Origin of the sequence: Lysinibacillus capsici (genome assembly GCF_020217405.1) — a bacterium.
Lineage (GTDB): Bacteria > Bacillota > Bacilli > Bacillales_A > Planococcaceae > Lysinibacillus > Lysinibacillus capsici.
Genome location: NZ_CP084108.1, coordinates 1,499,460 through 1,614,802 on the forward strand (window position 1 = coordinate 1,499,460; position 115,343 = coordinate 1,614,802).

The window sequence follows — 115,343 nt, forward strand, 5'->3', positions numbered from 1 at the left end:
TCTTTTTGTCTCTTTTTTCATAGATGGATGCCCCTTTTTCTTAGAAACAAGGGCATCATAACCACCAACTTCAAACTTCAACTTCCAATTCCGAATCATGCCAGGAGATGAAATATTGAATAGTGCAGCTGTGTCTCTCGAAGATGTACCTGTCTCGTTCATATAATTAAGTACATTCATTTTATAGTCAGCTGAATAGTTTGTATAGGACTTTAAGAAAGTCTCTACGCCATTTTTTTGATAACGGCGAACCCATTCACTGACAATCTGAGCTGTCACACCGATATCTTTCGCAATTTCGATCAAAGTTTCATTTCCATTTAAATATCGTTGAACTGCTTGAATACGTTGTTCAACATTTACTTTTGCCATAAAAAAACCCCCGTAAAAGTTAGATTGATGTCTAACTTTTACGGGGCAGTTCATTGTAGTAAGGCTTTTTTTGCCGTTAAAAAGAAGAATAATTGAATGATTTTGGAAAATATTTATGAACATATTGCATTTATAGATAAAATTACCGTCAAAATTTTCGGAAAAAACTATAAAAAAAGAACAGTTTTAATATTTTGTTTAGTAATTTCTTACAAAAAAACGCATTAAAAAGGGAAAAAATGTTTTGTTATGCAGTGAAATAGCGTTTATGCATTCGTTTATACAAGAAAAAATCTATGTTTTTAATAATTTAAACTGTATAAAAATTTAAAATAATGTCGAGTTGAGTCAATGTTGCAATTTCTTTATACTGTGAAAGTAATTATTGGAGAGGAGAAAACATCATGAATAAAGAAGTGACAATTATTGGGGTGCCCATGGATTTAGGTCAAACAAGAAGAGGCGTAGACATGGGACCAAGTGCTATCAGATATGCAGGGGTAACTGAACGACTTGAGAGCCTTGGTTATTTGATTTATGACGAAGGGGATTTAACTATTGACTTCGTACACGAAGATAAAGACGCAGAAGGAAAGACAAACTTAAAAAATTTAAAAACTGTCACAGAAAGTAACGAGAAGCTAGGCCAAAAAGTAGACCATGAAATTTCTTTAAACCGTTTTCCTTTAGTATTAGGTGGAGATCATAGTATTGCTATTGGAACATTAGCAGGAGTTTCCAAGCATTATGAGAATCTAGGTGTCATTTGGTATGATGCCCATGGCGATTTAAATACTGGTGAAACATCTCCTTCAGGAAATATCCATGGCATGTCTTTAGCTGTAAGCTTGGGCCTTGGACATCCAGCACTTACAAATATCGGAGGCTATGCTCCAAAGGTAAAGCCTGAAAACGTTGTTATCATTGGTGCGCGTGATTTAGATCCTGGAGAAAAAAAGCTTATTAAGGAAATTGGTATTAAAGTATACACGATGCATGAAATTGATCGTTTAGGAATGACGAAAGTAATGTCAGAAACGATTGCCTATTTAAAGGAGCGCACAGACGGTGTTCACCTATCATTAGATTTAGATGGACTGGATCCAAATGATGCACCAGGTGTAGGTACGCCAGTAGCAGGTGGTATTAGCTATCGTGAAAGTCATTTGGCTATGGAAATGCTGTCAGAAGCAAATATTATTACTTCAGCAGAATTTGTTGAGACAAACCCTGTTTTAGATCAATACAATAAAACGGCTATTGCTGCGGTAGCTTTAATCAGCTCACTATTTGGCGATACATTACTTTAAGCCATGAATAGAAGTCATTTTGTATCCCAGAAGGAAGAACTTTTCTTAAAAAATTAGGTCGCGACAACCAACTATAAGAAAGTAGCTCTCCCTATAGTAAGTTTACAATACAATTTAGCTATTCAATAGCCTTTATTTTGTCAGAAAATTGACAGTTTATAAAATATATAAAACAGTTTATCTATTAACATTTAAATTTTAGATTGTTATCTGTTTTGTACGAAAAAAAGAAAGTGCTTACACAGATAATGAATGTAAGGAGTTTTTTATGGCAGCAGAACAATATGAATTAAAAAGAAGTATGAAAGCAAGACACTTATTTATGATTTCACTTGGTGGATGTATTGGAACTGGTTTCTTTCTTGGATCAGGCTACACGATTAACCAAGCAGGACCAACTGGTGCCATCCTAGCTTACTTAGTAGGCGGAGCAGTTATGTATTTAACAATGCTATGTTTGGGTGAATTGTCTGTTGCTATGCCGGTATCAGGCTCATTCCAAACGTACACAACAAAATTTATCGGTCCTGCTACTGGTTTTGCCGTTGGATGGTTATACTGGCTAGGTTGGGCAGTAACTGTTGCTCTTGAGTTTTTAGGGGCTGGGCAACTTATGCAAAGATGGTTTCCTGATTCACCAGTATGGATGTGGTGCTTAATATTTGCTGCACTACTCTTTGTATTGAATGGTTTATCAGCTAAAGCATTTGGTGAAGCAGAATTTGTTTTCTCTAGCATAAAGATATTGGCAATTATTATGTTCCTAGCGGTTGGTGGAGCAGCTATGTTTGGGCTAATTGATATGAAAGATGGAACAAATGCCCCATTCCTTACCCATTTTTATGAGGGTGGATTATTTCCTAATGGTGTAACAGCACTGCTTATTACAATGATTACCGTGAATTTTTCATTCCAAGGTACAGAATTGATTGGTATTGCTGCTGGGGAGAGTGAAAATCCTGAAAAGACTATTCCTAAATCTATTAAGCAAACTGTTTGGCGTACGTTGTTCTTCTTCGTGTTATCCGTATTTGTACTTGCAGCTATGATACCAATGGATAAAGCAGGGGTGGTGGAAAGTCCATTTGTAGTCGTATTAGATAGCATAGGTATTCCATATGCAGCAGATATTATGAATTTTGTTATCCTAACAGCTTTATTATCTGTCGCAAATTCTGGTCTTTATGCTGCAACACGTATGCTGTTCTCACTATCTGTCGAAAAGATGGCAAGTCCTGTTTTAGGGAAAGTTAATAAAAGAGGTATCCCAATGAATGCGTTACTAATCACACTCGCTGTAGCAGGTCTATCATTACTGTCAAGTGTATTTGCTGCTAATACAGTTTTTGTGTGGCTATTATCTCTAGCAGGTTTAGGTGCGCAAATTGGTTGGATTGCGATTACAGCATCTCAAATTGCATTTAGACGCTCCTATATACGTCAAGGAGGAAAAGTAGAGGATTTAAAATTCAAAGCGCCATTGTATCCAGTGATCCCTATTTTAGGTTTATTAGCGAACTGTATTGTTATGGCAAGCTTAGCTTTTGATCCAGCTCAACGTTTAGCACTCTACTGTGGTGGAGCATTCTTCATTGGTTGTTATATCGTTTATTATTTAAAAGTGAAAAAAGTGACGAACTTAGAAATAAACCAACAAGAAGTCCAATTAAAATTAAATCAAAAAGTATATCTTTAATATCAAAGAGTAGCTACCTATATGGCTACTCTTTTCTTAATAGATAAGCAATAGCAAAGACGTATTTAACAAAGAATAGTTCCAATAATAAGAGAAAAATTTTATTGTTTTTCGATAAATAAATATTGAAATAAGATAATTTATCATTTATTCTTCATACAAGAAGCAATTTAATTATGAACAAGTTCATTTGAGGTGGATTCATGTTGAAGAATTTTATTAAAGACTTAGGAGTCTTTACGTATCATCAATCATTATCTTGTATTTTTCCCGTTGTAATATTTGCTACACTTGCACTCTCTAAAGCCATTCAAATACCTGGGGTAGGAAGATATGACTTTATTCTGGCAATCTGTCTATTGACTCAGTACTTGATGTATAAATTTGGTTTAGAAACAAAGGATGAAATAAAAGTCATTTGCTTGTTTCACATTATTGGGCTCGTGCTCGAACTATATAAAGTGAATTTCAATTCATGGTCATATCCTGAAGAGGCGTGGACAAAAATAGGGGGTGTGCCTTTATATAGCGGATTTATGTATGCGAGTGTAGCAAGTTATATTTGCCAAGCTTGGCGTAGGTTTGATTTAAAAATTGTAAGCTGGCCAAAAAGTTATGTAGCTATTCCACTTGGAGCCATTATCTACTTGAATTTTTTCACACACCATTTTATTTATGATTTTAGATGGCTGTTAATGGCACTACTATTTATTGTGTTTTATCGTACTGTTGTAAAATTTACAGTACGGAACAAAGTCTTTAAAATGCCCATCGTTGTATCGTTCTTTTTGATTGGCTTTTTCATTTGGATTGCTGAAAATATTGCAACGTTCTTTGGAGCATGGTCCTATCCGAATCAAGAGGCGTCTTGGTCGATTGTTCATTTTGGTAAAATCAGTTCATGGTTTTTACTTGTAGTCATTAGCATTATGATTGTTGCACAACTTAAATTGTTCTATCGTGATGTAGGTGAAAATTTGGAGAAGAAATCATTCAATATATGACATTCATTTATAGAACCAGAGAACTTCTAAGAAAATAGTATGGGCTTTTGATAAACTAGTATTTTTACCTTGTACCCATGTCCTTTCATTAAACTGTCCCTTTTTTAGCGTGCAATACTGCTGTAGACTCCTTTTTAGAAGAGGATAGGGGGAATGATAATGGTGACAGATATTCGAATGATAAATAGAGCTTGTACAGATGGAAAACAAATAAAACAATTTTTAGAAGGTGCACAAACTGCATTTCTTGGTTTGGTAGATCAACATATGCCATATGTTATTCCGCTAAATTATGTCTACAAAGACGGAAGTTTTTATTTCCATGGAGCCAACGAGGGAAGAAAAATAGACATTCTAACAACTAATCAGAATGCATGTATCACAATAAGTGAAAATTATGGAACAATGGTAGACCCTATTCCTGCTTTGACTGATACGGCTTATATAAGTGTAGTAGCAAATGGTTTAGTGGAATTTGTTACGGATTTAAATGAAGCTACTGCTGCTATGCAGGCAATGCTTGATAAATATGTACCAGATTATTACCAAGTACCTTTATCAAAAAAGCATATCGAAAAATATCAATCCTCTTTAGGGAGTGCAACCCTTGTTCTGAAAGTGAAACCGAGCAGTATAACTGCAAAGGAGAATAAATTAAATAAACAAATGCAATATTACGCAGGTAGAGTGGTAACACAGGATATGAGTCAAAAATCTACTGCTACAGTAAACAATCCAACAAATTAATTATCGGAAAAAATGTAAGGCTTGGGATTTTACCTAAGCCTATTTTTGATATAGTTATAGTTCATTATGAAACTATCTATGAGTTTGCTAACATCAAAAGAAGAGTTAGAAAGATGTTTTTATCTAACTACCTTAATAATAGATATAGTCAAGCGTAAGTGCTATAATGCCTGTGAAAAATCATTGGAAAACAAGTGGGGAGAAGGAGAGGGCAATACAGTTGAATATATTAGTTGTTGACGATGAAAAGGAAATTGCAGATTTAATAGAACTTTACTTAAAAAATGAAAACTATCATGTATTTAAGTTTTATACGGCTCAAGAGGCTTTAGCATGTATTGAGCATGAAAAAGTAGATTTAGCTGTTCTGGATATTATGATACCTGATATAGATGGGTTTACTATTTTACGAAAAATCCGGGAAACACTGAATTTTCCGGTGATAATGCTTACGGCAAAGGAAGAAGAAATCGATAAAATAAATGGATTTTCTCTGGGAGCAGATGATTATATAACAAAGCCATTTCGTCCATTAGAGTTGGTTGCCCGTGTAAAGGCGCAAATACGAAGATTTACTCTGTACAACCTAAGTTCGAAGCAACAGGAAGATATCATTGATTTTGCTGGCTTGGTGATTAATAAAAACACTCGACAAGTCTTTTTAAATGAAAGACCCATATCCCTTACACCTACGGAATTCGCTATTCTTTGGTATTTATGTGCGAATAGAGGGACAGTTATTAGCTCAGAGCAATTATTCCAAGAAATTTGGGGGGAAAAGTACTTTAGCAGCAATAATACGGTAATGGTTCACATTCGACATTTACGGGAAAAAATGAAGGATGCTGCGGAGAACCCAAAGTATATTAAAACGGTTTGGGGAGTGGGGTATACCATTGAAAAATGAGTTTAGCAAACTGAAAAGGAAAATGGTTTTACAAATTATTTCGATACTTGTCATCGCTAGCATCATAGGCTTTTTTATTAATTTTGCATTTATTGATGGGGTCTTACAAGCTCCCTTTGCAGATGCTTTTATTGCTTTTTGTGAAAATGTCCTGCAGCTTGATTTTTATGCTGCAAGCAATGCCTATCATGTGTTGTTTCGACAAAATAAATCGTTTTGGCTTGCGACAGGATTTATTTTATTATTATTGATTATTTTTTATATCGCCTTGTCTCGATTTACCCGATATTTTCATCAAATTAGTTCAAGTATTACCATGCTTGCAGATGAGTCAGGGAAGGAAATTGAGCTCCCAGCTGAACTCGATTTTTTGGAGAAAAAATTAAATAGCGTGAAATATAAATTAGAAAAGCGTGCAAGGGATGCGCAAGAAGCTGAGCAACGAAAGAATGATTTAGTTGTCTATTTAGCGCATGATATTAAAACACCCTTAACATCCATTATTGGCTACTTAAGTCTTTTAGATGAAGCGAGGGATATGCCTGTAGAGCAAAAAGAAAAATATGTGGCGATTACATTAGATAAATCTTATAGACTGGAACAACTAATCAATGAATTTTTTGAAATAACCAGATTTAATTTACAATCCATCATTTTAGAGAAAGATTCTATTCCTTTACATCATATGTTAATGCAAGTGGCCGACGAGTTTTATCCATTGCTCGCACCAAAGGGTCAAAAAGCCATCGTCAAATTAGATGAAGCTATTACTATCTATGCAGACGGAAATAAATTAGCAAGGGTATTTAATAATATTTTAAAAAATGCAATTGCCTACAGTGAACCAAATAGTACAATTGAAATTAGTGCGCAAAGCGAAAATAATCAGACGTTTATTTCGTTTACGAATACAGGGAAGACGATCCCTCCTGAAAAATTAAAAATGATATTTGAAAAGTTTTACCGCTTAGATAGTGCAAGGTCTACACAAACAGGAGGTGCTGGGCTTGGTTTAGCCATTTCTAATGAAATTGTACAGGCCCATGGCGGAACGATTACCGCAACTTCTAGTAATGATACAACCGTATTCACCGTGATGATTCCAACCAATTCTTAAGAAACCTTAAGAATTCACTAATAGTAAATTAAAAATAAGCTCCTTTTTTTATGGTTGAATAAAAGCATAAAGAGAAGGAGTTGTTTTTATGTTCAAGAGAAAAGGTATATTGAGTTTATTGTTCTTATTCATGTTGATATTTATTTATTTACAATTGAAAGAATCGCCAATGACTTTACGTCAGGAAATAGATCATGCATCGAAAGTAGTTCAAACAGCCAGTCAGCATATGCTCGATCTTGATATGTACAGTTCGAATGCAATTTTAGTGAATTTGGATGAAAATCAAATTGTCTTAGATAAAAAAAGTGAGGAAAAGATTTATCCTGCTTCTTTGACAAAAATGATGACGGTTCTAGTCGCAATTGAGCAGATCTCCAATTTACAAGAAGAAATTATTTTACCTAAACATATCTTTCGGGATTTATTAGAGGAAAATGCGTCAGTGGCAGGCTTTCTTCCAAATGAAAAGGTGACAGTAGAAGATTTGTTGTATGGCTCTATGTTGCCATCTGGTGCAGAGGCATCATTAGGCTTAGCTGAATATGTTGCAGGTTCAGAACGTGGATTCGTGAAACTAATGAACGAAAAGGCGCAGCAGCTAGGCATGAAAAATACGCACTTTGTAAATACAACTGGACTGCACCATTCAGATCATTATACAACTGTAAAGGATATGTCTTTACTTTTACAATATGCCTTAACAAACGATGATTTTCGAAATGTTTATACAGCAGAAAGATATTCTATAAAATCAACAAACCTTCATCCTGAAGGCATTACTTTTACCAGCCGCATGTTTCAACATATGACATCAAGTGCATTGCCAGGAGGGGAAATTTTAGGTGGAAAAACTGGCTATACAGAAGATGCAGGCTTATGTTTAGCAAGCTTAGCTCTTATAAATGGACAAGAATATGTGCTAGTGACAGTAGGAGCGGACGGTCGCCCTAGAACGGAGCAATATAATATTACCGATGCCATTTCGGTATATAGTCAATTATAACTTCATTACTAAATTGCTAGCCCCTAATAGTGTGTGATTGGAGAATATTTCATTTTCTAATCACTCATTTTTTTGTAGTTATAATAATTCTCTATAAATCAGCTTGTTGTTGGTATTGTAGAAATAAAGATGCCTCTGACAGTCGTTTAAAGAAGTAGTATCTGATTTATTGTGGAATCATTCGAATCGGAAGGTACATTAATTGATAGATAATTTATTAATTTTAATCTTCAGAAAAATGATATATAGTAAATATGATCAAATACATTCATCTTTAAGGAGGATACTATGGGGAGATTAGTTCATTTTGAAATTCATGTAAGTGATATGGAGCGGGCAAAGGATTTTTATGGGGAAGTTTTTGGATGGTCATTTCAGGACTGGAGTGAATATGCAGGAATGCCTTACTTCGGTGCTGTGACAGGTGAAGATGATGAACTTGGGATTAACGGTGCTTTAATGCAACGTCAAGGTCCTTCACCAGAAACAAACCAAGCGTTGAATGGCTTTGCTTGTACAATGGGTGTTGAAAGTTATGATGTAACGGAAGCAAAAATTCTTGAAAATGGGGGCAAAGTAGCCATGCCAAAGTACGCATTACCAGGAATGGCATGGCAAGGCTATTATATTGATACGGAAGGCAATGTATTTGGTATTCACCAGCCCGATAAAAATGCCAAATAGTAATGAAGGGGTGATATCGCTCTAAGAAGGAGGGAATCCGCTTCTAAAGAGGTGAGAGCTGCTCCAAAATTGTGAAAAACCCACTCATAAGCAGTTGAAAAACTATAAAGCAGAAAGACCTATGTTTCGAGAAAACGAGCATAGGTCTTTTTTGATCATCCGATAGGTAAATGTGGAGATTTGTAAATATGTAATGTTTTATTTTGGTAAATTTGGTATCGTTAAATGAGGTAAGTTATCAAATGATACATAGTATGCAAGGAGAAATAGCAATGAAAAAAAGAAGGCTTATGTTATTTTTATTCGCACCAATATTGATTTTAGCATCTTGTAGTATTGAGGACGAAAGTGTTACTGCTAATGAGAAAAAGTATATTTCATCGATTCAGAAAAAGGAAGTCTATGAGATTCAACAGCCTGCCAAAGTCAATATTGCTAGAGGTTCAATTATCAAAAATATGAATAATGCTTTAAATATTAATGAAATTGAAAGAGGACTCATGAATTTATCGGTGAATCATTTCTCAACAGACAAGTTTTATATGCAGCAAGGCCAATATTTAGAAGAGAAAACGATCAACCAATGGTTAAGTAGAAAGACAGAGGAAGGTATTGGGTTAAATCCAGCCATTGAAACTAGAAGTGACAATGTATTAGAGGATGAAAAAAAGTATCCTTTGATTCTCTCACATGTGTTAGAACAAAACTTTATTAATAAAGAAAATAACAAAGTAGAGGGACTATCGGTTGCCATCTCGTTAAATGAATTTTATGATATACGAGTTTCCGATGCCAATGGTTTAATTTACACAGGCCAAGTGAAAGTAGATCAAAATGATGATGATATCAACGATGTTAAAAATTACGGTAAGGAAGTAGCTAAAAGGATTCTTGAGGATATTAGAAAAAATGAAAAATATCCTAGAGTTCCTATTTATTTAACTTTATATCAAGAATCTAATATAAACGATATTATTCCAGGCATATTTTTAGCTGAAACCTTTATTCCTAAAGATGCAGATACCATAACAAAATGGTTTGATATAGATAAAAAGCATTATGTATTCCCATCAGAAGCTTTATATAGTTTGGACCAAAATATGTATAATAAATTATTAATTTTTAAAGAGGATATTCAAGGTGGATTTAAACATTTAAATCCTAAAATCATGGGAAAACTTCGTTATGAAGATGGTAAATTAACAGATATTGATCTGGAAATACATGTACCACTGGTTAACGATATTGAATTAATTGGCTTGTTACAGCTCACTAGTACAAAAATAAATACAATTTTATTTGACTATATCCCCATTACCATTCGGGTAATCGATCAGAAGCAGGATGTTGGAATTGTTCTCTGGGACCCAACGGAAAAACAAATTTTTGCATCACCTATTTGAATATTTTAAATTTCGTAACTTGTATTTATATCGACTGTAATTGAAGAACCATCATTATTATCAAATTTCATGAACCATTGACCAGCTTGGCTTGCATCCAACTCGTAAGTTGAAGTCAATGATTGTCCAGATTTAATGATCTCTCCGTCTATCCAAACCGTTCCATTAGGTGCAGTTAATATAAACCTAATAGATTGTGAGCTGTTATTTTTCACATAAATTTGAATTGTAGCAGTGCCATTACTAGGTGCTTTAAAATTAAAGCTCATCGAACCCTGACCAGTTGGAAAGGTAGAAGACGTTGTAAGAAGGGAATCATCACTTTTTTCAGCTGTGGGGGTAGAATGAGATTCCTCAGCGGAAGCACCAAGGTTCGGCGGAATAGATGATTTGTGTATAGGATCTTCTATAAAAGATGCTCCACCAATTGGAAATATTAAAAGAGTAACTATAAATAAAGAGGCAAATTTTCTCATGATTCCTCCGCTTAAATTTTATTAAATTATAACAATAATACCTTTATTTAACTTTGAAGTAAATATTATTTTGTATGCGCATTTTTCATTTGTAAAGGACCTTCAAAAACTAAAAAGCATTTCATTGCAATTTCTGCCATGAATGATTATTATGAAAATGATAATCATTTTCAATTAAAGGGGGGAGAATAGCAATGAAAAGACACCTTATTATTGGAATGCATTTAGCTGTTTACGGGAATCATGGCAAACAGGGCGCCTTGATAGACGAACATATTGCATTTGCGCAGCGTGCTGAGGTAGCGAAATTAGATTTTGTATTTAAAGCGGATTATTTAATAGCTCATCCAGAATTAATGGCTAAAATGAAAGGCACAGTTGGCTTAGACCCTAGCTTTTTAATGGCGATGGTGGCAAGAGAAACGAAACAGATTGGCTTAGTAACAACGATTTCCACATCCTTTACGCCACCTTATCTGATTGCGCGTCAATTGCAATCCTTAAATTGGATTAGCGAAGGACGAGTTGGATGGAATATCGTAACCTCTATAGATGGCGCCTATAATTTCAGCAATGAGCCCATGCCTTCTTCCGAGGAGCGTTATGCTAAAGCTGCAGAGTGTACAGGGGTGGTCAAGCAACTATGGCATAGTCATCCCTATGAAATATTAGTAATGGATGGAAATTTAGAGAAAATAAAAGAGCTTGTTAAGCCAATTGAGCATGAGGGCGAATTTTTCCATATAAGAGGTCCCCTCAATCTCCCTATGCATCCAGCAGGAGAGATTCCGCTCTTCCAAGCAGGCGCGTCGGATGTTGGGCGGCAATTTGCGGCTACTGTTTCCAATGCGATTTTTGCGGCTACACCAACTATGGAGGTGGGTATTGAGATGCGTAATGATTTGCGTCAGCAGGCTATAGAAGTAGGTCGTTCAGCTGACGATATTCGCTTATTACCTGGACTCTATTTCTTTATAGGGGATACATATGAAGAAGCACTCGAAATGCACCGACAAGCACATGCACATTTAACACTTGAGCGACGCTACAGAGCTTTAGAATCTCTGATTGATCTGGATGTTCGTCATTTGGCACTTGAAGATCAGGTAACGGTTGATATGCTGCCATCAAAAGATCAACAAGTACGTAGTAAAACACATGCAGATTTGGTACGTCGTTATATTATAAACAATGAACCAACTGTCGCAGTATTGTTAGCACGTCCAGAGGTAATTGGCTCAGCCCACCTTGTAGCAATTGGTACACCACAGGATATTGTCGATCAAATTGTTACTTTTTATGAAGAGGGTGCATTGGATGGCTTTATTGCCATACCAGGTGGACCTGCGAAATCTTTGGATTTGTTCTTTAGCAACGTTATTCCCATGTTAGTGGAGCGGGGGTTATTCAGAGCTGAATATGAAGGTAGCACATTACGTTCCCATTTAGGCTTAGATGTGCGCTCTCCCATTAATAGCTGAGAAAGGGCAAGCCATAAGCTTTGCCCTTTTGTTGCTAGAAACTCATTCGAATATTAATAGGATAAAGATAAGGTGATTCGGGTTGTTCGATTGTTACCCAATCATCAATATGGATAACAGGTAAGCTAGCACCCTCATATGTTGATTGACTAATTGTACCGACCGCTTCAATCCATGTATCTTCTGTGAGTGAAGGAGCGTCCGAAAACTCTGTCAGAAAGCCGACGATACTGGCATCGGCGACACAATGCGTAATAAGAAACCTTGAAATCACTAGTTGCTTTTCTGTAAAACTTTCTTCTTTTAAAACAAAGCCCTTCAACTGTATTTTCTTCCCTAAATAGTTAGCCAAATTTTGATTAATTTCCTCGTAATAGATCGTATAGTCCTCATCGGTCATTTTCAGCATAGATTGTTGGGATAACTGTTGCTTTAATTTGTCATATTGCTTTTTTGTCATTTCCTGTTTTTCTTCCATCAGTCTGGGATCAGCATCATGCTCATCATAGATGTTTTCATCAATCGTTTCATTTGAAGTGAGGTAATCCTCAATTTTAGATGATTGATTTTGCTGGGTGAGAATAAATGCACCACCCTTTTTATCAGCGATGGATGCATCTAAAATTTTTGCTGGCACGAAGAAGCCTGTCATTATTGGTGTCATAATAATGAGGTAGGCTATTATTTTTTTTCGGGTAAAGGTTGTGTGACCATGATCGTGATGGGAGCAGCATGCTTGTCCCGTTTGATCACATGAATGGAGAGCCTTTGAAAAAGATATAACTCTTGTCACTTGAACAAGAAATAGTATAAAAAATATAATGGCGGCTGTTTTACTTAGCCCTTCATATTTAGGGTTGATAAATTTTGTTAGTTCTCCGGTCCAATGCAAGTTGGCAATCATAGCCGAAAAGGCGAGTAACATTAAGGCTCTTAACGCTTGTTGAACGTGAAATTTCATGGTTTTCCCCCTTAGAGATACGCTGAAAGAATCCATATACTAATGTAGACAACTGTAGCCACTAAGGCGATTAACCAAAAAACAAATTTTAAACGAAATACGCTCATCAACATAATGGTATTTTTCAAATCGATCATAGGGCCAAAAATAAGAAAGGCCAGAATAGATGGGGTGGAGAAAATGGCACTAAAGGATGCACCAATAAAGGCATCTGCCTCAGAGCAAAGTGACAGAATGAAGGCTAAGCCCATCATAACTAGAATGGAGGAGGGTTCACCTTCTCCAATGGCTACAAGTGTTTTGGTAGATACATAGGTTTGTACAAAGGCAGCTAAAAATGCCCCGATAATTAAATATTTACCCATATCAAAAAATTCATCGATGGCATGTTTGACCATATTTAATAATTTGGTGAAGAAGGATACCTGTTGATTAGAGGTTGTTAATGAGTAGGGCTGTAAAGAGCTCTTAAATTGGGATCCTTTAAAAAATAAGCTGGTAAGTAATGCTACTACAATAGCGATGACAAAGCCTACGAGCATTCGCAGGCTCGCTATTTTTAAATCATTTCCAAATGCCATATAAGTAGAAAGAATAACAACGGGATTAATAAGTGGACCAGTTAACATAAAGCCTATAGCTGCATGTATAGGTACGCCTTTGACAATCAATCTTTTAACAATCGGAACAATCCCACATTCACAGGCTGGAAATAATGCACCTACAAGACAACTCATAATAACGGCCATCACAGGGTTTCGAGGAATCCACCTTTGGATATATTCCTCTGTTATAAAAATCTGAATAAAGCCAGCAATCATTATTCCAATTAAGACAAATGGTAATGCTTCAATTAAAATACTTAAAAATATCGTATTTAAATTGAATAATGAGGAACTAAGATCGTTTAGTGCTGAGAAGTTGAATAACACTAGTGGTAGCATGCCTATGAATAGAATGAAGAGCAACCAAAAATTCAATACATATTTGGAAAAATGGAGACGTTCCACATAGACCTCCTTAAAGTGTAATGGTTACGTTTTAATTTAAGATATGACATAGATGACATTGTTAGCACTTCAAAAAAGGAAAGAGAAAGTAAAAATTGATACCTACCATCTTTTTACTTTCCCTCTATATCGAATTATTTATGAGAATACTTAGTTCTATATTGTTTAGGGGTAATCCTATAAAAATGTATCTTTTTAGCAAAGATTTTTCCTGTTCTTTTTATGAAATTCATCACTTCTCCAAATTGAATAAGAGCCTATTCTTACTCTGATTATACAAATCATGGCTATTTTGTTTTCTACAGCTAGTGCGAAAGATAAGAAAAGACACTTTTGCAGAATTGTTGATTGGAGTGAGGCGGTTCAACGGACGCCTCCTGGAAAGGACGCTGGCGGAACCTCTCACCTTGCTAAAGGTTTTTTCTGTTAGAGACATGAGCTTTTTTAACAACATGAAGAAGTCCAGTGAAACATTTTCACTGGATTTAGGTAATGAATTAATATGCTATAGGGTGAATTTTTTAAGCTCATTCATCAAAGTATTAGTCATAGCTTCAAGATCGTCTATCTTAGCACTAATTTTTTGGAAGGAAAGTAGTTGTTCTTGCGTTGATGCTGATATTTCTTCTGTGCCAGCAGCCGTTTCTTCTGTTATAGAAGAAATATTTTCAATAGTACTATTTACTTGCTGGCTCATTTCATTCGTTTGCGCCATTTCTTTTGTGAGATTTTGTAAATCGCGATGGATATTTGTTATGTGCATGGTAATAGCTGAGAATGATTGTTCTGTTTCTACCATGGATTGAGATTGCTCATTTGATAGCAGATAACCTCGTTCAGCCGTAGTAAGGATGTGCGTAATGCCACCTTGAATATGCACGACCATTGAGGTGATTAAATTCGTAGCATTCTCCGTTTCAGAAGAGAGCTTTTTAACCTCCTCGGCAACAATGGCAAACCCTTTGCCTGCTTCTCCAGCTCTTGCAGCCTCGATAGCAGCATTTAGTGCTAATAAATTTGTTTGGCTGGCAATCGTATGGACAGCATTGGCTGCGCCTTCAATTTCCGAAGTGAATTGAGAGAATTGAGTTACAGCTTCCTTAATATCAAGTGATGTGGTTGAAATATCCTTTGCAATGGAAGATTGTTTTTCTAATGAATATTGACCATTTTGAACAGCCTCCAGAGCTTGTTTACCAGTGTCAGCCGATTGCTCACTTGTACGCATTACATCCCTAAATTGATCTGCCATAGTATTCATTTGGAGTGCCACTGATTGAATGTCTTCTGACATCGTATAGCTGCCTTTTGCTAATTCGTCGGTTGAGGTAGCGACTTGATTACTACTTTCATGAATATTGTTCATATGGCTCGTCACTTCTTGTGTAAACAAATTAACATCCTTTCCAATAGTATCAATGGATTGTACAGTACTTTTTAAATTATTCATCATGTCTGCAAAGCTTTTTGTTAATTGATCAATCTCATATCGACTGTTTGCTTGATAGGAAAGGGTAGAAGTATCCATTGTTAAGTTTCCTGTTGCTGCGGCCTGTGCGCAATTTACAATCTGATTAATGGGTTTGGTAATTCTTTTCGCAGCTACATAGGAATAAAGTATCGTAGCAATAATTAATAGCACACTACCTATGATGGTAGAGGTTGTAATGAAACCTATTTTTTGCTTCGTTACTTGGATCATTTCTTGATACCATTCGTTTGTTTCTTTTTTGAGCAAATACATATCGTTTAAAATTCCTTTAATTCGGATGGACTGCTTTTTAATTTCTGAGCGATTGTTTTCTTGAAACCCGCTTTCAGTCGCCTTTTCTAGATTTTCAAATTTACTAGCTATTTTTTCGACGATTGTCTGATGTTCAGGTAATCTCGTTAGAGAGGCTAATGCCTCTAAATTACTTTTTGTTTCATGTAAAATAGCGAGCGCTTCATTTTTATTGGCTTCACTATCTAAGTAGGTAAAATTATTTAAAGATTGACTGGCAACAACTAAGCTTTGCTCTAGTTCTTTTACTGCAAGTAAAAGTTTCGTATCATCCTGTGCTGTTGTTTGGATCGTAAATGTTTGTAGGATAATAAAGCCAATCATAGCCATAGCCAGTACGATTGGAATCAAGGTGTTCATAAATAATTTCTTACGTAGTGTCACTGGTCATTCCCCTTTTCCGCAGTAACTTTTATCGTACCTGAAATAATGGCTTCTTTGGCTTTTTCGATGGTTGTCTGTTGCTCAGCTGTCAGTTGGATTACACGAATATCTGCTAGTCCCACACCTTGATCCGCTAAACCTAATGTAAAGGATTTTTCCTTAATTTTCCCATTTTCAACTAATGTCTTTGCAAGTTGATAGACGGCAAGGTCAACATTTTTAAGCATGGATGTGACAACCGTTTTTTCGGCAACAAAAAACTGATCGATATCAACACCCGCTGCATAGATCCCCATTTCCTCGGCCTTTTTTATCGCCCCAAAGCCAGTAAAGCCTGCTGCATGGTAGATAAAATCAACGTTATTTTTGATATACCTTTCTGCTATCGCTGCACCAGCCTGGGTATCGTCAAAGGTACCAGCATAATCTCTCATAATTTCAATCGATGGCTCTACATAACGAGCTCCTTCGATAAAACCATTTTCAAAATGGTGGATAACAGGAGCATCTGCTCCACCAATGAAGCCAACTTTTCCTGTTTTGCTTGTCATAGCGGCAATCATCCCAACTAAAAAACTACCTTCTTGTTCTTTAAAGGTAATTGATATGATGTTGTCAATTTCAGATTGTCCGTCAATCAGTATAAATTGCTGAGAGGGATTTTGTTTTGCAGTCTTTTCTAGTGCTTCTTGTACAGAGAACCCGAGACCAATGATGATATCATATTTTTCTGCTACAAGCTCATTCAGCTTTTCCTCGTATTTACCATCAGGAGCCTCTTTGTAATCAAACAAAATGCCTAGCTCATCGCGCGCCTTTTCTAAGCCTTTAAAAGCAGAATCATTAAATGATTCATCGCCTAGTCCTGCATCTGATAGTAAAATACCTATCCTATATCCTTCAGTTGATGTTTCTGTCAGTGCTGAGGAACAGCCTGCTATCAACAGAGTGATCAAAAGAAAGCTAGTGATTAATTTCTTCAAATTATGTGTACCTCCTGTTGTGTATAAAATATATATCGGCAAAAACTTAATATTTTTAGTCTGATGTCAGACATCCACGAAAATATTTTTTTTAGCATGTCTAAGAATAATGATTCATTTCTATATACATAATAAGTTAATAATATAAAGCAAGATTACTATTAAAAGGTTTCCGTCGCACTTCTTGTATGTACAGCACTATAAAAGCCTAACGCAAATAGCGTTAGGCTTTACTACATGTTCTAAACAGCGCCGAATAATTTTAATAAATTAATAATAATAATGCCAATTACCCCAAAGTCTGAATCACCGAAGGTAGTCCCTTCATAACCAATGTCTCCCATAAAAATAAGGAGTAAGGCTGGAATAAAGCTAATTAATAAACCATTGGCAAAGGCTCCGGACATCGCACCAATTCTACCACCAGTAGCATTTCCAAAGACACCCGCTGCAGCACCTGTGAAGAAATGTGGAACAAGACCTGGCACGATGACTTTTAGTCCGATGAAGGGGAGAATAAACATGGAAACCAGTCCTGCTATAAAACTAAAAATGAAACCAATAATAACGGCATTTGGTGCAAAAGGGAAGATGGTTGGACAATCAAGTGCTGGTTTTGTGTTTGGTACAAGCTTATCTGCAATGCCTTTGAAGGCTGGAATAATTTCAGCAATTAACATCCGTACACCTGCTAAAATAATATAAACACCCGCTGCGAATGTAATCGCTTGCATAATAGCGAAAATAATAAAATTAGAGCCCGCAGATAATTGTGTCTCAATATAGGAAGGGCCAGCAAAAAGAGCAACAATCACAAAGAACACACTCATTGTTAAAGAAATAGCAACGGAGGTATCTCGTAAAAAGCCTAATGATTTCGGAACCTGTATATCCTCTGTGGATTTCATTTTATTACCAAAGAGCTTACCAATCTTTGCAGAAACATAATAGCCAACACTGCCAAAGTGACCAACAGCAAAGTCATCACTCCCTGTTATTTGTCGAACTGTCGGCTGTAAAATGGCAGGGAACACGACCATACAAAGTCCAAGAATGATAGACCCAACAAGAATAAGAGGTGTACCACTCATCCCTCCAACTGATAATGAAGCGGCGATTAAACAAGCCATAAATAATGTATGATGTCCAGTTAAAAAGATATATTTTAATGGCGTAAATCGCGCAAATAGTAGATTCATAATCATACCAAATACCATGATTAGTGCAGTAGCTGTACCAAAATTAGTCTGAGCAGCTGCCACGATGGCCTCATTGTTGGGAATGACTCCCTGTACTTGAAAGGCATGATCGAACATTTTACTAAAATGATCTAAAGAGCTAATCAAGACAGTGGCACCAGCTCCGAGGATGACAAAGCCCATTATCGTTTTTAATGTACCTGACAGAACAGTGGAACTTGATTTTTTTTGAATAAGTAAACCAATAAAAGCGAATAGGCCGACTAATATAGCTGGTGTTCCTAAAATGTCATGCATGATAACATCTAACATACCAACACCTCATCCTATCCAAATTTTTAATGCTTAAAGCAACGGTTCAAGCTTTTCTTTTATTTCTGAAATACTCATCATATTTACGATGCTCACAATGATTCCTTTGTCTTTCGCTAATTCATTCACGATATCTGCTGCCCCTAAATAAATATCTGCTTTCTCCGCCTTGGCAGACGCTAAATCTGTATGCGTTACCTCTGCATCTTTCCCCAAAACTTCTAATGCTTTTTTAACATTCAATTCTAAAATAAAGCTACTTCCTAAACCGCTTCCACACACGACTAAAATTTTCATTCTGTTGACTCCTTTGTCGTATATTGTTTGATTTTCTCCCATATCATGTCCGCATGTTGACAGGCGATTAGGTCATCAATCTGATCGGTTTCTTGTAAGACTAATGCCAAATCAGCCAACACCTGTAGATGTGAAGCATTGTCAATGGCAGCTAGCACAATCAGTAGGTAGACAGGCTGATTAGGGCTAAAAAAAACAGGCTTTTGTAATCGTAGCAAGCTTATGGCTAGTTCAAGAACCCCATCAGATGGCCGTGCATGAGGAATGGCTACTTTGGGTGTGATGACAACGTAAGGACCATAGTGTTCAATAGATCGAATCATGGCTTTGACATAGCGCTGTTCAATTTTGTGTTGCTGTACTAATGGGCTAGCCGCTAAATGAATTGCTTCTTGCCATGATCGGACAAAGTTTGCAAGCTGTATACAATCTTTTGTCAACAGCTTGGTTAGCAAGGACAACCCTCCTTTCATAAAAATATCTTCCCATTCCATGTTATTACGACTGTATGTGGAATTATGTCATCGTAGAAGATATTTTTAATTGCTTTGCTATTTCATAAACCGACGTTTTGACAAATTCATCCATTTTATGATCTAAGCGCGTTTTCGGATAAATCAATTGAATTTTTCTATTTAGTGTTACATCATGTAGATCTTTCTTCAGCAGTACACCTGATTTTAATTCTTCTTCTATTAAGGAAACAGATAGAAACGCCAAGTTTTTGCCAAAGGTCAGCATCTTTTTAATCGTGCTCACAGAATCCAGCTCAATTGTGTAAATAGAAGGCTGAAATGGCTCCATCCACTTTTCAATGAAGTGATTCGTGGAGCTAGAGGATGTATGCAACAATAGCTTGTATTTAAGAATATCTTCTTTGGTGATGTCTTTTTGTGCTGCTAGCTCGTGAGATGGGCTGAATGCCAATACAAGTGCATCTTCACCGATTGTTTCGTACTGAAGTAAAGGATTTTCCTGCTTAGTCTCCATGATGAGCCCAAAATCTAATTCCTGTAGTGCTACCTTTTTTTCAATTTCAGGTGCTGTTTTTACTTCTAATGAAATGCGAATCTCAGGATAGGTCGTTGAAACTTGATGAATTAAATCTGGCATAAAAATATGGGCAGGTAAGCCACTCGCCCCTAGTCGTAATGAACCGATATGGCCTGCTAAAAGATTTTCAATAAAACGATCCATATCCTTTTGAAGTTGAACCATTTGACGAGCGTAATGATACACACCTTCGCCCGCTTCTGTTAAACGGTATCCTCCAGCATTTGTTCGGAATAAACGAATACCGTATTCCTCCTCTATAGAGCGAATATGAAATGATACTGTGGGGGCTGTAATGCCAAGTGCTTTGGCGACAGGGGCTAATTTTTTTAATTCTACAAGTAAGCAAAATGCCTGTAATTTACTATTGTTCATTTTATCCTCCTAAAGGAAATTAGAAAAAATCTTGTATTTGCTTTAGTTTATTAGATTTTTTTTAACGTGTTATTAATAGTAGATTAATATTTTCTAAATATCTGGAATTTATAGTTGTAAGTAACGAGGAGGATACTTATGAAAATCTCATTAAAAAATATCGAGAAAAAATATGGGCAGTCTCAAGCATTGTGGCCGATTGATGTGGAGTTAGATCAGCAATTTATTACGATTCTCGGACAATCAGGCTGTGGCAAAACAACCTTATTAAAGTTGATAGCTGGCCTTGAACAGCCATCAAAAGGAGAAATACGATTTGATGACACCGTCATTTATTCTTCGGTGTCTCGTAAAAATGTCAAACCAAATAAGCGTAATATTGCCATGGTTTTTCAAGATTTTGCTCTATGGCCACATATGACCATCTTCCAAAATATTGCCTTTGGCTTAAAGGGCATTATTCCTAAATCAGCTATTCCTGAACGAGTCGAGCATGTGATGCGATTGGTAAAAATGCAAGGCTATGAGCAACGAAAGCCAGGTGAATTATCGGGTGGACAACAGCAGCGAGTGGCATTAGCTAGAGCTTTAGCGACCAAACCGCAATTAATTTTATTTGATGAGCCTTTATCTGCTCTTGATGCTGTTCTAAGAGAGCAAATGCAAGATGAAATCATGCACCTCATTCATGAGCTTAATTGCCAAGCCATTTTCGTAACACATGATCAAACAGAGGCCATGACAATGTCTGATCAAATTATCGTTATGGAGGCAGGAAGAATTGCTCAAATTGGCTCGCCTGAGGAAATTTATCGTGCACCAGCAACGCCCTATGTGGCAGATTTTATTGGCAAAGTGAATTGGCTTCACAATCGACAATCAATTGTGCGACCTGAGGGTGTTTCGAGAATATCGCGTCCTGGGACGATTGCCAAACAAGCGCAGATTGTGAAAAGTACATTTGTTGGCGATCGTTATTTAGTACAAGCACAGGTAGAAGGACAGTATTGGAGCTTTTATGAGAAGCAGCCATTAGAGCATGGAAAAAGATTGCAAGTTTTTATTGATGAAAAACAAATCTATCAATTGGAGGGTTTACATTGAAGAAACGACATTTTAAATTATGGGCAACTGCTGGCATTTTATTGGCCTTAGCATTAGCTGGCTGTGGTAATAAAGAGGCAAAAGAGACGAATGAAGCAAGTGCAAAGACACAGGAGGAGAAAGTTCTGACAGTGTATTCTGCTGGGCCAGATGGTTTAGCTGCAAATATTCAACAAGCATTTGAAGAAAAAACAGGGATTAAAGTGGAAATGTTTCAAGGAACTACGGGTAAAATTCTCTCTCGTTTAGAAGCGGAAAAAAATAATCCTGTAGCTGACATTGTTGTACTTGCCTCTGTTGCCTCAATGGATGGGTTAAAAGCAACAGATCAATTGCAAAGCTACGAAGCTGCTAAAAATAAGGAAAGAATCAACAGTGATTGGTCGGATCAAGATGGATATTTTTATGGCTACAGTGCCTCTGCTTTAGGGATTGCCTATAATACGAAGAATACGACACAGGCGCCTACGGATTGGTCTGATTTAGCAACAGCTGATTGGCAAAATAAAATTAATATTCCCGATCCAAGTTTGTCAGGCTCTGCTGTCGATTTCTTATATGGCTACACAGCAGCAGAAAAAACAGCTTGGAGCACAATTGATAGTTGGAAGAAAAATGGCTTACAAGTCAATGGTGCGAATAAAGAAGCCTTGGATGCGGTTATTACAGGCGAGAAAAATGCCACGATTGCAGGTGTAGATTATATGGCTTATAAAGCAAAAGCAGACGGTGAGCCAGTGGAAATTATCTATCCGACGAGTGGGACAGTGGTTAGTCCAAGAGCAGTAGGTATTTTAAAGGATGCACAACATGTAGAATCTGCACAAGCCTATATTGATTTTTTATTGTCAGATGAAGGGCAAAAGCTAGTAGCAGATGCTTACTTATTACCAGGGAATAAAGATATTGCTGTGAAAAATCGTGCAGCTTTAGATGAGATTCCACAGTTAACAGTTGATTGGATGGGTGCGGAAGCGAAACAGCTGGAAGTACTAACAAAGTTTACGGATTTATTTCGTTAAATAAAGGGAGGTTGATATACCTCCTTTTAGTTTTCAGAGAGAAGGGTTGACATCGTCATGATAATGGAAGGAAGACGAGCTTTTGGATTTTTACTGACAATTGTCATCATATTTGCTATCGCTCCGTTGATGGCCATTTTATTTTATACCTTTATAAAAGAGGGACATGTTGATATATCACAGTTTAGTCGAATGTTTGCACACGATAGGATATGGAAAACGCTTGGAAATTCGATGGTTTTAGGGATTTTCGTGATTATTGGGACAACAATTATCGCATTACCTATGGCTTTCATTCGCACGAAAACAAGTTTATATCAATATGAATGGCTCGATATAGTGTTAACGATTCCATTTATGACACCTCCCTATATTGGTTCAATGGGCTGGATTTTGTTTATGCAGCACAATGGTTTTTTACAGCAGCTTATTCCAAGTGCTGCTTGGATGACAGATTCCTTCTTTTCCTTATTTGGCATGGTAGTGATCATGAGTCTACACCTGTTTCCATTTTTGTATTTAATGCTGAAAAATACATTGCTTCGCATAAATGGCTCATTTTTAGATGCAGCGCTGATTTTTGGGCGAAATTCTTTGCAAAATTGGCTAAAGGTTGTGTTACCTCTTTTACTTTCAAGCTATGTTTTGGGAAGTCTCCTTATTTTTATTAAGACGCTTGCTGAATTTGGAACGCCAGCTACATTCGGCAGTCGGATTGGGTTTCAAGTGTTTACAACCGAAATTCATGCCTATTTATCAAGATGGCCAGTTGATATTCGCATGGCAACCTCGCTATCCTTATTCTTATTGTCAGTTTGCTTAGTCATTTGGTATTTCCAAAATCTCATTGGACGCAAATATACATATGGTGTGCTATCAGGAAAAACACCTGCTAGACGTGAGATCAAGGACAAGTGGTATATAAGAACAGCTTCGTGGACTTTTGTAGGGCTTGTCCTATTATTATCGATCGGTATTCCCTATTTCTCTATTATCGTGACCTCTTTGCAAAAGGTACGGGGAGATGGTTTACAGGCTGGGAATTTCAGTTTGGCTTCTTATCAAGAGGTCTTCACTAGTGGAAGTGCAGGATTGACAGCATTCTTAAATAGCATCGTTTTTTCTATCATGACGGCCTTGATAACCGCCATAATAGGTTTATTCATCGCTCTTTATATTAAAAAAGGAGAAACCAGAAAGCAGCAAATATTAGACTTCTTTAGTTTAATGCCTAATATTATTCCGGGAATTGTCTTTGTTGTAGGTTTAATTATGTTTTGGAATGCTCCTTGGCTTCCCGCAACAATTTATAACACAAAGGCAATGGTAATAGTCACATACTGTGTACTGTTTTTACCTTATTCGGTGCAGTATATAAAGTCTTCTTTTTCACAATTGGATGCCTCTATTTTTCAATCAGCTGCTATTTTTGGTCGTAGTAACATTGCGGTTTATCGTCGCATTATCCTACCACTTTTGATGCAGGGTATTTTAACAGGAATGATGATGACTTTTATTATTTCAATGCGAGAGCTTGTAGCTGGCCTTTTAATTTTGCCACCATCCGTAGAGACAGGGGCAACCTTTATCTATAGCCAATTTGAGCAAGGTAATGTAGGGGTTGGAATGGCAGTAGCTGTTATAACCGTCCTTATGACTGTTATTTTTATGTTCCTATTGGGTTGGCTGCAAAAACGAGGAGGGCAGGCCAATGCTTAGTGTTGAAATTTTAGGTGGTGTAGGCGAATATGGGCGCAATTGTTTTTATATAGAAAATCAGAGGCAGGCCATTTTATTGGATTGTGGTATTATGAAAAATACACAAAAAACGCCACCAAATATTACATTTAATCATATTGAAAAGCTAGCTGCTGTCTTTATTTCTCATTCGCATATTGATCATGTAGGGGCATTGCCAATACTACAGAACATGGGCTATACGGGACCGATACTAATGAGTCATACAACGGCTCAGCAGCTTCCACTGCTTATCCCACAAGTCCGAACTTTCTATCCAGATACGATTGGAAAATGGATAGAGGTCAATGAATATCTTGCCTTTCAATGGGGATATAGCGGGCATTTAATTGGAAGCGTGTGGTACAAAATTCGTTTCTTTGATGAAATGATTTTTTTCTCTGGTGATTATGTAGTCGATTCGTATTTATTAAAGGCGACCTTGCCAGAGGAGGATGGAACGGTTTATGATGTAGCGTTTATTGATAGTGGACATGCGGAAAAATGCATTCGAAATCTTGAGGTGTTACAGCAAATGGCTATGTATGTAAAGGCTCATCCCAATCATTCATTTATATTCCCCTCCTCTTTTTCGGGCAAAACAGTCGATATTATGACGTATCTTTCTGAACATACAACTCGAGCGATTAGGGTAGATGCCAAGCTACAACCTTTATTGGCGCATTATGATGAAGAACATGAAAATATTTGGCCAAATAAAGTGATGCTTTTAGAACGACTCAAGCAAAAACAGGACAGTCACCATGTACTGTATTTTGTCTCAGAGCAGGATGTGGCTCAAGTGGAGGAGCTTGCAAAGGATGATCCGACGGCAATTTTTGTTCATACAGGCTATTCTCGTCATGCTTACAATCCAGCTAGCTTAAAGCATATCTCTGAGGAGTTCTTCTATAAAACACATCCAGACTATTGGGATTTAGTGGCACTGTCACAGAGACTTCGTGCACGACAAACGATCTATTTTCACAGTACACATACAAATTTAACAACAACATTTCCGAAGGAGGAATTAAAGCGTGACTAAACTAAAAAAATGGGCATTTTATCTGTGTGTTTTGGGCTTGATAATGATTAGTATGATGGGTGTGAATACAACACAAGCGAAAGCAGCCATTGAGCCAGGCCATGAAATTAAATTCAATATTAAACCTGAGATTTTTAATGAATCAACTATTGTCCAGGCTTTTCAAGCAACTAAAAAGGATGACGTAAAAGTTTATTTTTATGATACGCTTGACCAATTGTTTCTACGTCATGACTATATACACCGCTTACGTGTATATAAGGGTAGTAATAAAATGGATATAACCTACAAAAAGCGTTTTTTAAACACACCTTTAAGTGAAGCAATGGCAGAAACAATGAATCATGGTTTTACTGGTTCTGAGTCAAATTATAAGTTTGAGCTAGATATTAAGGGAGATCATCGTACATTTACGATAAGCCGGAAGGAATCTTTGAAGACTTCTGCTGAGGTCTCTTATGATTCAGTTGCTACAAATGTTGCGAAAAAACTCATTCTTGAAAATGCGCCAAAGAAAATTGTAAATTGGAATTCCGAAGCATGGTATAAAAATACGTTGTCTCAAGTTGTTGTATATGGGCCTGCTAATACTATGACCTATAAAGGAAGCTTTTTAGGACATGAAGCGGATATAGAGGTATGGCAGTACAAAGGAGACATTATGGTTGAACTTTCTACGAAGGTAGATGATGCGGCTCAAGTAGCTACTATAGAAAAGCAATGGTATGAGCAACTATTATCCACTGGCTATTTAAGCGCGGATCAACGAGGTAAAACGGCATTTGTTATGGATAAATGAATAGGAAGACAATGATTTCGCCTCATATAGAAATGAGGCGAAATTTTTCTTTGGCAACAGAGAGATTAAAAAAGTAGGTCATGTTTGTTCTAACTTTGATAATTTCGCTTACACTTACTATAGGACGAACTTTGGGTGATATGAGGGGGAAATAACATAGCGAAAAAAATGGGCATTGTTACACTATTACTTTTCGGTGTTTACGTGCTTTGTATGTACTGGTATATATTCCACAGCGGTGGTGGTAAAATACCAAGTGCCTTACAAGGAACGGCGGCAGATCCCGTGATGTTTATGTCTGGCAAGGAGCTTTTTTTAAGTGGTGAATATTCAAAAATACGGAACTTTGTATTCTTTGTAGCCACACCTTTAGAATGGCTGATCTACTTCTTGATTTTACTATTGGGCATATCTCGTTATTTCGAAAAAGTGACGACCTCCCAAACGAAGTGGAAGCTGTTGCAAAATGCAGGTTACTTATTTTTATTATCTTTATTGCTGTATATTGTGCTATTCCCGCTTGATTATTATCGCTATCATCTTAGCAAAAGCTATGGCATTAGTACACAAGCATTTGCATCTTGGATGAAGGATGGTGTCATTGATTTTTGGGTGAATTTTGGCACTAGCTTGATTATTGTTACAGTGATTTATTGGCTCATTAAAAAGAGCGAAAAAAGATGGTGGCTCTATGCTTGGCTTTTAACTATCCCTTTTACAATCTTTGTGATGTTCATTCAGCCTGTTGTCATTGATCCTTTGTACAATGATTTTTATCCACTAAAAAATAAAGAGCTGGAAACAAAGATACTTACACTTGCTACACAGGCGAATATTCCAGCAGAGCATGTTTATGAGGTCAACATGGCAGAAAAGACCAATGCCTTAAATGCTTATGTGACAGGAATTGGGAGCAATTCGAGAATTGTGCTATGGGATACTACATTAAATAGACTAACGGACAATGAAATTTTATTTATCATGGCACATGAAATGGGACATTATGTAGAAAAGCATATTTATTTTGGCATTGCAGGCTATTTATTCTTCATGTTAATAGGGCTATGGCTAACAGCGAAAATTATGCGTCGCTTGATTTTACGATATGGACAGGTTTTAAAAATTAATAAAATCAGTAGTATTCGTTCCTATCCATTATTTTTACTCATTACTTCTATTTTACTATTTGCTTCCAATCCAGTATCCAATTTTATATCGAGATATCAGGAAACAAGAGCCGATCAATATGCGATTAACCTTATGAATGATCGAGAAGCGGCTGTAACAGCATTTCAAAAGCTAACGATTTCAGGCTTAAGTGAAGTGAATCCGCCACTCTTAGTGAAGTGGTTCCGTTATACACATCCACCGATGCTTGAGCGAATCTATAAAGTTGCGGATACTGGGGAATATAAACAAAATATGCCTTTAAAGGAAGAACAGAAGAAAAAGTAAGAGGATAGGTTTTTTAGGAGAGTAAAATGGGTAGTCTATGACAAAGATGTATCAAAATTTGGTCGTTGATTGATAGGGGATAGCATTATGCGAAATGTGATTATAATTACACTTTCTTCCATTTTAGTGGCCTTTGCCTATAATTATTTATTGATTCCCCATGAAATCTTGAGTGGTGGGTTGAGTGGTATTGCCATCATGCTTGGGATTATTACCCCTTTAAATACAGGCGTGTTAAATTTACTGCTTAACCTGCCTTTACTGATTTTAGGTGTGATGAAGCTCGGCAAGCGATTTATTAGCTACACCATTCTTTCGGTGGCTGTGTTGTCAGTGAGTTTATATATTATTCCAATACACAAAGCGACACAAGAGCCAATCCTCGCGTCCTTATTTGGTGGTGTTATTGTAGGGTTTGCAATGGGCATGATTTTCCGAGCTGCTGGCTCCTCAGGGGGCTTTGATATAATTGCTATGCTACTTAGCCGGAAACGTGATTTTCCGCTCGGTACGTTAATTGCCGCTATGAATGGAATCGTAGTGGCTGCTTCTGGCTTTGTCTTTAGCTGGGATGCGGCGTTGTTAACCCTTGTGTCCATTTATGCAACTGGAAAAGTAGTGGATACAATTCATACAAGCCATATTAAATTAACGTTGATGATTATTACGAGTAAAGGGGACGAGGTCAAACAGCAACTATTAGAAAAGCTACATCGTGGAGTAACGATTATCGATGCAAAGGGAGCGTATTCAGGCGAGGGTCGGAAAGTATTAATTACTGTTATTACGCGTTACCAACTAGCTGATGTGAAAAGCACGATTAAGGAGACTGATCCAAAGTCGTTTGTGAATATTTTACAGACGACGGAAGTAATCGGAATGTTTGACCGTGGTACAACTAAATAATGCTATTCTCTACACACGTTTTAGGTTATACTTACCATAATCGAACGTGTGTTTTTATTTGAGGGGACGGGGATTGTAAAGATGGAAAAAGAAATAATTCATGCTTACTGTATACAGCTTCATGGAACAACGTATGACTATCAAGAGGAGTGGCAAGCAGATCGCTATCATATCGGTGGAAAAATGTATGCCATGCTTGGAGGAAATAGAACAGGTAAGCCTGTTCTTACATTGAAATGTGAGCCTTCTCGAGCGGAAGAATTACGAGAAGCCTATGCAAGCATTATACCTGGTTACTATATGAATAAAACCCATTGGAATTCCATTTATATGGATGCTGAGGATGTCCCGATGGATTTGGTAGAGCATCTTATCCAACATTCCTATGAGCTTGTTTTCAATAAACTAACGAAGAAAGCACAGCAGGAAATTCAATTGATTAGCAATGCATAAAACAAGTAATGAATAGCGCATTTACCTTTTTGGCAAATGCGCTAATGGCTAATTATAACCACGCTCACCATAAGGCTTTAGTGTCTCAAGCCATTTTTGCTCCAGCTTTTCGAGCTCTTTTTTTTCATCGAAATAGCCTTCTTCTTTTTTCTTTAAATACTCAACGATTTCCACCTCAAAAGCTTCTTGACCATATAAATTGTAATCTGCCTGAAGCACCTTGTTCGTATGTGTATTCGTTTTGAGCATAAACTGAAAGCCATTTAAACGCTTTAAATTATTAAAGCTCCCCACAAATAATTTGCCTGTTTGTGTATTGGTCATTGTAAAAACGCCCGCTTCAATTTGCATCTCCTTATACATTTCTTTTAACTCTTTTTTATGATCCATTTTTATAACCTACTTTCTTATTTTTTTACCCAATAGGCACTGCCATCTGCTTTCCGGTCAAGAAAACCGTATTCAATTAAGTAACGACGTATATGAACATAGTCTTCATACATCGGTTTAATCACTTCATTTAATTCTTTTTCAGTATAATGCTTTTCCTCGTCAAAAAGATTTGCAATGGCACGCAGTACTACAATTTTCTGTTTTTCGCGCTTTGGAAAGCGTACCAGTTCCTTGCCAACACCGTTTGGAAATAGCTTCTCTAATAATTGCTGTTCTTCCGTGAGGGTTACGTTATAGCGATCGTCGACCATAGTAGCTGTTTTATGGATAGGCACAAATGGTTCCTCCTTCTGATCTTGTTCTTTTAGTAACTCCATCATCACCATCAATGTTTTGGCTTGGCGTTCCTTTTCTTTTAAAGCAAAACGGTGATGGCGAATCGTTGTGGCGCTGCCAATCTCTAATTCTTCTTTTATCTCCTGATCTGATTTTCCCTCATAAAATAAGCGTAAAATATGACTTTGATGTTCTGTTAAGCCTGTCATTTTTTTATTGAGACCGTTTAAATAATGAAAAACAGAATGGTGAGCCAATGTAATATGGTGTTGCATCATTTTCTCTGCTTCATATAATAAGCCCTCTTGAGGATAAATAATGCCTTTTTCTACTTTTTCACCGCATAGTAGGCAGGTGAAGTGTACCGCTTGATCGATATATCCCTTTTTTAGATCATCGATAGGAGCTTGCCAAAATAATTCATTTACATCCATTGCAACCCCTCCTTGATAAAACAAACGAATTTTAAATTTGTTTGCTATTTAATATTTAAAATAACAAATTGTTTGTTTTAATGCAATAAAAAACACATCGTATTCTAAACGATGTGTAAAATGGTTGGCTCATATTTAGTTATATTTTCTCTTAAATAAGATCAGAGATGCTAGAGAAAGAGCTACAATTGTGCAGGCAATCACAATTAGACTTGTTGTGGAGCTAAGTATATATCCATTTAGTTCATAAACAATACCATAATTCATTTTATAATCTTCCACATAAGAAACGGGCACACCATCAAAAACATTTGCAATAGAGCTCTCCATAAATGCATTGCGTAATAATAGTGTTGTATGGCTAATTGGGAAGTACATGATTACATGTTGTGCAAAGCTTGGTAAAGCTCCAAGAGGTACATAAACACCACATAAAAATCCAAGCAATGTACCAACAATTGTGCCGAGTGTTGAGAAAGCATTTTGGGTCGACACAAATAACGAAAGAAATAAATTAAAAACACTCGCAAGCAAGACAGATAAAAACAATATGCTCAATACAAGAACAAAATCTCCGAAACTTAGAAGCTTACCTCCCGTTGTGACAATAAAGATTTCACAGCCAATGAGCGCGATTAAGGAAAAAATACAGCCGATAATAAATGCATTGAGCACATAGCTCAACTGAATGGTTGCACGAGAAAGGGGAGCTGTTAAAAAGTCGGCTTGTACCTTGGATTCTTGGTCTTTAACAGCGATACCATAGGCACCAAGAGTAGTCGAAACAGCAATCATGGAGAGTAAGCCTGCTACTAGCCATTCATTGACCATGGTGATCAATCCAGGTGTAGCTTCTGTTAGTTGTTCAATGGCATCTACCTGCATTTTTTGGAGGAAAACAGAGTACAGCACAATGACAATAATGACTGACAGTAGGGAGAAGAACACCTGTGTTTTATCCCGTCTAAATATTTTGTTATTACGCAGAACTAAACTAATTAATGCTTCCACTATGCAACCTCCTCCTCTGCCATAATATGAAGAAAGACATCGTCCATTGATCCTTTAATGACTTCAAAGGAGGCGATAAGTGGTTCAGCTTTTTTTAAAAGGGGGAGTGCTTGTAAGGTAGAAGATAAACGGATGGTGTATATCCCTTGTTTCTCTGTGTAGGAGATCGCATTTTCCTCAAGAAACTTTACCCCCTCCTGTGCATTTTGAAAAACGAGAGCCATTGAATCATAGGCATATTTTGTTTTTAGTGCATCGGGCGATCCCTGTGCGACAATGTTTCCTTGCTTTATGACAGTGACTTGGTGAGCGACTGCCGCTTCCTCCATATAATGGGTCGTTAAAAAAACAGTCATATTGGTTTCCAGTTGAAGCTGCTTAATTGCCTGCCAAACAAATTGACGTGTTTGTGGATCTAAACCCGTTGTAGGTTCATCCAGAAATAAAATACTTGGACGATGAATCAGTGCCCGAGCAATATCTGCTCGCCTTTTTTGTCCCCCTGATAATGTTCCATATTTTTTCTTTTCAATATCCTCTAAATGCAAATAGGTGGAAACAAATTGATAGTTATCGGTAAGCTGTGTTTTCGATAAACCATATGTTTTCCCTCGATGGAGGATATTTTCACGTACAGTTAAGCGCTCATCTAATAGACTTTGCTGGAAAACGACACCAATAGATTTACGGATATCCGCGTTATCATTGCTTGCGTCGAGTGTGAAACCATTAATAGTTACTTGACCACTCGATTTTTTTAGTAAAGTACAAAGTATTTCAATCGTTGTAGATTTACCTGCACCGTTTTCACCTAAAAAAGCGAATAGGGTGCCTTGTTCGACTGTAAAAGAAATGCCTTTGACAGCTTGCTGTTTTCCATATTGTTTACATAAATTTTCAACTTTTATTGCAAACGTCATAAGTGTTTAATCCCTTCTCTTTTGAATTTCTTTATTGATTTTTTCAATATCATTTAATTGAAAAACATATAGAATACACCAAACAATCCAGTAAATAATGGCTTCCGCAATAAGTACATACCATACACCTGAATCAAACCAACTACCAAAATAGCCTGCTGTTAATACACATGCTGTCACCGCTACTAAGTGTAGAAGAAGCTGAACTGTAAAAGGCAATTGCTCCATATCAAAAATGACGGATAGCAAACCGATGGCAATACCAAGAATGGCCGCGATCACAATTTGCTCCAATAATTCTGTTCCTGACGCCACCGCATTATTTGATAGGAGGCTAAGTGTCACTAAGACATAAGAAGAGCTAAGGGAAATGAGTAGACCGATAATCATCATACGTAAATACTTCATGCTATGAATCCCTCCCTATACCTAAGTGTCTCTTTAATTCTTTTAAATATTTTCGGCTGACATGAATGGCTACGCCATTTTCAAGTAATAGCTGTGTAGTGCCGATTTTGCCCATTTGAATAGAGGATATTTTATGGATATTGACGAGTGTAGACTTACTCACACGCACAAAATCTTTGGCTAGCTGAGCCTCAAGCTCATATAATTTTCGCTTGGACTCAAACTCTTGCTCATCTGTCTGTAAAAATACTTTGGCATCCTCTGCGTAAATGGAATAAATATCGGAAATTTTTAAGAGATGAATTTCTTGTTGGTCATACCCATCTAGCATCGTAGTTTGGGACGCTTGAAGCTGTCTCATCAATCTTTCAATTTGCTCATTATATTCTTTGGCATGAATATGAACCTCAGTTTCCTCGAGCTCATGATTGATGGTTAAATGAATTTTCATAGGAGGCCTCCTTTAAAAACGCTGAATCAGGTATTACTAATGTAGCATAGAAAATTTTAGCAAGGATAAATTGTTCGATGAGAGGTTTTATTTGTTGGATAACAGGTTCTTTTTCAGCGATAGCAAACAGCTCAAAAGTCGGTCCAGTAGAAAAAGCGGTTTATAAAGGTCATAATAGGCTTATCGAGTTGAAGGGGTTGCTACCATGTTTGTTTTTGATAAGCATATGTTCATCACATTATGCATTGGTTTAATAGGTGCTGTAGTTTTTCAATTTTTCCATATACCGATGCCTTGGCTGTTAGGAGCGATTACAGCGGTGCTCATCGTGCAGCTATCCACCAATGTCCAATTAAAATGGCATTATTCTCTCCGCAATTTTGGTTTAGTCGTAGCGGGTTATTCTATCGGCTATGCCTTTACACCAGAAGCTGTACAGGACATCAAGCTTTTTTTAGGAAGCATGGTCGTGTTAAATATCATATTTATTTTGTTATTTTTTGCGGTAAGTTTCCTTGTTGCTAAGCGTACAGATTTGGATTTTGCGACTGCCTTAACGTGTTGTGTTCCTGGGGGCATGTCGCAGGTTGTGGCATTTGCGGAAGAGCAACAAGAGATGGATATGGTAGTCATCACATTCTTTCAAATCCTCCGCATTCTTTTAATCGTTGGCTTTGTTCCTTTAATGGTAGCAGGAGCAGGGGGCAATAGTTCTATGATTGATGGCACATATACATGGAACCTTGTTGGCATACTTGTGGTATGTGGTGGCGCAGGGTGGCTAGCACAAAAGCTGAAAATTCCAACAGGCTATATGCTAGGCCCAGTGTTTTTACTAATGGGCGTTAATATGGCAGGGATAGAAGTACCAAAATTACCATTATCACTTCTGCATATTGCCCAACTCATGCTAGGAATTTATATCGGATTATTGTTGAAAAAAGAGGATTTACATTTATCGAAAAAGCATATCTTTTATGCGTTTGTTTCAGCGGGCATTTTTATTGGGGCAGCCTATGGTTTAACATTTGTGATGGCAGCGTTGTACAGCCTTGATTTTAGGACAAGCTTTTTAAGTATTGTTCCTGGTGGTCTTGATCAAATGGGGATTATTGCCGCTTCGGTCCATGCAAATGTCACGATTGTCACGGCCTTTCAGCTTTTTCGTGTACTAGTTGTCTCGATTTTTCTGGTGCCTGTGGTAAAAGTATTTGTAAGAAAAGTGAAAACATGATGGGGCTATGAATCAACCTCTCATGTTTTTCTTTGTGCGAATTTCGATCAAATAGAACTTTTGAATAATGATAAATGAACGTTAAATTTTCCCTTTCCAAATAATCCGAATAATGTTATGATAGCCATAACTACTATGAACGGAGGTGAGAAGGAATGAATAAAAACGCTACGAAAACATGTGTAAAAGTGGATACGGCTATGTATTTTGCACGTGTGATTACTTTCGATTTTGCGAACAACGGGATAGGTCTGTCCATTTTTAAGCAAAATCAAATAACAAACGTAGCGAATTAACCATTCTTTTTCACACATTTAATTGAGAAGAGGACTGCTTGTTAATGAGCAGTCTTTTTTGTGTTCTAAAGATGTTTTCGCACGTTTCATTGGAGGAAAAAACGATGCAAATGAAAGCTGAACAAATTCAAAAAATTATGGGTGGCAATATATTATTCGAGAACCTACAGCTAGAGGTAAATAGTGGTGAACATGTGGCGATTGTTGGTGTAAATGGCAGTGGAAAAACGACTTTATTACAACTGCTTGCAGGGGTAGAGATACCTGACAAGGGACGAATAATTAAAAGTAAAGAAGCGACGATTGGCTATTTACATCAGATTCCACATTATCCACTCCATGCTGTGAAAGAAGTGCTGGAGGAAGCATTTGCGGATATTTATGCAATTAAGGCAAAAATGACAGCACTTGAGCAAGAGATGCAGTCGACGGTCACGGATAAAATATTACTACAATATGGCCAATTGCAGGAGCAATTTATGCTATTAGGGGGCTATGAAGTAGATGCACAGCTAGCAATGATTGCAAATGGACTAGGTATTTCAGATATGCTAGAGCAGCCATTTAGTAGTTTAAGTGGTGGGGAAAAAACAAAGGTTATGCTTGGACAAATTTTATTGAAAAAGCCCTCTATTTTGTTATTGGATGAACCAACGAACCATCTGGATATGCAAGCTATTGAGTGGCTTGAACATTATGTGCGAAACTTTGAGGGGATTGTCATTGTCGTATCCCATGATCGTCAATTCATGAATCAAGTAGCCCAGAAGATTATTGAAATTGAGGATGGGGAGGCTTTTACGTATAACGGCCATTATGATGCCTTTATAGCACAAAAAGAAGCAAAAATTGAGCAACAGTTTGCAAATTATGAAGAGCAACAAAAGAAAATTAAAAAGATGCAAGAAACAATTAAACGATTAAAGCAGTGGGCAAATGAGGCGAATCCACCAAACGCATCCATGCATCGACGTGCAAAGAGTATGGAAAAAGCATTAGCACGTATCGAGCGAGTAAAGAAGCCCCTCACTAAAAAGAAAATGAATTTAGCTTTAACGATGGCTGAACGCAGTGGTAAAGAGGTCGTGCTTTTGCAAGCCGTTGATCATGGCTTTGATAAGCCTTTATTAAAGGACAGCAATCTAGCTATTTATTTTGGCGAAAGATTAGCGATTGTTGGGAGCAATGGTAGTGGAAAATCTACATTATTAAAAATGATGTTAGGGGAAATCATTCCTAATCAGGGAGTGTGTCAGATTGGAAGTAATGTGAAATTTGGATACCTTTCCCAGCAATTTGAACATCCAAATCCTGCTATACGATTAATTGATGCCTTTCGTGAAAGTGTCGCCGTGTCAGAGGCGGAAGCTCGCCATATACTCGCACGATTTTTGTTCTATGGCTATGATGTCTTTAAAAAAGTGAAGGACTTAAGTGGTGGAGAAAAAATGCGTCTTCGTTTAGCACAATTAATGCATGAGGATATCAATGTCTTAATCTTAGATGAGCCAACGAATCATTTAGATATTGAAGCAAGAGAAGTATTGGAAGAGACACTGGAATCCTTTGAAGGCACGATTATTGGGGTGTCACATGACCGCTATTTCTTACAGAAAATTTTTACGAAAACGGCGTGGATTGAAAACCAGACTATTCAAGTTTTTGAGGGAGATTATGAGTGGGCTAGAGAAAAACGACAGGAACTTGCAATGAAAATGGTTGAAAAACAACCAGTAAATAAAACGCAGCCACCTAAAAAAGAATTACCGATTGAACAGCAAATTGAAAAATTAGAGACAAAACTACAACAACCATCGCTTGCTAAAGAACAACGGCAGAAGCTTGAACTTCAATTAGAAAATTTATATGAAAGATGGTTAGAGGGGGGCACAGAGCATGTTTAATTTAGAACGCATTATGCAGCTTGATATAGAGTATGTGAAGAGTTTCAGTGAAGTGGAGGTTTGTAAGGAGGGGGTCTTATTTTACAATCAGGCTATCCCGACCTATTACGATGCAAATCATGCACAGATTTGGAGAAAGATTGAGCAACCGGATTTATTTTTACAAGAAATCAAAGATTTCTACCAATCAAAGTCCCTTATTCCGCGGATTTATTTATATAATCTAGAACAAAATCAGCTATGTATAGAGGCATTAGAGACGCACGGCTTTCAATATGAGCATTTTGTTAATGAAATTCAGTACTGGGATGGTGAATATGCGATACTTCCGCCTAATCCTGCCATTCATATTGAGCGTGTAACGGATGCAAATATGGAGGAAGCATTAGCAGTAGAAATGAGCATTTCTGCATTTGGGGAGCCTTCATTAATAAAAAAGGCATTTGAACAAACCTATCATTCTTCACATTTTACGTATTATCTACTAAGACTAGATGGGGTGGCGTGCTGCTCAGCAACTATTTTTGTGTCAGAAAATCAAGGTAGGATTGAAAGTGTTGCAACAACTGAAAGCTATCGTGGTCGTGGTTTAATCGGCTATATGCTGCAACATATCCAACAGCAATCAGTCAAGCTGGGATTGGATGATCTTTGGATATTACCAATTAGTGAACAGGTTGCCAAAGTCTATGAGAAGGCAAATTTTAAATCGGTGGGCTCCATTGCATCGATTCATGCGTTTACTGAAGGAAAGAGTATTCAAGATATCCGCCAACAGGCTTAACTAGCTACACATAAAAGATCACCAAGATTTTTTAGAACTGTACTTGCCAATTTTGAGTACAAGTTGCTTTGATGAAGGGATGCTTTAAAATATAATGAGCAAAAAATTATTTCCTGCTCCTGTAGCATGATAGCTGCTCATTACGACATCAAATTCCTCAGGTCTCAGTTAACAGCATTGTTTATCCATTGTCATCTATCGCTTTGATATGAATTTGCGAGATGCAATTATACATGGCTTCGTTGGAGCAGGTGGATAGGTGTTAAAGGATAAGTAGGAATAAATGAAAACTAGTAAAATCCTGAATAGTATCGACTATTCGGGATTTTTGTTTTATTGTTAAAAAGAAGGATTTTCAATTATTAAAAGTTTTTTACTTGAAAAAATGCCGTATTCGATTTATTGTCTTTAGAGATACTTGTTTAATGGACTTGGAGGATATGAAATGCACGGAATTTATATACGCTATAATGTCTTAGATGAAACCCCAGCAGCACAATGGCCCAAAAAAATGGATGCATTTGCGTATGTTCAACGAGGAAAACCACAACAAGACAATGATAACTTGCTGTCAAAAGAGGAGCTAAAAAGCCATGCCATTCGCTATATTAAAAGCTTGAAAGACAATGCAAGTGTCCATTTAGTAGAGCAGCGCAACGGTGAAATTGAACATTTTGATCGACGCTATATGGAGTCATTAAAGTTAAAGGAAAGCATTGATTCACAACTTATTAATCTAGAAGAAATACGCTTATTATTGCAATTAATGAATGTCTTGAATTTATCCCATGCTTTTGGAGAAAATGCTGGCAAGCTACTTCGTCAAATAACGCCATATGCCAAAGAGGTAGAGCATCCAACATTCCAAACAACACGCGTGGAGCGCCATTTTTATTCGGAGCTAATTGAACAAATTGAAATGGTTTACGCGCGAATTATGCGTCAACACAACCCATCTACTACGGAAATGCAACAATCAGAAAAGCTCTGGACAACAGTCTGTGAGCAAGCAATAGAAAAAGTAGAAGCTCGAATCGAACGTTTATCTTCTATTAAGCTAAAGCATGAGAAAAATTTACTAGAGTTTAGTCACTTAAAACAGCAAAATATCGAAGCGAAGGAACGCTTAGATCTAGCTGTCCATGAACTGGATGCCATTTTAAATGTATTAGAATCATAAAAAAAGCATGTCTCTGTCAAAATCGGAGACATGCTTTTTATGTTGTTGTCGGATAGAAGGACAAAAGTGACGGTTAACAGTGCGAAAGTGGTGGATAGCTGTGCTTTACTTCGCTTTCTCCTCTGTTTGATCCCGCTTAGTTTGGCGTGAAAGACGGATTAAATCCAATCCAAGAAGCACAACAATGATATAGAATAGAGGACTTGTGAACGATAGGCCAATTTGTGATTGACCGCCAAGTAATGTTAAAACAATCCATAATCCAACTGTATACAATGTTAATCCAATATAAGCCTTTTTGGATAATCTTTTATATCTACCCTTGTCGAAGGCTAGCTGAATGATGACAAGCACAACTAATATAAGCAATATTATTTTTTTAGTCAGCATCGCAGCAATAGCTGTATCAGGGAAGAAATCATTAACGAATAATAACGTGAAAAATACTAGAATTACAAAATTTAAGATTGTCGAAAGCTTCATGCCGTTTCTCCTTAGTTGTCAGAATACTTTTCTATTGTAACATGGTTCTAATGAAAGCAAAAAATAATACTTTAAAGAAGAGTTTGAAAAATTTTGAAACTTTTCCTGAGGTACATCCGTATAGTAGGTAATATGATGAAAAGGGGTGAGCAACTTGACGCTATTTGGCTATTCACTCGAGCAGATCTTTTTGGTGGTTTTGATTTTCGCTGGCCTTGCCACAGTATTGGTTATGTTTTTTGGTGATGCAGTCGAAGGTATTGGGGAAGGACTACCCATTTTTAATCCGAGTGTCATTCTATCTTTCATTACGTTGATGTCAGCAGCAGGTTTTATTTTAGAAAAACTAGCCTGGTTCTCTAGCGTTTGGAACATTATTGCTGCATGTATCATCGGTGCTATTTTAAGTTCCATCTTTTATTTATTTGTTCTCGTTCCGCTACGCTCCGCTGATGTTTCTTTAGCTTACACAGAGGAATCGCTAGGCGGGCAATTAGGAAGAGTTATTGTGCCAATTCCAGTAGATGGTTTTGGCGAGGTTGTTATCGAAACGACAAGTGGCATGATTTCAAAACGGGCAACGGGCTATGATAATGAAGCCATTGACTATGATGAAACGGTTCTTGTTGTGGATGTGAAGGACGGAACACTTTTTGTTAGAACGTATGAGAAAAAATTTGTTTAAAGGAGAGATATGTCTATGTCAACCGATATCTTAATTGTTTTAGGAATTGTAGCATTTGTATTAATTGCCCTAGTCGGCTTATATGTGACAAAGTATCGTACGGCGGGTCCTGATGAAGCACTGATTGTGACAGGTAGCTATCTCGGCTCTAAAAATGTACATAAGGATGAGTCGGGAAATCGCATTAAAATCATACGTGGGGGCGGTACATTTGTATTCCCTATTTTCCAACAAGCACAGCCGTTAAGCTTACTTTCTAGTAAACTAGAAGTGACAACGCCTGAGGTATATACAGAGCAAGGTGTTCCTGTTATGGCAGATGGTACAGCCATTATTAAAATTGGCGGTTCCATTTCAGAAATTGCGACAGCAGCAGAGCAGTTTTTAGGAAAGCAAAAAGCGGAGCGCGAAGGGGAAGCACGTGAAGTATTAGAAGGTCATTTACGTTCCATTTTAGGGTCTATGACGGTTGAAGAAATCTACAAAAACCGCGATAAATTCTCACAGGAAGTTCAACGTGTTGCTTCACAAGATTTAGCAAAGATGGGTCTTGTCATTGTATCCTTCACGATCAAGGATGTACGAGATAAAAATGGCTACTTAGACTCACTAGGGAAACCGAGAATCGCACAGGTAAAGCGAGATGCTGATATTGCGACAGCAGATGCAGAAAAAGAAACACGTATTAAACGTGCAGAAGCGTCTAAGGAAGCACAAAAGGCAGAACTTGAGCGTGCGACGGAAATTGCAGAAGCAGAAAAAGAAAATCAGTTAAAAGTAGCTGAGTTCCGACGTGAGCAGGATATTGCGAAAGCCCGTGCTGACCAAGCGTATGAGCTTGAAACTGCTCGTGCCAAGCAGGAAGTAACAGAGCAAGAAATGCAAATTCGCATTATCGAGCGTCAAAAGCAAATTGAATTAGAAGAAAAAGAGATTTTGCGTAGAGAAAAGCAATATGATTCTGAGGTTAAAAAGAAAGCAGATGCAGACCGCTATGCAGTGGAGCAAAATGCCGCAGCTGAAAAGATGCGCGAGCTTGCACAGGCTGATGCGGAGAAATATCGTATTGAATCATTAGCAAAAGCAGAGGCAGAGAAAATTCGTTTGGATGGTCTTGCCAAAGCAGATGCAGAGCGAGCACAAGGGGAAACGGAGGCAGATATCATTCGTTTACGCGGTCTGGCAGAAGCTGAAGCTAAACGTAAGATTGCCGAAGCCTTTGAATACTATGGTCAAGCAGCTGTGCTGGATATGGTTGTGCGCATGATGCCAGAGTATGCAAAAGAGCTTGCAAGCCCACTTGGCAATATCGATAAGATTACAGTGGTCGATACTGGTGGTGGAGAAGGTAGCGGAGCAAATAAGGTGACGTCTTATGCAACCAATTTAATGTCTACACTTCAAGAAACATTAAAGGAAACTTCTGGTCTTGATGTAAAAGAGCTGATCGAAAGCTATGCTGGGAAGCACACATTACGTCCAGAATTAGAGCAGATTGCTTTAGGACTTGAAAAAAAGCAAGCACCTGAAGAAACAAAAGAAGCGGTAGAACAATCCTAACAAAAAACGACCTGATGAGATCATCAGGTCGTTTTTTTATTGTTGTTGCTGCCATTCACTTACAAGCATGCCATAAATAACGTGATTTACATAATGATCGTAGAGCCATTCTGCAGCTCGAATGGTTCCTTCTTGCATGAACCCAAGACGTTCTGGGATTGCGCGACTTTTGTGGTTGGCTTCGGCAACACGAATTTCAACCTTATGAAGCTTCAATGTTTGAAAGGCATATTGTAATAAAGCTTTTACCGTTTTCGTCATGATGCCATGCCCTTGTGCTCCTTCGCTCAACCAATAGCCAATAGTGCCTATTTTATTGCTCGGGTTAATCGCGTTAAAGCCTGCAATGCCAACAATTTCATTTTTAAAGAGAATGACCAGGGAGAGGCTACTGTTCGCTTCATGCCCCTTAATACAGCCATCAATATAGGCTTTTGTATCCGCCAGTTCTTTCGTGAAATCCAGCCATGGTAGCCATTCTTTCAGATATTCCCTCGAGGCATCCGTTAATGCAAAAACCTTCTCTGCATCCTCAGGTGTGATCATCCGTAAAACTAAATCTTGGTTCATGGTAATCTGCATTATTGTTCACCTCATTTTTATTTTAATGCATTGTGCATAAAGCCTTTCATTTCTCGGCTAAGTAAAGTTAATTCTTCTATAATTTCGCTGAAATCCTGTACGAGCTGTGCTTGCTCATTTGTTGCATCATTGATTTGTCCCATATTTTGCTTGAGATTATCAAGATTTCTATTGATATTTCGTAATGATGATTCTATATTTTCGGTAGCACTAGATGTCTCAAAGGACAGTTTTCGAACTTCCTGTGCCACAATATTAAAGCCAGCGCCATGCTGTCCAGCACGTGCAGCCTCGATGGATGCATTTAAACCTAGTAAATTAGTTTGGCGAGATATACTTTTAATTAAATCTGTCACGGCATTTGTTTTTTCAGAGTCCTCTAGGGCATGCTGTGCCTGCTTATTAATTTCCTCACTAGTGGCCGCTAATTCCTCAGAATGAGAAGCGATGGTATGTACTTTATCCTGTAGACTGTTGACGATTTTATCCATCGTAGCCATATAATCTTCAAGTTTGAGCTCATTATCTATTGGTAAGCCAAAAGCTAATGCACCTACTACTTGACCATTTTCACGAATGGGGAATGAAAAAGCATTGATTGCTACACCGTAAACATCCTCTGGTATCACCACATCTGCATTTTGTCCATTAAAGGCGATGAAAACATTTTGGTCATTAGCGTTAACTTTTTGTCCATCATGGTAGCCGGAATCTACACGTTTACCTGCTAAATATTTAACGACTGTTTCACTTTCCTTTTCAACAACAGCTACAATGGCTTCTTGCTTTAATGCTAGATGAATATAAGGTGTTGCGAGGGCTAAAGCTTCAATAATTTTCATAAAAATTCCTCCAAGTCTCGTCAATGAAAATGGTTGTGTCATCTGTCTTCATTGTGACAATGGTTCTAGATGATTACTTTTACTGTAGCACAATATTTGCCAAGTCAAAATAACTATTTATTTTTTATTAAAAGACGTTTAAATAAATTTGATATGCTTTTATTTGTCAATTATTTTTTGTGATTCATAGGTGGAAAAGTAGGTTTTTTTGTCTAAATTTTGACAAGGAGAAGTGTGTTTTGCGAAATATTGTATTAGAATAATAGTAGCATGTGGAAGAAGTGAAGGAGAGAGTTTCATGGACTATATACAAAAGGGCACGAGAGCGTTTCATAAAGCGAATTGGGCCTTATTTTTAGCAGGCTTTATTACGTTTGCAAACCTATATGTAACGCAGCCATTACTACCAACATTTTCAGAAGCATTTCACGTCTCACCAGCTGTAGCAAGTTTATCTCTTTCAGTAACTACCTTTGCATTAGCGGTGAGTTTAATCATTGTCAGTTCGTTATCAGAAGCATGGGGAAGAAAATCATTGATGACGATTTCTATTTTTGCAGCTTCTGTCCTGACACTAGCTCTTGCATTTTCACCTAACTTTGAAACAATTTTAGTTTTGCGTGTTGTACAAGGCATCGTTTTTGCGGGTTTACCTGCCATCGCTATGGCTTATTTGGGAGAAGAAATGGAACCAGCGAGCTTAGGGGTTGCCATGGGCTTATATATTAGCGGTAATTCAGTAGGGGGACTTAGTGGACGAGTTATTATTGGTACCTTAACGGACCATTATAACTGGCATACAGGCATGATGGTGCTAGGAGGAATCAGCCTGCTAGTTAGTTTATTGTTTGTCTGGATGTTACCAAGCTCCAAACATTTCAGCGCGCGACCTTTACAATTAAAAGCATTGACCAAAACCCTACTGCAACATTTAAGAGATCCTTCTATGCTGTGTCTTTATGGGATGGGGTTTCTTTTAATGGGAAGCTTTGTCACACTTTATAATTATATTGGCTTTAAACTAATGGCGCCTCCCTATAATTTAAGTGCTACAATTGTAGGTTGGATATTTGTCATTTATTTAGTTGGAACATTTAGTTCAGCATGGTTTGGCAGTTTAGCTGATCGTTATGGTCGCCAACGAATGCTCTTACTGGCTATTGCCATTATGTTAGCTGGAGCTATAGTAACGCTTAACGGGCTTCTTACCTTAAAGATTATAGGAATAACAGTTTTTACCTTTGGCTTTTTTGCAGCTCATTCAATCGCAAGTGGCTGGGTGAGCAAGCGTGCATCCCATGATAAAGCACAAGCATCTTCTCTCTATTTATTTTTCTATTATTTTGGTTCAAGTGTTGGAGGAACAGTAGGAGGCGTTTTTTGGATGAAATATGGGTGGATGGGTGTTATCGTGATGATTGCTCTGTTTTTATTCATTGCTTGTATCCTATCATTTTTGTTAAAAAGATTGATTGTTAGACAACGTATCACAACATGATGTGAGGTGTCGTTTTGCAGGAATTACTTTTATATTTTTTCATTATCCTAGCAGCTTCTATTTTACAAACCAGTACAGGATTTGGTTTTTCCGTTATGGCTACGCCTTTTTTATTGTTGCTTTTTACACCACAAGAGGCGATGCAAATAAATATAATGCTGTCCCTTGTTATTTCGTTTTCTCTCATATGGAAGGTGAGACATGATATTGATGTAGCGTTGCTTAAAAAGGTGATGATCGGTAGTGTTGCAGGTGCTCCTTTTGGTAGTATACTCTTTGCCTTAGTCGATGTGACGACATTTAAGCTGCTCATCGCCATCCTTCTTATAGGGCTTACGTTTCTGTTGATTAAAAATCTCTCTATTCAACAAACAAGGAGTAGAGATTATGGCGTTGGTTTTATATCAGGTATGTTCACAACAAGTATTGGGATGGCTGGACCACCACTGTTGCTCTATTTTGCGAGCACACATAGAAATAAAGAAACCATTAGAGCTGTTTCACTAGCCTACTATATATTTATCTATCTTATTAGCTTACTTTCTCAAGTCATTTTTGAGGGTACAAGTAAAATGGTTTGGGTATATAGTATGTATGCTTTACCAATTGTTTTCTTAGGACTTATTTTTGGCCAAATGCTATTTACTCGATTAAATCAAAAATTGTTTAAAATCTTAATTTATTTTCTATTAGTAGCAGCAGGCTTAATTTTGTTGATCCAAAGTTTATGGTCAATGCTATAAACAACAAAAAGAAGTATGGAAGGATGAAACATCCTCCCATACTTCTTGATTGTTAACCCATAATATTGTAGCCAGCGTCGATGTAGATCGTCTCACCAGTCACACCACGTGATAGGTGAGATAGCATAACAATCGTCATATCTGCTACTTCATCTTGTTGAACATTACGTTTTAAAGGAGCTGTTTCTTCAATTTTGTGTAAAATTGTGTTAAAGGAAGGAACACCTTTTGCAGCAAGTGTACGAATAGCACCAGCTGAGATAGCATTGACGCGAATATTATCTTGGCCAATATCAGCAGCAAGGTAGCGCATAGAAGCCTCTAATGCAGCTTTTGCAACGCCCATCACATTGTAGCCATCAAGTACGCGTTCTGCACCTAAGTAACTCATTGTAACGATAGAGCCACCCTCTGTCATGTATGGATGAGCTGCTTTTGCTGTGGAAATAAGTGAATAGGCGCTTGTATCTTGTGCGAATGCATAACCTTCTCGAGTTGTTTCAAGGAAGCGGTTGTGTAAATCTTCTGCATGCGCAAAAGCCACTGAATGGACAATCCCATGAATAACGCCAACCTTTGAGCCGATTTCTTCAAAAGCTGCTTTTGTGCTGTCGTCACTATTCACATCACATTGAACAACAAGAGAATCGGATTGTCCGATATTTTCTAGTTGTTTTTGCAATTTTTTTAATGAACGTTCTTGACGATACGTAAAGATGACATTTGCACCAACGTCAAATAAACGTTTTGCAATGCCCCAAGCAATACTGCGATCATTTGCTACGCCCATGACAACAATGTTCTTATCTTTTAATTGTAATAAATTATCCATCATTATGAAGAACTCCTTTGTGAGATAATATCTGTTATTAGTACCAACTACTAAAATCTTATCATACATAAAATATCGTTGCAATAACAAGATGAAAAGAGAAGTAGTTTAGGGAGCAAAAAAAATTCATCTCTTTACAGTAGAGACGAATTGAAAAGTATGCTATTTTATTTTGTTACATAATGATTATACATATCTACTGCTCGATTAACAGCACTACTGACAGTGATTCGAAAGCAATTTTTTGACCGAATGACCTGTGCCAATATTTTGATTGCTCTTGTTTGATTTTTATGGAATAAAGCATTGTCAGTTTGAAAATCATCGTCTAAAAAGGCAAGATAATAAGGTATTCGGTTTTGTGGTTTTAACAAATCAGATTCTGCACTTTTTTCAAGTGTATTGTACACCCATAAATCGATGGCATTTCCTAAGTGGAAGGCCGCAAAATACTGAAAATCATCATTCTCACATTCTTTTATTTTTTGAATTATCTGAATTTTTTGAAGCTCATCCAATAAGAATGTATTGATGGAATAATAGATGGCTTTAGAGGGATTGAAAATGAGCTCATCGGTCTGTTGCGATTTTAAGAAAACCCAGTTATTTAACACGTTTGCCCATGCGTCCACAGAATTCAAACATTTCGCACAAACATCTGGAAATATTGATTGCCACTTTGCAGCTAGATTTTTAAATCTATTCATATGGTCTTGATCAATATAAAATAAACTATGCTCAACTTGTAACTGCTCAAACATTCACATTCCTCCAATAGATTGATATGTATAGCAATGGACCATATGCCTATTATCTTGATGCAAAAGATAGCAATTTTTTAATCAATAGAAGGCATCCCCTAAAGGATGCCTTTTAAGATATACATCAACTGAAGACTATTCAAATTTTAATGAGTCACCATCGAATGTTTCATCTGCTACTTTGATAGAGTCTGTTGGACAACCTTCAAAAGCGTCTTGCATATCTTCCAATAGATCCTCTGGAACTTCAGCAGTTCCCATGTTATCATCTAAAATAACGAAGGCAATGCCTTCATCATCATAATCATAAATGTCTGGCGCTGCGGCTCCACATGCGCCACAAGCGATGCATGTATCTTTATCAACTATTGTGTATTTAGCCATTTTATTCTCTCCTTTAGATGTTCCTATAAAGCTTCATACTCATTTTAAAGATGTTTATCTTACATTTCAACTTAAATACTATTAAATTGGAGGAATTTGCGTCAATGTTTCATCAAATTTTATTGCAAATCTTTCAAAAACTCAATAAAGAGCGGACGATTTCGGCTGCCTATCATGTCCTAAGAGGGAAGCGTTCAGGCCAGACGATTCAAGATATTGGTCTTTTTCAACTGCATCAATATTTTGGCCTGTTGCCAAAACTCTCTCGTACTACATTTGATGAGGCTGTAAACTTATTTGTGCAGAATAGTTGGTTAAATGTGCAGGAATCTGGTCATTTTTACATGGAAACGCTAGGATTACAACGTGCACAACAAACGCCAACCTTTTTCTTTGATGGTTGGCACTATCGGGGAAATGAGCATGTGTTTTTTTCGAGGCTCTCTCTCATTGTACAAAGTTTGTCATATCAAGCCGCAGCCGTTCGTACCTTTTCACCGATTAGTAGAGATACAATGATTCAAGCGTGGGTGCGAACTTTTTTACAGGCATATCATTATAAGGAAGGTCATTTACAGCAGCAATTATTGACAGAATGTAATCATTTGCTAACTATTCTTCCTGTGTCAGATGCAAGCAAACAGCTTGTTCTGTATCGTTTAAGTGGTTATCAATTACCAGGATGGACGTGGCAACAACTTGCAGATGAACGGAAGGAAACTGTATTGGATAGTCAATTAGCTTTTATTGAAACCCTACATATATTATTAAATGAAGTGCATGCAAAAATCGATGATTACCCATTACTAGGGCATGTGGCAGAAGGATTAAAAGTTAAAATATTGCTAACAGATTCTGCACAACAAACCGCACAATTATATGAACAAGGTTATTCGATGGAGCAAATTGTTCATGTGAGAAAACTAAAGCAAAGTACAATTGAGGATCATTTTGTGGAATTAGCTATGTATGAACCGAACTTTTCTATTGGCCCATTCGTCTCCTATGATGAAGCTCAAAAAGTGTGGCAGGCATCGAAGCAGTATCAAACAAAAAAATTGAAAATATTACATGAAGCTTTAAACGATATGAGCTATTTTCAATTAAGGCTTGTCCTTGCGAAAGGAGAAGTATAAATGGAACTTGAACAATTATTGTATAAGCATTTTGGTTATTCATCATTTCGACCAGGACAGAAAGAAGTCATTGAGGCCTTACTGCAAGAACAAGATGTTATTGCGTTATTGCCAACGGGAATGGGAAAATCACTCTGCTATCAGCTACCAGCCTATACACTAGAGAAGCCTGTACTAATTGTTTCACCATTACTCTCATTAATGCAGGATCAAGTAGAAGAGCTGAAGCGTTTTGGGGAAAAGAGGGTGGTAGCTTTAAATTCCTTTTTATCGCTAACAGAGAAACGTTATGTATTACATTATTTAGAGCAATATCGTTTTATTTTTACTTCCCCAGAGATGCTGCTCCAGCAACAGGTACAAGAGAAACTGACGCAGATGAAGCTAGGTTTAATCGTAGTAGATGAGGCACATTGTATCTCACAATGGGGCTTTGATTTTCGACCAGATTATTTACGAATAGGTGACTGGCTATCGAGAGAGAATCGTCCGCCAATTTTGGCATTATCTGCTACAGCAACAAAGAAGGTTGTTCGAGATATACGGGAAACTTTATCTCTCAAAGCTCCATTCGAGTTTATGTATAATGTTGACCGCCCAAATATTCATCTAGGTCGTGTAGTAGTGGAGGATAAGGCTGATAAAGCTAGATGGCTCATGCGCCATGTTACGGAAACGGCAGGACCTGGTATTTTATATGTTTCCTCACGTAAACGAGCGCAACAATATAGCGAAGCCTTATTACAAGCGGGCGTTCGTGTTGCTGCGTATCATGCTGGCTATGGGGTGGAGGACCGTCAATTTATTCAACAGCAATTTATAGCTGGTGAACTTGATTGGATTGTTGCAACAAATGCTTTTGGCATGGGCATTAATAAGCTTGATATACGGCAGGTCATTCATGAATCCATGCCTGCCAATATAGCGAATTATATGCAGGAGATTGGACGTGCAGGGCGGGATGGTCACTCTGCACTTGCTATATTACTGTATGCTGAAGGTGATGAGGAGCTGGCTAAATTTGTTGTGACAGGCGATTTACCAACTTTACATCATGTTGACCGCTATCAGGAGCTGCTATCTCAGCAAATACAGCCAATCCAAATGCTGAAAAATGGGGAGTTAAGTGAGACAGCCTTCCGTGTGTTAGACTATTGGCTGCAGCGAGAGTCTTCGGAACAAGTGAAGGTCCGATTAAATCATTTAGCACTAGAGAAATACAATGCAGTGAATGAAATGCTTCAAATCATACAGACAAAAGACTGTATTCGTGAACATTTAGTCGGGTATTTTGGGCAAAAATTGCAGAAAAAGCCGGAAAACTGTTGTGAAAATTGTGGAATCCATTATGATGTAATCAAGAAAGTACGCTTAAAAGAGAAAAAGAAAGTAGAAATGGCAACGTGGGAAAGTCGATTGCAACAACTATTAATGGGTAATTAGACTAGAACTGACGGTCATTTACTTTTTTCGTAAAATTCGTCATAATAGAGATGATAGAAAGCGTAGTAAGGTTGGGGGAAAGGCGAATGAATAAAGAAGATTATCGCGATAAAATAGAAGAGCATCGTCAATCATTTGAAGATGAGCAAAAAGAACAGCAATCCTTATCAAGAGTTTCCAGAATGAATAAAAACGGTAATAAAAACAAAAAGCCCAAAAATTCGAAACGTAAGACACCATTAATGACGATTCTTTTTGTTATTTTTATCTTGATACCATTAACAATTCTTATTTATTTTTGGAAATTTTATGAACCTGGAAAAACAATTGAACAAGCCGAAAAGGATACAGCTGAACAGGTTGTCGAATTAGATCCTTCAGAAGCATCTGCGTCAGATAAGGATAAAGATAAGGATAAAGATGATAAGGGTCAAGACGCTCAGGGGGATAAGAAGGCTCAAGAGCAATCTCAAAAAGATGCTGATAAATTAGCAGCTGAGCAAAAAGCTGCTGAAGAAGCGAAAAAGGTTCAAGAGGCGAAAAAGGCAGAGGAAGCAAAAAAAGCCGAAGAAGCTCGAAAAGCTGAAGAAGCAAGAATAGCTCAACAACAAGCAGAGGCAGCAAGAAAAGCAGAAGAGGCTAGAAAAGCGGAAGAAGCTAGAAAAGCGGAAGAAGCAAAACAAAATGCTAAAGCAACGACACATACTGTAAAAGCAAATGAGAACTTATACCGAATTGCATTAAATCACTATGGCGATGGCAGTGAAGCGACTTTAGCTAAAATTCGTGCTGCTAATGGGATGTCCTCTAATACTGTAATGGTGGGGCAAGTCATTAAGTTACCTTAATAGAATTTTTTTCGTTATATAGTTTTTCTAGTATAAAATTACAGACAAACGTTCACACCAAAACGTACGTCTGATTTAGCAAAAAGGCGATTCGTTTTTTTAGAAGAATCGCCTTTTTGCTGTCGTAAGGAGAAGTGAGAAAATGCTATATTTAGGGCTATTTCTTTTGGTAGTCACCGCCCTTCTACTTTATATGTGGAAGGTGGCACATGAAAATAATGTATTGTCTCACCAGCTTTCATTACAGGGTGAACAGGAGAAGGTACGATTATTTTTTATTTCAGATGTTCATTTACGTAAAATAAGTAAGAAAATGATTGCACAGATACAGGGACATCATTTTGATGCAGTAATTATTGGCGGTGATTTTGCGGATAGCCGTACACCGATTGATCGTATTCATGAAAATTTATCATTATTAACGTCCCTTGGGCCAACCTATTTTATTTGGGGCAATAATGACAGAGAAATTGGGGAAGAAAGACTGAAGGACATTTTACAGGCATACCATGTTCAAATTATTGTCAATGATGCCGTACAACTGCCGCTTAAAAATTGCTTTTGGTTAAGCGCCATTGAGGATACAACCGTAAAAGAATATAGTTTTGAAAAAGCTTTTGCAAAGATAGGAGAGCAGGATTTCGTTGTTTTCATCGCTCATAATCCAGAGGTTTTTGCGAAAGTTCGGGCTAAGTTCCGTGCGGATTTAATGATGGGGGGACATTTACACGGAGGGCAAATCCGATTCGGCCCATATGGTGTCCATCCAAATGGTTCCTACCGTCAGCGTGATGGTGTCATGACATTAGTAAGCAATGGCTATGGGACGACATTAGTACCTTTTCGATTTGGTGCAAAGCCCCAATGTCATATAATTGACATTGATATTTCGAGTAAATAAACAACCAAAACGTGTGAGAAGGCGTATAATAAAAAGGTATCGTTTATTCTATGATAATGTGAAAGCATGGAACAGCAATTTTTGCTGTTCAAATTCGATTGGAGTGTCAAGAAATGCAGCAAGCAGATGCAATTATTGTTGGAGGAGGCCCATGTGGCTTAGCAGCAGCAATAGCTTTGCAAAATATTGGTTTACAACCTATTGTGATTGAAAAAGGAAATATCGTCAATGCCATCTATCATTACCCTACACATCAAACATTTTTTAGTACGAGTGAACGGTTAGCCATTGGTGATGTACCATTTATTATTGAAGGACGTAAGCCAAAACGCAATCAAGCCCTTGTCTACTACCGCGAGGTCGTCCGTTTAAAAAATATACAAGTTAATCGCTTCGAAAAAGTACAAAATGTTGTAAAAAATAATGATTTGTTCACGGTTACCTCCGATAAGGAAATATATGAAACGCCCTATGTTGTCATTGCAACAGGTTATTATGATCATCCGAATTATTTAAATATCCATGGTGAGCAGTTACCTAAAGTTTTCCATTATTTTAAAGAGGGCCATGAATTTTTTGATACGGATGTTCTAGTTATAGGTGGCAAAAATTCAGCGATAGATGCCGCGTTAGAATTAAATAAAGCCGGTGCTCGTGTAACCGTAGCCTATCGTGGTAGCGAATACTCTTCAAGCATCAAGCCATGGGTATTACCCGAATTTGAAGGGGTAGTCAAAACTGGAGAAGTTGACATGCTTTTTAATACAAATGTATTGGAAATACGAGAGCACGAAGTAGTTTTAGAAGTAGAGGGCCAAGAGAAAGTAGTAAAAAATGATTTCGTTTTTGCTATGACTGGCTATCATCCTGATCACTCCTTTATCAAAGCGATGGGAGTGGAGATAGAGGAAGAAACGGGTCGTCCATATGTTACGCCTGAAACAATGGAAACCAATGTTGAAGGACTATTCATTGCAGGTGTTATTGCAGCAGGAAATAATGCCAATGAAATTTTTATTGAAAATGGTCGTTTCCATGGCGAATGTATCGCCCGAACTATTGAGCAGAGAAAAAAATAACGATCGAGGCTGTATAGGCATGTAGCTTATACAGCCTTTTTAGCAAGGAGGCAACTCAATGATTGGCTTGTATTGGCTCTTGAGTTATTTAATAGGCAACATCTTGACGGCTTATTTCGTTGGTAAGATATACGGTGTCAATTTGCAGGAAGAGCGGAGTAAAAATTTAGGCGCACGTAATGCAGGAAGTGTGATTGGGAAAACAGCATTTATTTTGACGCTTCTTGGCGATTCATTAAAAGGTGTACTTGTTGTCGGATTAGGACGCATGTGGCAATTGGAAGAATGGGTCGTTATTGGCGGAGCTGCATGGGTGATAATAGGGCATCTATTTCCGATCTGGCTGAAATGGAACGGAGGAAAAGGTGTAGCTACTTTTATTGGTGTGGGTCTTGCCTTATCGCCAAGTCTTTTTTTATGGATGATCATTGGTACAGCACTTATATCTGCATTTACTAGAAGTCTGACACTTGGCATGGTTGGTGGCTTTGTTTTTTATATAGCCGCAATTATACAAGCAGGGAAATTAGAGCCATATGGACTTTTAATCATGGCAATCGTGTGTATGCTTATTAAGCATATGTCTAATATTCAGGAATCATTGAAAAGAGGGAAGTGAAGGAAATGTATTGGTGTAAAATTGCCAAGACAAATGAGGAATTTGAGGCGATTGCTCGATTGAATTATGAAACATTTGTTGAAGAAATTCCTCAGCATGAGGTGAATGCATCGCGAAAAAAAGTTGACCGATTTCATCAAGAGAATACCTATGTCGTTGTTTATAAGCAAACAGAATTAATTGGCATGGTGGCGTTCAGAGATCAACGACCATTTTCTATTGATGAAAAGATTGGTAAGGTCGAGCAGTATTTATCAAAGGAAAATTGTGAGAAGCTTTGTGAAATTCGTTTGCTTTCCGTGAAGAAAGGTTATCGAACGGGTCGAGTTTTATTGAAGCTTACTCAGGCCTTAACTACATTTGCCTACGAAAAAGGCTATTCTGCGGCAGTGATTTCAGGTACAACGAGAGAGGAAAAACTATATAAGCAGATGGGTTTTAAGCAGTTTGCGCCAGCTGTCGGGGAAGAGGGTGCGATGTTTTTACCGATGGTGCTCACTAGGCATGAATTTGAACAATCATTACAACATAGACTAACGACGGAACCCTCTACATTTTATCCTGGACCAGTGAAGCAATTAGAGACAATTGCTTATTCAGATGTATCACATCGTTCATTAGCTTTTTATGCACTTTATGAACGCGTGCAGAAGAAGTTGCTGCATTTATCGAAGGCAAATCATGTTGGTGTAATTGTAGGGACGGGAACGCTAGCAAATGAAGTAATGCTTGCACAACTAAAGGCACAGCAATTAGGAAAAGGGCTTATTCTAACAAATGGAGAATTCGGTGAGCGTTTACGGAAGCAAGCCGCTCGTTGGTCATTACAGTTTGAGGTGGTAGAAAAAGAGTGGGGAACGGTATTTGATGACAAAGAACTGGCTTCAAAGCTTGATACGGGGTCTTATCAGTGGATGTTGGCAGTGCATGGTGAGACTTCCACGGGAACTTGTAATAACTTAGATATTCTTAAAAAGCTTGCTATACAATACAATGTAAAGTTATGTATAGATTGTATTAGTTCGTTCGGTGCCATGCCGTTTTCTTTACAGGACTGCTATTTAGCTACGGCTGTGAGTGGTAAGGCCATTGGTGCGTTAAGTGGGTTAGCATTTGTATTTTCGCAATCACTTGTACCCTCATCTGCCGCTCTACCTGCTTATCTTGATTTAGCAAATTATCAGCAAGGTACCGTACCATTTACATTACCTGCTGTATTATTAAGTAATGTGGAGAAGGCATTGCAAGCCTATCCAGCACGTTATGAGCAGCTACAGCAGCGCTTTCAATCACTGCTACAGCTACCAATCATGCAATTTCAATATCCAACAATTCAATATCCGATGCTGATAACGGTTCAATTGCCTAATACTTATGCTAACCTACTTATTGATTTAGCATTAAACGGACTATTCGTTCATGGTGAAAGCCAGTATTTACGCCAAAAGAATTTCATTCAATTTTCTGTAATACAACCAGATTTTGATGAAGCTTGTGCTCGACTTAGCGAGATACTGAGCTATTATAAACAGGTGATCGAGATGTGAGGAAAAATATTACAGGAAAAAGTCCTTTAAATTTAAAGGCGAGCCAGTTGTGTTTAGGCCTATTAATAATTTTAAGCGTGCCTTTTGGCCATTAATACCTGTGGCGAATATGACGCCTAAATCTTCTAGCATTTTACCACCACCCACATAGCCATAAACACCTTCTGCGATTCCATTAAAGCAGCGGGAAACAAGTACAACTGGGATGTCTCGCTGTATAAGGCTTTCAATTCCCTTTACAACAGATGGTGGGACATTCCCTTGACCTAGTCCTTCTAGCACAACACCATCATATTTACATGCAAGCACGACATCCAATAAATCTTCTTCCATACCGGCATACACTTTTAGCATTGCGACACGCTTGGATAAATTGTTAACATCTACATATTGTCGACGAATTGGTGCGTGATGGAATAAGATTCGGGATTTAGTAATAAGTCCAATCGGTCCATATTGTGGAGATTGGAAAGTATTTACTGAACTTGTGCTTGTTTTTGTTGTATTTACAGCAAGATGAACCTCATCATTCATCACAACAAGCACACCTTTATCACGGGCTTCTTCATCAACAGCTACTCGGACTGCCTCCACTAAATTATAAATCCCATCTGCTCCAAGTTCGTTAGATGAACGCATAGCTCCTGTTAGCACAATAGGAATGGCTAAATTCGTTGTTAGCTCTAAGAAATAGGCGGTTTCTTCCAATGTATCTGTACCGTGTGTGATGACCACACCGTCAATTGGCTGTGCGTCAATTTGTTCCAAAATCAAGTTACGCAATAAAAGCATCTCTTTCGGTGTAATATGTGGAGAAGGAAGATTAAAAGCTTCTATTTCTATAATGCTTGCTAGTGAAGCCAGTTTATTACTTTCCTTCATTAGAGGATTTTCCTTATTTGGCATGACCGCTCCTTCAGCACTCATTGCCATGGAGATTGTGCCGCCAGTATGAATTAATAAAATTGTTTTTTTCATAAAAAATAAATCTCCTTTTAAAAAGTTTTTTTGTCATTACATGGTATAATAATAGCAGTCTATTGTTGAAAGGAGCCGGCATCATGATCATTTTATTATCTGCTGCCATTGCTCCCGGTCTAGCGCTTTTTAGTTATTTCTATTTGCGCAATCAGATGGCTACGGAGCCAAGAAGAACTTTACTACAAACGTTTTTATACGGCGCATTTTTAACGTTCCCAATCATGTTTTTACAGTATGTATTAACAGAGGAAGGGGTTTTTCGATATCTTTATCTTCAAGACGTACTATTTTCAAGTGTCATTGAAGAATTTTTTAAATGGTTTGTGCTATTAATTGCCATCTATAATCATATAGAATTTGATGACCCTTACGATGGTATATTGTATGGGGCAAGCATTTCGCTCGGCTTTGCTACAATTGAAAATGTTCTTTATCTACTTTCATTTGGCTTAGACACGGCATTTATGCGAGCCTTATTACCAGTATCAAGTCATGCTTTGTTCGGTGTCGTAATGGGCTATTATTATGGACGGGCTAAGTTTTCGAAACTTGTTAAGACAAAAGAAATGATTGCTATGGCGCTTTGTGCACCAGTCGTACTTCACATTCTATACAATACAATATTATCATTCAAAGGTCACTGGGTTTATTTAATGATTCCTTTTATGTTGTTTTTATGGTGGTTTGGCTTGCGCAAAGTGAAGCTTGCACATTATCATCTGGTGCAGCATTTGCATATGCAAAAGAAAATATAAAGCGTAGAAATCGTCAAAGATTTCTACGCTTTATTTCATTTTTATCATGTATAAATTACTCCTTTTGTTTCAAGCTATAAAAAAAAGGAGTGATAAAAGTGCGTTTAGTAAGCATACTTTTTGCTTTGATATTAGGAATTAGTATAATTGCGATTCCTCAAAATGATGCGAATGCATTTAGCGATCAGCAAATTACTCGGGGTGCCTATGGAGATGATGTCGTTGAATTGCAAGCGAGGCTACAATACTTAGGTTTTTATAAGAGTAAAATTGATGGCAAATTTGGCTACAACACATACTGGGCTTTACGTAATTTCCAAGAAAATTATGGGTTACCAGTAGACGGAATTGCAGGCGCTAAGACAAAGAAAGCATTAACGGGCAATTCAGATTATGATGAAAAATGGGTGAAAGCTCAATTAAATGCAGGGAATCAATTTACTTATTATGGGGGGAAGCCTCTTGATCAGCAAGTGAAAAAGAATACTAGTGGTGGCACTAGCAATAGTAGTGGAAGTAGTAATAATAATGGAACACAGACACAAGTCCCTCCCAAATATACAGAACGTGATTTACAACTAATGGCGAATGCGGTATATGGAGAGGCAAGGGGAGAACCATATGAAGGACAAGTAGCAGTTGCTGCAGTTATTTTGAATCGTTTGGAAAGCCCAGATTTCCCGAATACTATTTCGGGTATCATTTTCCAACCGTTAGCATTTACGGCCGTTGCAGATGGACAAATTTGGCTTGAGCCAAATGAGCGAGCAAAAGAAGCGGTTATTGATGCCATGAACGGCTGGGACCCTTCAGAAAATGCATTGTATTATTTCAATCCAAAAACTGCAACGAGCAAATGGATTTGGTCACGTCCACAAATCAAACAAATTGGAGAGCATATTTTCTGTTCATAGAAAGGAGGAACCTAGATGAAAACTTGGCTCGTGGTTTTAACGATTGCCGTTATTGGGTTAGGGGCTTACAGCATTGATTTGCATGGAGATAAAGAAGATTTACAACGTACCGTACTAGCACAATATACAGATAAGTTAACGGATGCATCTGAAAAACTTTCCCATCTTCAACGCTCGGTATCACAATCCCTGTTGTTTCAAGATGAGCAGGCGATACACAATGAACTAGATTCGGTTTGGCGTTTAAGCTCAGAAGTTCGTTCTTCTATTGCGAATATTCCAATAGGACAAGAGCTATCAAGCGAATGGATGAACTATCTAGGTCGACTTGGCGATGAAGCAAAAAGGACAGCGAAAACAGGGGATTATGAAGCTTGGCGTGAAAAAATGCCCCAGGTTTCAACAAATTTACAATCTCTTTCCGATGAATGGACAGCTGCAACCGTCGATTTCTATAAGCATGATGGAAAAATGGATGTTTGGCTACAGCAAGTGGACAATAAAAATCCAAATAGCCAATTTGATACTGTAAAAGATACATTAAAGGGCTACGGAGAAAAGGATTTCCCGTTAACTTTATCTGAATCTGATTGGCAGAAAAAAATTGAGTTAAAGGCATTACAGGATGCGGTTATTACCGAAAAAGAAGCACTAGAAAAAGTGAAATACTTATTCCCAGTCATTAAAGATGCTACATTTACAGTTACAAAAAGTAGTGATACAGCACCATATCCTTTTTATCATATCCAATTTCACCAAGGGATTCGATTAGGCTATGTTGATCTAACAGAAAAGGGTGGACATTTATTATCCTATTTAGTAGAACGTCCTGTGGATGAAGCCAAGTTATCACAAGAGGAAGTTATGAAAAAAGCGCAGGAATATGTGAAGAAATTAGGCATGAAAGATGTAGCCTATGTGGAATCACGCGAAAATCATCAAGCTTGGCATGTGACATTTGCTCGTGTGCATCCTGGAGATAATGCGTTAATCTACGCTGATGGTGTTCAATTGAAAGTAGCGAAAGATACAGGTGAGCTGTTAGGTGCAAATGCAATGGAATATATTCAAGAAGAAAATATTAAAAAGCAAACAGCTAAGCCGATTGATTGGAAAACGTTCTTCCAAGACGATATTCAAGTACAAGAGGTAAAAAATATCTATACAGATAATGGACAATTTGAGCAACGTCTTTGCTATGAGGTCATTGCATTGCGTGATGGTAATACGCAGGAAACATTTAGAATTGTAATTGATGCGGAAAACCATAATGTATTAAAAGTGGAATATCTAACTTAATCAATGATGCCTCCGCTCTGTATGAACTTGACATGAAAATACTACCAATTTTTATAGCCAAAATAAGCTTCTCATGAGATAATTAAACTATATTTTTCGCACGGGGAGATGCTCATGGAAATAAAAATTGGTACACAATTACAACTTGAACCAACTTATACAGAACGGTTGGAGAAATTCCGCTGTAAAGTTGTAGAGCAAAAAGATAATATTCTATATATTGATTATCCGGTTAATATGGTAACAAAGAAAACGGCATTTTTAATAGATGGCTCAGAATTTAGAGCAACTTTTCGTACTGAGGATAAGCAATCCTTTGCCTTTAATACAGAGGTAGTTGGCCGTAAAGCAGGTAATATACCAATGATTATGTTGCATTGTCCAACACCAGAGGAGTTTATAAAAATTCAGCGACGAGAATACGTTCGTGTAGAGACACAAGTAGACGTTGCTGTTCAGTTGAAAGACTATAAATATCAACTTGTAACTGTTGATGTTAGTGCAGGAGGCCTAGCTGTCATGTTGAAAGGTCAAGTAGCTTTCACTGAGGGTGATGAAGTAAAACTAACCATTGTATTGCCATTTGCCAATGGAGATGTCAAGTATGTCATTACAGAAGCGCTGATCGTCCGTATTTTCGAAAAAGAGGATAAACGCATTGCAACAATCCAACTAACAGATACAGATGATGTCGATCAACAGCATATCGTCCGTTTTTGCTTTGAACGTCAATTAGTCAATCGTCGTAAAGAAATGAACCCTTTTAATGTTTAATTTCCTTTATGAATATTTTGATGAAGCCCTCTCCTAGTAGAGGGCTTTTTTGAGGTTATATGATACAATAAGAGGTGCAGAAAGTAGGGAAGAATATGAAGAAAAACATTCAAATTGCGATAGATGGGCCTGCTGGTGCTGGCAAAAGTACAATCGCGAAAATTGTTGCTGAAGCACTGGGCTTTACATACATTGACACAGGCGCAATGTATCGAGCAGTTACGTATAAAGCGATGCAACAAAACATACATTTAGATGATGAAGCAAAATTAGCAGAGATGCTTGAAGTAAGCACAATTGAATTAAAACCATCACCTCAGGGACAGCTTGTTTTTTTAGATGGTCACAATGTGTCAGCGGAAATTCGCTCTAATGAGGTCACTTCATCAGTCTCACAAGTAGCTGCCCATGCGAAGGTTCGTGAACTATTAGTTGCCCAACAGCAAAAACTTGCAGCTAATGGTGGTGTTGTCATGGATGGCCGCGATATTGCTACACACGTCTTAAAGGATGCAGAACTAAAGATTTTCATGTCTGCAACAGTAGAGGAACGTGCTAGACGTCGCTTGATTGATAATCAAAAAAGAGGAATTGACTCCTCTCTTGAAAAACTTCAGGAAGAAATTGCACTACGTGATAAAAAGGATAGTGAGCGTGAAGCATCGCCACTGATTCAAGCTGAAGATGCGATCTTTTTAGATACAACAGCATTGTCCATTGATGATGCAGCACAAGCTATTTTAAAATTAGCAGAAGAAAAAATGCTATAAATCCTAAAGTTTCAGACATTTTTTGAATTTAAAGGATTTATTTTTGTCTTTGTCTTCAATATCGAATAAAATAGTAAGGGAAGATGCGAAGGAGGGTTACATATGTCTGAAGAAATGAACTATGCAGAACAAACGTTTAACGAGGGTGATATCGTCAAAGGCATTGCCGCGCAAGTTGATGAAAAGGCAGTATCTGTATCAATTCCAGGTGCACCGTTTGATGGTATTGTACCGATTAGTGAATTATCAAGCTTACACATTGAGAAAGCGTCTGATGTCATCTCAGTTGGAGATGAATTAGAGTTGATGATTACAAAGGTTGAAGAAGAAAACTTTGTCCTATCAAAACGTAAAGTGGATGCTTTAAAAGCATGGGATACACTGGAGCAGCAATTTGCCGCTGAGGAAATTTTTGAAGCGGAAGTAAAGGATATTGTTAAAGGTGGTCTTGTCGTAGATTTAGGTGTACGTGGCTTTGTACCAGCATCGCTTGTAGAGGACTATTTCGTTGATGATTTTGAAGGCTATAAAGGGCAAATATTAAGCTTTAAAATTGTTGAGCTTGATAAGGGTAAGAATCGCCTTATTTTATCTCATCGAGCAGTGGTTGAAGCAGAGAAAGCTTCACAAAAGAAAAATGTGATTAATCAAATAAAAGCTGGCGATGTATTGGATGGTAAAGTACAGCGTCTCGCGTCATTTGGTGCATTTATCGACCTAGGTGGTATTGATGGTCTTGTACACATCTCGCAAGTATCACATGAGCATGTGAGTGATGTGAGTGAGGTTTTAGCTGAAGGACAAGATGTAAAAGTAAAAGTACTATCAGTGGACCCAGAAAATGAACGTATTTCTTTATCTATTAAGGAAACTATTCCTGGACCATGGTCTAATATTGAAGAACGTGCCGCAAAAGGCACTATTTTAGACGGTAGAGTGAAGCGACTTACTTCATTCGGTGCATTTGTGGAAGTATTCCCGGGCGTGGAGGGTTTAGTGCATATATCGCAAATTGCGCATAAGCACATTAACACGCCTCATGAAGCATTGAAAGAGGGACAAGAAGTACAGGTGAAGGTCCTTGATGTCAATGCTGACGAAGGCCGTCTAGCCCTAAGTATTAAAGAATTACTAGAAAATCCAGAAGCAGAAGAAGTAATCGACTATGAATTACCTGAAGAGAATACAGGCTTCTCATTCGGTGATGTCATTGGCGATAAACTAAAAAACTTTAAATAATGTATACAGCGAGGATGCATAAATGTATCCTCGCTATTTTTGTGGTTGATAGGATTATGAAAGTGAAGGATAACAATTAAGAAATGGATAAAATCTTTGAAATGAAGGATAAAACTCTAAAAGTAGCGGATAAGAATCCTAAAGTGAAGGATAGCAACTAAAGAATGTAAAATCTTTGAATTAAAGGATAAGATTTTAGCAGCAGCGGGTAAGATTCTTAAAATAAAGGATAGTTAATTAAAAAGGCGATAAAACCTTTATGACATCTGATAGCACGCTTAAAAAATGAGGTAACACCGTTTATCACCATACATAGCATTCTACATTATGGATATGATATGATATAATGGCATTTTTCGTGTATAATAGCGAAAGACAAGAAGTTGGAAGGATGAAGTACAGATGACGAAACCAGTAGTAGCCATCGTAGGTCGTCCGAACGTAGGTAAGTCGACGATTTTTAATCGTATCGTTGGAGAACGCGTTTCGATTGTGGAGGATATCCCAGGCGTAACACGGGACCGTATTTATAGTTCGGCAGAGTGGTTAACACACGATTTTAATATTATTGATACAGGTGGCATTGAAATAGGGGACGAGCCGTTTTTAGAACAGATTCGTCAACAAGCTGAAATTGCCATTGATGAAGCGGACGTTATTATTTTCATGACAAATGGTCGTGAAGGGGTAACGGCAGCAGATGAGCAAGTTGCTAAAATTCTATACAAAACAAAAAAACCAGTCGTATTAGCGGTTAATAAAATTGATAATCCTGATATGCGTGAAATGATTTATGATTTTTATGCACTTGGCTTCGGTGAACCTTGGCCAATCTCAGGTTCCCACGGTTTAGGTTTAGGGGATTTATTGGACGAATGTGCAAAACATTTCCCGAAAGAAGATGAAGAACAATATGGTGATGATGTCATTAAATTCTCTTTAATTGGTCGTCCGAATGTTGGGAAATCCTCTTTAGTGAATGCTTTCCTAGGGCAAGAACGTGTTATTGTTAGTAATATTGCAGGGACAACACGTGATGCGATTGATACGCCTTATGCATATGATGGACAGGAATATGTCATTATTGATACGGCAGGTATGCGTAAAAAAGGAAAGATCTATGAAACAACCGAGAAATATTCTGTGTTACGTGCGCTACGTGCTATTGAACGCTCAGACGTTGTTTTAGTAGTGCTGAATGCAGAAGAAGGTATTCAAGAGCAAGATAAAAAAATCGCTGGCTATGCACATGAAGCTGGAAAAGCTGTGATCATTGTTGTGAATAAATGGGATGCCATTGAAAAAGATGAAAAAACAATGAATGTCTTTACACAGCAAATTCGTGAGCATTTCCTATTTTTAGATTATGCCCCAATCATATTTGTGTCGGCGAATACAAAACAGCGTGTGCATCAGATTTTACCGATTATCCAACGTGTCAGCGAGAATCATGCGATGCGTATTCAATCCTCTATTTTAAATGAAGTGATTGAGGACTCAGTGGCTCGTAATCCTGCACCGACAGATAAAGGTCGTCGCTTACGTATTTACTATGCTACTCAGGTAGCGATTAAGCCACCAACATTCGTTATTTTTGTGAATGAACCTGAGCTTATGCATTTCTCATACGAACGCTTCTTAGAAAATCGTATTCGTGAAACATTTGACTTTGAAGGGACGCCAATTCGTTTAATTACACGTGCGCGTGCTTAAGGCAATAGCTATACACATACAATACGCCAACCCGACATTATTGTTGGGTGGCGTCTTTTTACAAAAAAGAACTTACTTAATAGACAACCCAGCAAAGGGAGGATTTTGTTATGGAAAAAGTTTGTGTGTTAGGGGCAGGCTCATGGGGTACTGCACTGGCAATGGTACTAGCGGAAAATGGACATGATACGCTTGTATGGACACATAGAGCTGAACAGGCAGAAGAAATCAATCAACTGCATACAAATAAAAAATATTTACCAGAAACCATTCTACCTGAAAATTTACATGCGACGAGTGATATGGCGAAGGTAGCTACTCATGCAGAAACCATTGTTGTGGCTGTTCCAACAAAAGCGATTCGTGAAGTATGCGAGAAACTAACGGCTGAATTAACAAAAAAAGTGTTGTTTGTCCATGTTTCGAAAGGAATTGAGCCTGACTCATTAAAACGAATATCTGAAATTTTAGCAGAGAGCTTACCAGCTATGTATGTGGAAGAAATTGTTGTTCTTTCTGGGCCAAGTCATGCAGAAGAAGTGGTGCTGCATCATCCTACAACGGTTACTGCAGCTTGTGCCAATATTGATGCTGCTGAAAAGGTACAGGATTTATTTATGAATCAGTTCTTCCGCGTCTATACAAATGAAGATATCATTGGTGTGGAAATAGGAGGAGCGTTGAAAAACGTTATCGCTTTAGCAGCAGGTATTACTGATGGCTTAAATTATGGAGACAATGCGAAAGCGGCACTTATCACGCGAGGTCTTGCAGAAATTTCACGGTTAGGAGTAAAAATGGGCGGTAATCCATTTACGTTCTCAGGGCTTACAGGTATGGGGGATTTAATTGTAACCTGTACAAGTGTTCACTCGCGGAACTGGCGTGCAGGAAATATGTTAGGGCAAGGTATGAAGCTACAAGAAGTGCTGGATCAAATGGGCATGGTCGTTGAAGGTGTCCGTACCACGAAGGCAGCCTATCAATTAGCAGAGAAATATGGTGTCGCCATGCCGATTTCCACAGAGCTCTATAGTGTGCTATTTAATGATGTTGAACCGAAAGTAGCAGTAGATGCCTTAATGATGCGTATGAAAAAACGAGAAATAGACGATATGAAGCATTAATATTAATTTTTTGATTAGACTTGTCATAAAATGGACATAAATAAGGTGTCTCAGCGAATCTGTTGAGACGCCTTATTGTGTGCCACTAGTTGAATAGAAATACATGCTAAAAGAGTTGTCCATTTCTTGATAGTTATAGGACAACTATTTCTTTTTAGCAAAAGCACATAGTATAATATACTTTGATTGTGTCTTGACATTCAAAGAAAGGTGGTTTTTTGAAATGGGCCCGTTAGCTCATATGCCTGCGCTTGATGTAATGTGGGTGTCGTTTTATTGCATCGCATTTATGATTATATCAGTCGGCTTAATTTATTTAGCGCGAAATAAGATTTCAAATGTATTTTTACGAACAGTCGTAAATTTATGTGCATACATACTGTTTGGACTTGGCACATTTTTAATGGTACTTGTAGTTGCCACTTGGCCAGCATAAAAAATAATGAGGTGTCAGTAACATGAAAAAACTAAGTGCTTTGCTGTTGGTATTTGCAACCGCCATACTGTTAGTAGGATGTGCGTACCCAGAAGACGAAAAAAGGGCTAAGGTTACGCCTGATGTCGATCAACTAGCTGCAGTTCAACGTGCCGTGGATGAATATCGTGAAGCAACAGGTGGACTAGTACCAATTAAAAATAGCGAGCTAGATACGGATATCTATATCAAATATTTAATCGATTTTGAAAAACTTATGCCGAAGTATTTGGCGACAATCCCTGGAAATGCCTATGAAAAAGGTGGTATATATCAATATATCATTTGGGACCCTGAAAATGAGGCATCCGTCAAATTAGTAGATTTAAATGCGGCAGAGCGTATACGTGAAATAGGTATTCGTAAACTATCTACACAATATTTACCAATAAAAGGGTCAATATCAGATAATGTTTATCAGATCAACTATAAAGATTTGGGTTATAAAACAGAGGTAACTGTAAAAAGTCCCTATTCTGGCGTCGAGTTACCGCTTTTCATGACTGGTGATGGTGAATTACATGTAGACTATGCTGTGGATTTAGGACAACTATTAAAAGAAGATAAGCCAAATGTAAAGCCAGGCGATGATATTCGCCAACTGCTTGTCGACAAATTTCCAGTGGTCCCTGCCTATTCTATTCCCTATACAGTGGACGAGAATGGAGAGCCTATCTATGATATGAAAACATATAATGCGGATGTTAAAAAGGCGAAAGAACAACAAAAACAAGAGGCAGAAGCCGCCGAGAAAAAAGAAAACTAGCAAACAAGCTCCTTACATTTGTGAGGGGCTTTTTCATATTTGTCTACAGGCTCGCATATAGTGAAAAAGCGTAGATAAAGGAGGCAGAAACCTTGAGTGAAGCAGTATTTAGAGAAATTGCAGAGCGCACAAATGGCGATGTTTATATTGGTGTTGTCGGTCCAGTACGTGTAGGTAAATCAACATTTGTAAAAAAGGTAATGGAATCAGTCGTGTTACCAAACATTGTGGATGAAACGGAAAGAATGCGAGCACAAGATGAGTTGCCACAAAGTTCTCCGGGGCCAGTCATTATGACTGCTGAGCCGAAGTTTGTGCCTGCCCAAGCAACCCGTATTGTGGTCGGTGACGATGAAATGCCATTTCAAATTCGATTAGCAGATTGTGTGGGTTATATTATCGATGGGACAAAAGGCTATGAAGATGAAAATGGACCTAAATTTGTTCATACTCCTTGGCATACGGAGCCAATTCCGTTTCAGGAAGCCGCTAAAATTGGCACAGATAAGGTGATTCGCGATCATGCGAATATTGGTATTGTCGTAACGACTGATGGTACAGTGAACGGAATCAGTCGAAGAGCAGCAGAGAAGGCAGAAGAGGAAATTGTAGAGCAATTAAAAGAAATCGGCAAACCATTTGTCATCTTACTCAATTGCCAAATGCCTGCGAGAGAAGAAACAGTTCAGCTTCGCAATGAATTGTTTGAACGTTACAATGTACCTGTTATTGCGATGTCCATTGATCAAATGAGAGAAGCGGATATTCAATATATTTTACAAGAGGCGTTATTTGAATTCCCAATTCGTACCATTGAAGTGGAAAAACCAGACTGGCTGGATGTATTAGATGCTACACATCCATTAAACGTTGCATTAATTGATTCGATGGAGGAAGTCCTTTCTTCTGTGATGAAAATTCGAGATGTGCAACAGGCATCAGATGCCTTCAAAGCGATTGACTTTATTGACCAAAGTGAGGTTGTTCATGTAGATGCAGGTGTAGGAACAGCTGTAATCCGGGTGTCCCTACAGGGTGAATTGTATAAATCAGTTTGTAATGAATGGCTAGAAGAACCAATTGAAACGAAAAAAGATTGGTTACTCTTTATCAAAGAGGCGGCAGAGGCAAAAGAGGCCCAAAAACGCTTTAAAAGTGCTATTCACGATGCTGATACGACAGGCTATGGGGTGACATTGCCAATGATGCAGGAATTTGAGCCAACAGCCCCAGAGCTTATTAAACAGAATAATTTCTTTGGTGTACGAATGAAGGCAAAAGCACCATCCTATCATATTATCCGAGTTGATATGGAGTCAGAATTTGCACCGTTAATTGGCTCAGAGTTCCATAGTCAGCAACTTTTAAAAGATTTAAATCATGCTTATTTACATGATCGTGATGCATTATGGAATACACAATTATTTGGCACACCATTGCACGAAGTATTAAAAGAGGGGATTCGCTACAAAATGGATGCAGTTCCACATACTGCTAAAAAACGTATGCGTCAGACGATTGAACGTATGGTTAATGAAGGGGATCGTGGTTTAGTAACATTTATTTTATAGTGATAAAATTCAGAAAAAATGCAAAAAATATACGCAGGGCTTTTCGTTTTTATGCGAAAAGTCCTTTTATTTTTGTTTTTTGGGTGAAAAACTGATTTTTTGGTTATAATCATGTATGAATACAGTTGCGTAGCGGTTTTCTATGTGTTACTCTTTTTACAGAATTGGTTCATGACCCTTTGAGAGGAGGTGAATGGTGTGAATAAAACAGAATTAGTAAACTCTGTTGCTGAAGCTGCAGGTCTTTCTAAGAAAGACGCTTCTAAAGCAGTTGAAGCTGTATTTGATACAATTCAAGATGCTCTTGCAAAGGGTGACAAAGTACAATTAATTGGTTTTGGTAACTTTGAAGTACGTGAACGTGCGGCTCGTAAAGGTCGTAACCCACAAACTGGTAAAGAAATCGAAATCGCTGCTAGCAAGGTGCCTGCTTTCAAACCAGGTAAAGCGCTTAAAGACGCGGTAAAATAATACACGTCTAGTAGTTACATAGAGCAGTCTTCATGTTAACGAACATGAAGGCTGCTCTTTTCAGCTTCAAATTCTGTATTTTACATAATAATATACAGTGATTTGCTTATCTAGAAGCGAATTTCTGATGAATCAGGTAAGTCATTTTGCGCTTACCTTTTGGATGTGCTACGATGCATAGGGAAATGTGTAATGTTTTGATATGCAGGAGGTTTTTTGATGTCGAATATTGATTTATTGAAAATAGAGGAAGCGGTAAAAATGATTTTAGAAGCGGTAGGTGAAGATGTTAATCGTGAAGGTTTATTGGATACGCCGAAGCGTGTAGCAAAAATGTATGCAGAAATGTTCAGCGGCTTGCATGAGGATGCTAAAGATTATTTTAAAACGGTGTTTCATGAGGATCATGAAGAACTAGTGCTTGTCAAAGATATACCTTTTTATTCGATGTGTGAGCATCATCTGGTACCTTTCTATGGCAAAGCACATGTTGCATACATACCAAATGACGGCGTTGTTGCAGGACTGAGTAAGTTAGGACGTGCAGTGGAGACGATTGCCCGCAGACCACAACTACAAGAGCGTATTACCTCTTCAGTAGCGGACACAATTATGGAGATGCTTTCGCCAAAAGGTGTTTATGTTGTGATCGAGGCAGAGCATATGTGTATGACAATGCGTGGATTGAAAAAACCTGGTTCCAAAACGGTGACATCTGTTGCACGCGGTATTTATGAGGAAGATGAAGTGAAACGTAGAGAAGTGCTGTCATTTATTCAAATGTCTTAAATTGCGTGTCTAATTATGTTATGATGAACTAAGAATTTGTCGGATTTAAGGAGTGTACAAAGATGTCACAAGATTATATTGTTATTCAAGCAGAAGAAGATGGTGTACATGTCATTGGATTAACACGTGGAACAGATACGAAATTCCATCATTCAGAGAAATTAGATGCCGGCGAAGTAATGATTGCTCAATTTACAGAACATACGTCTGCCATGAAAATACGCGGTAAAGCGCAAATTCATACAGCACATGGCGTGATCAATAGCGAAGCGAAAAAATAAGAGATTTTGTTTCTTACGATAAGTTTTAATGCTGTTCAACGTTCTACAGCACATATAAAAACACTAGATGTGAAAAACTTAGTATAAGGTCTATGGGCAGTTAGCATTCCAACATTTAATTTTGGGAGAGCTTTACTGCCTGTGCTATGAAGAAAGCAAATTTTTTTTATTCCGCATCGTTGCGTATGCTATAATGACTCAGTAAGCAAGCGTTTAGCCTTGTACAGGGCTAACGTATCTGAAAGTGAAATGGAGTAAGGTCTATGAATGCAACATACATTCAAAATTCAATTGCACAGTTAAAAACAGAGATTTTCATGGATGTTCGTCATAGAACTTTGCAAAAATACACAGGTGTACCTGTGCTAGATGAAAATCAACTGTTTTATTTGTTAATCCCGTTTTTGAATGGTGAAGAGTGGCAACAAGAGCAACAAGAGGCTGCAATTTCTGTTGGCATAGTGTACGCAGCATTAGCGGCTCACGATCATATAAAAGAATTAGACGCAACATCAAAAGAACAGCAGCTTACCGTTTTAGCTGGGGATTTTTATAGTGGTCGTTATTATGAAATTTTAGCAATGTCAGGGAATGTCGCATTGATTCGAAACTTGTCACAAGGTATTGTGGCACGATGTGAAAACCAAATTAAAGTTTATGAAAATAAACAACGAACAATGGAACAGTGGTATACGTCGATGAGTACGATAGAATCTGGGTTAATTGCTCAATTTTTTGATCTTTATTCTTTCAGTGAATATATACCACTTATAGAAAAAAGCTTATTAATCTTGCGTTTAGAAAAAGAATGGACAGCTTATCAACGTGGGCAAATATCTTTAATGGGTAAGGCACTAGAAGAAAGTGTCAGACGTAATGGCGCAACCTTTAATAGCGTCATCCAAGGGAAAATTGTGCATTTAAAAACAGAACTATCACAGATCATTAATCAGGCATCCTTTTTACAAAGTGATATCAAACAAGCTTTACATGCACATGTAGAGGCATCCATTGCTTCTACTAACGGATAAGAGAGGTTTTTCAAAATGGCTAAAACGAAAGAAGAACACGTTCACGAAGTATTTGAAAGTATTTCGGAAAACTACGATAAAATGAATGGTGTAATTAGTTTCCAGATGCATGTTGGCTGGCGTAACGATACAATGAAGCACATGGCTGTAAAACCTGGATCAAAAGCACTTGATGTATGCTGTGGCACCGCAGACTGGACAATCGCACTGGCAGAGGCTGTTGGTGAAAGTGGAGAAGTAAAAGGACTAGACTTTAGTCAAAACATGCTGAAAGTTGGCGAAAAAAAGGTAGAGCCATACCCACAAATTGAACTAGTTCATGGAAATGCGATGGAGTTGCCTTTTCCAGATGATACGTTTGATTATGTGACAATCGGCTTTGGTCTTCGCAATGTACCTGATTATTTACAAGTTTTGAAGGAAATGCATCGCGTTGTTAAACCAGGCGGAATGGTTGTTTGTTTAGAAACATCTCAATCTGAAATTCCTGGTTATCGTCAGCTGTTCCGTTTTTATTTTAAATATATAATGCCGATATTTGGTAAAATATTTGCGAAAAGCTATAAGGAGTATTCTTGGCTTCAGGAATCTGCGAATGATTTCCCAGGTATGAAAAGGTTAGCGGCATTGTTTGAGCAGGCAGGATTAGAAAAAGTAACGTACAAAGCATACAGTGGCGGGGCTGCGGCAATGCATATGGGCTTTAAAAAGATACGTTAATGGGGGAAGGTTTTCACACGTGGAAAAGATGAAGTTAAAACTACTCTATTCCGATTTGAAATCAGATATCGAAATCATTGAACAAGAGTTAGAAAAAGCGGTGGACTCGTCTTCATATTTGATCAACGATGCTTCTCTCCATTTATTACAAGCTGGTGGCAAACGGATAAGACCAATTTTTGTGTTACTAGGCGCAAAATTTGGTGATTATGACATTGAGAAGATGAAGGATGTAGCAGTACCTTTAGAACTCATTCATATGGCATCGCTTGTACATGATGATGTCATTGACGACTCCAATATGCGAAGAGGGCGCCCGACTGTCAAATCACAGTGGAATAACAGGGTAGCAATGTACACAGGCGATTTTATTTTCGCACGTGCGCTGGAATATATAACAAAGTTAGAAGACCCACTTGTACATCAAATTTTAGCCCGTACGATGGTGGAGATTTGTAACGGTGAAGTCATTCAAATTGAAGATAAATTTAGATTAGATCAAGGTTTAAAAGATTATTTTAGAAGAATCAAACGCAAAACAGCATTACTTATTTCCTCAAGCTGTGAGCTTGGAGCTGTGGCAGCGGGGGTTGATACTAAAACAGTTCGGCATTTAAAGCGCTTCGGCTACTTTGTAGGCATGAGCTTCCAAATTATCGATGATGTTTTAGATATTATGGCAACCGATAAAGAACTAGGGAAGCCAGCAGGTAGTGACTTACTACAGGGGAATATTACTTTACCGATTTTATTATTGAAAGATGATCCCGAGATGCAACCATACTTAGTTAAAGTGTTTGCAGGCACGTTAACAGAATCGGAACGTCAAAATATGTTGCAATATGTGCGTAAATCTCATGCAATTGAGCAAGCTAATCGTATGAGTGATAAATATTTGAAAAAAGCCTTACAGGAAATTGATGCTTTACCAAAACATCCCGTTAAGAAAAAATTACGTGATGTAGCATTGTTCATGGGTAAGCGCAAATTCTAGCTTTTTGTTGTACAAAAGCTCATTTTTTGTTAATATTTATCGGTAGGTGTAAAACCTGTTAGACGAATTTAAGGAGTGTTTTAAACATGGCAATTGAACAAACTTTTTTAATGGTTAAGCCTGACGGCGTTGAACGTCAAGTAATTGGAGACATCGTTGATCGTTTCGAACGTCGCGGTTTTGTAATGAAAGGTGCTAAATTAATGGTAATTCCTAAAGAATTAGCAGAAAAGCACTATGCTGAGCATGCTGAGCGTCCATTCTTTGGTGAATTAGTTGATTTCATCACTTCTGGTCCTGTATTCGCTATGGTATGGGAAGGCGAGAACGTAATCAAGCTTGCTCGTACAATGATGGGTGCAACAAAACCTGAAGAATCTAACCCAGGTACAATCCGTGGTGACTATGCAACAACTGTTTCTCACAACATCATCCACGGTTCTGACTCTCTTGCTTCTGCAGAGCGCGAAATCGGCTTATTCTTCGGTGAAGATTTAGTTTAATTTCGAATCTAAGAAGCGTAGCGAAAATAACTACGAATAGAACTTAATAAAAAAATCATCTATTTTTCCGATGTAACTTTTACCTTCTAACAAAAAATGTTAGGGGGTTTTTTATTTGTTAAAATCATTCAATAAAGTTAACACAAACATTGATTTAAGCTTATTGACTATCAAAACTGAAAAAGAACCAAAGAAAGAAATGGTGACAAAAATCAATAACTCAATAGTTAAAATGGATACGTTTGATGAATTGGATAACAGAAATATAACCATTAAACACGCCATACAAATTTTAAATCAACAATGGCGACTAAACGGATTAAGACCAAGGACAATTGATAGTTACAACTATAATTTTAAGCGATTTGTTGAAGTTACTAAAGTTGAATATCTCCACGAAATCAACAATGAAAAAATTTATCAATATTTATCAAGTTTCAAAAATGCAAAGGACACATCTCTACATGGTCGTTTAAAGCAAATTAAAGCCGTTTTAAGCAAGTGTCACGATAATGGTTGGTATAACTCAAAGTTTTGGACAAACATCAAAATAAAAGTAAATACAAGCGTTAAGGAAGCTACTACGGAAAGTGAACTGGCACTCTTGTTATCACTTTTGGATAAATCAACGTATTCGGGATTACGTGATAGCATAGCGATTTTACTTTTATACAAAACAGGTATTCGAATTAAAACATTAGGTGCATTGAGAGAACAGAATATTGATTTTGAAAATATGCTTTTGAAGTTACAGGGAGAGATAATGAAATCGCATAGACCATTGATTCTCCCTTTAGATGATGAAATGTGTACTTTAATAAGAGAACTAATTTCAATAAATGATGATGTTAGGAAAGAACATAGAGAAAAGAATGATTATATTTTTCTTTCAAACATAGGCGTACCAATCTCAAATACAGTTTCACCGTCCAATTTAATTGCAAAAAATTTATGGGTATACAGTAAAAAGTGGAATTTAAAGAACATTAATCCTCATTCTATTAGAAGGTTGTATGCTCAGAATTTGGTGAAACGTGGGGCGGATATAAACTTAGTATCTCATGCTTTAGCGCATTCTGACTTATCGACAACTACGAGATATTTGGGGTTAGATGTTGATACAGTAGCAAAAAATTTACGTGATTTTTTATAACCATACTTCTTCTCAGAGTTAGTTAAAAGTCATATACAAGCCAATAATAGCGAAAAGTTTATGTTTACAAAGCCCGCTTCTAAAACTACTTATATATGTGTCTAAACGAGAAAAAAATAGGGCTACTAATGATAGCCCTATTCCTTGGTTTTTTTATTTTTCCTATTATTTTGGATTTTCAGTAGCTCATCAATTTGTTTTAACACAAACTCTTGATAATCAGGATTTAACTCTTTGAAAATTGTCATAGCCATTTCAAATTTAGTATCAGCAGGGCTTTTAAACATCTCACCTTCACCAGTATTTAGCCAATTTTCATTCACATTGAAAGTGATACAAATCAATCTGATGATGCGGTCATTTACCTTTCGATGCTCTAATTCAATGCCTGCTATATGACTATTGGATATTGAAATAGCTTTAGCAAATTTGGCTTGCGATAAATTCAGTTCAGTTCGTACTTGTTTAACACGTTGATTGATAGTAGTAGACAATAGATATCACCTCGTTAGTATTCAAAATATCATATATTCACTCACATTGAAAGTAAATATAATTAAAATGCAGTTGAATTACTCTCTATGTAATTATATAATACTCTCATAAGGTGTGAAAAAGGAGGAGTTTCATGGAAAACGAGGACCAATACAAGCAATTAGAGTCCAGCTTCAGAAGGTTAGATGAAGAAGGAAAGCGTTATATACTTGGTATTTTACAGGCACTAGAATTTGCCCAATCAAATCAAGTTTTGGGTGTAACCAAGCCTAAGAAAAAAGATGGCGAGAAAGAAGATTGATGGTACATATACAGCTATATGAGTGTTTATCTTAATTGAAGCGGGACATAGGGTTTTCGATAATGAAAATTACAGGAGGGGAATAATGTTAAAAAAATTAGGAGTTCTATTATTACTAGGTGCGACATTAACAGGGTGTGAAGGTGCGACTATTGATGAAGACAGTAATATTATCGAGGTTGCCGAGAAAGAAAATGATTCTACGGTTGTGCCAGAAGGTGAAAGAGAAGATAAGGCGAATACTGAAACCATTGATACAATAACACAAACAGCTATAGATTATAATAGTGTCGATTATACATTAAGTTATATAGATTTTATGAAAGAAGTAACAGAATCTATTCTTGTTAATGAAGAAACAATAACTAATATGAGTAAGAGTATTAATGAAAACCCACAAATTATCAACGACAATAAATTTAGAACTACTGTTAGTGAATTAGTGGATGTAATGAACAAGGTTCATTTGATTGTAGTAGAAACTACACCTCCAGATGCGTTTAAAACCTATCATTCACTAATGTTAGGCTCACTAGAAGAATATAGTAAAGGTGCAAAGCTGTTTGAGGATGGTATCTTAAATGGTAAATCAGAACTAGTTGGTGAATCCTTAGAAAACTTTGTTATAGCTATAAAACTCTATAATGAAGCGTCCAACGAACTAGTTAGAGTTTCTAAGTAATAACTTTTATAATCTAGTTGTAATTCAATTAAATTATAAAGCGATATGCTACTCTGTGCTTTTCAAATAAACAAAGTTTAAGCTCATCTGTAAGCTGAAAAAAGAGTCTGTCAGCCACGCAAATGTATGAAAAATACGTCACGTGCGATATTGAATAAAATAATGTTAATAGAGATGATTTCTACGTGTGAGTAGTACGGGGGTATTAAAGACCAAATAGGTTGATGTTAATAGTCAAAGACATGATAGCACTTCCGCTCCTGCACATAGTTAGCGATATTAAAGCGTCAAAATGCAATTTCGTGTATTTGACGCTTCTTTTAGTTTTTATGCTGTTAGTGTCTAATGGATAAAATTGAGTTTTTATCATAAAATATATTTTTTCATTTCTATAGTGTCGGAAAATGTATGCTTTCCATACACAAATTAAGAACATTTTACCTAAAAAATGTACATAAAGCATACATAAAAACAGATTAAAGTTTTGATTTAAGTATGAAATATATACTGTAAACGGGCAGTATAGACATAATAAAAATAAATATAATAAATAGATAAAGAGAATATTGGTCGCTTCGCTCTATGCTATCTAATTGCTTGCGCAATCTATTACGTTGCTTCGCAACGTGGGGCTTCGCCCCTTTATTCAATAAGGAATAAATTGAATAACATATTTTTTTGCGAAAGTCAATAAGGTGATAGTATAAAATTTGAAAAAGTTTGACTTTTGTGATATAATATGTTATATAAATGTTTTTTAATGAAATTGGTTATGGTGACAGCCGTTCCGTTCTATTAAAAAACTCAATAACTTTCCACATCAAAAATCGGAAGAAGGGAGGTTAAACGATTGACTGTGAAAGATTTTTTCTTTTGTTATAACAGAGCAGTTATGATGTATTTGAAAAGAAAAGGGTTTAAATTTTTATTATGTGCTTATCATGAAACTTCGTTACAAAAATATTGGATGTTTGTGAGGACATCAGAATTAAGTAAAGCTTTAGATAACTACAGACAAATAAATTATGATATTGGTTAAGCGAAAGAAAGGAAATAGGCAAGATGAAAATGAATGAACAATCTGAAATTGTACTACCAAATGTGGCATTTGCGTGGGGAACAAAGTATCATTTGACCACAGATGAATTTATACTGTATGTCCATCTACAATTTATGAGACAGGTAGGACAATGGAATCAAACAATGACTGCTATTGATATGTTAATCCAAAATTTATGCTTACAGACAAAGAATAAACAACGTGATAAAGCACAAGTTATTACAAACCTTAGGAGTTTAGAAGAAAAGGGTTATATAGAAATAGATTGTGATGGGGATATTAAAAAAGCCTTTTTCACAGTAAAACAAGTACAGGAGTTATTGTCGGCTGAATTTATTGTTGAAATATATGAGGAAGGAAAAAAACGTATATTTAAAGGATTTACAAAATTATCTGGTAAACTTTATAATCTTGCAAACAATGATGGTAGAGCTTTAATGGTGATAGCTTTTATAGAGTGGAGGAAGAGAATCAAATACGATGTACCTAAATCCGAATGGGTTAAATTATTAGGTATTGCTAAATCAACTTTAGAAACCGCATTTAAAGACTATGAAAAAAGATTTTTACATATTGTAAAAGGTGAGTATTACCAAAATGAGCAAGGTGAAATCAGACAAGAAACAAATTCTTATGCAGTGATGGATAAAGACAAATCTTCTACTAAACTTGAAGAAACAGTCGAAAAATATAAAGTTGAAAATTACCTTGATAAGATGCGAGAAACAGTCACAGACAATGATATAAGAAATGATAATAAAATTTTTATGCAAATTTTTGATAGGAAAACATATATAGAATTTGAAGGTTATAGAGCATGGAAGGAAACAAATTGCGAGTATGTTAAAAGAGAAGGTCAAAAGAAAATTGATAGGATGTTAGCGAGCAAAACGAAAGATGGTTATGCGGGCAAAGTAGTAGCGCGTTTAGAAACGGAATATCTAGAATATATTGAACGTAAAAAAAGTCAACAGGATGTACTAGAACATATGTCGCAAAAACATTTGGAAGAATTGGAAGCGATGGATGGGAATACAAGTGTTATGGATGAAACATTAGAGTTTGTAACTTCATACATAAAAAAAGATAAAAGTGATGAAGATTTTACAGCCTTCTTAGATGATTATTGAAAACACGGATTAGGTAAGATACCTATATCTAAATATAAGGGTTTTGGAATTTTTGATTAGCCTTATATAAAACACAAAAACATACATATAATGCAAATCAAGCATTTCAAACATAAAGTAAAGAAACCCCATTCAAAAATTGGGTGTTTGCTCTTTAAAATTTCTACTTTGTAATATTTCCATTCATCTCTGTTGTGTGCTACCAAATGAGAAACAGTATAATATAATTAACTTATAGTTATAGTTAAATTATAACATTTGGAAGTGGGGATAAGCATGGGTGAATTTTTACTTGTAGAAGACCTTAAAGAAATAAAGGAAAATATGATTCAATTTAATAAAGATATAAAAGAAAATGAAGAATTGAGGAGAAGATTCATTTCTCATTTTAGACAATGGTATTACATTAAAGAGTTAGATATGTTTGCTCCCAGTAAATATATTGGGTATAAAAATATGAATGCTTTAAAATATAACAATAAGGATGGTACTGGTGCAGATGGTAGAAAAACTGAATCTATATTGGGAAAATGGTTTGAGAAAAAGGATATACCAGAACTATTAGAAGAATTGCAAGAGAAAATGAATGGATATGGAAAAGTTAAAATAAATTCCGAGATACATATATTGAAAGAGGAAATTGAACAAATCGAATATGAACTAGCATTAAAAAATAATAAGGGAATACCAGCGATTAGACTTTTACCGATGTCTGAAGATGACCCCGAGTTTAGTGAGAAATCAATAGAGGACTTGCAAGAATGGTTTAATGATGAACTTCCATATAGAGTATATAATTTCAAAAAGGGAATGTTAACTCCTTCAGGAACTTTAGTGTTATTCCAGTACAAAGGGTGTGTAATAGCTTCAGCTATTCTTGAAGAAAAAGTATTATATGGAGAGAGAAAAGAGGGTGGATATAGTGGAGCATACAATTTTGTTCCTTCATCCATTGCTGTATTTACACCAATTAAATCTAATGAACTAAAAAGTGTTTGGGGTAAATTTAAAGGATTTAATCAATCTTCCCAAAAGTTAGATGTTAATCAGTTCAATTCTTTTTGTAGACTTTTATTGAACAAAAAATTTAGATATGTTCTTGAAGAAAATCAAGATGAAGAATATTTCCAAGAAGAAATTGAGAGAGTGGAAATTGATTCCTCTATTGTAGTTGAAGATTTACCTAGAGAACCAATAGAAGGTGAATACAATCAATCTCTAACAACCAAATGGAAGAGGAACCACGTTACCTCTAAAAAGGCTATTGTTTTAGCTGGTTTTAAGTGTGAGTATGACAATTCCCATATGTTTTTCAAATCATCTACAACAGGTGAAAATTATGTGGAAGCACATCATTTAATACCAATGGAATTTCAAAAGCAATTCAAAAAAAGTTTAGATGTTGAAGCAAATATCATTTCTTTATGTGCTTTATGCCACAAAAAAGTACATCACTCAACAATGGAAGAAAAGAAACCAATTCTGGAAAGTTTATTTTTAGAAAGAAGAAATAGGCTAGATAAGTGCGAAATAAGTATAGAACTAGTGGATTTAATAACTATGTATAAGTAAAATCAATTTTTATTTGGTGGGGGCTTTATTATCACAAATCTAAAGGGTGTAGAGTTTAGATGCAATGAATTTATGACCTTGCTAGAGCAAAAAAGAAGTCATTCTTTAAAGTCGTAGGAAGTTATGAGAAAGGATTGTTGGCACTCTCAAAAGGTAGTCTTTAGGTAGACAATCTGGGGAAGTTTTATTAAACAGTGAATTGTTCACATTAATAGATGTTGGGAAGGAAGAAGTATCCCACATCACCATTTCAGCAAACAGAGGAAGGTAAAGAGATTACTAAACAAAATCATAATTATCGAAAAGGTAGAAAACCTACATTTATATAAAGGTACAACTAGAAAATGCTTTAAGTATGCTAGAAAGCCATTCATACAACCAAGTGTTAGAAAAAATAGGAATCAGTAAGAGTACATTAATTAGAGCCATGAAGAAGAGGAAGGTACAGGAATAAAAGTAGGTGCAAAAAGTAACCTTTTGACTTATAAATTACAACTACTGACCGTCTCTATTTGCTTATTAGAAATCTTGTAAATTAAACCTTTTACATACACGTCCAAAAAAGTTTGATGATACATAGAATGAAAGACGATGTTTTGATTAAAAAAAATAATTAAAAGCTTTTAAAAGAAACAGGAGTGAATTAATTAGGTTCACTCCTGTTAAATTTATTCTATTTATTGTACTTTGTATTAAGGTATTCTCCGACTTTTTCTATTTCTGGATATATTGTAGCTTGATTAATATCGAAAATACTTAACCAGTCGGAAAAATCTTTTTTATTATTTGTTGAAGGTATAATAATTCTAAGTTTTTTTAATTTTTTTGGGTTATTAGAAAAATTTAATTCATTATTAAAAACAGAAGAAAATAATGGGAAATTATTTTTTATATAATTCTTATATTTCCTATCAGAAGTTAAATTACTTTCTATAATTTGTAACTGCTTTTTTTCGAGTTCATCTTTAAAATAATCAATATAATTTTTGAAGGATGAAGGTAAATGATATTTGTTATTATAAAGGTTTTGCTGAGAATCTTCTTTATTATGCAACCCTGTAATTATAAAAGCTCCGCTTTGCCTTGTTATTCTTGAATTATTCATTATAGGCAAGACAAAATAGGAATTGTATAAATGAAAGGGATTAATTACATTTTGGAAATGAGAATTTCTTTTACCAATTTCATGAACTAATTTTTTAGTTACATATAAGTCATTGAATGACTCTATACATATTTGTATTTCTTTATTTAAAGTGTCATTGTCAATAGAATTATTACTATTGATTATTTCTAATAGTTTAGAAACTAACTGCTTAGCAATATTTAAGATTGCGTATTCTAATTCTCTTTTTTCTGAATAATTTAATATAGATAAAGTAGAAAGAATTTCAACTGTGTCACTATGATAATACTTTACTTCGTTTTCTTTGGCGCAAAAAATTATAACTTCGCCATCATTATCTTTATTATCACAAACAGTAAAATATAGAGCAGATAATGGATTGGCACTAACATCTAATAAGCGTGTAGGAATAGAGTAGTGTTGCATTAAGGTTAAAATTTCCAAACTATGTTTAGAGGTTTGAAAGAAATCGTTACATCTAATAATTGTTTCGTGATAAAGTCTATTTTCATTCTCAATTAGTTTAGGATTACGGGCTATACTCGGAGTAAGAGTATAGTTACTATCTGAATGTCCACGATAATATAGAGTATTTTCTTTAGAAAATTGTGAAGGACGGAAATTTATTAGTTCTATGATTTCTCTAATTAAACTTTTTAATTCAGGTGGTTCAAAATTAGTTTTAAATATATTTTCAGATAGTGTCTGGTCTTTTAAAAGTGTAGTAGAATATTTATCTATTTTACCGATTTTTCTATTTAATGTCTTTAGATATTGGTTAGCCCGAGGTGTTTGGAAATCATCCTTTAAATCAGAAAAATATTTTATTAACTTTTGAAATGTTATAAATTCAGAAGCGATAAAAATCTTTTCAGAATTACTATAATAAATATATGTACGTTTCTCTCCTTGAATATCTATTTGAGTTTTGGAGAATATTAATAAACAATAGATTTTCTTAAAGTAAGCATCCTTTAAGGTAGTTTTTTCGTTATATTCAGATAGTAGTGTATCTAATGTGGATGTATCAATTAAATGATTAAAGCTAACGTTTTCAGGAAGTCTGATTTGTTCTTTGAAAGAATCTTCGAAAATATTTTTTAATATATTAGAAGTTAATTCATCGATATTAAATTGTAGTTTTATAGATTCAACTGTATCACCATTTTTTATACTTTTATTAAGAATTTCTTTAACTTCATCGTTTAATTTTACCTTCACATCTTTTTCTATTTTTTTGATAAATGGTTTTAATTGGAAAGTTAAATCTATAATTTTAGTTATTTTTCCAGATAACAAATCTATGTCCTTTTTTAAAAGAGCATATTCATTATATAATAGTATTAGATATTTATTCTCAGCATTCTTATCAGAAAGATACTTCTCAGGTTCAAAATTATCTTTTATAAATGACCAAAATTCCCCATGAGGAATATCGTTATTTTTTTTTAACCAATCTTCTATACAAATGTATTTATTTAAATAAAGTTGGTTAAAAAAGTTATCTAAAATTTCATCCATCTTAAATCCCCCTTTGTTCCAATTATATACTATTTAATTCAAATAAAGGTAATATTACATAATAAATGATAAAAATATTTGAAAAAGGTTCGTAAATAAGTAGTACACACTAGTGAAGAATATCGTTCAAATTAACCGCATAATGTTATAGAAAAATGGGCTTGTACTGTATCTCTTTTTTGTTGCGATAAGAGTATAAAATCATTATTTTAAGTGAGCAGGTTAGTATGTAGAAGGGCTAGTGCAAGGTTATAGTATGACTTGTTAGTGTTTCCGAAAAGCCAACTGCAAAGTGTTTTCCGATGAGTGTACTGAACAAGCTCAATTGTTATGGAAGCGATGAAATAAAAGCAACAAAAAGCAGGATAAACTAAATGTATATCTCGTTTTTATTTTGAGATGAGTTGGGGCAAGATTGAGTAAAGGTTTTAAGTTGTAGGTCATGTAAATCGCATAAATTATCTAAGGAGTTGTCGGAACGCCTATATGAGGGAAGTTGATTCGTTCACTGAGAAAGCGTCATATTTCGTACATGCTCTTTTGTATGTTGATAGAGTTGATAACTAGGTCAACAGGATTACGTTGTGGTGATTGCTTTAGAAGTTGAGCGAATGAAAGGCAAATCTAGTTTTAAAATTCGTGAAGGCAAGACATAGAAGGAAAGAACGGTTTATTTAAATAGCTAAATGGCTGATATTGTTGATTACATAGAAACATTACCAAAAGAAGCGGTATACCTATTTCCTAGTCTTAAGGGTAGTGGTCATATTACAACAACACAGCTTATCGTATTATTTCTAACTGGTGATATGATAGGAAACAATTCAATTGGTACACATATAATCGTAAGACGTTTGGTTACACATACTATCAAGCTACAAAGGATTTAGCAACATTAATGGAGATATTCACCCATTCGTCACAAAAAACTACATTTCGATACATCGGTATTAAGGAGGAATCAATTGAAAATAGCATTAAAAGTATTTCTTTTTTCTAGTGAATTGAGGGCATATCGTAATTGATATGCTTTTATTTTTGGGTAATATAGAGCCACAGGATTTGTAGTTCGCTTTTAGAGGTCGAATTAATATATTGGTCAGTGAAGGTCAAAAATATGTCAGATAAGAAAAAGAATTTTTTTACACAAAGTCAAACTAATTTACTAAAATAGAAAATAGTAAGGAATTGTAAGCTTATCCATGGATGAGATGGAAAGAAGGTTAGTTCTACTACTTCTATATTCACAACGAATTTAATAGTTACAGCAAAGAATAAAAGATAATTATATTTTGTTGTTTAAATTTATTGTGTCAAAATTTTACTATTCAAAATTATAATAAAATCCTGTAAAATTTGATTATCGTATTTAATTGGGAATACGAGTGCAAGGTTTGATGTTGTCAAGCAGATAGTCGCACGATTGTTCGATTACTATGCTAAATAGTAAGATTACAATTCTCATGTCGATATCGTTAGGCATTCTACAATCAACTCCTACGCTAATCATTATAAGATGATTATATAATAATTGTTTATTTATGGGTCCTTCTGTCTTTGTATTAGACAAAAGTCAGATGAGTATTTTGTATGCTAGGGAGGTCACTGTTAATAGACCCAGGTTACTACCTCCCCAGCTCTGCAAAGGAGAAAATAAATGAAGGATATTAGTTATTTCGAAAATTATAAATCTAAAAACTACTTACATATAGATAAAAGGATTCCTATAAAGCGTGTTTACAAACTTATCCAAGATGAGAAATGGGTTAGTAAACACGCTTTTTTACCGTTTATTCATTATAGTATTGATTTGAAAAAATATACTTTTAAAGAAGGACATAGTAACAGGTCTTATAAGAAATTAAAACTTAATAAAAATTTTAATCAAAGACATATAAAATATAAAAAACCTAAAAAGAGAGAAATTAACTATGCCTCTCATATTGATAGTTTTATTTACAAATATTATGGAGATGAACTAAATAATACATATAACGAATATGCAATAAAAAATGGTATTGATGAGAATGTACTTGCGTACAGAAATAATAAAAAGGGCAAGAATAATATTCATTTCGCAAGAGATGTATTTGATTTTATTATTAGAACAGAAAAATCATTAATAATCGCATTAGATTTTTCGTCATTTTTTGATAAAATATCACATAAGCATTTAAAGACCTCTATAAAAGAATTGCTACATGTAGATGAGCTTTCAGAAGATAATTATAATGTTTTCAAATCTATAACTAAGTTTCATTATATAGAAAAATCGGATTTAGATAATCATTTAAAAAGTCAGTATAGTGAAGATGAGTTGAAAGATATGCTCAAATATAGAAAAATTAATAGCTATATGGATTTAAAAGTGTTTAGGCAACTTGTGAAAGAAAAAAAATTGAACATAAAAGCAAATAGAAATCCATACGGTATTCCACAAGGGTCTGGAATGAGTGCTGTATGCTCAAATATTAGGTTAACTAAATTTGATATTGAAATGAAATGCTGGTCGGATAAAAAGAATGCTTTATATAGAAGATATTGTGATGATTTAATATGGATAATTCCAAACGTGAATGACGATGAAATGGCATCAATTGTAGAAGAAATATATTCTATCATTGAAAAGTATGATGACTTACATTTACAGAAGGAAAAGACTATTATTTTGAATTATAATGGAAATAAAATGCTTGATTTACATGGCTATGATTCAAAGTTAGATTATTTAGGTTTTATATTTGATGGCCAAGTAATCAAAGTCAGAGAGAAAAGCTTGTTTAAATTTTACAATCGTGCATATAAAAAAACTAAAGTATTGGCAAAATACAATCTAATATATGGAAGAAATGCGTATATGCGTAATTTTTATGGTTTATACTCTCATCTTGGTAGGAATTATAAGGGAAAAGGAAATTTCATAAGCTATGCATACAAAGCACAAAAAATTATGGAAGAATTACCAGTGGAAGTAGTAATTCGTAAGCAAGTTAAAAGGCATTGGAATAAAATTCATAAACGCTTAGAAGAATATAAAAAAGAATATTCTAACTAAATGTCAAGAAAATAAAAAAAGCAGAAGCATGCGAATTTAACATATAATCTCATTGAAGACCATTTAAACAATTCGTCTTAAATGAGTAGAAAAGAAAAAATTGAAATCAACATTATCTATTTAGGTAATAGGGTATATTTATTTAAGGAAAATTTATATTTTTATTAAATAATTGAATATAGTTGGAGGAACATGAATTGTTTGAAATGTTTAGGAAAAAGAAACTTGATGATAAATTTGAAGAGATGCATAAAGAAATAATAGAGGGGGTAAATTTTGAAGAAAAAGAAATAGAAAAATTAAAGTTCGAAGCAGATAACATGGAAGACGAAGCTATAAAAAATCATGAAAAATATTATTCTGATGAAAAGCTGTGGAAAAAAATCCGAAAATTCTCTAAAAAAGCTGGTTCCTCAGTTATATATGTTGTTCTACTCCTATATTTTACATTGCAGAAACCTGAGGTACCTTTGAAAGTAAAAGCTACTATTGCTGGGGCATTAGGGTACTTTATTCTTCCATTAGATTTAATTCCAGATGTTGCTATAGGGGTAGGTTATATCGATGATTTATCTATCGTTATGGTAGCATTATTTCAAGTGGCTATGTATATTGATGAAGATATAAAAAAACAAGCAAAAGATAAGTTAAACGATTGGTTTGGAGAAGATGTAGATACATCTGATATAGATGATAAACTATGATATTAACTTTTTAATGAGAACAATGATGCCTTTCTTATTTTGTTCTAAAATAAACATTATGTTATGGGGGCAGATGAAATTATAGTAGAAGACTAATGTAAGGTTATAAAGTGTCATGTGAGTAATTCACTATGGAGCTAACTAAACAATTTGGACAAGTGAGTTCCAAATAGCATATAGACAGCTCAAGTGCTAGGGAAGCGATTAGATAATATGAGCGAAGAAGTGGGATAAACTCTATGTTTATCTCGTTTTTTGTTTTATCAAGGTAGTTTAATAAAAGGTATAATATGTTTAAGCGATGATTAATAGATATTGGTGATAGTAGGCATGATTTAGCTATTATTAATTAATTGAAAAGAGGGAGATTGAAGTTGGAACTAGAGTGGCTAATAAAAAATGAAACAGAGAATACAACTTTAGATTTTAAAAGGGAACAATATTTGAAACCAAAGTATTCTGATTTAATAAAAGATGTAATTTCAATGGCAAATACACCTATTGGAAAAAAGAAGTATATTGTTATTGGTATTAAAGAAACTTCAAGTGGTTGTAAAGAGTGTTTTCCAATTAATAAAAAAGAATTTGTTGATAAAGCTACGTATCAACAAATTATCAGAGAGAATATAGAGCCATACATTGAAATTGATTACTATTCGTTTAATTTAGATGGAAATTTACTAGGGATTATTGAAATTGATAAATGCGATAACCCACCATATATGTTAAAGAAAAACTTTGGTGATAAATTAAAAAAAGGTGATATGTTTATTAGAAAAGGAAGTCAGCAAGATAAAATTACTCGTAGCGATTTAGATGAAATACTTACATTTAAACAAAAACGCTTATTTAATAACAAAGTTAGTATGGGTTTATCTAAAGATATGGCTGAAAAGTTAAATACAGTTATAGAGAAAGATTATGAGCTTCCATCAAGTAAAGCTAAAAGAGAAATTGAAGATATTTTAGAAAGAAGAAAATATGGTTTAGTAGTTGAATGGGATATAGGGTTTGATATTAATAATGCATTATTGAGTTCTAATAAAAAACCTTTATCAAAGAGAACAACTGAGGAATTAGAGCAAATGCTAGCTGATATAGAGAGTTATTATCAAGAGGAAGATATGTACTATATTAGTGAGTCATTAAGTATAAATTTAAATGTATTTATAAAAAACAATTCTGAGAAGTATATCGAAGATGCGAATATGATATTGAAATTACCTAAATATGATGGGAATTTAATGGTTTTTGAAGAGATTCCTGAAGAACCAAATAATATATTTAATAAATTCAATAGTTTTTGTAATCATAATTATCCGATAGTAGAAGAAAATGAAACTCATTTTATTGTTGAATGGAATTATGGAGATTTACCTCATAAGAAGACTGTACAATTTTTTGATGAAGATATTAGAGTGTTTATAGATGGTAATTTAATTGGGGAAAGTGTATTAGTAAATTGTGAATTGTATGGTAAAAACCTACCATTTCCAATTCGAACAAAATTAGAACTTCAAATTAAATAATAGCCACTTAATTTATCACTTTTTATGTAAGTAACGTATAGTGTCTAGAAGAAAATTAACTAAAATTTCAAATCAATAAATATTATTTTGTTAGATAAAATCATTATTTCAAGTGAGTAGATAGTAAGAAGCTAGGTGCTTACTGAGAGGTTCAAATAAGTACCTTTTTGATGGGTAACTTTTGAGTTATGAATTTAGTTTGTAATTTAGTACAATGAGAGTAAGTTAATATATCACATAAAGGAGAATGACAATGCCTGTATATAATAAATTAGTACGAGATAAGATTTTAGAGATTATTGAAGCGGATGGTTTACAGTATAATGCAAGAATTTTAGAACCGAAGGAACTTCTAGTGGAAGTAAAAGCAAAAATGATTGAAGAAGCTAAAGAGTTTCATGGAACAGATAATGTACAAGAAAGTATTGAAGAATTAGCAGATATTTTAGAATTAGTACATACAGCTATTAATGCATTAGATGTAAGTTATGATGAACTGGAAGCGATTAGAGGACAGAAGAAGGCTAAACGTGGAGGATTTGAAAAGGCGATTTATTTAATTGATGTAGAGGATAAGTAACCTATTTTCAATGGAGTGTTTAGATGAATAATTACTTAGACAATGATAATACTTTGGAATCGAATTTTCGCTCGATATACTTATTTGGTAGAAATGTTGCAACTTATAAATTTGCGTTTGCTAAAACATTACTTGAATTAGGTGAGAGTAATAAAAGTTTTGTTAGCTTAGAAGAATTATCCCCTATATTTGCAAAGTACATGTTAGAGCATATTAGGAACGGGAAACGACAAATAACAAGTCAGTCATCTAAGTTTATTAGTGCCTTGAATTTATTTCATCAAAACCAAATTAAGTGGGAACAATTACTTGAAGTTACTGAAAAAGTAGGGTTTAACAATGTGATAGATGCCTTTCATAACATTCCTAATGGTGAACTTGATAAAAATTTTTATGAGAAGTCCATACAAGGAAAGACTTTAGGAATTACGTTGACTGATAGTATATTTTTGTTGAACGGAAGCGCCCAAAAAGTAAATATATTTAATGAAATTGAAGGTAGATGGAACTTAGTTGAAAACGCATGGACTGAACGAAATCCAAAACTAGAAGTTCAGTTTGATACAGATCTTGAGCAGTTTTTCTTTATAAAGCCTATGACACCACAGCAATTCATGTTGTCTCATGAAAGAATAAATCTAACTTCTGCTAGAAAGCCATTAAACGGATATCAAAAGGGAAAATGTTTTTATTGCTATAGACCGATTTCAATTGAAAGTAACCAATTAAATACTTGTGACATTGACCATTTCTTACCGCTATCAACACAGTTCAACAGTACACATGATTTAGACTTAAATAGTATTTGGAATCTAGTTCTAAGCTGTCAGGACTGCAATAGAGGTGAAGCTAATGGGAAGTTTGCTAGACTACCTGAAGACCCTCTTTTACAACGATTGTATAAGCGTAATGAGTATCTAATTGAAAGCAATCATCCGCTAAAAGAAACGATTATTATGCGAACAGGGAAAAATCCACAGCAAAGAGCAGATTTTTTAAAACTAATGTATAGACTTGCGGAGACCCTAAGTAGAGCAAAGTGGAAACCTAAATTAGAGTATGACATTGGATTTTAAAATAGAAGTTTACTTGCAAAAAGATGACTTTATTATAGGGGGAATTTTCCTACTTCTACTTGCTAACATTGCTAAAAGTAATGTATAGTTACAGATTAATAGAAGGTAAAAGCTCAGTTCTAATTTAGTTTTTTTCGTTTATTTCAGAGAACCCATGATATTATTGATTTCAGAGACAATAGTTAAAGTCTATTTTCTTGGTAGTAACCCAGGTACAATCCGTGGTGACTATGCAACAACTGTTTCTCACAACATCATCCACGGTTCTGACTCTCTTGCTTCTGCAGAGCGCGAAATCGGCTTATTCTTCGGTGAAGATTTAGTTTAATTTCGAATAGATCAAGCAATCTCAATTTTTGAGATTGCTTTTTTATTGCGCAAAAAAAAGGGAGGGATCATTCTGACGAATAATTTCTTACTAGATACATATAGAATTGTTAAAAACTTCTTACTCATGTACAATAAATAATGTAATATTCTGATAATTAAGTTAGGAATAGTTTAGTAGACTCGTCAATAAACTATGAGGATGACGTGAAAAAGGGGTTATGGACATGAGAGAAGTGGTGATTGTAGCAGCTGTGAGAACTGCTGTAGGTAGAAGTAAGGGCGCGTTAAGTCAAGTTCGAGCAGATGATTTAGCAGCGGATGTATTACAGGAGGTTGTAAAGCGTGCAGGCATTGGTAAGGAACAAGTAGACGATGTCATTTTGGGGTGTGTGACCCAAACAGCTGAACAAGGGGCAAATATTGCGAGGACCTCATTATTAATGGCTGGTTTCCCAGAGAGTGTGCCAGGAGTAACCATTGATCGTCAGTGTGGTTCAAGCCAACAAGCCGTGCACTTTGCAGCACAGGCCATTTTAGCGGGGGATATGGACATTGTCATTGCTGGTGGGGTAGAAAGCATGTCAAGAGTACCAATGGGCTCAAACATGCAACATGCACATACTAGTAACCGCTTACAGGAAAATTATGATATTATCCATCAAGGATTATCAGCAGAGAAAATCGCTTCCCAATGGTCTTTATCGAAAGAACAGCTAAATAGCTATGCTTATCAAAGCCATCAACGAGCAATTTCCGCCATTAGAGCGGGTCATTTCCAAGCTGAAATACTACCTATTCAAGTTCCGCAAGAGGATGGCTCAGTGACAACATTTGCGGTTGATGAGGGTCCTCGTGCAGAAACTACCGTTGATATTTTAAATGGATTAAAAACCGTCTTTCAAGAGAATGGCGCGATTACTGCAGGCAATGCGAGCCAAATGAGCGATGGGGCCTCAGCTGTAGTCGTGATGGCATTGGATAAAGCAAGAGAACTAGGCATTCAACCACTCGCTAAAATTGTGACAAGAGTGGTCGTGGGTTCTGATCCGACATTAATGCTGACAGGGCCAATCGAAGCTACTAGAAAAGCATTAGAACGGTCAGGTCTCAACATAGAGGATATCGACACATATGAGGTAAATGAAGCCTTTGCACCTGTGCCGCTTGTATGGCTGCATGAAATAGGAGGAGACCCACAGAAGCTCAATCCTGATGGAGGAGCAATTGCGCTGGGACATCCATTAGGGGCAACAGGTACGAAATTGTTAACGACTATGCTCTATCGAATGGAGAGAGAGAATTATCGTTACGGCTTGTTGGCGATTTGTGAGGGAATGGGAATGGCCAATGCCACGATCATTGAAAAAATGTAAAAGGGGATATGTCTGATGAAAGAACATGAAGTGGTGGCAGTCGTAACAGGGGGTGCCTCTGGTTTAGGAGAGGCAACCGTTCGGAAATTAATAGGACAGGGTGGCAAAGCAATTATTTTTGATGTCAATGATGAGCGTGGACAAGCTCTAGTGGAGGAATTAGGTCAAAATGTCCTTTATGCACGAGTGGACGTCACAAAGGAAGAGGACGTGGCGACGGGCCTTGAGCAGGCTATTGCAGCTTTTGGCAAGATCAATGTCGCAGTGAACTGTGCTGGGATAGCAGATGCGAGTAAAGTTATTTCGAAGCGTGGTATACATGCCCTTGCGTTATTTGAAAAAGTGATTGCTGTTAATTTAGTTGGCACGTTTAATGTCATCCGTCTAGTGGCAGAAAAAATGCAACATAATGAGCCAAATGAGGATGGACAGCGTGGTGTCATTATTAATACCGCGTCTGTGGCTGCATTTGATGGGCAAATCGGACAAGCTGCTTATAGCGCGTCAAAAGGTGGCGTAGCAGCAATGACGTTGCCCATTGCAAGGGAGCTTGCGGAAATCGGTGTCCGAGTGATGACCATAGCGCCAGGATTAATTGAAACACCAATGTTTGCTTCGTTACCTGAGCCTGCACGAACAGCTCTTGCTCAAATGACACCATTCCCTAAACGACTTGGTAAACCTTCGGAATATGCTCTTTTGGTTGAAAGTATTATCCACAATGGCTTGTTAAATGGAGAGGTCATTCGACTAGATGGTGCCATTCGCATGCAACCGAGGTAAAGGCAAAATCTAGTTCAAATAGTTTTTGTTTTGATTGTTTCTAAAATCGTAGATGAAGGGAAGCGGTATCATGCATATGATGGATACACCTTTATTATTAACAAGTTTTTTGTATCGTGCAGAACGATTTTTTCACTCAAAGAAAATCTATTCTCGAACAAGTCCCACTACTATTCACGAATTTACGTATAAAGAATATGTGAAACGGACTCGCCAATTAGCCGATGCTTTGACGAAACTAGGGATGGATCGGGGAATGAAGGTGGGCACATTTGCTTGGAATCACCATCGCCATTTGGAAGCCTATTTTGCTGTACCATGTGCAGGAGCAGTATTGCATATGATTAATATTCGATTATCCCCCGAGCATATTGCCTATGTCATCAATCATGCCGAGGATGAAATATTATTAATAGATGATAATCTGGTGCCATTAATTGCACCGATCGTCTCTCAGCTGAAAACGGTAAAGCATTATATCATTATGGGTGATGCTGTTGCAGTAGAAACTTTACCGATTCCAAATGCTCTTTCCTATGAATTGCTACTTGCGGAGGCAGATGAACATTTCACATTCCCAGAAGATCTAGATGAAAATACACCCGCAGGCATGTGCTATACAAGTGCAACCACGGGCATGCCAAAGGGAGTAGTCTATACACATCGCAGTATTGTACTTCATAGTTTAACAGCTGGTCTCGCTGACAGTATTGCGATTTGTGAGTCGGATGTGGTGTTACCTGTTGTACCAATGTTCCATGCGAATGCATGGGGATTACCATTTGCCAGTGTCGCATTTGGTTCTACACAGGTCTTACCGGGACCTATGTTTACACCACAGCTATTGCTTGAATTATTTGATGTATATAAAGTTACATTGACAGCAGGGGTACCGACTATATGGCTAGGCGTTCTACAGGAACAGCGTCAAAACCCTCGTGACCTATCGTCTATGCGATTAATTGTTTGTGGAGGTTCTGCTTCACCAATTGGTCTTGTTCGAGGCTTTGAGCAAGAACTTAATATCCCATACATGACAGGTTACGGTATGACAGAAACCTCACCTCTTGTAAGCCTATCCACGTATTTAACACATATGCAGGACTATACGGCTGATGAAAAAATGAATGTTCGGATTACACAAGGTATGACAATGCCTCTTATTGATACAAGGATTGTCAATGAAAATGGTGAAGTACCTTGGGATGGCAAAACGATGGGAGAGCTTACCATTAGAGGCCCATGGATTGCCAACGAGTATTATCAGGATGAACGAACGGAAGAGGCCTTTAAAGACGGCTGGCTCTATACAGGCGATATTGCTGTGATGACAACAGATGGCTATATAAAAATCACCGACCGTACAAAGGATTTAATTAAGAGTGGTGGCGAATGGATTTCTTCAGTAGAGCTTGAAAATGCATTAATGTCCCATCCAAAGGTCTTTGAGGCAGCTGTTATTGCCATTCCACATGAAAAGTGGTTGGAGCGACCATTAGCTTGTGTCGTAGCAAAGCCAGAGTTTAAGGATTCGATTACTAAAGAAGAGTTACTAGAGAGTCTACAGCACCAATTCCATAAAACATGGGTTCCTGATGATATTGTCTTCATTAACGAAGTACCAAAAACGTCTGTAGGTAAATTCTTAAAGGCTAAATTACGAGAAGATTTAAAAGAGTATCGCATACAAGTCTAACGATAATGGATAGAATGAGGGTGGTGAAAACTACCTTCATTTTTTATTGGAATAAATTCCTGAAAAATGAAACTATTTTTTCCATTTTGCCGTATAATCGTAATAACGAAAGGAAGTGAACGGATTGTCAATTGCCATTGTAGCGATAATTGGAGGCGTCATTATTTCTCTAGCTGGAATTTTTACAGACGCTCATACTAGACAACAAAAAATAAAACTGAAAGCTGTTGAAAAAGAAGTAGAATTAGAAAAGCTTAGGTTAGAAACTTATACGATTGAAACAGAAAAAATGAGACTTGAATTAGAACAGTCGAAAGTATTACTTTTAGAGGAAAAACAAAACGCAAGCAAGTAGATTTGCATACAGGAGAAAGACTATTTCAGGATTGGGACTTTTCCGCTATAATGGTAATACGACGCTAGAGGGGAAGATGACCATATGTCTGATTATGAACAGTTTATAGAAGGTATTAAGCGCAAAACAGGAATAGATTTAGCGTTATATAAAGAAGCGCAAATGAAAAGACGATTAACCTCTCTTTATGAGAAAAAGGGCTATCGTAATTTTGTAGACTTTCTAAAGGCACTCGAACAAGATCGAGATTTAATGAATGAATTCTTAGATCGTATGACGATCAATGTTTCTGAATTTTATCGCAACGGAAAGCGCTGGGAAGTATTACAAAAGAAAATATTTCCGAAACTTTTACAAACTAATAAGCGCTTAAAAATTTGGAGTGCTGCTTGTTCGACAGGAGAAGAACCATATTCATTAGTAATGGTATTATCTCAATTGGTGCCTTTATCTCAAATTCAAATTATTGCCACTGATTTAGATGAGAATGTAATACAAAAGGCGAAGTTAGGTGTCTACCCTGAACGCTCTTTAGCAGAGGTGCCAAGTGATATTAAAGCAAAGTATTTTGAACAAGAAGGCTCCTTCTATCGCGTGAAGGATGAGATTAAGCGTTGTGTAACCTTTAAGAAACATAATTTATTGAATGACTCTTATGACAGCAATTATGATTTAATTGTTTGTCGCAATGTCATGATTTATTTTACAGAAGAAGCGAAAGATCAAATTTATAATAATTTTAGTAAAGCACTGCGTAAGGATGGCGTTTTATTTGTTGGATCGACAGAGCAAATTTTTAATCCAGCACGTTATGAATTTGATGTAGAAGACACATTCTTCTATCGTAAAAATAATTAATAATATGGATGAAAAGCTTTGTACAAATGATACAATTGTACATAAAGTTGACCAAGCATTAAACATAGATAATTCATACGCTTTTCGCTTATCATAAGCAAAGGCGTATTTTTTATAAAATTTAGCGAGGTGTTTTTTATGACTTTCATTCAGAATATTCACATTTAGATCTATGAAAATGGTAACTACTTAAAAGACATTCGTAAAAGGACTGTTTTTTTAAAGAATATATGTTATAGTGAAAAATACATACTTTAGCGAGTTGAAGGGAGAAAGTGTTTATGCGTTACTTAACAGCAGGTGAGTCACACGGACCTCAATTAACGACAATTATTGAGGGTTTACCGTCACTCTTACCCATTACAGCAGAAAAAATTAATCACGATTTAAAACGTCGCCAAGGAGGTCATGGACGTGGGCGCCGCATGCAAATCGAAACAGATACTGTGGAGATTGTAGCTGGTGTTCGTCATGGTCAGACACTTGGATCTCCTGTTGCACTCGTTGTCACAAATGATGACTGGAAGCACTGGACTAAAATTATGGGAGCAGAGCCATTAGCTGATGATATCAACCCTGAAGATATTAAGCGTCAAATCTCACGTCCTCGACCAGGTCATGCAGATTTAGTCGGAGGCATGAAATATGGTCACCGAGATTTAAGGAATGTATTAGAGCGCTCCTCTGCGCGTGAAACAACTGTTCGTGTAGCAGTTGGGTCTGTAGCAAAGGCGTTACTTAATGAACTAGGCATTTCCATTGTTGCGCATGTTACAGAGATAGTGGGAATTAAAGCTGATACATCTTTAATAGAAGGAAAAACAACGGAAGAAATTCGTGCAATTGTCGAAGCGGATCCTTGCTACTGTGTAGATCCAATCGCCTCTGCGAAAATGGTTGAGGCAATTGATGAAGCGAAAAAAGCCGGTGATTCGATCGGTGGTGTTGTAGAAGTCATTGTAGAAGGCATGCCAGCAGGTGTAGGGTCTTATGTACATTATGATCGCAAGTTGGATGCGAAACTTGCTGCTGCTATGCTATCCATTAATGCATTTAAAGGAGTAGAATTTGGACTTGGCTTTGAAATGGCACGTCGAAAAGGTTCTGAAGTACACGATGAAATCATCTGGTCTGAAGAAGAAGGTTATACTCGTGCAACCAATCGACTTGGTGGCTTAGAAGGCGGTATGTCAACAGGTATGCCAATTGTTGTACGTGGTGTGATGAAGCCAATTCCTACTTTATATAAACCATTACAAAGTGTAGATATTGAAACAAAAGAGCCGTTTAAAGCGAGTGTTGAGCGCTCTGATAGCTGTGCAGTACCAGCAGCGTCTGTAGTTGCAGAACATGTTATTGCCTGGGAAATAGCGAATGCAATTTTAGAGCAATTCCATAGTGATCAACTACCACAATTACAAGCTCAAATTGACGAGCATCGTCAATATACAAAGGGGTTCTAAGTTATGCGTGTACCAGTAGCAACAAAATCGCATCAATATGAAGTTGTTCTTGGGCATCAATTTCTAACTGAAGCTGTGGAGGCATTTGCTGATAAACTTCAAAAAGCGGATAAGCTCTTTGTGTTTACAGATGTCAATGTTTGGGCAGCACAGGGAGAGTATTTCAAAGCAAATTTCCCGTACCATTTTGAGGCCTTTATTTTGCCAGGTGGAGAAGCATGCAAAACCTTTGATCAATACAACGCTGCTCAAACATTTTTATTAGAGCAAAAATGCTCCCGAAAATCCTTCATTTTTGCTTTTGGAGGAGGAGCAGTTGGCGATTTAACAGGTTTTGTTGCGGCAACCTATATGCGAGGGATTCCGTTTATTCAAATTCCAACGACTATTCTAGCGCATGATTCCGCAGTTGGAGGAAAAACTGCCATTAATCATCCACTAGGAAAAAATATGATTGGTGCATTTTATCAGCCAGAAGGCGTGATATATGATACAGCTCTTTTAGAAAGTTTATCAGAGCGTGAGGTACGTTCAGGAACAGCAGAGTTAATTAAGCATGCCATGATTTCTGACCCGAACTGGCTGGAGGAATTAATGGCAGGAGATTCGGTGATCCATTTTAATCAAAATGAACTAGCAAAGCAACTAAAAAAAGGGATTGAAGTGAAAGCACAAATTGTTGCTGAGGACGAAACAGAGCAATCCGTTCGAAAATTTTTAAACCTAGGCCATACATATGGACATGCCATTGAAGCAGCTGCGGGTTATGGCAAAGTGGCTCATGGTGAGGCAGTTATGATTGGACTCGTCTATTGTCTTCTATTGAGTGAACGATATGGAGAACTTGATCGAACGTTCACCCGATCCTTTTTACAGTTTGCGATAAAAAACGGCTATCCTTTTGAGGCTGTGGGTGATTATTCATTTGAACAATTATCTAGCTACCTAATGAAAGATAAAAAAGCGGAATATGGCATTTTACAGTTTATCCTTTTGGAGAAAATTGGGAATCCTTTCGTCAAAGCTATTGATATAGAAGAATGTCAAGAAATAGATGCTGAATATAGACAGTTATTAGCGGAGGTGCTTGTATGATTCGTGGACTTAGAGGAGCAATAACAATTGAATCTGACAAGCCAGAGCTTGTATGGGATGAGACAGCAAGATTAGTGCGTGAGGTTGTGGCAGCAAATAATGTGGACATTGATGATATCGCATCGATCCTCATTTCAACAACGCCAGATATTACCTCAGCATTTCCTGCTCGTGCAGTACGCTTGATGGATGGCTGGCAGTATGTCCCTGTTATGTGTACACATGAAATGGATGTGCCAGAAGCGTTACCATTATGTATTCGTGTATTAATACATGCAAACGTAGAGGTAGCCCAAAAAGATGTAAAGCACTTGTATCTCAATGATGCAGTGAAATTAAGACCAGATTTGGCTCAGGCTAAATAAGTAGAGGAGATGTTTTAGATGAAGTGGAAACAACAATTGGACGGTATGCAAGCATATAAGCCAGGTAAACCAATTGAAGAAGTACAACGTGAATATGGCTTAAAGGAAGTTATTAAATTGGCATCGAATGAAAATCCATTCGGGTGCTCACCTAAGGTAACAGCTTATTTACAAAATAATGCAGTGAATCATGCACTTTATCCAGATGGCTATGCACAAAACCTACGTACTGCTGTGGCAAATCATCTAGGTGTGAAAGAGACACAGCTTCTTTTTGGTAACGGCTCTGATGACATCATTGCGATTATTACTCGTGCTCTGTTGTATCCAGGGGTAAACACGGTTATGGCCGACCCTTCCTTCTCTCAATACTGGCACAATGCTGAAATTGAAGGTGCTGAAGTACGTAAAGTGCCTTGTCAAGAGGGAGCACATGATCTAGAGGCAATGTTGGCTGCAATTGATGACCAAACTTCTATTGTTTGGGTATGTAGTCCAAATAATCCTACAGGAGTTGTCATTCCTGATGCTGCATTGCGTGCCTTTCTTGCAAAGGTTCCAAGCGATGTCCTTGTCGTGCTTGATGAGGCATACATTGAATATGTTACACATCCAGACCACAAGGATACGTTACCAATCATTGAAGAATATCCGAATGTTCTTTTACTGCGTACATTCTCTAAAGCATATGGCTTAGCTTCGTTCCGCGTTGGCTATGCTATTGGCCAACCTGATGTTATTGCTAAGCTTGATCCTGTGCGTGCACCATTCAATAATACAATCTTAAGTCAAGCTGTTGCTGCCATTGCACTTAGTGACCAAGATTATATTGAAGCCTGCCGTGAAGCCAATGAAAAAGGCAAAAAACAATATGTAGAATTTTGTGAAAAGCATAATTTGAAATACTTCCCATCTGATACAAACTTTATTTTCTTTGATACCCATGCTGATAGTGATGTTGTTTTCCAAGAGCTGATGAAAAGAGGCTTTATTGTGCGCAGTGGTAATGCATTAGGATTACCAGGATTTATCCGTGTGACAATTGGAACAGAGGCTCAAAATGCAACATTGCTTAGCCAACTTGATGAGGTGTTAAAACAACAAGGGGTATTTGCATGACACGTAAGGTACTTGTTATAGGGCTGGGATTGATCGGTGGTTCTATTGCCCTTGCTTTGCAAAAAGCACCTGAAACAAAAATTATTGGCTATGACATGGACGCACAAACACGTGAGCATGCGAAAACATTAAATATTGTGCATGATATTGTTCCAGATCCACAGGCTGTTGCGGCTGAGGTTGATGTTATTATCTTCGGTACACCCGTTAATGCAACACTGGATTGGATGGAACAATTAAAATCATGGCCATTGAAAAATAAAGTTATCGTAACAGATACAGGGAGTACAAAGAAACTAATTATGCAAAAAGCCAGCGAATTACGGGAACTTGGCATAACGTTTATTGGTGGACATCCAATGGCGGGGTCTCATAAAAGTGGTGTGCTGGCTGCTAAGGCCCATCTTTTTGAAAACGCATATTACATGCTTACGCCACTTGCTGGGGAAGAAATTGTTCATATGGCACAGCTTGAAAGTTTGCTGAAATTTACGCATGCAAAAGTAGTCAGTGTATCTGCCAGTGAGCATGATCACATGACAGCGGTGGTGAGTCATTTTCCACATGTTATTGCAGCCTCACTTGTCCATCAATTAGGTGGCGAAAATGGGGAATACCCAATGACACGTTCTCTTGCAGCAGGAGGGTTTCGTGATGTGACACGAATCGCCTCTTCGAATCCCATCTTATGGCGAGATATTACGCTGCAAAATCGCGAGGAGCTCCTCACACAGTTAGATGGCTGGGAAAAAGAAATGACGCGCATTAAGGAACTGCTGATGGAGGGTTCTTCACAGGAAATTGAAAACTATTTTGCTGTTGCCAAAGAACTGAGAGATGAATTACCGATTAGTGCAGGGGCTATGTATACACCATTCGACCTATATGTTGATGTTCCTGACTATCCAGGTGTTATTTCGGAAGTGACGGGCTTTTTAGCAGATGAAGCAATTAGTATTACAAATCTACGCATTGTTGAATCACGAGAAGATGTTTTCGGTATTCTAGTCATTAGCTTCCAAAGTGAAAATGATCGCGAACGTGCTGCAGCCTGTATTCAAAAACGAGCAAATTTCGAAACGTATATTTCTTAGCATAAGAAAGCGTCGGCATTTCGGCGCTTTCTATCTTCATATTGGAGGGAAAAAAGTTCATGAGTGAAAAAGTATTGCAATACAACAAGCCTTCTTTACAGGGCTCTTTAACTGTTCCAGGCGATAAGTCTGTATCTCATCGCTCTGTGATGTTTGGCGCCATTGCTAGTGGAACAACAACCGTAGAGGGCTTTTTACTAGGTGAAGATTGTTTAAGTACAATTGATTGCTTCCAGAAACTTGGCGTTCAGATTGAGGTGGAAGGAACAAATGTAACCATTCATAGTCCAGGGATGGGTGGCTGGCAGGAGCCGACAGAAGTGTTATATACGGGTAACTCTGGTACAACAACACGCTTAATGCTAGGCATTTTAGCTGGTTCTACTGTCCATTCTGTCATGACAGGAGATGCCTCCATTGGAAAACGACCAATGCGCCGTGTTATAGATCCACTTCGTCAGATGGGGGCACAAATTACAGGGCGTGCAGACGGGCAATATACACCGCTAGCCATTCAAGGTACAAAATTACAAGCCATTGATTACAAGATGCCTGTAGCAAGTGCACAGGTGAAATCTGCTATTTTACTAGCGGGCTTGCGTGCTGAAGGAACAACTATTGTTAGAGAAATGGATGTTTCGAGAGATCATACAGAGCGAATGCTGCGTCAATTTGGTGCACAGGTAGAAGTAGATAATGGCGTAGTATCCATTGAAGGAGGACAAGCGCTCAATGGGACGCATGTTTCTGTGCCAGGAGATATATCATCCGCTGCCTTTTTCTTAGTGGCAGGAGCCATTTGCAAAAATAGTCAGCTAACACTAAATAATGTTGGCATTAATCCAACACGTGATGGCATTATTGAGGTGCTGCAAAAAATGGGTGCCACGATGACAGTAACGCCGAATGATGATAATCAAGCTGAACCGACAGCAACAATCCAAATCGCGACATCTTCTTTAACTGGTACAATAATTGAGGGAGACATTATTCCTCGTTTAATTGATGAAATTCCAATTCTTGCATTACTTGCTACGCAAGCACATGGCCAAACGATCATTAAAGATGCCGAGGAGCTAAAGGTGAAGGAGACTGACCGTATCACGGCTGTTGTGACTGAATTGAAGAAACTTGGTGCCCAGATCGAAGCAACAGATGATGGTATGATTATTGAGGGACCAACGCCTTTAAAAGGAGCAAACCTTCAAACTTATGGCGATCATCGTATCGGCATGATGGGTGCTGTTGCAGCTTTACTAACAGACGGAGCTGTTACACTAGATGATGCACAATGTATTGCTGTATCCTACCCATCGTTCTTTGAGCATATTGAGGCAGTGAAGTAACAATTAAAGAGAGGCTCTCCAAGCTTTTGGGGAGTTTTTTCTTGTTTCAGAGGTAAATGTTTTGTAGCATAAAGGTATCAACGAAAGAATAGGTGAATGACTGTGAACAATGCGATGACTGAAATGATGCAAGCACTTGAACAAGGGGATTTAGCATTAATCGATCAGCTACTAGAATCATTTTTAATGAAGGAGTTACCCGAGGAGATCTACGCACTTGCTGAAATTTTTATGCAGTATGGGTACATGAAGGAAGCTGACCGAGTGCTGGAGCATTTACAATTTTTATTCCCAGAAGAAGCACAGTTAAAAATAGATCGTGCCAATGTCCTAATGGAGCTTGGAAATGAAGATGAAGCATTAGATTTATTATTAGAAATTGAAGAAACCTCACCAGAATATCCACAAGCGCTATTGGTTTTAGCTGATTATTATCAAATGCAAGGGTTATTTGAGGTTGCAGAAAAGCGTATAAATGAAGCATTAGCGATTTTACCAGACGAGCCATTATTACATTTTGCGAAAGCAGAACTTTTATTTGAAACAGGTCGTTTTTTAGAGGCAGCAAGACTGTATGAGGACTTATATGAGCAGCAAAATGAATTTGCTGGTATTCAACTTGTCGAACGACTAGCAGAGGTTTATCGTGCAGGTGCAGCCTATGAGACGGCATTCGATTATTATGTCAAAGCACTTGAAGATGAAGTAAAGCCCGATATTTTATTTGGAGCTGCTTATTCAGCCTTCCAGTCACAAAAATACGAGATGGCTATTAAACAACTAGAGGAATTGAAAGAATTAGATCCTGATTACTTTTCAGCCTATTTATTGCTTGCGGAAAGCTATGCAATGACAGAGGATAATCAAAAAGCTTATGCTGCCATTCAAGAGGGGTTAAAGCGTGATGAATATGATAAATCGCTTTATTTATTTGCTGGTAAAATGGCATTGAAGAATGGTTTGCCAGAAGAAGCTGAGCAACATCTGAGAGAAGCTATAGCGCTCGATCCTGAATATATGGAAGCGGTACTGGCGCTTATTTCAGTGTTTGGACAACAGGAGCGCCATGAGGATGTGATCGAGTTATTTGAGACATTACAGCAAAATGATTTTGAATGGAGCACTTTATATCCATTTGCGGCAGAGGCATATGAAAATTTAGAATTGTACGACCGTGCATACGAATTTTACCGTTTGGCATATAATGATTTTAAGGAAGACGCAACATTTTTAGAAAAATATGTTTACTTCTTATTAGAAGAAGGAAAGCGTTCAGAGGCAAAAGAGGTTCTTGGACAATTAATCAACATTCAACCGGGTGAACCAGAGTGGCAGGAGAAGTTAGAAACCTTAGAATTTGAGTAAAGGAGGGAGTGGGTATGACTGCTTCTGTATCAGTTGTTGATAAAAAAGCATTTGTTCGATGGTTTTTAAAAAATTATCAATTGAAACGTCGTGAGTGTGTATGGATTTTAAATTACCTATTAAGTAATGATGACTTGTTAAAAAGAATCCGTTTTGTGGAAGAAGCTCACTATTGTCCTAGGGCAATGGTGATGTCGACAGTAGACTCAACAGGTGTGCCTTTTCGTTTCTATAAAGGCAATGTGATGACGGCAGATGCTGAGAAGTCTTTCCATGATTTACGCTTACATGAACAAGAAGATATGTATATACAATTGAATTTTCCTAATATACCACCAAGTGCACAGTACTTAGCAGTTCTTGAAGAAAACCCTTATATGCCAGAAACACTGCTCGTCAGTGAAAAAGATCGTATACTGGCAGAAGAGCTGCTTTCCAATAGCTTACTCGTATTCCAGGAAGAGAAATTACTCGCACAAATTGATGAAGCCCTCGACCAGGGAGATGAAGCGCGATTTTATGAATTGTCTAATTTGTTACAAGCATTGAAGGAAACGGCTAATTTACGTTAATTATAGGTAAAAATTGAATGTCCTTTATCCATTTCAATATGGTAACATTACTAGTGAATGATTGTTTTCACTTTTAATTGGGTATCCTATCGAAGAGTGGAAAAGGACATTTTTATTTTGCGATAAAAGGAGGTTTGTTGAATGTATTTTAATGCAAACGATGTAACATCGTTTATGGCACAAAAAGATTTTATTGATACCGCGATAGTTCCACTTGTATCCATTGATCTCTCTTCTGAAAAAATGAAACAAAGTGGCGCTGAGGTAGATTTTGTCATGTCTTTAACTTCTTTTATAGAGCAACAGTTTAAAGGTCGTCTACTAGTCATGCCACCATTTTCTTATATGACAACTTTAAAAAACGATGATTTACCACAGCAATTAGAAGCACAATTACATAATGCTGGATTTAGGCATGTGTTCTTCATTACTTGTGACCATTATTGGACAAAGAGTGGAGAGATAGTCAATATGATTTGGTTACCAGCGATTCCATTAGAAAGTATGGATGCTAGTGTGAAAAAATCCATTCTAGAAGATCAGTTGCGACAAGTGATTCCAATGCTTTCGACTAAATGGGCACAGATTTAACAATTAGTTTCAATAAATGTTCACATTCTCCAGCTTTCCACAGAATGCTATATTGACCAAGCTATGGACTTGATATATCATATATATGTCCTAGTATTACTATTTGTAAAAGTATGTCCGTTGGACTGACCTTTAAGTTAGAGGGGGGAAAATAATGAGTAATAATCGAGTTTCACGTCGTCAATTTCTAAGTTATACTCTTACTGGTGTAGGTGGATTTATGGCGGCAGGTATGCTAATGCCAATGCTTCGCTTTGCAATTGATCCTGTGCTACAAAAGCATGAGGGTGGAGATTTTGTAAAAACAGAGCATAAAATCGCTGACTTGACTGAAGAGCCTGTAAAAGTGGACTTTTCATATGAACAAGTGGATGCATGGTATAAATCACAGGTTACAGATGTAGCTTGGGTTTATAAAAGTGGCGATCAAATCATTGCCCTTTCACCTGTTTGTAAGCATTTAGGATGTATGGTTGACTGGAATGGAGATTCTGCACACCCAGGTCAATTCTTCTGTCCATGCCACGCAGGACGTTATGAGAAAAACGGGAAAAACATTGCAGGTACACCGCCTCTAGGTCCGTTGGATGAATTTGAAGTACAAGAACAAGATGGCTATTTAATGATTGGTCCAGCTAAAGCAAATTCTCTAGTTAAATAAGTAAGGGGGTACGACAACAGTGCTAAATAAAATTTATGATTGGGTCGATGAACGCCTAGATATTACACCGATTTGGCGTGATATTGCCGACCACGAAGTGCCAGAGCACGTTAACCCTGCACATCATTTTTCAGCATTCGTTTACTGCTTTGGTGGATTAACATTCTTCATCACAGTAATTCAAATTCTATCTGGTATGTTCCTAACAATGTACTATGTACCAGACGTTGTGAATGCATGGAAATCAGTTTATTATTTACAAAACGAAGTAGCATTTGGTGAAATCGTACGCGGTATGCACCACTGGGGAGCTTCATTAGTTATCGTAATGATGTTCTTACATACACTTCGTGTATTCTTCACAGGTTCTTATAAAAAACCTCGTGAATTAAACTGGATGGTTGGTGTAGGTATTTTTGGTGTAATGATGGGTCTTGGATTTACAGGATACTTATTACCATGGGATATGAAAGCATTATTCGCTACTAAAGTAGGTATCGAAATTGCAGCATCTGTACCGTTTATCGGTGGGATGATTAAAGTATTATTAGCGGGTGACACAACGATTCTCGGTGCTCAAACGTTAACTCGATTCTTTGCGATTCATGTATTCTTCTTACCTGCAGTATTGTTTGGGTTACTTGCAGCGCACTTTATCATGATTCGTCGTCAAGGAATTTCAGGACCGTTGTGATTGTCTTGACGGTTCGATGATCTTTAAAAGGAGGGGACACTATGCATCGCGGAAAAGGAATGAAATTTGTCGGCGATTCTCGTATTAAAGCGAATCACAGAATGCCGAACGTTCCAAAGGATTATTCCGAATATCCAGGTAAGACGGAAGCTTTCTGGCCGAACTTCTTACTGAAGGAATGGATGGTAGGTGCTGTATTTTTAATTGGATACTTATTATTAACTGTCGCTCACCCGTCACCACTTGAAGGGCCGGCAGATCCAACTAGAGCATATACACCACTACCGGACTGGTACTTCTTATTTATGTATCAACTTTTAAAATACTCATTTGCTTCTGGTCCATACAATGTAATCGGAGCTATTGTAATTCCAGGTCTTGCATTTGGAGCGCTATTATTAATGCCATTTTTAGACAAGGGTCCAGAACGTCGTCCATCTAAACGTCCATTACCAACAGCGTTTATGTTATTAACTTTAGCTGCTATGTTCTACCTAACTTGGGAGTCAGTTGTTAACCACGACTGGGAAGCTCAAAAAGCTATGGGTGCAATCGTAGAAACAGTTGAATTTGATAAAGAATCAGAAGGTTATAAAATCTACGCTGGTTCGGCTTGTATTACATGTCATGGTGAAGGCTTAGAGGGTGGAGCTGGTGCGCCATCTCTAATGAACACTGGATTAACAGCTGATCAAATTAAGGATATTGCTCATAACGGTACAGAGAGTGGTAAAATGCCAGCAGGATTATGGACAGGTTCAGATGAAGATCTTCAAAAACTTGCTGAATTCATCGAAAGCTTAAAAGCAGAGTAATAGTAAAAGAGTCAGGAAACTGGCTCTTTTTTTTCTACCTTGTTATACTATTGGGACTGGAAGCCATACAAAAAGGTTCCCTTGTATAAAGGATTTTAGCGAAAGATGTCGAAAAAACATATATTCCTGAAACAAGTAAGCGAATTAAAACAATAAAATAACACATATTGATGGTGAGCTACAATTGAAAGGTAGAGTAAAGCTCTAGAATTTCAGAACTATACATAAATAATGGATTGTTTATATCGGAAGGAGTTAACATCATGCAACTAACAAGAGCAAATATTTGGTACCTTCTGACCCATAAATCATTCTTGATTGCGCTGCTAATTGTTAATCTACTAGGTACAATTTATGGCTATTATTGGTATGGGTGGCAGCTTGCCATCACAGAGCCTATTTTTTATATTTTTGTTCCAGATAGTCCGACAGCTAGTTTATTCTTTTGTTTTGTGTTGATTGCTTGGATTATGGGGAAAAGCTGGCCACTGATGGAAGTACTTGCCCTTGTTACGTTGGTGAAGTATGGCTTATGGGCAGATGTGATGAATATTTGGACATTAATTGAAACAGGTTCTATTGGCTGGCAGGGGTGGATGTTAGTTGGTTCACATTTTGCCATGGCTGTACAAGCTGTACTATATATGAAGAAATATGTCTTCACTTATTGGCATGTAGTGATAGCAGCTGTTTGGACACTGCATAATGATGTCATTGACTATGTATTTGGGCAAATGCCCATGTATCGAGATTTAGCCAATTACACAAGCTATATTGGTTACTTTACATTCTGGTTATCAATTGCATGTATTTTACTTGCCATTTTCTCAATTAGGTGGCGCAAATATTTGCCGAATTAGGGTATAAATTATAGAATTATAGTATCGAGGTAGAAAGGGGTTAGAAAATTGTCAATGAGCATGTATATTGTTTATTTTGCGATTATTATGCTGCTTCCACTTTATGCTCAAATGAAGGTAAAGGGTACGTATAAAAAATTTGCAAAGCAACGTACAATGAAGGGGCAGACTGGTGCTGAGGTAGCGCGTGCGATTTTAGACGCGAACGGCTTATATGATGTACGAGTTGTGCCAACACAAGGTGTGTTGTCTGATCATTATAATCCGGCAACCAAAACAGTGGCTTTATCAGAAAGTAACTTTTATGAAGCGAGTGTTGCAGGTGCTGCGGTAGCTGCCCATGAGGTAGGTCACGCCATCCAACATAAAGAAGCTTATTCTATGCTTACATTACGTAGTAAGCTCGTTCCAGTAGCAAACATTTCTTCCAATATGTCTTGGCTTTTTGTAATGATTGGTATTTTTACAAGTATGTCGAATTTATTGCTGTTAGGTATCATATTATTAGCAGCAGGTGTTGTTTTCCAATTAGTGACACTTCCGGTGGAGTTTGATGCCTCAAAGCGAGCATTAGTTCAAATGAATTCACTTGGCATTATTACAAATGAAGAAGAACGACCAGCACGAAAAGTATTAAGTGCTGCAGCATTAACATATGTAGCAGCGGCAGCGGTAGCTGTACTAGAGTTATTACGTTTAATTTTAATTTTTACTAATATGCGTAGCGACGACTAAGAAAAAACTTGTTATAGTGGTACACCACTATAGCAAGTTTTTTATCTTCGTATGCTTTAATGAAGGGGTTGCTTTTGATCGTCTAGTGTGAAGCCTTCTCCTGCCACATCTCGTACTTCAATGATGGAAACAAATGCGTGCGGATCAACTTCATGCACAATAGATTTTAACCGTACAACTTCATTGCGGCCAATCACACAATAAATCACCTCTTTAGGTTGTTTCGTAAAATGACCATGTCCTTCTAAAATGGTGATACCACGCTCCATTCGAAGAGCGATTGTTTCAGCAATGGCTCCAGACTTTTCCGATATGATAAGCGCACCACGAGCCGCATAAGCACCTTCTTGTACAAAGTCAATGACACGGGCTCCAACAAATACGGCTACTAATGTATACATCATCGAACGAGCATCCAAGAACGTCAGCCAAGAAAGGATGATGACGATGGCATCGAAGACAAACATGGTTTTCCCCATACTCCAGCCAAAATATTTATGTCCGAGTCGGGCCAAAATATCGACACCACCTGTAGTGCCACCGAAACGAAAGACAATCCCAAGTCCCAATCCAACAAAGACACCAGCAAAAAGTGCCACAAGCAACATGTCATCCTCTAAATGGATGGTAAATTGATATTTTTGGAAAATTTTTAGAAAAAGAGATACAGATAAAGTGCCGACAAGCGTATAGACAAATGATTTTTTTCCAAGTAATCGATAACCTATAATAAACATGGGAATATTTAATAACAGGTTCATTAAGGCGGGGTCCCATCCTAATGTAAAATATAGTATGAGGGTAATCCCACTTAGTCCACCTTCACCCAGTTGATTTTGGATGTTGAAGTGAACAAAGCCGAAGCTGAAAACTGCTGCTCCGAGCATAATTGCGATAATATTACGAATTTTAATCTGTTTTAGCATTTGACCTCCTGTAGTTCCAAACAAATGAAGTAATGTTATCTATTATCTGACATTTTATTGGTTTTGACAACAATGGTGTAAATTTTATACGATGGTAAATAGGAGTGTGATTTTTATGACAGATCAACTAACAATGCAAGCTTTACAACAGCGTGTCGATGACTATATAGGACAATTTAAAGAAGGCTATTTTCCACCATTTGAGTTACTTGCACGTCTAACAGAAGAATTAGGTGAACTATCACGGGAAGTTCAGGATGTCTATGGACAGAAAAAGAAAAAGAGTACAGAGGATACAAACAGTATTGAAGAGGAACTAGGAGACTTTTTCTTTGTACTAGTCTGTTTTGCAAATGCCCAAGGTATTAAACTAGATGAAGCACTTTTACGCGTCATACATAAATTTGAAACTAGAGATAAGGATCGTTGGACTAGAAAGGATGAAGAATGATGTCGATTCGTGTAGCTATTGCGGGAGCAAGAGGAAAAATGGGAGCTGAGGCTGTACATACGGTCATGAAACATGACAAAATGGAATTAGTAGCTGTACTAGATTATAAGGAAGTAGGAAAAACTTTAGCTGATTTAGATATGTTTCCAGCAAGCTATACAGTGCCTATATTTACAGAAATGCATGATCTTGTAGAAGCAACTGCACCAGATGTACTAGTGGATTTAACTAATCCACATGCAGTCTACAAACATACAAAGGAAGCACTGAATTTAAATGTACGACCAGTAATTGGTACAACCGGATTTACAGATGCACAACTAGAGGAATTATCAGCCATGGCCAAAGAAAAAGAGTTAGGTTGCATTATTGCACCAAACTTTGCGATTGGTGCTATCCTAATGATGAAGTTTGCAAAAGAAGCAGCCAAATACTTACCAGATGTAGAGATTATAGAAATGCACCATGATCAGAAGCTTGATGCACCATCTGGGACAGCGGTGAAAACGGCACAGTTAATACAAGAGGTCCGTACGCCAAAGACACAAGGACATCTAGAAGAGAAAGAAACCATTAAAGGTGCAAGAGGTGGAGACTTTGACGGTATGCGCATTCACTCCGTACGTTTACCTGGTTTAGTGGCACACCAGCAAGTATTATTTGGAGGGGATGGGCAGCTACTAACGATTCGCCATGATTCATTAAACCGTAATTCTTTTATGTCGGGTGTTGCATTTTGCATAGAAGAGGTTATGAAAATGGATCAGCTTGTTTATGGTTTAGAAAACATCATCTAAAGATTGGGATGGAAGCTATATGAAAATCGCATTGATTGCACATGATCGTAAAAAAGATAATTTAGTACAGTTTGCTATTGCTTACCAAAATATTTTACAAGAACACACACTATATGCTACCGGCACAACAGGACAACATGTCATCGAAGCTACTGGTTTGGAAGTTACACGTTTTCGTTCAGGACCACTTGGTGGCGACCAACAAATTGGCGCAATGATTGCCAATAATGATATGGACATGGTGATATTTTTCCGTGATCCTTTAACAGCACAACCACATGAGCCAGATGTTTCTGCACTAATCCGTCTTTGTGATGTTTACCAAGTGCCACTGGCAACAAATATGGGAACAGCAGAAATATTACTAAAAGGCCTACAGGAAGGCTTTGTGGATTGGAGACTGATACAAGAAAGACGCAATTAACAAAAGACGTGATTCAGAAAGGATGATCATCGAATGAAAAAGCTAAAAATAGGCATTACCTGTTATCCTACAGTTGGTGGCTCTGGTGTCATTGCAACAGAATTAGGCAAAATGCTTGCAGAAAGAGGACATGAAATTCATTTCATCACCTCAAGCGTACCATTTCGATTGAATAAAATTTATCCAACCGTCTTTTTCCATGAAGTCGAAGTTAATAATTATTCAGTATTTCAATATTCTCCCTACGATATTGCATTAGCGAGTAAAATGGCAGACGTCATCAAGGATGAAGAGTTGGATGTGCTACATGTGCATTATGCCATCCCACATGCTGTATGTGCGGTGCTAGCACGTGAAATGAGCGGCCGAGACATTGGCATCGTGACAACCCTTCATGGCACAGATATATCGGTGCTTGGGCAAGATTCTACGCTCTCACAGGCCATTAAGTATGGGATTGATAAATCTGATATTGTGACAACCGTGTCACAGGCATTAAAAGAACAAACCTATGAACTGATTGATACAGTAAAACCAATTGAAACGATTTATAACTTTGTGGACGAACGCGAATACTTCCCACGAAATTCAGGAAACTTAAAAGAGCAATTTGGTATACAAGAAGATGAAAAAGTCCTCATTCATGTATCAAACTTCCGTAAAATAAAGAACCTTCCACACATTGTAGACGCCTTTATGAAAATCCGTGCCAACATGAAAGCAAAGCTCTTATTAGTAGGTGATGGCCCAGAAAAGCATCGTGTCATGGATCAAGTAAAAGGAAGTCCGTATATGAAGGATGTTTTATTTTTAGGGAAACAAGAAAACTTAGCTGAACTGTATGCGATTAGTGACCTTAAGCTATTATTATCACAGCAAGAATCGTTTGGCCTGGTGTTATTAGAGGCAATGGCTTGTGGTGTACCTTGTATTGGGACAAATGTAGGTGGTATTCCAGAAGTCATTGAGCATGGTGTAGACGGTTATATCGTGGAATTAGGTGATACAGAGGCAGTTGCGGCGTATGCAACCCATTTATTGCAAGATGAGGAACAATTACTGCGCTTCCGAGAAGCGGCCATCCGTGCAGTAAGTGAAAAATTCCACTCATCCAAAATTGTGGAACAATATGAAAATCTGTACGAGAAGGTTGCGGAAAGAAATCATGCAAAACAATAAAGAATGGCAAGCAGCCTATTTAGTCATTGAACAATTAGAACAGGCGGGATTTGAAGCAGTTATTGTTGGTGGAGCTGTAAGAGATGCTTTACTCGATCGTCCTGCCCATGATGTAGATGTGGCTACAAATGCCTTGCCTGAACAAGTAAAAACTGTGTTTCAAAAGACTGTAGATATTGGGATTCAGCATGGGACGGTACTTGTTATCGTACCCGCTGGACCTGTGGAAGTAACTACCTATCGGACAGATGGGGAATATACAGATCATCGAAGACCACAGAATGTCCATTTCGTTCGATCTCTAAAAGAGGATTTACAACGCCGAGATTTTACGATGAACGCCATTGCCATGCGGCGTGATGGCTCTTTTGTAGATTATTATGGTGGACAACAAGATATTGAAAAGCGCGTTATACGAGCGGTAGGAGAGGCAGAAAAACGGTTTGCAGAAGATGCTTTAAGGATGCTGCGAGCGATTCGCTTCTCTGCACAGCTTGATTTTACGATCGAGGCGAATACATTAGCAGCCATCCAGCAAAGAGCTGCTGATCTGAGCTTTATTGCAAAAGAACGCATTAAAGCAGAGCTTGATAAGCTTTGGGTAGGACAAACAGTTTTTGGGGGTATACAAAAACTAGAGGACAGTGGATTAACGGCCTATTTAACAGGTGATTTTCAAACTGCACAATGGCATAATTTCCAAACAAAAGATGCCCTTCTTGGCTGGGCATACTTTGCCTTACTACAAGGAACAGCATGGCGTGAGGTAGTGCGCGATTATCGATTATCGAATAAGGAAATGGCGTTTATTAATTCCGTTTTAACCGCTTATGACGCTTTAAAAGATGGTTGGACAAATCGCCATTATTTTTACTACACAGAGCAAGAACTAGAGGCTGCACAATATTTTGCCCAACTTCGCCAATTAGACGCTTCGATACCTCAACAATCTATTCGAGAATTACAGGCAAAGCTACCGATTCAACATAGGCAAGAATTAGTGGTGAATGGGGCTGATTTACTGAAATGGTCTGGCAAAAAGGGTGGGCCGTGGGTAAAAGCCGCATTGGAGGATCTGCTGACAGCTATTCTTCATTATGAACTTCAAAATGATCGAGAACAGATTAAAAGCTGGCTGGAGCAACAGGATCTTACTTAAAGCTGAATACATGATAGGTAAAAGCTGTCTCCCGAAAAGGGGGACGGCTTCATTAAATTCCATCGTTGGTGGTCATTTACGTTAATTTACAGTATGATTAAGACAAAATAAGTTACATAACAAGAGTACAGTTAACTAAAGGATTGATGTGAAGATGACAATTTCCATGAAGGACGAAATTTTAAAAAGAATATTGGCTGCTGATGGAGAAGCGGTTTCAGGTCAGGAATTAGCAGATTCTCTTGGTGTCTCAAGAACCGCTGTTTGGAAGCATATGCAAACATTACAAGAGGAAGGGTATACATTTGATACAATTAAGAAAAAGGGGTATGTATTGACAGGCGTACCAAATAGCTTGAGCCCCACACAGATTAAGCTTTTTTTAAAGACAGAGCATTTTGGACGTGAGATCCATTATTACGATGTAGTTGATTCAACACAAACGATTGCGCATAAGCTTGCACAGGAAGGAGCTCCACACGGTACAATTATTATTGGTGAGGAGCAAACAGCGGGGCGTGGTCGTATGGCTCGTCCTTGGGAGTCTGCCCATGGGACAGGTATTTGGATGACCGTTATCGTTCGGCCAGATGTTACGCCCCAGCAGGCCTCATCCTATACACTTGTGGTGGCAGTAGCTGTCACAATGGCCATTAAAACATTATATAAACATGTAGAGCCAGCCATTAAATGGCCCAATGATTTATTGATTAATGGCAAAAAATGTACAGGGATTTTAACGGAAATGCAGGCAGAGGCGGATCTTGTGCAAGCTTTACTTGTTGGAATTGGCATAAATGCGAACCAAGCAGTAGCTGACTTTTCACCTGATATTGCGGATATTGCCACTTCATTACGATTAGAAGCAGGGGAAGAAATCAATCGCGCAGCACTTGTTGCCTCTATCTTACACTATTTAGAACAATTTACAGAACTATACGTCAAAGAGGGTTTTGCGAGTCTAAAGACACTATGGCAGCAATTGTCCTGTACAATTGGTCAACGTATAGAGGTAACGACGATACGCGAACGTTTTGAAGGGGTTGCCAGTGGCATTACAGACGATGGTGTTCTCCAGCTGACGCAGGACGATGGAACGGTTCGAACGATCTATGCAGGAGACATCAAAATATTATAAAAAAGAAGCTGCAAGTAATGTCCTATACTTGCGGCTTCTCATGTTGTTGCAAAAAGATGATGTCAATGGCAGAAAAAGCAACTTTGCAAGGTGAGGGGTTGATTTCCGTTCCGCCAGTGTCCTTTCCAGGGGGCGTCCGATGAGCCGCTTCACTCCAATCAACTATTCTGCAAAAGTGTCTTTGCTTTATCTTTCATACTGGCCGTAGCGAACAAAATAATCCATTATTTGTATTATTAGAGAATCGATAGACTTTTATTTTCAATGTGGGGAAGTCATGCGTATCAGCACCTCTTCATAAAGAGTCGTGAACACCTTCACTTTATTTGAAAACCTTTGCTAAAAGGTAACACTTTTGTAGGTTGAAGTGGAAGGCTACTTGACTCCCGTGGGATCGGCGCTCGCCCACAGGAAAGGAAGTAGCCTGCAACGGAAACCATTTTCACCTTTCACAAAATCTATTAATGGTTTTGTTTTTCTACAATATGAGAAGCTGCAAGTAACGTCCTGTACTTGCGGCTTCTTTTATTTTCTATTGATTATTTTAATGACACATCTATATCACCATGCGATAAGGAAACATTCAGTTGGTGCTCACCCTTCGTTACTTGTGTCACGGTGCCACTTTGTTCTTCATCATTAATGGTCACATCACCGAAGTCTGTTTTGAGAGCATAGCCTACATCACTTTGTTTGTTTTGTAAGTGGAGCGTTGTATCGCCAAAACTAGAGGTAATGGTTGATTGGCCATTTAATGTGCCATCTATATCGATATCTCCATGCTCGCTCTCAATAGTGAAGCCGTTACTAGTAAGTTGCTGAAGCGTCAAATCACCAAAGGACTGCCTAATCTCTGTTCTGTCACCAGTCGTGTTGTTGAAAGTAATATCTCCATAATCCTGAATGAGATTCAGCTGCTGATACTGTAGCCCATGAATGGCTGTATCGCCAAAATTACTGTCTATCACAATCGCCTCTATTTTTGTATCTTTTGGGACATAGAGTTTGATTGAAGGGGAAGAGAGGTTCCCGAACCCAAATTGAAAACCATCCTTTTTCTTTGCCATTGTTTCGATGGTTAAAGTTCCGTTATCAATATGATATGTTACATCTTCTTGCTCATGGACCTTTGTGTCTAATTTATAGTCACGATCACTTGCAACAATCTCCACATCTCCATAATCATTTACGATATTAATGCTTGTGAATGCATCTAAAGCATGAGACTGACTTATTAATTTAGTATTACTTGGGACATAAAGACCCTCTGAATCTTTTAGAATTAGCCAGCGCCCCCCTGAAAAATAGCCAATCAATGCGAGTAGAATGCCTAATGCAATCATTGTCATGGCAATAAGGGTATTTTTTGACGTCATTTAGAAGTCCCCCTTTTTTTGCTTCTTTGTCATTTTGTGGAATAGTCTGCCTAATGTTTCAACAGAGACAACAACGGTTTTCTTGATAATACGAGCAACAACTGGGAACAGTAGGACTCCTAAGCCCGTTACGATTAACCCGACACCCATAAAGAGCAGGGCAGTCGGCCAATGCTCTGTTAAAATTAACAAACCTGATATGATTGCCACAACGCCACCGGCAAAAATACTAATAACAGTTGCGACAATAGCAAAGATTAAGCTGATAATGACTGCGCCAAATGAAAAAATAAGTGCAATGGCTGTTGCAAGTAATGGCAATGAAAGGGGCGCAGACAGTATAGCTAGAATAATGAGCCAAATGGCAGACATATTCTTTTTTGTTGATTTTGCCGAGGAGGTTTCTAAATCCTTTAATGCGAAATCAGCTAATATTTGTGAGGCGACATGTGAAGGAGAGCCAAGTTGTGAAATAACCTGATGTTCATTTTCCTCTCCAGCTTCCTCAAAGTATTCTTCATAATAGGCAAGCGCAGCGTCTAACTCATGCGCAGGAAGCCGACGTAATTTTCCTCGTAGCTGTTTCAAATAGCTTGCTCTATCCATCTAAATTCCCTCCTAAAAGTACACAATCAACCTTTTCCTTATACATTTGCCATTCTTTTAATAGCTCTAATAATCGTATACGTCCTTGCTCTGTAATTTGATAATAGCGTCTATTTCTACCTTGATAAGGCTGATCGTACGTTGTTAAGTAATGCGCTTTTTGTAAGCGGCGTAATACAGGATACAGTGTAGACTCTGAAATCTCCATGACTGATTGTACCTGCTGTGTTAAAGAATAACCGTAGGCGTCCTCTTTCTCGACAATAGCCAGTACACAAGCATCAAGTAAAGCTGAACCAAGCTGAAATGTCATCTTTTCACCTCACATGTAATACCTATACTTCATTTTATATTATATGGCATATAGTATACGGATAGTATATGACGTATAACATTGATTGTCAATTCTAAAAGAAAATTTTTTCCAATGTTGTTAGACGAAGATATTGTAAGAAAATAATATTTGAAGATTACTAGGAAAATCTGTTATAGTATGTGCGAAGGGCAGTATCCATTGTGAACGGCACCTTTAAAAACGCAATACACTATACTACCAAATATCTGCCTTGATCTTTTAGACAGGGACGGAAGAAAACGATACGTTCAAATATAGCTTTCATTTTGTAAGCTATTGCCTCTTTCAGGGGTCTTTTTATCATTGAACGACACACTACCCTTCTGTCTATTTTCGGCTAGAAGGGTTTTTCTGTTTTCTTCCTTTAAAAAGGAGGACTACAAAATGAAAACGACAACAGATTTTTTAAAGATGAAAGCGGCAGGCGAGAAGATCGTGATGGTAACGGCCTATGATTATCCAGCTGCTAAATTCGCGGAAGAAGCTGGTGTTGAGATGATCCTAGTCGGGGATTCACTTGGAATGGTCGTGCTTGGCTATGATTCTACAATGCCTGTAACTGTAGCGGATATGGTTCATCATGCAAAAGCAGTAAGACGAGGGGCAAAGGATACGTTTATAGTCGTTGATATGCCCTTTGGTTCTTATCATGGCGATGTCAATGAGACACTCAAAACAGCCATTGCGATGATGCAACAAACAGGAGCAGATGCTTTAAAGGTTGAGGGGGCAGGTGAAGTTATACCTGTCATTCGTAAATTAACGTCAGCTGGTATTCCAGTAGTAGCTCACTTAGGCTTGTTGCCTCAATCAGCTGGAGTGCTTGGTGGTTATAAGGTACAAGGAAAAACAGCTGAACAGGCTACTACACTGCTTGAAGAAGCAAAACAATGCGAAGCGGCTGGAGCATGCGCAGTCGTGTTGGAATGTATCCCTCATCAGCTGACAGAAATTGTTTCAGCTAGTCTTGTTATTCCAACCATTGGCATAGGCGCTGGAGTTGAGGCTGATGGACAAGTGCTGGTGTATCATGACATGCTAAGCTACGGTTTGCACCATGTACCGAAATTTGTTCAACAATTTGCTGATATGGGCAAAGAAGCAAGCGTGGGGATGATGGGTTACGTAGAAGCAGTGAAAGCGGGTACTTTCCCAGCTCCAAAGCATTTTTTCACAATGAAAGAGGAAGCATTAGATCAGCTATATGGAGGCGTTAAATGATGAAAGTCA

At 37.1% G+C, this 115,343-nt stretch carries 120 protein-coding genes (2 of these 120 cut by a window edge); 91 read left to right on the forward strand and 29 right to left on the reverse strand.

Annotated elements, in window-relative coordinates; genetic code table 11:
* Window positions 1-372 (reverse strand): IS3 family transposase gene (locus LCP48_RS07095; protein WP_085986378.1); it reaches 986 nt to the left of the window's first position. Within the gene, window positions 1-372 belong to an annotated coding region that runs on past the window's edge; the region does not span the whole gene.
* A gap of 404 nt (window positions 373-776) precedes the next feature.
* Here LCP48_RS07095 and rocF point away from each other — a divergent pair.
* The 9 genes from rocF (at window position 777) to LCP48_RS07140 (ending at window position 10,246) form a co-directional block, all read left to right on the forward strand.
* Window positions 777-1,682, forward strand: a complete 906-nt coding sequence (gene rocF / locus LCP48_RS07100; RefSeq protein WP_009370771.1) for an arginase — start codon at window positions 777-779, stop codon at window positions 1,680-1,682.
* A gap of 268 nt (window positions 1,683-1,950) precedes the next feature.
* The gene (locus LCP48_RS07105; RefSeq protein WP_225340819.1) at window positions 1,951-3,378 is read left to right on the forward strand and encodes an amino acid permease; all 1,428 of its coding nucleotides are present in this window, start codon (window positions 1,951-1,953) and stop codon (window positions 3,376-3,378) included.
* Window positions 3,379-3,581: 203 nt separating this feature from the next.
* Window positions 3,582-4,382 carry a DUF817 domain-containing protein gene (locus LCP48_RS07110; protein ID WP_039885113.1) on the forward strand — a complete coding sequence of 267 codons (801 nt, stop codon included), beginning with the start codon at window positions 3,582-3,584 and terminating at the stop codon, window positions 4,380-4,382.
* A 159-nt stretch (window positions 4,383-4,541) separates the two neighbouring features.
* Window positions 4,542-5,129 (forward strand): pyridoxamine 5'-phosphate oxidase family protein, encoded by a 588-nt coding sequence (locus LCP48_RS07115; protein WP_004232454.1) that lies wholly within the window; start codon window positions 4,542-4,544, stop codon window positions 5,127-5,129.
* 214 nt (window positions 5,130-5,343) lie between these two features.
* Window positions 5,344-6,036, forward strand: coding sequence for a VanR-ABDEGLN family response regulator transcription factor (vanR, locus tag LCP48_RS07120; RefSeq protein WP_198510736.1), 693 nt, complete (start codon window positions 5,344-5,346; stop codon window positions 6,034-6,036).
* Window positions 5,972-7,153, forward strand: a complete 1,182-nt coding sequence (locus LCP48_RS07125) for a sensor histidine kinase (RefSeq protein WP_225340820.1) — start codon at window positions 5,972-5,974, stop codon at window positions 7,151-7,153. Before vanR ends, LCP48_RS07125 begins: the two co-directional genes overlap by 65 nt.
* Before the next feature lie 88 nt (window positions 7,154-7,241).
* A complete protein-coding gene (locus LCP48_RS07130) occupies window positions 7,242-8,159 on the forward strand; it encodes a D-alanyl-D-alanine carboxypeptidase family protein (RefSeq protein WP_225340821.1) in 918 nt (305 codons plus the stop codon).
* A 288-nt stretch (window positions 8,160-8,447) separates the two neighbouring features.
* On the forward strand, window positions 8,448-8,843 hold the full coding sequence (locus LCP48_RS07135) for a VOC family protein (RefSeq protein ID WP_004232464.1): 396 nt from the start codon (window positions 8,448-8,450) through the stop codon (window positions 8,841-8,843).
* A 272-nt stretch (window positions 8,844-9,115) separates the two neighbouring features.
* Window positions 9,116-10,246: a CamS family sex pheromone protein gene (locus tag LCP48_RS07140; protein ID WP_009370775.1), complete on the forward strand. Its 1,131-nt coding sequence runs from the start codon at window positions 9,116-9,118 to the stop codon at window positions 10,244-10,246.
* A gap of 5 nt (window positions 10,247-10,251) precedes the next feature.
* Here the strand turns inward: LCP48_RS07140 and LCP48_RS07145 are convergent, their stop codons facing one another.
* The gene (locus tag LCP48_RS07145; protein WP_004232468.1) at window positions 10,252-10,722 is read right to left on the reverse strand and encodes a hypothetical protein; all 471 of its coding nucleotides are present in this window, start codon (window positions 10,720-10,722) and stop codon (window positions 10,252-10,254) included.
* Between the two features lie 188 nt (window positions 10,723-10,910).
* On the opposite strand from LCP48_RS07145, the gene LCP48_RS07150 reads away from it, so the two are divergent.
* On the forward strand, window positions 10,911-12,203 hold the full coding sequence (locus LCP48_RS07150; protein ID WP_404805891.1) for an NtaA/DmoA family FMN-dependent monooxygenase: 1,293 nt from the start codon (window positions 10,911-10,913) through the stop codon (window positions 12,201-12,203).
* A gap of 34 nt (window positions 12,204-12,237) precedes the next feature.
* On the opposite strand, the gene LCP48_RS07155 is transcribed toward LCP48_RS07150, so the two are convergent.
* The 8 genes from LCP48_RS07155 to LCP48_RS07190 form a co-directional block, all read right to left on the reverse strand.
* Window positions 12,238-13,164, reverse strand: a complete 927-nt coding sequence (locus LCP48_RS07155) for a TIGR03943 family putative permease subunit (protein ID WP_004232478.1) — start codon at window positions 13,162-13,164, stop codon at window positions 12,238-12,240.
* An 11-nt stretch (window positions 13,165-13,175) separates the two neighbouring features.
* Window positions 13,176-14,174: a permease gene (locus LCP48_RS07160; RefSeq protein ID WP_004232480.1), complete on the reverse strand. Its 999-nt coding sequence runs from the start codon at window positions 14,172-14,174 to the stop codon at window positions 13,176-13,178.
* A 505-nt stretch (window positions 14,175-14,679) separates the two neighbouring features.
* On the reverse strand, window positions 14,680-16,341 hold the full coding sequence (locus LCP48_RS07165; protein ID WP_004232483.1) for a methyl-accepting chemotaxis protein: 1,662 nt from the start codon (window positions 16,339-16,341) through the stop codon (window positions 14,680-14,682).
* Complete coding sequence (locus tag LCP48_RS07170; RefSeq protein WP_202341490.1) at window positions 16,338-17,324, reverse strand: BMP family lipoprotein; 987 nt, start codon at window positions 17,322-17,324, stop codon at window positions 16,338-16,340. The genes LCP48_RS07165 and LCP48_RS07170 overlap by 4 nt, the downstream gene beginning before the upstream one ends.
* A gap of 242 nt (window positions 17,325-17,566) precedes the next feature.
* Window positions 17,567-18,835, reverse strand: a complete 1,269-nt coding sequence (locus LCP48_RS07175) for a PTS ascorbate transporter subunit IIC (protein ID WP_004232488.1) — start codon at window positions 18,833-18,835, stop codon at window positions 17,567-17,569.
* A gap of 33 nt (window positions 18,836-18,868) precedes the next feature.
* Window positions 18,869-19,132: a PTS sugar transporter subunit IIB gene (locus tag LCP48_RS07180; protein ID WP_004232490.1), complete on the reverse strand. Its 264-nt coding sequence runs from the start codon at window positions 19,130-19,132 to the stop codon at window positions 18,869-18,871.
* Entirely contained in the window at window positions 19,129-19,587 is a 459-nt protein-coding gene (locus tag LCP48_RS07185; protein ID WP_009370780.1) for a PTS sugar transporter subunit IIA, read from the reverse strand. The genes LCP48_RS07180 and LCP48_RS07185 overlap by 4 nt, the downstream gene beginning before the upstream one ends.
* A 61-nt stretch (window positions 19,588-19,648) precedes the next feature.
* On the reverse strand, window positions 19,649-20,560 hold the full coding sequence (locus tag LCP48_RS07190) for a LysR family transcriptional regulator (protein WP_202341489.1): 912 nt from the start codon (window positions 20,558-20,560) through the stop codon (window positions 19,649-19,651).
* Between the two features lie 138 nt (window positions 20,561-20,698).
* On the opposite strand from LCP48_RS07190, the gene LCP48_RS07195 reads away from it, so the two are divergent.
* The 8 genes from LCP48_RS07195 to LCP48_RS07230 all read left to right on the forward strand — a co-directional run bounded on the left by LCP48_RS07195 (window position 20,699) and on the right by LCP48_RS07230 (window position 29,081).
* Window positions 20,699-21,664, forward strand: a complete 966-nt coding sequence (locus LCP48_RS07195) for an ABC transporter ATP-binding protein (protein ID WP_009370782.1) — start codon at window positions 20,699-20,701, stop codon at window positions 21,662-21,664.
* The gene (locus LCP48_RS07200; RefSeq protein ID WP_004232499.1) at window positions 21,661-22,686 is read left to right on the forward strand and encodes an ABC transporter substrate-binding protein; all 1,026 of its coding nucleotides are present in this window, start codon (window positions 21,661-21,663) and stop codon (window positions 22,684-22,686) included. The genes LCP48_RS07195 and LCP48_RS07200 overlap by 4 nt, the downstream gene beginning before the upstream one ends.
* A gap of 57 nt (window positions 22,687-22,743) precedes the next feature.
* Window positions 22,744-24,405, forward strand: coding sequence for an ABC transporter permease (locus tag LCP48_RS07205; protein ID WP_004232501.1), 1,662 nt, complete (start codon window positions 22,744-22,746; stop codon window positions 24,403-24,405).
* Window positions 24,398-25,468: an MBL fold metallo-hydrolase gene (locus LCP48_RS07210; RefSeq protein ID WP_225340822.1), complete on the forward strand. Its 1,071-nt coding sequence runs from the start codon at window positions 24,398-24,400 to the stop codon at window positions 25,466-25,468. The genes LCP48_RS07205 and LCP48_RS07210 overlap by 8 nt, the downstream gene beginning before the upstream one ends.
* Window positions 25,461-26,267: a hypothetical protein gene (locus LCP48_RS07215; protein ID WP_225340823.1), complete on the forward strand. Its 807-nt coding sequence runs from the start codon at window positions 25,461-25,463 to the stop codon at window positions 26,265-26,267. The genes LCP48_RS07210 and LCP48_RS07215 overlap by 8 nt, the downstream gene beginning before the upstream one ends.
* A 156-nt stretch (window positions 26,268-26,423) precedes the next feature.
* Window positions 26,424-27,722, forward strand: coding sequence for a M48 family metallopeptidase (locus LCP48_RS07220; RefSeq protein ID WP_036218926.1), 1,299 nt, complete (start codon window positions 26,424-26,426; stop codon window positions 27,720-27,722).
* 87 nt (window positions 27,723-27,809) lie between these two features.
* Window positions 27,810-28,628: a YitT family protein gene (locus tag LCP48_RS07225; protein WP_004232517.1), complete on the forward strand. Its 819-nt coding sequence runs from the start codon at window positions 27,810-27,812 to the stop codon at window positions 28,626-28,628.
* A gap of 81 nt (window positions 28,629-28,709) precedes the next feature.
* Entirely contained in the window at window positions 28,710-29,081 is a 372-nt protein-coding gene (locus tag LCP48_RS07230; protein WP_225340824.1) for an MmcQ/YjbR family DNA-binding protein, read from the forward strand.
* A gap of 48 nt (window positions 29,082-29,129) precedes the next feature.
* Here LCP48_RS07230 and LCP48_RS07235 read toward each other — a convergent pair whose 3' ends face one another.
* The 6 genes from LCP48_RS07235 to LCP48_RS07260 all read right to left on the reverse strand — a co-directional run bounded on the left by LCP48_RS07235 (window position 29,130) and on the right by LCP48_RS07260 (window position 33,034).
* Window positions 29,130-29,471 (reverse strand): GIY-YIG nuclease family protein, encoded by a 342-nt coding sequence (locus LCP48_RS07235; protein ID WP_004232521.1) that lies wholly within the window; start codon window positions 29,469-29,471, stop codon window positions 29,130-29,132.
* A 17-nt stretch (window positions 29,472-29,488) separates the two neighbouring features.
* Window positions 29,489-30,244 carry a DUF2087 domain-containing protein gene (locus LCP48_RS07240; RefSeq protein ID WP_004232522.1) on the reverse strand — a complete coding sequence of 252 codons (756 nt, stop codon included), beginning with the start codon at window positions 30,242-30,244 and terminating at the stop codon, window positions 29,489-29,491.
* Window positions 30,245-30,379: 135 nt separating this feature from the next.
* Window positions 30,380-31,255, reverse strand: a complete 876-nt coding sequence (locus LCP48_RS07245) for an ABC transporter permease (RefSeq protein WP_004232523.1) — start codon at window positions 31,253-31,255, stop codon at window positions 30,380-30,382.
* A complete protein-coding gene (locus LCP48_RS07250) occupies window positions 31,255-32,175 on the reverse strand; it encodes an ABC transporter ATP-binding protein (protein WP_004232524.1) in 921 nt (306 codons plus the stop codon). Before LCP48_RS07250 ends, LCP48_RS07245 begins: the two co-directional genes overlap by 1 nt.
* Window positions 32,176-32,181: 6 nt before the next feature.
* Window positions 32,182-32,583, reverse strand: a complete 402-nt coding sequence (locus LCP48_RS07255; RefSeq protein ID WP_004232526.1) for a DUF3021 domain-containing protein — start codon at window positions 32,581-32,583, stop codon at window positions 32,182-32,184.
* Between the two features lies 1 nt (window position 32,584).
* Window positions 32,585-33,034: a LytTR family DNA-binding domain-containing protein gene (locus LCP48_RS07260; protein ID WP_004232529.1), complete on the reverse strand. Its 450-nt coding sequence runs from the start codon at window positions 33,032-33,034 to the stop codon at window positions 32,585-32,587.
* Between the two features lie 205 nt (window positions 33,035-33,239).
* Here LCP48_RS07260 and LCP48_RS07265 point away from each other — a divergent pair, with 205 nt between their 5' ends.
* From LCP48_RS07265 to LCP48_RS07285, 5 genes are all read left to right on the forward strand, one after another.
* On the forward strand, window positions 33,240-34,268 hold the full coding sequence (locus LCP48_RS07265) for an AbrB family transcriptional regulator (protein WP_004232532.1): 1,029 nt from the start codon (window positions 33,240-33,242) through the stop codon (window positions 34,266-34,268).
* Window positions 34,269-34,423: 155 nt separating this feature from the next.
* Entirely contained in the window at window positions 34,424-34,564 is a 141-nt protein-coding gene (locus LCP48_RS07270; RefSeq protein WP_004232534.1) for an RAxF-45 family protein, read from the forward strand.
* A 104-nt stretch (window positions 34,565-34,668) separates the two neighbouring features.
* Complete coding sequence (abc-f, locus tag LCP48_RS07275; RefSeq protein ID WP_004232536.1) at window positions 34,669-36,468, forward strand: ribosomal protection-like ABC-F family protein; 1,800 nt, start codon at window positions 34,669-34,671, stop codon at window positions 36,466-36,468.
* Window positions 36,461-37,252, forward strand: a complete 792-nt coding sequence (locus tag LCP48_RS07280) for a GNAT family N-acetyltransferase (RefSeq protein WP_009370794.1) — start codon at window positions 36,461-36,463, stop codon at window positions 37,250-37,252. Before abc-f ends, LCP48_RS07280 begins: the two co-directional genes overlap by 8 nt.
* Window positions 37,253-37,697: 445 nt before the next feature.
* Window positions 37,698-38,432, forward strand: coding sequence for a hypothetical protein (locus LCP48_RS07285; protein WP_004232542.1), 735 nt, complete (start codon window positions 37,698-37,700; stop codon window positions 38,430-38,432).
* Window positions 38,433-38,537: 105 nt separating this feature from the next.
* Here the strand turns inward: LCP48_RS07285 and LCP48_RS07290 are convergent, their stop codons facing one another.
* Window positions 38,538-38,915 carry a hypothetical protein gene (locus tag LCP48_RS07290; RefSeq protein WP_004232543.1) on the reverse strand — a complete coding sequence of 126 codons (378 nt, stop codon included), beginning with the start codon at window positions 38,913-38,915 and terminating at the stop codon, window positions 38,538-38,540.
* A 154-nt stretch (window positions 38,916-39,069) separates the two neighbouring features.
* Between LCP48_RS07290 and LCP48_RS07295 the strand changes: the two genes are divergently transcribed.
* Complete coding sequence (locus tag LCP48_RS07295) at window positions 39,070-39,600, forward strand: NfeD family membrane protein (RefSeq protein ID WP_004232545.1); 531 nt, start codon at window positions 39,070-39,072, stop codon at window positions 39,598-39,600.
* Between the two features lie 15 nt (window positions 39,601-39,615).
* A complete protein-coding gene (locus LCP48_RS07300) occupies window positions 39,616-41,160 on the forward strand; it encodes a flotillin lipid rafts scaffold protein FloT (protein ID WP_004232547.1) in 1,545 nt (514 codons plus the stop codon).
* Window positions 41,161-41,196: 36 nt separating this feature from the next.
* On the opposite strand, the gene LCP48_RS07305 is transcribed toward LCP48_RS07300, so the two are convergent.
* On the reverse strand, window positions 41,197-41,742 hold the full coding sequence (locus LCP48_RS07305) for a GNAT family N-acetyltransferase (protein WP_004232549.1): 546 nt from the start codon (window positions 41,740-41,742) through the stop codon (window positions 41,197-41,199).
* Between the two features lie 17 nt (window positions 41,743-41,759).
* Window positions 41,760-42,584: a methyl-accepting chemotaxis protein gene (locus LCP48_RS07310; RefSeq protein ID WP_004232551.1), complete on the reverse strand. Its 825-nt coding sequence runs from the start codon at window positions 42,582-42,584 to the stop codon at window positions 41,760-41,762.
* A gap of 298 nt (window positions 42,585-42,882) precedes the next feature.
* Here LCP48_RS07310 and LCP48_RS07315 point away from each other — a divergent pair, with 298 nt between their 5' ends.
* Window positions 42,883-44,082 carry an MFS transporter gene (locus LCP48_RS07315; protein ID WP_004232553.1) on the forward strand — a complete coding sequence of 400 codons (1,200 nt, stop codon included), beginning with the start codon at window positions 42,883-42,885 and terminating at the stop codon, window positions 44,080-44,082.
* A 14-nt stretch (window positions 44,083-44,096) separates the two neighbouring features.
* Entirely contained in the window at window positions 44,097-44,825 is a 729-nt protein-coding gene (locus LCP48_RS07320) for a sulfite exporter TauE/SafE family protein (RefSeq protein WP_004232556.1), read from the forward strand.
* Between the two features lie 52 nt (window positions 44,826-44,877).
* Here the strand turns inward: LCP48_RS07320 and LCP48_RS07325 are convergent, their stop codons facing one another.
* The 3 genes from LCP48_RS07325 to LCP48_RS07335 all read right to left on the reverse strand — a co-directional run bounded on the left by LCP48_RS07325 (window position 44,878) and on the right by LCP48_RS07335 (window position 46,802).
* Complete coding sequence (locus tag LCP48_RS07325; RefSeq protein WP_004232559.1) at window positions 44,878-45,660, reverse strand: enoyl-ACP reductase FabI; 783 nt, start codon at window positions 45,658-45,660, stop codon at window positions 44,878-44,880.
* A gap of 164 nt (window positions 45,661-45,824) precedes the next feature.
* Window positions 45,825-46,418 carry a hypothetical protein gene (locus LCP48_RS07330; RefSeq protein WP_004232561.1) on the reverse strand — a complete coding sequence of 198 codons (594 nt, stop codon included), beginning with the start codon at window positions 46,416-46,418 and terminating at the stop codon, window positions 45,825-45,827.
* A gap of 135 nt (window positions 46,419-46,553) precedes the next feature.
* Window positions 46,554-46,802: a ferredoxin gene (locus LCP48_RS07335; RefSeq protein ID WP_004232564.1), complete on the reverse strand. Its 249-nt coding sequence runs from the start codon at window positions 46,800-46,802 to the stop codon at window positions 46,554-46,556.
* 104 nt (window positions 46,803-46,906) lie between these two features.
* Here LCP48_RS07335 and LCP48_RS07340 point away from each other — a divergent pair, with 104 nt between their 5' ends.
* From LCP48_RS07340 to LCP48_RS07370, 7 genes are all read left to right on the forward strand, one after another.
* The gene (locus tag LCP48_RS07340) at window positions 46,907-47,938 is read left to right on the forward strand and encodes a YpbB family protein (RefSeq protein ID WP_004232566.1); all 1,032 of its coding nucleotides are present in this window, start codon (window positions 46,907-46,909) and stop codon (window positions 47,936-47,938) included.
* Window positions 47,939-49,381 (forward strand): RecQ family ATP-dependent DNA helicase, encoded by a 1,443-nt coding sequence (locus tag LCP48_RS07345; protein ID WP_004232568.1) that lies wholly within the window; start codon window positions 47,939-47,941, stop codon window positions 49,379-49,381. It begins immediately after the preceding gene.
* An 86-nt stretch (window positions 49,382-49,467) separates the two neighbouring features.
* Window positions 49,468-50,229: a LysM peptidoglycan-binding domain-containing protein gene (locus LCP48_RS07350; RefSeq protein WP_009370798.1), complete on the forward strand. Its 762-nt coding sequence runs from the start codon at window positions 49,468-49,470 to the stop codon at window positions 50,227-50,229.
* Between the two features lie 142 nt (window positions 50,230-50,371).
* Window positions 50,372-51,130 carry a metallophosphoesterase gene (locus LCP48_RS07355; protein WP_004232572.1) on the forward strand — a complete coding sequence of 253 codons (759 nt, stop codon included), beginning with the start codon at window positions 50,372-50,374 and terminating at the stop codon, window positions 51,128-51,130.
* Between the two features lie 113 nt (window positions 51,131-51,243).
* Window positions 51,244-52,209 (forward strand): YpdA family putative bacillithiol disulfide reductase, encoded by a 966-nt coding sequence (locus tag LCP48_RS07360; protein ID WP_004232575.1) that lies wholly within the window; start codon window positions 51,244-51,246, stop codon window positions 52,207-52,209.
* A 58-nt stretch (window positions 52,210-52,267) separates the two neighbouring features.
* Window positions 52,268-52,828, forward strand: coding sequence for a glycerol-3-phosphate acyltransferase (locus tag LCP48_RS07365; protein ID WP_004232578.1), 561 nt, complete (start codon window positions 52,268-52,270; stop codon window positions 52,826-52,828).
* A gap of 5 nt (window positions 52,829-52,833) precedes the next feature.
* Complete coding sequence (locus tag LCP48_RS07370; RefSeq protein WP_004232582.1) at window positions 52,834-54,375, forward strand: GNAT family N-acetyltransferase; 1,542 nt, start codon at window positions 52,834-52,836, stop codon at window positions 54,373-54,375.
* 9 nt (window positions 54,376-54,384) lie between these two features.
* Here the strand turns inward: LCP48_RS07370 and LCP48_RS07375 are convergent, their stop codons facing one another.
* Entirely contained in the window at window positions 54,385-55,353 is a 969-nt protein-coding gene (locus LCP48_RS07375) for an asparaginase (protein ID WP_225340825.1), read from the reverse strand.
* Between the two features lie 83 nt (window positions 55,354-55,436).
* On the opposite strand from LCP48_RS07375, the gene prsW reads away from it, so the two are divergent.
* The 19 genes from prsW (at window position 55,437) to LCP48_RS07470 (ending at window position 72,701) form a co-directional block, all read left to right on the forward strand.
* Window positions 55,437-56,111 (forward strand): glutamic-type intramembrane protease PrsW, encoded by a 675-nt coding sequence (gene prsW, locus LCP48_RS07380; protein ID WP_004232588.1) that lies wholly within the window; start codon window positions 55,437-55,439, stop codon window positions 56,109-56,111.
* Window positions 56,112-56,209: 98 nt separating this feature from the next.
* A complete protein-coding gene (gene sleB / locus LCP48_RS07385; RefSeq protein WP_004232594.1) occupies window positions 56,210-57,025 on the forward strand; it encodes a spore cortex-lytic enzyme in 816 nt (271 codons plus the stop codon).
* Between the two features lie 15 nt (window positions 57,026-57,040).
* Window positions 57,041-58,324, forward strand: a complete 1,284-nt coding sequence (locus LCP48_RS07390) for a PepSY1/2 domain-containing protein (RefSeq protein WP_004232596.1) — start codon at window positions 57,041-57,043, stop codon at window positions 58,322-58,324.
* Window positions 58,325-58,438: 114 nt separating this feature from the next.
* Window positions 58,439-59,098, forward strand: a complete 660-nt coding sequence (locus LCP48_RS07395) for a flagellar brake protein (RefSeq protein WP_004232598.1) — start codon at window positions 58,439-58,441, stop codon at window positions 59,096-59,098.
* A gap of 95 nt (window positions 59,099-59,193) precedes the next feature.
* The gene (gene cmk, locus LCP48_RS07400) at window positions 59,194-59,868 is read left to right on the forward strand and encodes a (d)CMP kinase (protein WP_004232599.1); all 675 of its coding nucleotides are present in this window, start codon (window positions 59,194-59,196) and stop codon (window positions 59,866-59,868) included.
* Window positions 59,869-59,970: 102 nt separating this feature from the next.
* Complete coding sequence (gene rpsA, locus LCP48_RS07405) at window positions 59,971-61,107, forward strand: 30S ribosomal protein S1 (RefSeq protein WP_004232600.1); 1,137 nt, start codon at window positions 59,971-59,973, stop codon at window positions 61,105-61,107.
* 402 nt (window positions 61,108-61,509) lie between these two features.
* Window positions 61,510-62,820, forward strand: a complete 1,311-nt coding sequence (der, locus tag LCP48_RS07410; RefSeq protein WP_004232601.1) for a ribosome biogenesis GTPase Der — start codon at window positions 61,510-61,512, stop codon at window positions 62,818-62,820.
* A gap of 110 nt (window positions 62,821-62,930) precedes the next feature.
* Window positions 62,931-63,947, forward strand: a complete 1,017-nt coding sequence (locus LCP48_RS07415; RefSeq protein WP_004232602.1) for an NAD(P)H-dependent glycerol-3-phosphate dehydrogenase — start codon at window positions 62,931-62,933, stop codon at window positions 63,945-63,947.
* 223 nt (window positions 63,948-64,170) lie between these two features.
* Window positions 64,171-64,383, forward strand: a complete 213-nt coding sequence (locus LCP48_RS07420; RefSeq protein WP_004232605.1) for a DUF2768 domain-containing protein — start codon at window positions 64,171-64,173, stop codon at window positions 64,381-64,383.
* Window positions 64,384-64,405: 22 nt separating this feature from the next.
* Window positions 64,406-65,188, forward strand: a complete 783-nt coding sequence (locus LCP48_RS07425; RefSeq protein WP_009370806.1) for a hypothetical protein — start codon at window positions 64,406-64,408, stop codon at window positions 65,186-65,188.
* 92 nt (window positions 65,189-65,280) lie between these two features.
* Window positions 65,281-66,759, forward strand: coding sequence for a stage IV sporulation protein A (gene spoIVA, locus LCP48_RS07430; protein WP_004232609.1), 1,479 nt, complete (start codon window positions 65,281-65,283; stop codon window positions 66,757-66,759).
* Window positions 66,760-66,957: 198 nt separating this feature from the next.
* Complete coding sequence (locus LCP48_RS07435; RefSeq protein WP_004232618.1) at window positions 66,958-67,230, forward strand: HU family DNA-binding protein; 273 nt, start codon at window positions 66,958-66,960, stop codon at window positions 67,228-67,230.
* A 219-nt stretch (window positions 67,231-67,449) separates the two neighbouring features.
* Window positions 67,450-68,019, forward strand: a complete 570-nt coding sequence (gene folE / locus LCP48_RS07440) for a GTP cyclohydrolase I FolE (RefSeq protein ID WP_009370809.1) — start codon at window positions 67,450-67,452, stop codon at window positions 68,017-68,019.
* A gap of 62 nt (window positions 68,020-68,081) precedes the next feature.
* A complete protein-coding gene (gene mtrB / locus LCP48_RS07445; RefSeq protein WP_004232621.1) occupies window positions 68,082-68,300 on the forward strand; it encodes a trp RNA-binding attenuation protein MtrB in 219 nt (72 codons plus the stop codon).
* A 263-nt stretch (window positions 68,301-68,563) separates the two neighbouring features.
* Window positions 68,564-69,331: a heptaprenyl diphosphate synthase component 1 gene (locus LCP48_RS07450; protein WP_225340826.1), complete on the forward strand. Its 768-nt coding sequence runs from the start codon at window positions 68,564-68,566 to the stop codon at window positions 69,329-69,331.
* A 15-nt stretch (window positions 69,332-69,346) separates the two neighbouring features.
* Window positions 69,347-70,051, forward strand: a complete 705-nt coding sequence (locus LCP48_RS07455) for a demethylmenaquinone methyltransferase (RefSeq protein WP_004232623.1) — start codon at window positions 69,347-69,349, stop codon at window positions 70,049-70,051.
* A gap of 19 nt (window positions 70,052-70,070) precedes the next feature.
* Window positions 70,071-71,045, forward strand: coding sequence for a heptaprenyl diphosphate synthase component II (hepT, locus tag LCP48_RS07460; protein ID WP_004232625.1), 975 nt, complete (start codon window positions 70,071-70,073; stop codon window positions 71,043-71,045).
* An 86-nt stretch (window positions 71,046-71,131) separates the two neighbouring features.
* Window positions 71,132-71,548, forward strand: coding sequence for a nucleoside-diphosphate kinase (gene ndk, locus LCP48_RS07465; protein WP_004232627.1), 417 nt, complete (start codon window positions 71,132-71,134; stop codon window positions 71,546-71,548).
* A gap of 115 nt (window positions 71,549-71,663) precedes the next feature.
* Window positions 71,664-72,701 carry a tyrosine-type recombinase/integrase gene (locus LCP48_RS07470; RefSeq protein ID WP_009370810.1) on the forward strand — a complete coding sequence of 346 codons (1,038 nt, stop codon included), beginning with the start codon at window positions 71,664-71,666 and terminating at the stop codon, window positions 72,699-72,701.
* Window positions 72,702-72,838: 137 nt separating this feature from the next.
* On the opposite strand, the gene LCP48_RS07475 is transcribed toward LCP48_RS07470, so the two are convergent.
* Complete coding sequence (locus tag LCP48_RS07475) at window positions 72,839-73,195, reverse strand: helix-turn-helix transcriptional regulator (protein ID WP_009370811.1); 357 nt, start codon at window positions 73,193-73,195, stop codon at window positions 72,839-72,841.
* 134 nt (window positions 73,196-73,329) lie between these two features.
* On the opposite strand from LCP48_RS07475, the gene LCP48_RS07480 reads away from it, so the two are divergent.
* The 5 genes from LCP48_RS07480 to LCP48_RS07500 all read left to right on the forward strand — a co-directional run bounded on the left by LCP48_RS07480 (window position 73,330) and on the right by LCP48_RS07500 (window position 77,941).
* Window positions 73,330-73,497 carry a hypothetical protein gene (locus LCP48_RS07480; RefSeq protein WP_009370812.1) on the forward strand — a complete coding sequence of 56 codons (168 nt, stop codon included), beginning with the start codon at window positions 73,330-73,332 and terminating at the stop codon, window positions 73,495-73,497.
* A gap of 85 nt (window positions 73,498-73,582) precedes the next feature.
* Window positions 73,583-74,179 (forward strand): hypothetical protein, encoded by a 597-nt coding sequence (locus LCP48_RS07485; protein WP_009370813.1) that lies wholly within the window; start codon window positions 73,583-73,585, stop codon window positions 74,177-74,179.
* A gap of 856 nt (window positions 74,180-75,035) precedes the next feature.
* Window positions 75,036-75,218 (forward strand): hypothetical protein, encoded by a 183-nt coding sequence (locus LCP48_RS07490; protein WP_404805892.1) that lies wholly within the window; start codon window positions 75,036-75,038, stop codon window positions 75,216-75,218.
* 23 nt (window positions 75,219-75,241) lie between these two features.
* The gene (locus tag LCP48_RS07495; protein WP_009370816.1) at window positions 75,242-76,369 is read left to right on the forward strand and encodes a hypothetical protein; all 1,128 of its coding nucleotides are present in this window, start codon (window positions 75,242-75,244) and stop codon (window positions 76,367-76,369) included.
* Between the two features lie 276 nt (window positions 76,370-76,645).
* The gene (locus tag LCP48_RS07500) at window positions 76,646-77,941 is read left to right on the forward strand and encodes an HNH endonuclease (RefSeq protein ID WP_009370817.1); all 1,296 of its coding nucleotides are present in this window, start codon (window positions 76,646-76,648) and stop codon (window positions 77,939-77,941) included.
* A 673-nt stretch (window positions 77,942-78,614) separates the two neighbouring features.
* Here LCP48_RS07500 and LCP48_RS07505 read toward each other — a convergent pair.
* A complete protein-coding gene (locus LCP48_RS07505; protein WP_009370818.1) occupies window positions 78,615-80,588 on the reverse strand; it encodes an FRG domain-containing protein in 1,974 nt (657 codons plus the stop codon).
* A 1,657-nt stretch (window positions 80,589-82,245) separates the two neighbouring features.
* Between LCP48_RS07505 and LCP48_RS07510 the strand changes: the two genes are divergently transcribed.
* The 25 genes from LCP48_RS07510 to LCP48_RS07630 all read left to right on the forward strand — a co-directional run bounded on the left by LCP48_RS07510 (window position 82,246) and on the right by LCP48_RS07630 (window position 105,702).
* The gene (locus LCP48_RS07510) at window positions 82,246-83,643 is read left to right on the forward strand and encodes an RNA-dependent RNA polymerase family protein (protein ID WP_009370819.1); all 1,398 of its coding nucleotides are present in this window, start codon (window positions 82,246-82,248) and stop codon (window positions 83,641-83,643) included.
* A gap of 320 nt (window positions 83,644-83,963) precedes the next feature.
* Window positions 83,964-84,347 carry a YkvA family protein gene (locus tag LCP48_RS07515; protein WP_036218962.1) on the forward strand — a complete coding sequence of 128 codons (384 nt, stop codon included), beginning with the start codon at window positions 83,964-83,966 and terminating at the stop codon, window positions 84,345-84,347.
* Between the two features lie 374 nt (window positions 84,348-84,721).
* The gene (locus LCP48_RS07520) at window positions 84,722-85,876 is read left to right on the forward strand and encodes an ATP-binding protein (RefSeq protein WP_009370821.1); all 1,155 of its coding nucleotides are present in this window, start codon (window positions 84,722-84,724) and stop codon (window positions 85,874-85,876) included.
* A gap of 253 nt (window positions 85,877-86,129) precedes the next feature.
* Complete coding sequence (locus tag LCP48_RS07525; protein ID WP_009370822.1) at window positions 86,130-86,456, forward strand: nucleoside triphosphate pyrophosphohydrolase; 327 nt, start codon at window positions 86,130-86,132, stop codon at window positions 86,454-86,456.
* Window positions 86,457-86,479: 23 nt separating this feature from the next.
* Window positions 86,480-87,532, forward strand: coding sequence for an HNH endonuclease domain-containing protein (locus tag LCP48_RS07530; protein WP_009370823.1), 1,053 nt, complete (start codon window positions 86,480-86,482; stop codon window positions 87,530-87,532).
* A 154-nt stretch (window positions 87,533-87,686) separates the two neighbouring features.
* On the forward strand, window positions 87,687-87,860 hold the full coding sequence (locus tag LCP48_RS07535) for a nucleoside-diphosphate kinase (RefSeq protein WP_009370824.1): 174 nt from the start codon (window positions 87,687-87,689) through the stop codon (window positions 87,858-87,860).
* Window positions 87,861-88,086: 226 nt separating this feature from the next.
* A complete protein-coding gene (locus LCP48_RS07540; protein ID WP_004232635.1) occupies window positions 88,087-89,235 on the forward strand; it encodes a thiolase family protein in 1,149 nt (382 codons plus the stop codon).
* 15 nt (window positions 89,236-89,250) lie between these two features.
* Entirely contained in the window at window positions 89,251-90,018 is a 768-nt protein-coding gene (locus LCP48_RS07545; protein WP_009370827.1) for a 3-hydroxyacyl-CoA dehydrogenase, read from the forward strand.
* Window positions 90,019-90,088: 70 nt separating this feature from the next.
* The gene (locus LCP48_RS07550) at window positions 90,089-91,714 is read left to right on the forward strand and encodes a long-chain fatty acid--CoA ligase (protein ID WP_216485688.1); all 1,626 of its coding nucleotides are present in this window, start codon (window positions 90,089-90,091) and stop codon (window positions 91,712-91,714) included.
* A gap of 124 nt (window positions 91,715-91,838) precedes the next feature.
* Window positions 91,839-92,069, forward strand: coding sequence for a hypothetical protein (locus LCP48_RS07555; RefSeq protein WP_004232641.1), 231 nt, complete (start codon window positions 91,839-91,841; stop codon window positions 92,067-92,069).
* 84 nt (window positions 92,070-92,153) lie between these two features.
* Complete coding sequence (locus LCP48_RS07560) at window positions 92,154-92,927, forward strand: CheR family methyltransferase (protein ID WP_004232643.1); 774 nt, start codon at window positions 92,154-92,156, stop codon at window positions 92,925-92,927.
* Between the two features lie 281 nt (window positions 92,928-93,208).
* Entirely contained in the window at window positions 93,209-94,390 is a 1,182-nt protein-coding gene (gene aroC / locus LCP48_RS07565) for a chorismate synthase (protein WP_004232644.1), read from the forward strand.
* 3 nt (window positions 94,391-94,393) lie between these two features.
* Window positions 94,394-95,485 carry a 3-dehydroquinate synthase gene (aroB, locus tag LCP48_RS07570; protein ID WP_225340827.1) on the forward strand — a complete coding sequence of 364 codons (1,092 nt, stop codon included), beginning with the start codon at window positions 94,394-94,396 and terminating at the stop codon, window positions 95,483-95,485.
* Window positions 95,482-95,850, forward strand: a complete 369-nt coding sequence (gene aroH, locus LCP48_RS07575; protein ID WP_004232646.1) for a chorismate mutase — start codon at window positions 95,482-95,484, stop codon at window positions 95,848-95,850. Before aroB ends, aroH begins: the two co-directional genes overlap by 4 nt.
* A gap of 18 nt (window positions 95,851-95,868) precedes the next feature.
* Window positions 95,869-96,969 carry a histidinol-phosphate transaminase gene (hisC, locus tag LCP48_RS07580; protein ID WP_004232650.1) on the forward strand — a complete coding sequence of 367 codons (1,101 nt, stop codon included), beginning with the start codon at window positions 95,869-95,871 and terminating at the stop codon, window positions 96,967-96,969.
* A complete protein-coding gene (locus tag LCP48_RS07585; RefSeq protein WP_004232652.1) occupies window positions 96,966-98,063 on the forward strand; it encodes a prephenate dehydrogenase in 1,098 nt (365 codons plus the stop codon). Before hisC ends, LCP48_RS07585 begins: the two co-directional genes overlap by 4 nt.
* A 59-nt stretch (window positions 98,064-98,122) precedes the next feature.
* Window positions 98,123-99,409 (forward strand): 3-phosphoshikimate 1-carboxyvinyltransferase, encoded by a 1,287-nt coding sequence (gene aroA, locus LCP48_RS07590; RefSeq protein WP_004232653.1) that lies wholly within the window; start codon window positions 98,123-98,125, stop codon window positions 99,407-99,409.
* A gap of 96 nt (window positions 99,410-99,505) precedes the next feature.
* Entirely contained in the window at window positions 99,506-100,774 is a 1,269-nt protein-coding gene (locus LCP48_RS07595; RefSeq protein ID WP_004232654.1) for a tetratricopeptide repeat protein, read from the forward strand.
* Between the two features lie 14 nt (window positions 100,775-100,788).
* Complete coding sequence (locus LCP48_RS07600) at window positions 100,789-101,346, forward strand: ReoY family proteolytic degradation factor (protein ID WP_004232655.1); 558 nt, start codon at window positions 100,789-100,791, stop codon at window positions 101,344-101,346.
* Between the two features lie 141 nt (window positions 101,347-101,487).
* Window positions 101,488-101,937: a DUF2487 family protein gene (locus tag LCP48_RS07605; protein WP_004232658.1), complete on the forward strand. Its 450-nt coding sequence runs from the start codon at window positions 101,488-101,490 to the stop codon at window positions 101,935-101,937.
* A gap of 154 nt (window positions 101,938-102,091) precedes the next feature.
* Complete coding sequence (locus LCP48_RS07610) at window positions 102,092-102,598, forward strand: QcrA and Rieske domain-containing protein (RefSeq protein ID WP_004232660.1); 507 nt, start codon at window positions 102,092-102,094, stop codon at window positions 102,596-102,598.
* A 19-nt stretch (window positions 102,599-102,617) separates the two neighbouring features.
* Window positions 102,618-103,292, forward strand: coding sequence for a menaquinol-cytochrome c reductase cytochrome b subunit (gene qcrB / locus LCP48_RS07615; protein WP_004232663.1), 675 nt, complete (start codon window positions 102,618-102,620; stop codon window positions 103,290-103,292).
* A 41-nt stretch (window positions 103,293-103,333) separates the two neighbouring features.
* Window positions 103,334-104,107 (forward strand): menaquinol-cytochrome c reductase cytochrome b/c subunit, encoded by a 774-nt coding sequence (locus LCP48_RS07620; protein ID WP_225340828.1) that lies wholly within the window; start codon window positions 103,334-103,336, stop codon window positions 104,105-104,107.
* A 263-nt stretch (window positions 104,108-104,370) separates the two neighbouring features.
* Window positions 104,371-104,967, forward strand: a complete 597-nt coding sequence (locus tag LCP48_RS07625; protein WP_004232672.1) for a lipoprotein heptaprenylglyceryl N-acetyltransferase LhaT — start codon at window positions 104,371-104,373, stop codon at window positions 104,965-104,967.
* Between the two features lie 54 nt (window positions 104,968-105,021).
* A complete protein-coding gene (locus LCP48_RS07630) occupies window positions 105,022-105,702 on the forward strand; it encodes a zinc metallopeptidase (RefSeq protein ID WP_225341019.1) in 681 nt (226 codons plus the stop codon).
* 56 nt (window positions 105,703-105,758) lie between these two features.
* Here LCP48_RS07630 and LCP48_RS07635 read toward each other — a convergent pair whose 3' ends face one another.
* On the reverse strand, window positions 105,759-106,628 hold the full coding sequence (locus LCP48_RS07635; RefSeq protein ID WP_004232676.1) for a YitT family protein: 870 nt from the start codon (window positions 106,626-106,628) through the stop codon (window positions 105,759-105,761).
* Between the two features lie 115 nt (window positions 106,629-106,743).
* Here LCP48_RS07635 and LCP48_RS07640 point away from each other — a divergent pair, with 115 nt between their 5' ends.
* The 6 genes from LCP48_RS07640 (at window position 106,744) to LCP48_RS07665 (ending at window position 111,776) form a co-directional block, all read left to right on the forward strand.
* A complete protein-coding gene (locus LCP48_RS07640; RefSeq protein ID WP_004232678.1) occupies window positions 106,744-107,079 on the forward strand; it encodes a nucleotide pyrophosphohydrolase in 336 nt (111 codons plus the stop codon).
* Window positions 107,079-107,876, forward strand: coding sequence for a 4-hydroxy-tetrahydrodipicolinate reductase (gene dapB, locus LCP48_RS07645; RefSeq protein WP_225340829.1), 798 nt, complete (start codon window positions 107,079-107,081; stop codon window positions 107,874-107,876). Before LCP48_RS07640 ends, dapB begins: the two co-directional genes overlap by 1 nt.
* Window positions 107,877-107,895: 19 nt before the next feature.
* A complete protein-coding gene (mgsA, locus tag LCP48_RS07650) occupies window positions 107,896-108,300 on the forward strand; it encodes a methylglyoxal synthase (protein WP_225340830.1) in 405 nt (134 codons plus the stop codon).
* A gap of 33 nt (window positions 108,301-108,333) precedes the next feature.
* Complete coding sequence (gene bshA / locus LCP48_RS07655; protein ID WP_004232695.1) at window positions 108,334-109,479, forward strand: N-acetyl-alpha-D-glucosaminyl L-malate synthase BshA; 1,146 nt, start codon at window positions 108,334-108,336, stop codon at window positions 109,477-109,479.
* Window positions 109,466-110,638 (forward strand): CCA tRNA nucleotidyltransferase, encoded by a 1,173-nt coding sequence (locus LCP48_RS07660; RefSeq protein WP_225340831.1) that lies wholly within the window; start codon window positions 109,466-109,468, stop codon window positions 110,636-110,638. Before bshA ends, LCP48_RS07660 begins: the two co-directional genes overlap by 14 nt.
* Before the next feature lie 154 nt (window positions 110,639-110,792).
* A complete protein-coding gene (locus tag LCP48_RS07665; protein ID WP_225340832.1) occupies window positions 110,793-111,776 on the forward strand; it encodes a biotin--[acetyl-CoA-carboxylase] ligase in 984 nt (327 codons plus the stop codon).
* Between the two features lie 539 nt (window positions 111,777-112,315).
* Here LCP48_RS07665 and LCP48_RS07670 read toward each other — a convergent pair.
* From LCP48_RS07670 to LCP48_RS07680, 3 genes are read right to left on the reverse strand one after another with little or no spacing between them, the layout of a single operon-like run.
* Complete coding sequence (locus tag LCP48_RS07670; protein ID WP_004232703.1) at window positions 112,316-113,152, reverse strand: DUF4097 family beta strand repeat-containing protein; 837 nt, start codon at window positions 113,150-113,152, stop codon at window positions 112,316-112,318.
* Entirely contained in the window at window positions 113,153-113,758 is a 606-nt protein-coding gene (locus LCP48_RS07675) for a DUF1700 domain-containing protein (RefSeq protein WP_009370838.1), read from the reverse strand.
* The gene (locus tag LCP48_RS07680; RefSeq protein WP_004232706.1) at window positions 113,751-114,071 is read right to left on the reverse strand and encodes a PadR family transcriptional regulator; all 321 of its coding nucleotides are present in this window, start codon (window positions 114,069-114,071) and stop codon (window positions 113,751-113,753) included. Before LCP48_RS07680 ends, LCP48_RS07675 begins: the two co-directional genes overlap by 8 nt.
* Before the next feature lie 426 nt (window positions 114,072-114,497).
* On the opposite strand from LCP48_RS07680, the gene panB reads away from it, so the two are divergent.
* Both panB and panC read left to right on the forward strand, forming a co-directional pair.
* Window positions 114,498-115,334 carry a 3-methyl-2-oxobutanoate hydroxymethyltransferase gene (gene panB, locus LCP48_RS07685; RefSeq protein WP_216485694.1) on the forward strand — a complete coding sequence of 279 codons (837 nt, stop codon included), beginning with the start codon at window positions 114,498-114,500 and terminating at the stop codon, window positions 115,332-115,334.
* Window positions 115,334-115,343 carry the 5' end (the start) of a pantoate--beta-alanine ligase gene (gene panC / locus LCP48_RS07690; protein WP_036218973.1) on the forward strand. The gene runs 845 nt beyond the window's last position, so only the first 10 of its 855 coding nucleotides appear in the window; it begins with the start codon at window positions 115,334-115,336; its stop codon lies off the right edge, out of view. The genes panB and panC overlap by 1 nt, the downstream gene beginning before the upstream one ends.

What these genes read in the sequence shown, in the direction of transcription:
- rocF (WP_009370771.1), top strand. Translation starts at nt 777, where the DNA reads ATGAATAAAGAAGTGACAATTATTGGGGTGCCCATGGATTTAGGTCAA.
- LCP48_RS07105 (WP_225340819.1), top strand. Translation starts at nt 1,951, where the DNA reads ATGGCAGCAGAACAATATGAATTAAAAAGAAGTATGAAAGCAAGACAC.
- LCP48_RS07110 (WP_039885113.1), top strand. Translation starts at nt 3,582, where the DNA reads ATGTTGAAGAATTTTATTAAAGACTTAGGAGTCTTTACGTATCATCAA.
- LCP48_RS07115 (WP_004232454.1), top strand. Translation starts at nt 4,542, where the DNA reads ATGGTGACAGATATTCGAATGATAAATAGAGCTTGTACAGATGGAAAA.
- LCP48_RS07125 (WP_225340820.1), top strand. Translation starts at nt 5,972, where the DNA reads ATGCTGCGGAGAACCCAAAGTATATTAAAACGGTTTGGGGAGTGGGGT.
- LCP48_RS07130 (WP_225340821.1), top strand. Translation starts at nt 7,242, where the DNA reads ATGTTCAAGAGAAAAGGTATATTGAGTTTATTGTTCTTATTCATGTTG.
- LCP48_RS07135 (WP_004232464.1), top strand. Translation starts at nt 8,448, where the DNA reads ATGGGGAGATTAGTTCATTTTGAAATTCATGTAAGTGATATGGAGCGG.
- LCP48_RS07140 (WP_009370775.1), top strand. Translation starts at nt 9,116, where the DNA reads ATGAAAAAAAGAAGGCTTATGTTATTTTTATTCGCACCAATATTGATT.
- LCP48_RS07145 (WP_004232468.1), bottom strand. Translation starts at nt 10,722, where the DNA reads ATGAGAAAATTTGCCTCTTTATTTATAGTTACTCTTTTAATATTTCCA.
- LCP48_RS07155 (WP_004232478.1), bottom strand. Translation starts at nt 13,164, where the DNA reads ATGAAATTTCACGTTCAACAAGCGTTAAGAGCCTTAATGTTACTCGCC.
- LCP48_RS07175 (WP_004232488.1), bottom strand. Translation starts at nt 18,835, where the DNA reads ATGTTAGATGTTATCATGCATGACATTTTAGGAACACCAGCTATATTA.
- LCP48_RS07180 (WP_004232490.1), bottom strand. Translation starts at nt 19,132, where the DNA reads ATGAAAATTTTAGTCGTGTGTGGAAGCGGTTTAGGAAGTAGCTTTATT.
- LCP48_RS07190 (WP_202341489.1), bottom strand. Translation starts at nt 20,560, where the DNA reads ATGAACAATAGTAAATTACAGGCATTTTGCTTACTTGTAGAATTAAAA.
- LCP48_RS07195 (WP_009370782.1), top strand. Translation starts at nt 20,699, where the DNA reads ATGAAAATCTCATTAAAAAATATCGAGAAAAAATATGGGCAGTCTCAA.
- LCP48_RS07205 (WP_004232501.1), top strand. Translation starts at nt 22,744, where the DNA reads ATGATAATGGAAGGAAGACGAGCTTTTGGATTTTTACTGACAATTGTC.
- LCP48_RS07210 (WP_225340822.1), top strand. Translation starts at nt 24,398, where the DNA reads ATGCTTAGTGTTGAAATTTTAGGTGGTGTAGGCGAATATGGGCGCAAT.
- LCP48_RS07225 (WP_004232517.1), top strand. Translation starts at nt 27,810, where the DNA reads ATGCGAAATGTGATTATAATTACACTTTCTTCCATTTTAGTGGCCTTT.
- LCP48_RS07230 (WP_225340824.1), top strand. Translation starts at nt 28,710, where the DNA reads ATGGAAAAAGAAATAATTCATGCTTACTGTATACAGCTTCATGGAACA.
- LCP48_RS07235 (WP_004232521.1), bottom strand. Translation starts at nt 29,471, where the DNA reads ATGGATCATAAAAAAGAGTTAAAAGAAATGTATAAGGAGATGCAAATT.
- LCP48_RS07240 (WP_004232522.1), bottom strand. Translation starts at nt 30,244, where the DNA reads ATGGATGTAAATGAATTATTTTGGCAAGCTCCTATCGATGATCTAAAA.
- LCP48_RS07250 (WP_004232524.1), bottom strand. Translation starts at nt 32,175, where the DNA reads ATGACGTTTGCAATAAAAGTTGAAAATTTATGTAAACAATATGGAAAA.
- LCP48_RS07255 (WP_004232526.1), bottom strand. Translation starts at nt 32,583, where the DNA reads ATGAAGTATTTACGTATGATGATTATCGGTCTACTCATTTCCCTTAGC.
- LCP48_RS07260 (WP_004232529.1), bottom strand. Translation starts at nt 33,034, where the DNA reads ATGAAAATTCATTTAACCATCAATCATGAGCTCGAGGAAACTGAGGTT.
- LCP48_RS07265 (WP_004232532.1), top strand. Translation starts at nt 33,240, where the DNA reads ATGTTTGTTTTTGATAAGCATATGTTCATCACATTATGCATTGGTTTA.
- LCP48_RS07270 (WP_004232534.1), top strand. Translation starts at nt 34,424, where the DNA reads ATGAATAAAAACGCTACGAAAACATGTGTAAAAGTGGATACGGCTATG.
- abc-f (WP_004232536.1), top strand. Translation starts at nt 34,669, where the DNA reads ATGCAAATGAAAGCTGAACAAATTCAAAAAATTATGGGTGGCAATATA.
- LCP48_RS07280 (WP_009370794.1), top strand. Translation starts at nt 36,461, where the DNA reads ATGTTTAATTTAGAACGCATTATGCAGCTTGATATAGAGTATGTGAAG.
- LCP48_RS07285 (WP_004232542.1), top strand. Translation starts at nt 37,698, where the DNA reads ATGCACGGAATTTATATACGCTATAATGTCTTAGATGAAACCCCAGCA.
- LCP48_RS07290 (WP_004232543.1), bottom strand. Translation starts at nt 38,915, where the DNA reads ATGAAGCTTTCGACAATCTTAAATTTTGTAATTCTAGTATTTTTCACG.
- LCP48_RS07300 (WP_004232547.1), top strand. Translation starts at nt 39,616, where the DNA reads ATGTCAACCGATATCTTAATTGTTTTAGGAATTGTAGCATTTGTATTA.
- LCP48_RS07305 (WP_004232549.1), bottom strand. Translation starts at nt 41,742, where the DNA reads ATGCAGATTACCATGAACCAAGATTTAGTTTTACGGATGATCACACCT.
- LCP48_RS07310 (WP_004232551.1), bottom strand. Translation starts at nt 42,584, where the DNA reads ATGAAAATTATTGAAGCTTTAGCCCTCGCAACACCTTATATTCATCTA.
- LCP48_RS07315 (WP_004232553.1), top strand. Translation starts at nt 42,883, where the DNA reads ATGGACTATATACAAAAGGGCACGAGAGCGTTTCATAAAGCGAATTGG.
- LCP48_RS07325 (WP_004232559.1), bottom strand. Translation starts at nt 45,660, where the DNA reads ATGATGGATAATTTATTACAATTAAAAGATAAGAACATTGTTGTCATG.
- LCP48_RS07330 (WP_004232561.1), bottom strand. Translation starts at nt 46,418, where the DNA reads ATGTTTGAGCAGTTACAAGTTGAGCATAGTTTATTTTATATTGATCAA.
- LCP48_RS07335 (WP_004232564.1), bottom strand. Translation starts at nt 46,802, where the DNA reads ATGGCTAAATACACAATAGTTGATAAAGATACATGCATCGCTTGTGGC.
- LCP48_RS07340 (WP_004232566.1), top strand. Translation starts at nt 46,907, where the DNA reads ATGTTTCATCAAATTTTATTGCAAATCTTTCAAAAACTCAATAAAGAG.
- LCP48_RS07345 (WP_004232568.1), top strand. Translation starts at nt 47,939, where the DNA reads ATGGAACTTGAACAATTATTGTATAAGCATTTTGGTTATTCATCATTT.
- LCP48_RS07350 (WP_009370798.1), top strand. Translation starts at nt 49,468, where the DNA reads ATGAATAAAGAAGATTATCGCGATAAAATAGAAGAGCATCGTCAATCA.
- LCP48_RS07355 (WP_004232572.1), top strand. Translation starts at nt 50,372, where the DNA reads ATGCTATATTTAGGGCTATTTCTTTTGGTAGTCACCGCCCTTCTACTT.
- LCP48_RS07360 (WP_004232575.1), top strand. Translation starts at nt 51,244, where the DNA reads ATGCAGCAAGCAGATGCAATTATTGTTGGAGGAGGCCCATGTGGCTTA.
- LCP48_RS07365 (WP_004232578.1), top strand. Translation starts at nt 52,268, where the DNA reads ATGATTGGCTTGTATTGGCTCTTGAGTTATTTAATAGGCAACATCTTG.
- LCP48_RS07370 (WP_004232582.1), top strand. Translation starts at nt 52,834, where the DNA reads ATGTATTGGTGTAAAATTGCCAAGACAAATGAGGAATTTGAGGCGATT.
- LCP48_RS07375 (WP_225340825.1), bottom strand. Translation starts at nt 55,353, where the DNA reads ATGAAAAAAACAATTTTATTAATTCATACTGGCGGCACAATCTCCATG.
- prsW (WP_004232588.1), top strand. Translation starts at nt 55,437, where the DNA reads ATGATCATTTTATTATCTGCTGCCATTGCTCCCGGTCTAGCGCTTTTT.
- LCP48_RS07390 (WP_004232596.1), top strand. Translation starts at nt 57,041, where the DNA reads ATGAAAACTTGGCTCGTGGTTTTAACGATTGCCGTTATTGGGTTAGGG.
- LCP48_RS07395 (WP_004232598.1), top strand. Translation starts at nt 58,439, where the DNA reads ATGGAAATAAAAATTGGTACACAATTACAACTTGAACCAACTTATACA.
- cmk (WP_004232599.1), top strand. Translation starts at nt 59,194, where the DNA reads ATGAAGAAAAACATTCAAATTGCGATAGATGGGCCTGCTGGTGCTGGC.
- rpsA (WP_004232600.1), top strand. Translation starts at nt 59,971, where the DNA reads ATGTCTGAAGAAATGAACTATGCAGAACAAACGTTTAACGAGGGTGAT.
- der (WP_004232601.1), top strand. Translation starts at nt 61,510, where the DNA reads ATGACGAAACCAGTAGTAGCCATCGTAGGTCGTCCGAACGTAGGTAAG.
- LCP48_RS07415 (WP_004232602.1), top strand. Translation starts at nt 62,931, where the DNA reads ATGGAAAAAGTTTGTGTGTTAGGGGCAGGCTCATGGGGTACTGCACTG.
- LCP48_RS07420 (WP_004232605.1), top strand. Translation starts at nt 64,171, where the DNA reads ATGGGCCCGTTAGCTCATATGCCTGCGCTTGATGTAATGTGGGTGTCG.
- LCP48_RS07425 (WP_009370806.1), top strand. Translation starts at nt 64,406, where the DNA reads ATGAAAAAACTAAGTGCTTTGCTGTTGGTATTTGCAACCGCCATACTG.
- folE (WP_009370809.1), top strand. Translation starts at nt 67,450, where the DNA reads ATGTCGAATATTGATTTATTGAAAATAGAGGAAGCGGTAAAAATGATT.
- mtrB (WP_004232621.1), top strand. Translation starts at nt 68,082, where the DNA reads ATGTCACAAGATTATATTGTTATTCAAGCAGAAGAAGATGGTGTACAT.
- LCP48_RS07450 (WP_225340826.1), top strand. Translation starts at nt 68,564, where the DNA reads ATGAATGCAACATACATTCAAAATTCAATTGCACAGTTAAAAACAGAG.
- LCP48_RS07455 (WP_004232623.1), top strand. Translation starts at nt 69,347, where the DNA reads ATGGCTAAAACGAAAGAAGAACACGTTCACGAAGTATTTGAAAGTATT.
- ndk (WP_004232627.1), top strand. Translation starts at nt 71,132, where the DNA reads ATGGCAATTGAACAAACTTTTTTAATGGTTAAGCCTGACGGCGTTGAA.
- LCP48_RS07480 (WP_009370812.1), top strand. Translation starts at nt 73,330, where the DNA reads ATGGAAAACGAGGACCAATACAAGCAATTAGAGTCCAGCTTCAGAAGG.
- LCP48_RS07485 (WP_009370813.1), top strand. Translation starts at nt 73,583, where the DNA reads ATGTTAAAAAAATTAGGAGTTCTATTATTACTAGGTGCGACATTAACA.
- LCP48_RS07495 (WP_009370816.1), top strand. Translation starts at nt 75,242, where the DNA reads ATGAAAATGAATGAACAATCTGAAATTGTACTACCAAATGTGGCATTT.
- LCP48_RS07500 (WP_009370817.1), top strand. Translation starts at nt 76,646, where the DNA reads ATGGGTGAATTTTTACTTGTAGAAGACCTTAAAGAAATAAAGGAAAAT.
- LCP48_RS07505 (WP_009370818.1), bottom strand. Translation starts at nt 80,588, where the DNA reads ATGGATGAAATTTTAGATAACTTTTTTAACCAACTTTATTTAAATAAA.
- LCP48_RS07510 (WP_009370819.1), top strand. Translation starts at nt 82,246, where the DNA reads ATGAAGGATATTAGTTATTTCGAAAATTATAAATCTAAAAACTACTTA.
- LCP48_RS07515 (WP_036218962.1), top strand. Translation starts at nt 83,964, where the DNA reads ATGGAAGACGAAGCTATAAAAAATCATGAAAAATATTATTCTGATGAA.
- LCP48_RS07525 (WP_009370822.1), top strand. Translation starts at nt 86,130, where the DNA reads ATGCCTGTATATAATAAATTAGTACGAGATAAGATTTTAGAGATTATT.
- LCP48_RS07530 (WP_009370823.1), top strand. Translation starts at nt 86,480, where the DNA reads ATGAATAATTACTTAGACAATGATAATACTTTGGAATCGAATTTTCGC.
- LCP48_RS07535 (WP_009370824.1), top strand. Translation starts at nt 87,687, where the DNA reads ATGATATTATTGATTTCAGAGACAATAGTTAAAGTCTATTTTCTTGGT.
- LCP48_RS07540 (WP_004232635.1), top strand. Translation starts at nt 88,087, where the DNA reads ATGAGAGAAGTGGTGATTGTAGCAGCTGTGAGAACTGCTGTAGGTAGA.
- LCP48_RS07545 (WP_009370827.1), top strand. Translation starts at nt 89,251, where the DNA reads ATGAAAGAACATGAAGTGGTGGCAGTCGTAACAGGGGGTGCCTCTGGT.
- LCP48_RS07550 (WP_216485688.1), top strand. Translation starts at nt 90,089, where the DNA reads ATGCATATGATGGATACACCTTTATTATTAACAAGTTTTTTGTATCGT.
- LCP48_RS07560 (WP_004232643.1), top strand. Translation starts at nt 92,154, where the DNA reads ATGTCTGATTATGAACAGTTTATAGAAGGTATTAAGCGCAAAACAGGA.
- aroC (WP_004232644.1), top strand. Translation starts at nt 93,209, where the DNA reads ATGCGTTACTTAACAGCAGGTGAGTCACACGGACCTCAATTAACGACA.
- aroB (WP_225340827.1), top strand. Translation starts at nt 94,394, where the DNA reads ATGCGTGTACCAGTAGCAACAAAATCGCATCAATATGAAGTTGTTCTT.
- aroH (WP_004232646.1), top strand. Translation starts at nt 95,482, where the DNA reads ATGATTCGTGGACTTAGAGGAGCAATAACAATTGAATCTGACAAGCCA.
- hisC (WP_004232650.1), top strand. Translation starts at nt 95,869, where the DNA reads ATGAAGTGGAAACAACAATTGGACGGTATGCAAGCATATAAGCCAGGT.
- LCP48_RS07585 (WP_004232652.1), top strand. Translation starts at nt 96,966, where the DNA reads ATGACACGTAAGGTACTTGTTATAGGGCTGGGATTGATCGGTGGTTCT.
- aroA (WP_004232653.1), top strand. Translation starts at nt 98,123, where the DNA reads ATGAGTGAAAAAGTATTGCAATACAACAAGCCTTCTTTACAGGGCTCT.
- LCP48_RS07595 (WP_004232654.1), top strand. Translation starts at nt 99,506, where the DNA reads ATGACTGTGAACAATGCGATGACTGAAATGATGCAAGCACTTGAACAA.
- LCP48_RS07600 (WP_004232655.1), top strand. Translation starts at nt 100,789, where the DNA reads ATGACTGCTTCTGTATCAGTTGTTGATAAAAAAGCATTTGTTCGATGG.
- LCP48_RS07605 (WP_004232658.1), top strand. Translation starts at nt 101,488, where the DNA reads ATGTATTTTAATGCAAACGATGTAACATCGTTTATGGCACAAAAAGAT.
- LCP48_RS07610 (WP_004232660.1), top strand. Translation starts at nt 102,092, where the DNA reads ATGAGTAATAATCGAGTTTCACGTCGTCAATTTCTAAGTTATACTCTT.
- LCP48_RS07620 (WP_225340828.1), top strand. Translation starts at nt 103,334, where the DNA reads ATGCATCGCGGAAAAGGAATGAAATTTGTCGGCGATTCTCGTATTAAA.
- LCP48_RS07625 (WP_004232672.1), top strand. Translation starts at nt 104,371, where the DNA reads ATGCAACTAACAAGAGCAAATATTTGGTACCTTCTGACCCATAAATCA.
- LCP48_RS07630 (WP_225341019.1), top strand. Translation starts at nt 105,022, where the DNA reads ATGAGCATGTATATTGTTTATTTTGCGATTATTATGCTGCTTCCACTT.
- LCP48_RS07635 (WP_004232676.1), bottom strand. Translation starts at nt 106,628, where the DNA reads ATGCTAAAACAGATTAAAATTCGTAATATTATCGCAATTATGCTCGGA.
- LCP48_RS07640 (WP_004232678.1), top strand. Translation starts at nt 106,744, where the DNA reads ATGACAGATCAACTAACAATGCAAGCTTTACAACAGCGTGTCGATGAC.
- dapB (WP_225340829.1), top strand. Translation starts at nt 107,079, where the DNA reads ATGTCGATTCGTGTAGCTATTGCGGGAGCAAGAGGAAAAATGGGAGCT.
- mgsA (WP_225340830.1), top strand. Translation starts at nt 107,896, where the DNA reads ATGAAAATCGCATTGATTGCACATGATCGTAAAAAAGATAATTTAGTA.
- bshA (WP_004232695.1), top strand. Translation starts at nt 108,334, where the DNA reads ATGAAAAAGCTAAAAATAGGCATTACCTGTTATCCTACAGTTGGTGGC.
- LCP48_RS07660 (WP_225340831.1), top strand. Translation starts at nt 109,466, where the DNA reads ATGCAAAACAATAAAGAATGGCAAGCAGCCTATTTAGTCATTGAACAA.
- LCP48_RS07665 (WP_225340832.1), top strand. Translation starts at nt 110,793, where the DNA reads ATGACAATTTCCATGAAGGACGAAATTTTAAAAAGAATATTGGCTGCT.
- LCP48_RS07670 (WP_004232703.1), bottom strand. Translation starts at nt 113,152, where the DNA reads ATGACGTCAAAAAATACCCTTATTGCCATGACAATGATTGCATTAGGC.
- LCP48_RS07675 (WP_009370838.1), bottom strand. Translation starts at nt 113,758, where the DNA reads ATGGATAGAGCAAGCTATTTGAAACAGCTACGAGGAAAATTACGTCGG.
- LCP48_RS07680 (WP_004232706.1), bottom strand. Translation starts at nt 114,071, where the DNA reads ATGACATTTCAGCTTGGTTCAGCTTTACTTGATGCTTGTGTACTGGCT.
- panB (WP_216485694.1), top strand. Translation starts at nt 114,498, where the DNA reads ATGAAAACGACAACAGATTTTTTAAAGATGAAAGCGGCAGGCGAGAAG.